This is a genomic window from Fulvivirga sp. (genome assembly GCF_040218215.1).
Taxonomy (GTDB): domain Bacteria; phylum Bacteroidota; class Bacteroidia; order Cytophagales; family Cyclobacteriaceae; genus Fulvivirga.
Window position 1 is genome coordinate 1 of record NZ_JAVJQL010000007.1, and the last position, 107339, is coordinate 107339.

Below are 107339 nucleotides of genomic sequence, written 5' to 3' on the forward strand. Positions count from 1 at the left end.
GGGCCATTGAAAGCGATAGATCCACCGATGATGAATTCAGGTTTGCAAGGATCAACAGCTACTTCCACAATGTTTGTTTCTCCCCAATATTTATCACAACCTTGAATTCTTGCACATCTGATGTAATACATGGTTTGGGTCAGTCCTGAAACAGGAAGTTCTATGAGATTTTGAGAACCAGTAACCATAGACCAGTCGGTGTTACCTTCAAAATTAGGAGTGTTAACTTAGCTTTGCAGCCAAACATATTCTAAATCAGTACCGCCAAATGAACTTGTTGGTAATGCAGTTGACACTACGGTATTTGTATTGTTTGGATCATACGGGCCATTGAAAGCAATAGATCCACCGATGATGAATTCAGGTTTGCAAGGATCAACAGCTACTTCCACAATGTTTGTTTCTCCCCAGTATTTATCACATCCCTGAATACGGGCACAACGAATGTAATACATGGTTTGTGTTAGTCCTGAAACAGGAAGTTCTACGAGATTTTGAGAACCAGTAACCAAAGACCAGTCGGTGTTACCTTCAACATTAGGCGTGTTAACTTCGCTTTGCAGCCAAACATATTCGAAATCAGTACCACCAAATGAACTGGTAGGCAAATTAGTAGAAGTAATAATATTTTGAGCAGAGGGGTTATAGGGTCCAGAAAATGAGATGCTTCCTCCAGTTATGGCCTCCGGCTGACAGATATCAACAATAACTTCAACAATGTTAGAATTGTCCCAATACTCATTAAAACAACCTTCTATTCTTGCAGACCTGACGAAATAGGTTGTTTGAGTTAGTCCTGCAAAAATAAGCTCTTCCAGATTCTCAGACCCTTCAACCACTTGCCAGTTAGGGTTATTTGCGATATCAGGTTCATTGATTGTGTTTTGCTTCCAAATATACTCAATGAGTGCGCTTGGAAATTCAGTTGAGGCAGGTTCATTGGAATATATGGCATTATCATCATTTATATTATATGGACCATAATAAGCTATTTCACCCCCATTGACCGCACCAGGGCCACACGGTTCAAGTGCGGTTTCGCATACACCTGCCCAATTTAAATTTTCAACGTATTCACCATAACCTGGGCCATCACCACTGCTATTACAACCAGATTTAATCCATATTCCAATAATGCATTTATCCTTGTTTCCACCAGTCCCTTGAAATGTTCGACTTAGTCCGTTAAGGTTGTCAAATTTTTGTGTGGTATTATCATTAAACTTTAAAACAACATTGGATAAGTCTTTAGTTGAGCTGGCTGTAACACTCTTTAATGTTTCAGAATAGATGGCTGAGACATCGGGCATACAATCAATGAGCTCACTGCTTTTGCTATTTGTTCTATTTAAACCCGAGTTAATTAATGATGCCCCCTTCTCATTAGCAGTACTATGATCAGATTTTACATTGACATTGTTGCCAACAAGAACATTACCCAATGAAATGGTACTAATTAAGATGAGCACACAAATCATTCTATATTTTAAGCCAACCCAATTCATAACATTCAAGCCTTTAGTTATTTTGAAAATATTACTTCTCAAATTGAGAGTAAAAGTACAAAAATTCTTAGATATTTTAATCTATTAGTATTTACACGAGTAAATTGAATACAATTTAGTGTTGTTTGGTAACCAAAACTTACATGAATAATTTTTACTTCATTTAAATGACACAATAGGATAATCTGTTATTAAAAAAGTCAGATTAAACTATCTTTGCGGCTCTAAGAAAAATATAGATACATGCAATTGAGTGAACAGGAATTAGTTAGAAGAGATGCCAAAATGAAACTGGAAGAGTTAGGTATCAATCCATATCCATCAGAACCATTTGACGTTAATGTTTCCACAAAGGAAATCTTGGAAAACTATGAGCGAAGGAAGATTGATTACAAAAACATTTCAATTGCAGGACGAATAATGAGTCGTAGAATTATGGGTTCGGCTTCCTTTGCTGAGCTTCAGGACTCAACTGGCAGGATTCAAATATATATACGCAGAGATGATATTTGTCCCAATGAAGATAAAACACTCTACAATACTGTGTTTAAGAAATTATTGGACATAGGCGATATCATTGGCATTAAGGGTTATGTATTTACTACTCAAACTGGAGAAACTTCAATTCATGTAACTAGCCTTAAGGTTTTGTCAAAATCGCTAAAGCCACTGCCTGTTGTTAAAGAGACTGAAGATGAATCTGGTAATGTTGTGAAACACCATGCCTTTTCTGACCCTGAAATGAGATATAGGCAGCGTTATGTTGATCTTATTGTGAATGAAGAGATTAAGGAAACATTCATAAAAAGGACAAAGTTAGTTAACTCAATGAGGGATTACCTCAATGAAAAGGGGTACCTGGAAGTAGAAACACCAATCCTTCAACCTTTATATGGTGGGGCAGCTGCCAAACCTTTTAAGACCCATCACAACACATTGGATATGACCCTTTATTTAAGGATTGCCAATGAGCTTTATTTAAAAAGACTTATTGTTGGTGGGTTTGATGGGGTATATGAATTTTCCAAAGATTTTAGAAATGAAGGGATGTCACGGTTCCATAATCCGGAATTTACGCAGGTGGAGCTTTATGTGGCTTACAAGGATTACAATTGGATGATGGACTTGGTTGAAGAGATGATCGAAAAAGTAGCGCTTGATCTTCATGGAACTACTGAGGTTCAGGTGGGTAATAATATTCTTGATTTTAAGAGACCTTGGAAAAGATATACCATGTTTGAAGCTATTGAGCATTTTACAGGTATAGATATTTCTGCAATGGATGAAAGCGATTTGCGAAAAACAGCCAAAGAGTTAAATGTGCCAGTGGATAATACTATGGGTAAAGGCAAACTTATTGATGAAATATTTGGTGAGAAATGTGAAGGCCAATTGATCCAACCGACATTCATCACAGATTACCCTATAGAAATGTCTCCTCTGGCTAAAAAACATAGAGATAAAGATGGTTTGGTTGAAAGGTTTGAGGCCATTGCAAATGGTAAGGAAATTTGTAATTCATTCTCTGAGTTAAATGATCCCATAGACCAAAGACAGAGATTTCAGGAGCAGCTTGAGCTTGGTAAACGTGGAGATGAGGAAGCCATGACCTTAGATGAAGACTTCTTAAGGGCGTTAGAATATGGAATGCCACCAACGGCCGGCCTTGGAATTGGTATTGACAGGTTAAGTATGATAATGACCAATTCCAACTCTATCCAAGATGTTCTTTTCTTCCCACAAATGAAGCCTGAGAATAAACCTAAGGTAGCCTCCGCTGCTGATTTTATTAAAATAGGTATTAGGGAGGAGTTGATTCCAATCATTCAAAAGCTTGGTTTTACAACTATCAATCAACTAAAGGAAGCAAATGTCAATAAACTTTTTAATGATGTTTGTGGAATGCGTAAGAAGATGAAGCTTGATATTAAAAACCCAGATTTAGAAGAAGTTAAAAAATGGATTGAGGGTTAATTATCAAAGAAACTTCTGTTTCTATCGATTTTTAAATCTTGTAACATACTTGACTTTACGTGAATTGAAAAACTGTAGCTTTGTTGAACACCAAAAGGAGTCCAATTGAAATCCAATTGCCAGCAATGCAGATCTCTGGAAACTCCAAACTGTGTTCTCGTTAATTCTTTGTTTTCAAAGTCATACCCTGAGTTATAAGTAATCTTCCATTTCTCTGTTAAGGAAAGATCTCCAGAAAACCGCAAGGTCTGGGTAGTGTTTGAGTCTTGAAAACCTTGTTTAGTATAGTTTAAGCTATAACTAACCCTCAAACTCCAAGGGATGTTGAAGTCAACATAAGCGTCAGGGTTGTTTATCAAAAATGCTTTATCTGCTTCGTTTAGGTTGGAGTCTTCAATTTTCTTGTTGGTGGTATTTTCTTTATTTCGAGCTTTGGGATTGAAGTTTGTACTGAGTGCAATATTGGCTTGCTGCAATTGGCCCAGCCCATCACCATTATTCCATGCATACCTGTCTATGCGCCTATCGAAAACGGTTCTAACACCTGCATCATTAGTGACAATACTGTCCAATATGTAAACATAAGGGCTAATAGTACTGGTAAAGTTAATGGATAGTTTATCGTTGAAAACTGAAGTGTTCGCCCTAAGACTAATGTTGGATAATTTAAATTCTTCAGCAATCAAATTGTAGCTACTACCTATAGAGAAGTTCTTTAGTATAGACACCTTTTCAGCCTTATTTGTTGTGTCTTTTTTGGTTTTGACTTTCATTTCAAGAGTATTACTAAGGGAGAACCCTATCGATGCGCTTTCTCCCTGGCTGGCGCCTCCATATATAAAACCCTGATGCCTCGACTGAAGTAATTCTTCACCTTCTTCGGTTTCTAGTCTTTGGAAGTAGTCAAACTTCTCATCACTAAAATCAGGGGTGTAGCCTAATGAAATGTTGGGGTTCATTACATGGCGAATAGCTTGGATTTTACTGCCTTTTTTGAAGAAGTAGGTTCCGTAGAGCCTTGTGTTTATACTTGTCCCTACATTGTAGGTGGAAATTCTATTGAAACCATCTAAAGTATCTACAACTATAGCCCTTGTAGGGTTCTCAGGATCCAGGTTCCAGATAAGTTTTTCGAAGTACCACTTCTCCTCATAACTTACAGATGGACTTGCTGTAAAGTGCTTTAATAATTTAAAAGAAGTGCTTAATGGAATAGAATGCCTGATTCCTTTTCTTGAATCCTTCAGGAATGTTCCAAAGTTGTCAAAATCAAACGGAGCTATACTATCCACAGCAGGGTCTTCCTTTCCAATCCTTCCCAAATTATTAGTGATTTGATTGGTTCCGGCCATTGTATATTTCAAATTCAGCTTGTCCATCCATCCAATACCGGTGCCTGTCTTGCTTTTTAGTGGATAAATATTTCCCATGTTTAAGGTTACTGATGGCAGCAGTAAATCAACATCCCTTGTTCTGACATCCTGATTGTGCCTGGCGCTAACACCAAGGGTGAATGGGCTATTCCCAAAAGTTTTTGAATAGGAAATATTAGAGCTAAGTTGTCTGGTAATATTATCAAACCTAGCATTAGTAGGGTCACCGTTAACTCCAAGGAAATTGTTTTGATTATAAGTGGCAGTGGCTGCATTAACATTTGCACTAAACCTACTATTGCCTCTTGATTCCGGATTATGACTCCAGGTTAACCTAAAATCATTTTGCTTTGACAGGTCTTCAATTTGATCACTTAATCTAATCTGGGTATAACTGAAATTGATATTTCCATTGTAAGAATATCTTTTTTTGTAGGCTGACATATAATTAATTCCATGGCCGCCTTTGGAATACAAATCACCTGTTACTGTTGCTTTAAAGTAGTCGCTCACATCAAAGAAGTAACCACCACCTCTAAGGAAAAAGCCACGTCTGCTTTCCTCTCCGTAAGAAGGAACGAGTATTCCCGATGCAGATTCCTGTTTAGATGGAAACATACCAAAAGGAAGCCAGAGAGGTGTAGGCACATCATTAATCTCCAGATTTGCGGGCCCAGCCACAACTTTATCACCTGGAATTGCCTTAGTTTTTTTGGCTCTAATTCTGTAGTGTGGGTGTTCCAGATTGCAGGTGGTGTAGGAGTTGTCAATACTAAACAATTCGTTCTTCTTGTTTTTATATACAACGTCACTGTGTAAATAGCCTTCTCCTTGCTGAGTAACTACCTCAGATATTCTGGCTTTACCTGTTTTGAAATTATAAGTAATGTCTTTTGTTTCATAAACTTCACTTCCATTTTTAAAAATGGGAAAACCAATTTTTCTGCCCAGACTATCCTTTCGCCCATTTGCAGAAAGTGTGTTTTTAGTATAGTCAATTTCTACATAATCTGCTTCAAGTTCTATCGGCCCATATTTGATTCTGGCATCTCCATAAAGCCTAACTATTTTGGTGGTTACTGAGAAGTTGATTGAATCTCTGGCAGAGTAATTGATTGTTGTCTCAATATCACCCTTTGGTATTTCTCTGGTTTTGGTAGAATCTTGCAAGGTACTATCACCAGCAATGCTCAAAGAGTCGATAGGTAATTTGGTAGAATCATTTGATATTCTATTGATAGAAGAGGAGTCATTATCAGCAATTATTCCATCTTTGACAGAAATATTGTTTTCCGGATTTTGAGCGTGAAGCTGATTTATGAAAAATGTACCTAAAACAAGTAAAAAACCGTACTTGACGTGGAGAATGGACTTCAATTTGTATGGCCTATTTTTCGGTTTTAGAGAAAAATTTACAATTTTGTGTAAAGTTATTGTAATAACTTTGAAGAAGCGAAAGAATGTGAAGAATATTGCCATCATTGCCGTTCTCTTAGCAATTACCTTGCTAAACTCATCTAACACAATTAGGAAATCTGATTTTAAGGTGAAAACTGTTGTTATTGATGCCGGTCATGGTGGCCATGACCCTGGTACACATGGCGATATTAGTAAAGAAAAGGATATTGCTTTAGATGTGGCAAAAAAAGTGGGCTCGTACATAACTGAGTACTTGCCTGATGTTAAAGTAATCTATACTCGAGATAAAGATACCTTCATTGAATTGGAGCAACGGGCTGTTATTGCCAATAAGAATAATGCCGATGTTTTTATATCAATTCATGCCAATGCAGTATCAAAAAACACTATATATGGAACTGAGACCTATGTGATGGGAGCACATAAAACGGAGGGCAATTTTGAAGTAGCCAAAAGGGAGAATAGTGTGATCTTATATGAAGATGGTTACGAGGAGAAGTACGAAGGGTTTGATCCTAATTCTCCAGAATCTCAAATTTTATTTTCGTTAAGTCAAAGCGCTTACATTGAAAATAGCTTATACTTGGCAAGTCAAATTGAAGATCAATTTGGGAAAAGGGCGGGTAGAAGGAGTCGTGGAGTAAAACAAGCAGGGTTTTGGGTGCTGTGGAGAACTTCAATGCCAAGTGTTTTGGTAGAAATAGGTTATCTTACTAACCCTAAAGAAGAGAAAGAACTAAATAGCGAATCCGTACAAGGAAACATCGCATCAGGAATTTTCAGAGCATTCAGAGATTATAAAAACGAAATTGAATCCTTAAATTAACTCATGTGAAAATATCAAAGGAACTGAAGGTTGGCTTATTTATGGTTTCAGGTATCGCCATCCTTTACTTAGGGTTCAATTATCTTAAAGGAGAAGATTTTTTCTCATCTAACGATAAGTATTACGCCATTTATCAAAATGTTGACGGGCTTAACGTCTCGAATCCTATAATGATTAATGGTTTTAGCGTAGGCAGGGTAAGCAAAATCAGTTTGTTGCAGAATGATGCCAATAAAGTACTTGTAGAGCTGGACATTAGTGGTGATATAGTGCTTGGAGATTCTGCGAAAGCTACTTTAAATAGTGACTTCTTAGGTAATAAATCTATTTCTATTTTTACAGGTGATATTTCCAAACCGCTTAAAGGTGGTGATACTTTGATAGCGGTCCTGGATAGAGGAATTGCAGACATTTTAGCGGAAAGCGCCCAGCCTGTGGCCAATAACCTTGAAGCTACAATCAAGAAAATTAATCAGGTGCTGGATCAGCTTGGAGGAACGGGAGGAAGAATAGATAGCATATTGATTGATTTTAAATCAGCATCGGCAGAGTTGAAGCCTACAATAGTAGGTACTAGAAGAAACTTAGACTCAGTTATGAGTAGTTATAACTCCCTGGCTATTGAGTTAAAAGGAACATTGCGAAAGGTCAACCCAATTTTAAGTAATTTTCAGTCACTTACTGATTCGTTAAAGGCTGTTGAACTTAACAAAACAGTAAAAAGTGCTAACAAAGCACTGGAGCAATTGACAGTGGCCATTGAACATTTCTCAACAAGCGAAGGTACTTTGGGTAAGTTGATCAATGAAGATTCGCTTTATGTTAATTTAAATAAGGCTGTTGAGAATTTGGATAAACTTCTGATCCATTTTAATAATAATCCAAAACACTTTTTATCCCCACTTGGTAAGAGCAAAAAGAAGATTGAGCGGGACAGAAGAAAAGCAGCAAAAAAGGGCAACTAGTTGCTAGCTGCTTCATCATTCTTTTGAAGGGTTTCTAGTTCTTCCATTGTAAATAATCTCGATCTTATTAAAAACCTAACGCCCATTGGAATTTCTAATGAAAAACTCGAGCCCCGCCCGGGAGTAACGTCAAGCGTTAGCTGGGTATGTTTCCAATATTCATATTGATCTCGTGACATATAAAATAGGCACCCGTAAATCGTTCCCAACAAAACATCACTATCCCCTATTTTGAAATCTCCATCTTCAAAACACATAGGAGAAGAACCATCACAACAACCACCGCTTTGATGAAACATTAATGGCCCAAACTTGTCCTTTAGCTCTTCAATAACATCAATAGCTGCGTTGGTTATAAGTATTTTTTTAACATCCATTTATTTATCATTTAATAAAAAAGTCAACTCGATATTCTAATAATATCGAGTTGACTAAAAAAACTAACATCACCTGTTAAAAGAACCCTAATTTATTTTTGTCATAAGAGATAAGCATATTTTTAGTTTGACGATAATGATTAAGCATCATTTTATGAGTTTCTCTGCCAAAACCTGATTTTTTATAACCGCCAAAAGGGGCATGTGCTGGGTATTGATGGTAACAATTCACCCAAACACGACCAGCCTTTATGGCTCTTGGAATTTGATACAATTCATGAGAGTCACGTGACCATAATCCTGCACCAAGACCGTAAAGCGTATCATTAGCAATTTCAATGGCCTCCTCAGTGGTTTTGAAAGTAGTAACCGCAACGACTGGCCCAAAAATCTCTTCCTGAAATATTCTCATTTTATTATGCCCTTTGAAAATAGTAGGTTGTACGTAGTACCCATTTTCCAGGCCTGAATTCAATTTGGCAGCATCTCCTCCACATAATACTTCAGCACCCTCTTGCTTGCCAATGTCTAAATAGGATAGGATTTTTTCGAATTGGTCATTAGAAGCCTGAGCGCCCATCATGGTGTCTTCTGCTAATGGGTGACCCATTTTAATTGCTTTTGTTCTTTCTATAACTCTTGCCAGAAACTTGTCTGCTATATCTTCATGAACCAAAATTCTACTAGGACAGGTGCACACCTCTCCTTGATTTAGGGCAAACATTACCGCACCTTCAACACATTTGTCAAAGAACTCATCATCAGCATCGGCAATACTCTTCATGAATATATTTGGTGATTTTCCTCCCAGCTCCATAGTAACCGGAATAAGGTTTTCACTTGCATATTGCATAATCAATCTGCCTGTGGTGGTTTCACCTGTAAATGCAATTTTAGCCACGCGTGGAGAGGTAGCCAAAGGCTTGCCTGCTTCTGTTCCATAACCTGTTACAATATTCAAAACACCTGCAGGAACTATGTCTTTGATCAGCTCCATAAGTACCATTATACTGGTTGGTGTTTGTTCTGCTGGTTTTACAACTGTGCAGCAGCCAGCGGCAAGGGCAGGGGCGATTTTCCAGGTTGCCATTAACAAAGGGAAGTTCCATGGAATGATTTGTCCTACAACTCCAAGTGGTTCTTGAAGGTTGATGCTTATGGTATTGGCATCATGCTCAGACATGGTGCTCTCATCTGCTCTTATAGCCCCGGCAAAATACCTGAAATGATCTATACATAAAGGAAGGTCAGCTGCACGTGTTTCTCTCAAGGCTTTACCGTTGTCAATGGTTTCTACTCTGGCCAACATTTCCAAGTTCTCTTCAATAACATCTGCAATATCCAGCAGAACTTTGGCCCTGGCTGCAGCTGGTGTGGTTGACCATGAAGGAAATGCCTGATGAGCGGCATCAAGAGCAAGATCAATATCTGCTTTGTTGCCTCTTGCAGCTTTAGTAAATGCCTGTCCATCAACAGGGCTAATGTTGTCAAAATATTCTCCACTGTTTGGAGCTACCCACTTACCGCCAATAAAATGGTCGTAATGTGGTTTGAACGAAGGCCGATCAACGGCTTTTGATATTTTTTCTAATGTTTCCATAATAATTTTAATTTTCAATCAATTCTCAAATAGTCTATTATATTATCAGAAAACTTTGCTCAGCGTCTACAAACGTTTGCTGAGCATCCAAACATCTTTTTTGTCTCCATTATTGTGTATATTTAAATACTATATCGGATCGATTTATGGGATATCTAATTGATACTGTACAGTTAACAAATGAGCATTCACTCTCTACTCTTGTGGAGAACAGGACGGCATTTTCGTTTGATTCATGCGAAATGAATGTCTTTGAAACTCATCAAAAGGCACTCAATGTTAATCTGGTATTTAATGACTTTGTACTCACCAGTATGCTTCAAGGCAAAAAGGTGATGAAGTTGGATAGTAAACCCCGATTCGACTACCTGCCTGGAGAGTCGGTTATTGTTGCTCCCGGTGAAAATATGGAGATCGACTTTCCTGAAGCCGCCTCTGGCAATCCAACACAATGTATTGCTTTAGAGATTTCCCGTGACCTTATTAAGTCTACTATGGATCTTTTGAATGAGTATCATCCTAAGGTAATGCAAAGTGAAAGCTGGATGATAGACTCAAAGACTTTTCACCTCATTAATAATATGCAATTGGCGGATACGATAAATCGTATGTTGAAAATTTCGAGATATGAAGAGGGTAAGTCTAAAGACATTATAATAGATCTCACACTCAAGGAGATGTTGGTTCGATTGATGCAGACGCAGGCGCGCATAATTTTTGAGAAGGATTACAAGGCTTTGAGTGCCAAGAATCCTTTAGCTAACGCCATTTATTACATAAAATCTAATTTGGACAAGAAGCTTGAAATGGAGCAGATAGCTGGCAAGGCCTGTATGAGCAGGGCTGGATTTTTTAAAAAGTTTAAGGAAGAATTAGGGATCACCCCGTCACAATATATACTTCAGGAGAGGCTGAAGAGAGCAAAGCACTTGCTTGAACATACCGATTATTCCATTAGCCAAATATGCTACTATTCTGGTTTTGAAAACCTTTCACATTTCATAACTGTTTTCAAAAAGCAATTTGAGAATTCTCCAGGTCAGTATAGATCGAATATTGCCTAAGAAAGCCTGACATTTATTAATTCACATCTTTAGGTAATATCTTTACTAATACTTACATATTCATTTGAATATCTTTAAAATTGCACAACCTTATTTCAATCGTTTGAAATAGCATTAATCAAGTTTTATACCTAAAAGGAACATCCATTTCTAAGATGAACATAGAATTCAACAAAAACGAGGATAGCCTAAAGCAGTTAATCTATAAACTCAAGGTTAAGTCAGAAAAGACCATGCTGGGAGGAGGTGAAAAAAAGATAGCTTCTCAACATGAAAAAGGGAAGTTAACAGCAAGGGAGAGGGTTGATTATCTAACTGATGATAACAGCGAGTTCTTAGAAATAGGGCTTTTCGCTGGTGATGGTATGTATCAAGATGTGGGTGGTTGTCCATCTGGAGGTGTGGTTACCGGTATTGGTTATGTGCAGGGCAGACAGTGTGTTATTGTGGCCAATGATGCTACCGTAAAGGCTGGAGCATGGTTTCCTATAACTGCCAAGAAAAATTTGAGGGCTCAGGAAGTAGCCATGGAAAACAGATTGCCTATCATTTATTTGGTGGACAGTGCTGGTGTGTTTTTACCAATGCAGAATGAGATTTTTCCTGACAAAGAGCACTTTGGCAGGCAGTTTAGGAATAATGCAAAAATGTCTTCAATGGGCATCGTGCAGGTTGCAGCCATCATGGGCAGTTGTGTGGCCGGTGGGGCGTATCTGCCTATCATGTCGGACGAAGCGATGATTGTAGACAAAACGGGTTCAATATTTTTGGCTGGATCCTATTTGGTGAAAGCTGCCATAGGAGAAACTATTGATAATGAAACGCTGGGAGGAGCCACTACGCATTGTGAAATATCAGGTGTTACTGATAATAAATTTGATAATGATCAGGAATGTCTTGATTACATAAAGTCAATATTTAATAAGATCGGTGATTTTGATAAGGCTGGTTTTGATAGAATTAAGCCTGCAATGCCAAAGGAAAAGCCGGAAGAATTATATGGAATCATACCTGAAGATAGGGTTAAGCCATATGATACGCTAGATGTTATCAAGCGCCTCGTTGATAATTCAGATTTTGAAGAATATAAAAAGGCTTACGGGCAAACAATAGTTTGTGGCTATGGCCGCATAGATGGATGGGCTGTGGGCATTGTGGCTAACCAAAGAAAAGTGGTGAAAAGTAAAAAAGGTGAGATGCAAATGGGTGGAGTGATTTATTCAGACTCTGCCGACAAGGCTGCCCGCTTCATTATGAATTGTAATCAAAGAAAAGTGCCTTTGGTTTTTCTACAAGACGTCAGTGGATTTATGGTAGGAAGCAAGGCTGAGCATGGTGGCATTATTAAAGATGGCGCTAAGATGGTAAATGCCATGGCCAACTCGACCGTGCCCAAATTCACTATCATGATGGGCAATTCTTATGGAGCGGGAAACTATGCTATGTGTGGTAAGGCTTATGACCCAAGACTTATTTATGCCTGGCCAACAGCACAAATAGCGGTAATGAGTGGAGCTTCTGCGGCTAAAACGTTACTGCAGATAAAGGTAGCCACCCTTAAGGCTAAGGGTGAAGAGATTACTCCTGAAGCCGAGGAAAAGCTTTTGAAAGAGATTACTGATAAGTACAATGAGGAACTAAGCCCTTATTATGCCGCATCAAGGCTTTGGGTGGATGGGATAATTGATCCTCTTGAGACACGTAAAGTCATCTCTATGGGTATTGAAGCTGCTAATCATGCACCCGTAGAAAAATTCAATGTAGGAGTAATCCAGACCTGATTTTAATTGGAAATTACAGCACAGTAATTTAAATTCAAGCATTATAGGCATTAACTATTAGCATTTGAAAGACAGTGAATTAAAGGCATTGGTATCTTTATTAGATGATGAAGATGGAGGTATCATTTCACATGTAGAAGATAAGATAAAGTCACTGGGACAGGAAATAATTCCATTTCTTGAAACGGAGTGGGAAAGCAATTTAAACCCTTTAGTACAAAGCAGGATTGAGGATTTAATTCATGTTTTGCAGTTCGAGCTGCTTCAGGATAGACTTGTTGAGTGGATAGATAACGAGCAGGACGATTTGTTAAAAGGTCTTTGGCTTGTGGCCACCTATCAATACCCTGATTTAGAATATATAAAACTAAAGCAGGATCTTGAACAGATTTATTATGAGGCGTGGCTGGAGATTAAGCCGGATGCTCACCCATTTGATCAGGTTAAAATTCTTAATAGTGTTTTATTCAGCAAACTGAAATTTGGAGCGAATACCAAAAACTTTCATTCGCCTAGCAACTCCATGATTAATCAGGTGCTTGAGTCGAAAAAAGGAAACCCGATATCACTTTGTGCAGTCTATATGCTGGTGGCTCAGAAGTTGAAGATGCCCATATATGGTGTTAACCTGCCAAATCTTTTCATTCTTACCTATATAGATAATACACATCAGCAGTTTTATATTAATGCATTTAACAGAGGGTTAATTTTCTCGAGAGACGATATAGATAACTATGTTGCTGAGCTAAGGATTAATCCTCAGGAGAGTTTTTTTCAACCCTGTGACAATGCTGAGATTATCAGGAGGACATTAAGAAATTTGATGAATTCTTTTGAAAAAATTGGTGATCACAGTAAATGCGAAGAAGTGAAGACGCTACTTCACAGTATCTCCAATGGAGACATAAGCGGTTTAGACTAGACTTACTTTATCATACAGCCAATCGGTCGCGTATTAGGATTTGTAGCACTGCGCCCTGCCAGCAAATTTTCGATATTAGATTTCAGATAAGCTTCTTTTACATCAGATGCCACTTGCGGATTATTATCTATAGCACCTTTGTAAAAAACACTAAAGCCACCTCCAGCAGGTTTTAATAAAAATACTTCAGGGCTCTTCTTTGCACCAAATGCTTTCATCACAGTTCCACTTTTATCAGATAGATAAGGGATGTTAATACCCCAGGCAGAAATCTTGTTTTTCATTTCGGTTTCAGATTCCTTTTCATCATTATGACTGTTGATCAAAATAAATTGAATATCGCTGGAATAATCAGAAACCAGCTGAGTAATCCGGCCTTCATAGTAAACAGAAAAAGGGCATACATTACTTGTAAAAATTACAACTATCCCTTTTTTACCCTTGAAATCATGTAGCGTAGTCTTCGAGCCTGACCTAACATCAGTTAAAGAAAAATCAGCTACAGTTTGCCCAAAGGAATATCCTGCAGCTAGAATTGATATCAATATAATCACAAGTTTTTTCATGATTCAGTAGTTTAAGAGACATTGTAAGTGAGCACATAATCCTCGGTCACTTTGTATTCTAATTTATACTTTTTTGCTCTACCATTAACTATTATGTTACCAGTAATTATGCCAGAGTTAGTATGGTCATAGGGTTCCAGTAGAAGATTCTCAGAGAAAACCAGCCCTCGCAGGCCATATATCTTGTATAAAGTTTCTTTAGCACACCACGCTTTGCAAAGCATTAGAGTATCATCTTTAATGAAGTCAAGTTCTGGTATAGAAAGAAACCTATGAGCTACTTTTTGTAACTTTTCTTTAGGCTGTTCAATGTCTATACCCACATCTTTGGTTTTATCAATAATAGCAGCCACATAAGGATAGGAATGGCTTAAGGAAATTTCACAATTGCTCTTTTTAAGGCAGGGCTTGCCGTGCTCATTCTTTTCTATTCCTTCAAAATTGATGTCAAATTGAGCTGCCATTAACTTGATGAGGATTCTGGCACTAAGCCATTCAAGCTTTTTGTTATCAACCTTGTACAGGTTCATTTCCTCACGTTGCCTTTCGGTAAGCGTAATGAGTTGCAGCAACTGATCCAGGTTTTCCGTGATATGCCAGATACCTACTAATCTGGACGGGTTTATTTGCTCTATTTTATCAAGCGGCATTTGATTACTTAATGATAACTTGCTTCTTTGTCCTAAATTAACCAATAATTGTTAGCAACCTCTTTATGAACAAGGTAACCGTAAGTAAGCTTGAGACTTACACAGGACATAAGGATAGCATCTACACATTAGAGAGGTCTCAATTTGATCATATATTTTTTTCAGGGGCTGGTGATGGCATGGTAGTAAGCTGGGATTTAAAAAATCCGGACAACGGTCAGTTAATTGCCAAATTACCCAATTCTATTTACGGACTGCACTTGATAGAAGGGTCAAATATTTTAGCTGTTGGTCATAATTATGACGGCTTACATTTTATTGATTGGGTCAATAAAAAGGAAGTTGGCTCGTTGAAGTTTACAGAAGCAGCCATTTTTGATGTCACCTCTTATAAAAATCATCTATATGTAGGAGATGCAGATGGCTACTTGAATATTATAGAATTAAATCCGCTTAAAGTCTTACAGAAAATCAAGGTTTCCGAAAAGAGTGTTAGAACTATAGCTGTCAATTTGAAGAAATTGGAACTTGCAGTTGGCACCAGCGATCATAGCATTGTAATCTATAACCTTCAAGATTATTCGGTAAAATATAAACTTGATGACCATGATAACTCTGTGTTCTCTGTTTGTTATTCTCCTGACAATGAGTTGCTTTTAAGTGCAGGTAGGGATGCGCATCTCAAAATTTGGGATGTTAATGCCGGATATCTGTTGTTAGAAGATATTGTTGCTCATATGTATGCCATTAACAACATCACATTTAGTCCGGATGGCAAACATTTTGTAACTTGTAGCATGGATAAATCGATTAAAGTATGGGACGCAAGTGCGTTCAAACTTCTGAAAGTAATCGATAAAGCCAGGCATGCTGGGCATGGCACCTCCGTAAATAAATTGTTATGGACGGGTCATGATGATTTGCTCATAAGTGCCAGTGATGACAGGTCTATATCCATTTGGGATATTGCATTTAATAGTTGATAAAGTTGGTTTAGCATAAACATAGATATGAAAATTACACCATTAGAAATTAGACAAAAGTCATTTGAAAAGGCTTTTAGAGGGTTGGATAAAGATGAAGTGGAGGCATTTTTGACCATCTTGGCTACGGAGTGGGAAAAACTGATGGATGAAAACAAGGAGTTGAAAATTAAACTCGAATCGTCAGAGAAAGAGGTAGAAAAACTGCGTGAAGTTGAAAATTCGCTATTCAAAACCCTAAAAACTGCTGAGGATACTGGTGCAAATATGATAGACCAGGCCACCAAAACGGCTCAGCTGCACATGCGCGAGACTGAAATGAAGGCCGAAGCGCTGATGAATGAGGCAAAGACGAAAGCCAAAGACATGATAGAGGAGGCAGAGATGAAATCTCGCAATGCCATTGACGATATGGAGGATAGGGTTAAGTCACTGGCCAACCTATATAGACAATTGGAGAATGTCAAAGAAGACCTTTTATCTGACATAAAGTCATTTGCCAATGAGGCTATTGATAAGGCCAATAGGGTTAAGAGTCAAGTGAAAAAGGTGAATATCGATGAGGAACTGATGAAGGTTAAACGCGATATTGCTCCTGCCAAGGCTAGTAAGAAAGTGGAGATTGAGCTTGAACTGGACACCCCTGCAGAGCCTGAGCCAAAAAAAGAGGAACCTAAGAATGATGTTGAAGTAGAGAAAGTTTCTGATTCAGGAAAAAGCACTTCATTTTTTGATGATATAGATTGATGGGTAAAATTAGTCTTGAGGGACTCACGTTCTATGCCTATCATGGGTTTTATGAGCGTGAGCGGGAGTTAGGTAATACTTTCGAAGTAAACATCACCGTTGAAGCAGACTTTGAAAAGGCAGCCATTGATGATGAGCTTGCAGAGACAGTAGATTATGAAAAGCTTTATGCCATAGCCTCAGAGGTTATGGAAGTTCCCTCTAAGCTATTGGAGCAGGTGGTTCACAAAATGGCATCAAGAATTCTTAAAGAATTACCAGTAATAAGTGTAGAGGTAAGTTTGTCCAAATTTAATCCACCAATTTCTGGAGAATGTAAGAAGGCTACTGTGTCACTCTGCCTGCGCAGGTGAGGTATTCTTTACAAATGTAAACCCTCTGGCATCCCCGCCTTCATAGAAGTCAACCTCAAGGTCCAGTAAATACATAGTGTGTTTCTTTTCTACCAATACTGGAATGCCATCAATATCGTACTCAAGGTCACTATCTTTCTTTTTGTCAAAGCCCAGCATAAAAGTAAATCCAGCGCACCCACCGCTCCCTTTTATCCCTATTCTTAAACTGTAACCTTCGGGAATATTCTTATTGCTCATTATATTTCTAACCTCTTCAATGGCTTTCGGAGTAAGTGTAACGGGAGTTAATAGTTGCATTTCTTCGTTCTGTTGATGATAATTAGTGCGACTTTGTTAATTTAACTACTTAAATGTTATGTCTATTCTTAAACACCTCTTATTAGGCTTTTGGTAGAATAATCCAGAAATATTTTTCGTTGCATTGTAGAATAAAATCAAAATTAAAAAATTCATACTGATAACACATGGAGGCACTAATTGAGTTCGGAAAAATAATTATACCTGCGGGTCTTGTACTTTATGCAATGTATCTGATTGTCAAGTCATTTATAAATAGCGAGCTGGACAAGAAAAGAATAGAAGTGCGTGGTAAGAGTATAGAAACTGTTTTGCCAAACAGGCTTCACGCCTTTGAGCGTGTGATCTTGTTTTTAGAGCGTATTAGCCCTAATAATCTTATTGTCAGGTTAAACAATGGTAGCTATACGGCTAGGGAGTTTCAGCAAATACTCTTAAATGAGATTAGAGAGGAGTATAACCACAATGTGTCTCAGCAGTTATATATGAGTGAGGAGGTATGGGATCTTGTGAAATCGGCAAAGGAAGATTTGATAGTAACCATTAATGATGCTGTTAGCAATATGCCGGCAGAGGCGACCGGTGTAGATTTATCAAAAATGATATTTGAGAGAACTATACAGAAGGAGCCAGACCCGATTCAACATGCCTTACTAAGTGTAAAAAGAGAAATTTGGGAGACATTTTAACAGTTGGCCAATGAAAGATGTAGAGAAAAATAAATTTTTTGAGAAAGCGAGAGAAAAGGCATCGTCCGTTCTTAATAATAATGACCGGTTAAAGCAACTGTTTGCCAACTCTACGGAAAAGCTGAGTGCTGTAAACCTGGAAAATTTTAAAGGCAGCAAATTCGTAGATCGAATAAGAGTGCTAATAAGAATGGTGAAAGCCTATAAGCGTGGAGAATATAGAAATATTAAACTTCAGAATATCCTGTTGATAGTAGCTGCCCTTGTTTACTTTGTCACTCCTCTGGACTTAATTCCTGATTTTATTCCAATTACAGGTCTGGTGGATGATTTTACTGTCATTGTTTGGGTGTATAACAAAGTCCAGCAGGAGATCGATAAGTTTATGGAGTGGGAGAATGGATTAGAGATTGAATGATTACAGTAATTCAACGTGTTTCTGAGGCTTCTGTAACTATTGATAATATCATAAAAGGTAAAATTGACCAAGGATTAATGATCCTTCTGGGAATTGAAGAAGCTGATGGAAAGGAGGATATAGATTGGTTGGTTAGAAAGGTACTTAACCTCAGAATCTTTGATGATGAAGAAGGAGTAATGAACAAAAGCCTTATTGATGTTGAGGGTGAAGTGTTGCTTATTAGTCAATTCACTTTACACGCCAGTACTAAAAAAGGTAACAGGCCATCCTATATTAAGGCTGCTAAGCCAGATATAGCCATTCCATTATACGAGCAGTTCATTAAAGCCCTTGAAACAGAGTTAGGCAGGGGAATTCAAACCGGAGAGTTTGGCGCAGATATGAAAGTAGGGCTGGTTAATGACGGGCCGGTGACTATTATAATTGACAGTAAAGACAAGAAGTAGATAATTGTCGTCATTTCGAGGGAGGTACGACAGAGAAATCTCCAGTTTAAGGAGACCTCTCACCCTTAGGGGATCGAGGTGACGTCTTATAAATAAATTTCATCATGACCATAGAACAAGCACAGCAAAAAGTAGATGAATGGATAAAGACTATAGGTGTTCGTTATTTCAATGAACTTACTAACATGACTATTCTTACTGAAGAGGTAGGTGAGTTGGCCAGAATAATGGCCAGACGCTATGGAGAGCAGTCAGAAAAGGAGTCAGATAAGAATAAAGATCTGGGTGATGAAATGGCAGATGTGCTGTGGGTACTTATATGTTTAGCTAATCAAACGGGAGTGGACTTGACTAAGGCACTGGAAAAAAACTTCGAAAAAAAGACGGCCCGGGATTCGGACCGTCATAAGAATAATGAGAAGTTGAAATAGCTTATTCGTAACGTAAAGTATCTGCTGGATTAGATTGAGCTGCTTTCCACGTTTGCGATGCAATTGTTGCAAAAGAAATGGCTATCAAAATGACAACACTTAGCACTACAGCTATTACGCTTACACCTTTATTATAGTGTTGAATATAGGGCAGCAATGTACTTAGCAACAGAGATGTGATGGGTACAGTTATCATAATAGCGATAACTATAATTTTGATATACCCTTTAGAGAGCAGAAAAACGATTTTTGAAGCGGAAGCGCCATGCACTTTTCTTATACCCACTTCTTTGGTTCGGTTCTCCACATTAAATACTACCATTCCTAATAACCCTAAACAAGAAATGGTTATGGCTAACATTCCTAAAAAGCCGATCATTTTAACGAAAGCATAGTACCACTGGTACGCCTCATCAATTTCTTCATTAAGAAATTTTGCTTCAAATTGTTGCTGAGAATATTTTTTCCAACTTTTTTCAATGTTACTAACAGATGCAAATATGTCGTTGGATGCTATTTTCATATTGGCATAGGTGAACTGCGAGGGATCATATCTCAATATGAATGGTTTGATTTTTTCTCTAATGGCAGAGAAGTGAAAATCTTTCAACACCCCAACAATCTGCACCATAGTATTATTTTGTAATTCTACTGTTTTACCTATTGCTTCATTATTACTTTTATAGCCTAGTTTGTTTACAAATTGCTCATTTACAATTATATACATTTCATTTTTTGGCATTTCATTGGGGAAATTTTCACCAGCCAGTAGTTGCAAATCATGTATGTCAATAAATTGCTGATCCACAAATGTTTGAAAAACCAATATAGAATCAGCATTGATATCATCCATAACCCATGTGTGGTTATACATTGAAACTCCTATTAAATTAGATGAAAATGATAGGTTGCTCACTTCTGACAAAGAGGTTGCTTCAGTTTTCCAGATATCTCCTTCAACATTTTTTAAGGGCATATTCAGAATATTTTCATTATTGAAGCCCATGTTATAGTTAATCGAGTATCTATATTGATCAACTATAATAACTACGAACATGATAAACCCTAGTGATATTACAAATTGAATCGTGAGGAGGATTTTTTTAAAATTGATTTTACCGGTTGCCCGTGTAGGTAGCCTGCTGCTGAGTGCCGAAAGTGGTTTGATTTTGGCAAAATGTAATGCTGGTATAATCCCAATCAGAAATCCTGTTAACAGAACAAATGCCAAAAAAATCATAAGCATTGACGGGGTAACTTCTAGCAGAATGCCACTGGCCGAAGCCGGAGCCAATATGCCGATAAACTCATTCCTGAGATAAAGAAACATTATGTAAGCTACGCCAAAAGATAAAAGGCAAATCAAAATGGTTTCTACAATGAATTGCATAAAAATCTGGTTCTTGTTGCCTCCAACAACCTTTCTTACACCAATTTCCCTTGCTCTCTTCAATGCTCTTGCTATTGAAATATTAGCATAATTGAGGCAGGCTGGCACCAGAATGAGTAAGGATATTACAACAATCATAATCATTGAAATAATGTCCCATTGAGGACCAATGCTGTATCTTAATTCCTTGCTTAAATTAACATCATTCATCGACTGAAGACTTAAAGTGAGTTCATAGCCCTTGGTCAGCTCCTGATTGTCAGCAGCTATTTTATTTAATGTTGACTGTATTGTTGCAACATCCGTGTCTTCTCTCATTAAAAAGTAAGTGTAGTTGTCTTCCAAATTGTCCCAAGAATTAATGGGCCTTTGAAGTTTATTTTCTGATTCGAGAAGAGCCAGTTTTTTATAGGAACCGATGATATCAAACTGAATATGAGATTTTTTTGGGGGATCACTTAAAATACCTGTTACAATGAAGTCACCATAAGGTGAGATAGTTACTGTTTTACCAATTGGATCAGTTTCAGAAAATAGTTTGTAAGCTTCTGATTTTGTAATGAAGATGTTGTTCGGGTTATTGAGGTCTTCAGGATTGCCTGATTCCAAATTAAATGAGAATACACTAAAGAAATTTGGGTCCACAAAAAAACCATTCATATCTATTCCCTTATTCTCAAACATAACCTCCCCAATCAATAACCTATTGATTCTTACAACTTCTTCCACTTCGGGCATGGCATATAAGAAATCAGCAGCTGTGGTGGGCGAAGTGGCATAATTTATAACCCGATTCTGGTCGTAGGTTCGTGATATAAAGCGATAGATATTGTCTCTTTTAGAGTGAAATTTATCATAGTCCAAAATATCGGAAAATATACCCATTGTAATTAGGCTTATTGACATTCCGATCGACAGACCAATGATATTTACAGCAGTGAAAAACCGCTGTTTCACTAAATTTCTGTAAGCAACAAGAAAATAATTTTTGAGCATAGCAATGTTGTTTTGAGTTGTTGAATATGGGTGGATAGAATGATCTTTTTTACGCTTGACCAGTGCATAAGAAAGTATTAGGCTAAAGACCTCTTTGTAATAGAGCCAGGCAGCTTTTGATCGGTTTTTTGACTTGAGATTTTGAGCATACTCCTCATCAAGATCACCAATGAGGTCTTCAATATAATCTGCTCTACAGAAAATATTAAGTAGCCATTGGGCAAATTTTGGAGGGCGATTCTGACTAGTCATTTGAGAAGCCTAGTTTTACTTGTGACTCACTCCAAAGATCGTCCCTAAGACTTTTCATGGCTCCAAGCGCCAGCTTAGCATCTTCTGTAAGTTCAAAAAAGCGCTTTTTACGACCGCCACGTTCAGCAGTTGCTCCACCTAAATGGGAAGTGAGGAAGCCTTTGTCTTCGAGCCGAGAGATGGTAGAATGCAGGGCGCCAATGCTGATAGATCGGTTGGCCCTTTTTTGAATTTGATCTTTTATAGCCACACCGTAGGCGTCTTTTCCTAAAGTGGCAATTGTTAGTAAAACGAGTTCTTCAAACTCACCTAAAAATCCTTTCATAATCTCCATTACGGAGACCGATATAATTAGTTTCTATTTTTGAGAACTAATTACATATGGTTGTGAAATTTTGATTAGCTAATGACTAATTCACCATTAACGAGTCTGGGTACAATATCAAATTCATCTTCTGTGAGGCAGTATTCAATGTCCTTGGTGACATTCAGTTTGTTAAGCCTTTTGGCGTGTGATGAATTCTGAACCCTGCTGAGCATATCATCTTTCATATGTAAATACGTGGAATGTGCCAGAAGCGGGGCATCACATTCAAACTCAAACTTGTCAATAATTTTGTCAACTAACGCACCTGCAAACAGGGAGTCTTCCAGGTTAACTTTACCCTTCCAGCCGGCACATAGTATCAGCACGTTCTGTTGTTGTTTTTTAACATGGGCCGCAACTGCCGAAATATTTAGAAATGAGCCAATAATAACTTCAATGGCCCTTCTTGATTTTTCTATGGCCACAGTGCCATTCGTGGTAGTTACAGCCACTTTTTTGCCTTTTACTTTTTCATCCATGTAGTCGAACGGAGAGTTGCCAAGGTCAAAGCCCTCAACTTTCTGACCGTTGCGCTCTCCCGCAATCAGGTAGCCATTCCCCTTCATTTTCTGACATTGTTCTAAGTTCTCAAATGGGGTAATGCTTTTCACTCCATAAGCCAGACCTGCAGTCATACAAGAGGTAGCCCTTAATATATCAACCACCACGACCACTTTATCAGAAACATCATACAGGTGGATAAGGTCGGGGCTAAGGCAAACGTCAACAGTCTTCATATCATGATATCTAAATGATGCTGCAATATTAGTAAAAGTAAGCCTTAGAAGTGCATTTAACTTCTTTTAACATGCTTAAGCTAATCTTTTGAAGGCAGGTTCTAGGTGATTAGTATTTGAAAGTGGCAAGAGCAAATCCTGTGCAAAGATTAAGGGCAGCGTGAGAAGTTTATATGATTGCGGGTCAAGCCAGCAATGACAAAAGGAAAAACAATAAGGTGTCATTCGGCTCTGAGCCGGAATCTACAGCAATAATAAATTTTTCACACTATCATTTTCTATGAAGAAGTATCTTTCAGAATTATTCCAGTCACTATCAACATAAATTTGTTCGTGATCTATAATAAGATCAGTTTCACTTCGTCTTAGATGGAAAGGTTCACTAATAAATAGTCCAATTGCAAGAGGCTTAATGTTAGCAATACGTCTCTCGTCATCAATCTTGATAGTTGGTAAAGAGTTTACCGTATCGATGAATGCAATTTTCAAGAACTCTTTAGTTTTAGATTCTAATAAGAGTGCAATTTCAATTGAACTGTCTTTGTCAAAATTGCCTTTTCGATAAAAAGGAGCTTCCCCATTTTTAAAATTCCAACAAATGTAACCTGAATCATAATCTGAAGTATCCGGAAGGGAATAGCCGGTTTTATAGAAGTTTAATAAGGAATCAATTTTTTGGTAGTATACGTAATTTCCTTTAACGCATGGAGTACTGGTCTTTGTTTCTATCTGAGTAGCTTCAGTTATAATTTCTAATTCCTCTTCCGTATTTATTTTGCCATTACGGGAGCACGAACAATAAATTAAACCAAAGAAAAATAAGTAAACCAGCAGGTTTCTCATATCAAAGGCAACTTGCTCACCTCAGCCTTTAGAGCTTTGTTTCTAACAGCAATAAAAATTTCGGTTCCCGGAGAGGCAAACTCTGTGTTTACGTAGCCCATGCCTATACCATGTGAAAGTACAGGTGACTGGGTGCCTGAAGTTACCCGGCCTATGTTGTTGCCATTAGCATCATGGATTTCATAATCATGACGGGGAATACCTCTGTCAATCATTTTAAAGCCAACTAGTTTTTTGGTTACCCCTGCTTCTTTTTGTTTTTGTAACGCAGTAGAATTAGTAAACTCTTTAGTGAACTTGGTGATCCAGCCCAATCCTGCTTCTAGGGGAGAAGTGGTATCATCAATATCATTGCCATACAGGCAATAACCCATTTCCATTCTTAGCGTATCTCTTGCTCCAAGGCCAATAGGTTTAATATCAAATTCAGCACCAGCTTCCATAATCTTATTCCAGATCATCTCTGCATCCTTATTATGCATGTATATTTCAAAACCACCTGCGCCAGTATAGCCTGTGGCTGAAATAATAACGTGCTCTGCACCTACAAAATCACCCACTTCAAAATTGTAGAATTTGATTTCTGACAGGTTTACACTTGTCAATTTCTGTAGCGTTTCGGTAGCCTTTGGACCTTGAATGGCGAAAAGGGAAAAGTCATCTGAAATGTTTTTCATCTCAGCGCCAACATCATTTTTGGAGCTTATCCAGTTCCAATCTTTTTCAATATTAGAAGCATTGACTACCAACAGGTACTGCTCTTCTTTCATTTGATAAACTAGTAAGTCATCAACAATACCACCATCATCATTTGGTAGGCAAGAATACTGCGCCTTACCTATGGCTAATTTAGAAGCATCATTACTGGTTACTTTTTGGATCAAAGCCAAGGCATTTGGACCGGAAACTAAAAACTCACCCATGTGCGATACATCAAACATGCCTACACCATTTCTTACGGTCATGTGCTCTTCAATATCAGAGCTGTATCTTACAGGCATATTATAACCGGCAAACGGCACCATTTTAGCACCAAGCTTTTCGTGAAGATCGTTAAGGGCAATTTTCTTTAGTTCCATGGGTTTACAGTCTTTTTTTAAGAAGTGCCAAAGTTAATAATTAATTTATTCGGTCAGTTTCAATCGATTGATATTTTGAGCTACCAGACGGATTTTCTCTTTTCTACTAATTCAAAGTATCGATTCTCTATTTCCTTGAATTCTTTTTGAGTCACTAAAGTCTGCAATGTTTCAAGGGCTATTTCACCAGATACATTTTGCTGAACTTCAGCACACTGAAGAATATAGGCTTTCAATAATTTGATTGACCTCGGGTTAACTTCCAGGGCATTTAACAAAATGTGATACGCCTTAAAGGCATCTTTTTTATTAAAATATCTGGCTGAGCCTATCACTGCCTCTTCAAAAAATGGGTTTCTAAGAGCTACATATTCATAGCTTTTGGCAGTATTTAATGAATCTCCACTTGCCTCGCTGATTAAGCCCTTGTAATATTCACGTTCAGTGAGTTCTTCAGAAGAAAAGGTAATGCCCTGATTTACTTTTTGTGCTAAGCCTCTGATATTTCCTTGCTCGGCAAGCATCTTTAATTCGAAGTGCTGGATTTTGTTGTAAAGTGTCTGATCGCTTAGCTCCAAGTCTGCCAACTGACTGTAGACCGATACCGCAGCGTCAGTCCAGTCTCGCTTCCAAAGTTTGTTGGCCATGTCCAGAATAGCTTGTGCCTTGTACTCCGGACTGCTAATTTTATCTACAATTGATTTAAAAACAGCTGTGTCCTGAGCTGACAATACATACCTTGTGTAGAGATAAAGTTCATTTTCTTTACCATCAAAAGAGGCCGGACTAGAAGTCAGTATTGAGATCATTTGATTGGCTATTGGTTTTAAACTTTCGTCTTTGCCGTCACTCAGTGCCTGCCACTGTTCTATGGCCTGGGGTATATTTTGATTTTCAGAAAAGGCAATAGCCAAATGAAACTTTGCATCTTCATAGTCCCTTTGAAGTGACCAGTTAAAATACTCAATAGCTACGCCATAGGCTTGTTGGTCTAATGCCCATAAGCCAATATCATCAAAGTATTTACCTGCAATTTTCTCACTGGAGTTGGCTAGCCAATTCAGTTTTCTAAAGGCTGTGTTTACATCTCCATTTTTGTACAGTCCAAGGCAAGCGACATATTCAAGACCTTCTTTGAAGGTAGCATTAGCAGCTACATCGCTATATTCTATTAGATATTTAGTGGCTACTGAATCTTCACTGAAAAGATTATTTATTGACTGATTGTTGAGCAGTGTAGCATCAATTGCACTTAGTGTCGAGTCTGCAGGTTGATGTTTAAAACCTTTATATTGATTTGACTTGTTATTGACGACTAGCAAATTATTCCTGCTAATAGGATCATCGTGTATCTGATAATCCGATAGTGCTGAATCGAGTGCGTTTTGCAAATCATTTTTCGCCAATAGGCCAAAGATATTGCTTAACGCAGCACCTTGTTCGGGTGATATTTTTGCTGCTTTATCAAGGTAAAAAATGGCAGAGTCAATAATGTTGGTTTTCCCATAAAGCAAGCCTAAAGTATTTAGTACTTCTGGGTTGTTTGGAAATTTTTCAGCGGCCTCTTTAGCATTGAATAAGGCATCGAAAAACCGATCTTCACTTAGATATAGATTGGTTAGATTGACATAAGCATAAGGACTTGGGTTTTTAGCAATTGCAGCCTTGTATTTAACTTTAGCCCTAACAGTCTCATTATTCTTTTCAGAAATCTTGCCTAGCGCATAGTTTGCTTTATGGCCGTTAAGTGCATGGTTAGCGGCTTCTAAATAATAACGCTCGGCTAAAAGAGGATCGCCAGCAGCATAGTGAACATCAGCCACTCCATTAAAATAGGCTGCCCTTGATTGGAAGACGGGAACTTGCCAGTTGGCTCTCAGCACTAAAGCGATAACAATGATCAATCCACCAAAACGGTAGGTGAAAAAAGGCATGTTAGTAGGCTTGTAGAGGATTTTATAGATAGCCAATTTGGATTTTAATAAAGCAGCAAAGTTGGCTATGATATAAAATATGAAAATCAGCCCAAATCCAACATGACTGTAAAGAATGAAGTCTCTAAAAACCTCAATGCCAGGGTCATTACCCGTTGTTTGAAAATGCGCGATGGTAACAAAACACCCAATGCCCATTATTAAATATAAGATGGCGCCCTGAGGACTAAATTTCATCATGAACTCATACTGATTCTCCTGTTGTCTGAAGCCCCAAATACCGAGAATAGCTGATATAACTAGTAAAAGGAATACGTTGATATAAAGGAAGTCCCAATCAATGAGCCTGATTTCATAGAGCAGCGCTAGTGCTACATTAACTAAATAGATAACACTAATCACCATTAGGTGCCCGAAGCCATTATTTACTGATTTTAAGCCCTGACCGTAGAGTATGTAGACAAACAGCGCAATAATTTCATGAGCTATGATGAAAATAAATATGATGGACAAAACCAGCGCTGAACTTGTAAATGATGTTGATAGATAAAGAAATGGTGATGACAAGTCAGAAGCAAATTGGACTAAGCCGGCAAAAAGTATAGCCGCAAATGCAAAAGCTCCAAATCTCTTAAGTATTGAAATGTCAGGCCTGACAGAATGAAAGAAATAGGATAGTGGCAAGAACAGAACCAGTGCTATGATTAATCCTACTTTATTTCCTTCTCCAAACAGTAGCAATAACTCAAATTTCAGGCTACTTAAGAAAAATGCGAAAATACTTACCCCTACATAATACCAGAAGCCAGAAAATGAGCTGATAATGGCAATTGTGAGTATAGCTACTACAGAAAGTGCTGCTAAAAAGGCATAGTAAGAGAATGTGTTGATTGCAGGTGCTGTGCCAGCATACTTCTGAAAGTAAATAGTGTTTTCTGTAGTCTGTGTTAGGTTAAAAGGGCCAACTTTAAATTGATCTACAACTACTGATGCTTTATCACCCTGAGCCAGAATGTTCCAATCGAGGGTGTTTTCATGGCCTTTGAAATAGCTGAAAGCCATCCAAATAATAGATAATGCAAATGCTACTAAAAGTACAAGGTAGGTAAGCTTTTGTGGCTTCGGCCAGGCTTCCCAAAAAAGATTTTGTTTCATATTACTCCAATACTTTAGGGACTCTGAAATAGTCAGAATCCTTTTTAGGAGCATTTCTCAATGCTCGCTCATGACTTAAATGTGGTTTAACTTCATCATTTCTTAACACATTTACTTCGTGAGACATTGTAGTAAGCGGAGCGACATTGTCGGTGTTGACTTCATTCAATTTTTCAACCCATGTGATGATTTTCGTCATATCTGCCATCATTTCTTCAGCAGTATTTTCGTCAAACTCAAGTCTTGCCAAATGAGCTGTTTTGTTCAATAGTTCTCTATCAATTTTCATCGAGCTGTAGCTTCAATTCCTGATCTATGATCTCGTAAGTCTTTTGCCTTAAAGTAGCTACATCTTCCAAAGTCAAACCTTTTGTTTCCAAAGGCTCGTGATATATTACTTTAAGTAAACGCCTTTTTGGCGTCCAACTTCCGTCCGGCAAAATTATCCAATTAAAAGGAATAGTTACAGGCACAATAGGAATTTGTTTCTCTATGGCCACCCTAAAGGCCCCGTCTTTGAACCTTACCATTTTTGGAGGCTCGGTGGTCAGCATGCCTCCTTCGGGGAATATCATCAGGTTTTTTCCTTCATCAACTGCTTTTAGAGAATTAATGATAGTGGAGTATTTACTTTTCAAGCTGTTCCTGTCTACAGTGATGTGTAGCTTCCTGTACATCCACCCAAACAGCGGCACTTTTTCCATATCATTTTTACCAACAAATATTGAGTTGATGGGATTCAGCCCCATTGTTGGGATATCTAAATAAGAGAAATGGTTAGGACAGAAGATATATTGCCCCTTTGATGACGGTGTAAATCTTAACTCAACTTTGTGTTTGAAGAACAGTAATCCAAAAAATATTTTGGCCCAAATCCTGTTGAGAACGCCTGTCCACTGATACCTCGATTTGAATATGATAGGAACGCAGAAAAAGGGAAGTAAAATCAGGAACAGGATTATGAATAGAAATGCCGCATAAAAACTATATCCCCACCTTACGAATTGCACTGATATTATTTGATTTGATTGTGAACCTGCAAAATGGATAATTTAATTTATTAAGGTAAGATTTATGTAAGAAATTACTTAAAAATTAGTATTTTCATTGGTATTATTCCAAAGATCAATGCCATGGGTAAATTAATACTAAGCTCGTTATTTTTAATCGCAATGTTGCAATTTGTTGCCTGCGACAAAGGAGATGATCCGCCTGCTCAAACAGAAGCTCAAAAAGTTACGGCACTGCTGATAGGTTCGGGTGCGTCTGGTTCTCAATGGTCCCTTAGTTCTGTGTTTGTAGATGAGGTGGATTATACAGAAGTATTTCAAGGATTTACCATGACGTTTTCAGAAACGGGTGTCACCACCACCAATGGTACTGTTGTTTTTGAATCAACGGACGGCTGGAATTTTAAAGATGAGGCTACAGCTACCCAGATTGTTACAGATTCCGGATTAGAACTAACAATAGATGAGCTTACAGAGAATCAATTGATTTTCTCTTTTGAATTTGATGAAACTATTTATGGACGAACTTCAGCAGTTGGAGGAATAAACGTATTTACACTTAACCGACCATAATGACCCCTCCACCTCCTTTTAGTTACACATACTCACCCAATATTCCTGAGCTTTTACTTGGACTTAAATGTTCATTAGCGATATCCACTTACCAGACGGGTAAAGTCGTTATCTTTTCCCCAAAGGATCAGAATCAACTTATTCAGCTACCAAGAAATTTTGATAAACCCATGGGTATGGCACTGCATAATGGTCAATGGGCTGTGGCTACAAGAGATGAATTGATTATAACTGCCAATTCTGCAGGTATGGCTTCCAACTATCCTGCAAACCCAAATACTTATGATAGCTTGTTTATTCCTAGAGTGACCTATCACACCGGAGTACTCGACTTGCATGATATAAGCTTTACTAATGATGGGCTTGTAGGCGTAAATACCCTTTTTAGCTGTTTGTCAAAGTTCAATGCCGACTTCAGCTTTACTGATATCTGGAAGCCACACTTCGTTACCGAATTAAAACCAGAAGACAGGTGTCACCTGAATGGGTTGGCCGTTGATGAGAGTGGGAAACCTAAATATGTAACAGCATTGGGCACGGGTGATAGTGCCAGGGAGTGGAAAGAAAAGATGCTTACTGGTGGTATTTTAATGGATGTTGATTCCAACGAAATTATAGGTGACGCCTTGCCGGTGCCCCATTCCCCAAGGATTTATAAGGATGGGTTATGGATGCTTCTTTCTGCTACAGGTGAAGTAGTTAAGGTAAATCTGGCGGATGGTAAGTATGATGTGGTTACAAAACTTAATGGTTTTGTTCGTGGCATGGACAGAATAGGGGATTATCTTTTTGTTGCAACTTCCAAATTAAGGCCAAACAGTTCGCTTTTTAATGAAGCACCTGTAGCTAAAAGTTCCGTAGTGTGTGGCATAAGTGTGATATACATTCCTACAGGTCAGCCATGTGGGCATATATTATACAATACTTCTGTAGAAGAACTCTTTGATTTGAAAGTTTTGCCCGGATTAATGAGGCCTAATATTTTGAATCACAGTAAGCAGATGCACAAGACATCGGTGATTACCGAGAAGGAAGTATTTTGGGCCAAACCCGAAAGGGACGAAAAGGAAGTTGTTGCAAATTAAATTATACCCGAACGTGGGTATTGAATCAACGAATAAAATTGAACTAATTGTAATGAGCAATTAAGAGGAAGTTACGCTTTGCAAAAATGATATGAACAGCTTAAATCAGTTTTTACTCAGACGGCTTAAAGCCAAGCATCAGAAGCTTTCAACCCGATTTTTAAAGGGTGTTGAAGAAGGCAATTTCCAACAACTTACGAAAAGAAAGCGATATACTGCTGTAGAACGCCTGAAGAAGCTCGAACGTCAGCTAGCGGAAATTGGGAGAAGAACTGATTTTAATATCAAATTAAGCTTTAAGCATTGGGCTGTGGCTCTTGCACTTGGCGTGGTTGTAAGTACTTCAGCTCAGGCCCAGGAACAAAAACGACCTCCGAAGAAATTTATTGAAAAGATAAAGGCTGGTTCCCTAAATAAGGGCAAGCGGAAATTGGCACAACGAACGGAGGCGCAAACCATATTTTTTAACGAAGTCCAGCAACTTGGCCTTCCTTATTCACAAAATGTACACTTCGGTTTAGTAGATGGGGATGCAGACATAGACATTGTATATGTTACTTACCTGGGTAACCCAATATTGTTTTCCAACAATGGTGACAGAACTTTCACCCAATCGGAATTAGTAATAGGGGATTTTGGTTTTATTGGGGCTAGTTTTTTGGCAGATTTTGATAGCGATGGCGACAATGACTTGTTGTTGGAATATGGTCAATATGGATATACACCAACTTTGAGCATTTGGCTGAATGATGGGTCTGGCAATTTCTCTGAGCAGACGGCTACAATCCCAGTTGAGATTGATGAAGATGACTTCTTGGTTGCAGATCTTGATGGGGATGGGGATGCTGATTTGGTCATGCAAGACGAGTATGGAACAGGCATACATGTATTTATTAATAATGCTTTCTCATTTGAAGCAGCCCCAGGTGCTCCATTTTCAGGGCCATATAGTGGCACGGATGCTCCTTTGGCTTTAGCAGATGTAGATGGGGATACAGACATAGATATTGTTTATCAAGGCGCTGATGTCAGTTATAACAATGGCATAAGAATATTGGAGAATGATGGTTTTGGAAATTTTGCCGATGCAGGTACTCATTCACTTATTTCAAGTTATTTGGAAAGTGCAGCTATCGGAGACTTTGATAATGATGGTGATGCCGATGTTGTGGTTACTTATTCTTTATATCCTGATAGTCAAATTGTCCCATTTTTGAATGACGGTTTAGGAAACTTTGTTGTACAATCAGCATTAACGCCCCCTAATGCTAGCTATCCAGATGATATATTTAGTGTTGATTTAAATGCAGATGGCTTTGATGACCTTATTTATAATGATGAGTCAGATTCCGCATTTTTTTACTTAGGAGATGGTGTTGGAGGGTTTAGCAACGTTGGTGAATATGTTGGGGCCTTACTGCCGGGCGATTTTGATACAGATGGTGATCCTGACTTCCTCATTGTAACCAATAATGTGGCAGTATTGGAAAACCAGGGTTCATTGACTTTTGTGCAAGACCCAACCGATGTTCTTAATATCTCTTATTCTTATGATATAGACCTGTCCGATGTAGACGGGGATGGGGATTTGGACATTGTTCAGGGTGGAAGTTCAAGAATATGGTTAAATCCTGGCAATGGAATGGATTTTACTATTGGCCAGGATTTCGAAGACCAGACAGAGCAACAGTTATTGGGAGATTTGGATGGTGACGGAGATAGTGACATGATCAGGATTTTTGATGAAGATTATGGGGTTTTAAGAGGACTCGAAATTTGGACGAATACAGGCGGTATTTTTAGTTATCATTCAGCCATAGGTTCAGGAATATTTGAGCCTTACGGTATTGAGCTTGGAGACTTGGATAATGATGGAGATTTGGATATAGTGACTGTGGTAAGGGAAAGCAGCATATATTATGTTAAGTCTTTTATTAATGACGGTGCCTTGGGATTTTCCCAAAGGGCTAATGTTAACTTATCTTCTGCCAGTTCTGAAAGACTTGCTCTAGGTGATTTGGATGGGGATACTTTTATTGATGTGGCTTTGGCAAATGAGAGCTATGGGGTACAAATTTTAGATAATGATGGTATAGGCAATCTTTCATTAGGGCAGGTGATATCATTGTCTGGGCCTTATGTAGATATCGAAGATATTCATATGGCAGATTTGGATGGAGATGGTGATATAGACGTTTTAGCAGTAAGTAGTTATGAAGGGTATCAAGGGGAAAGTTATGTTTTGCTTAACAACGGTTCGGGCTATTTGACTGATGCTTTACAAAATGTTCCAACCGGTGGTAGTTATTTGGTTACCTTAGCTGATATGGATATAGACGGAGATGTTGATTTGATTGCATCTTCATACTTTAGTAACAATCAACTTTTTATCAACGATGGAGCCGCTAATTTCACTCTTGACAGTGATAATGCTTTAGGTGTTGGGGATGGTTATTCTGCCCCCCAAGTAGGGGATTTGGACGGTGATGGCGATAAAGATGTCGTTATTGGCGGTGCTTATGCAGCAACAAGGGTTTTCCTTAGTAGACTAAATAATGCTTCAGGACTGGAAGCCGACTCATTGGCACTGGTTGCTTTTTACGATGCTACCAATGGCGATGGTTGGACGGATAAAACTAATTGGAAGACAGGTGATTTAGACACATGGTTTGGTGTCACAGCCACAGCTGAAAATGTTACTAACCTGGCATTGCCTGGAAATAACTTAGATGGAGCCATTCCGGCTCAATTTGGCAACCTGAGTGCTCTTGTTACTGCTGATTTAAGTGGCAACCAAATAGATGATATTCAAGGTGATTTTTCAACTATCAGCACGCTGACATCAGTTGATTTATCAAACAATAAGCTTGATTTTGGTGATTTTGAACAGTTGAGTGATCTTTCCAAAGTAACAATAGGAAATCAAAGCACGGACGATGCCCCTTTGGATCAAAAACTACCAGCCGGTACAGCTGTGTCATTCTCTTTTGCGCTTGACGGGGCCAACAATGTATATAAGTGGGTTAAAGATGGTTTTTTATTCGCAATTGGAACCATCAACACCATTAATATCGCTTCACTAAATCGTACAAATATGGGAGTTTATTACTGTGAGGCTACTTCAACAACACCTGGATTGGAAGGTTTAACACTAACCTCAGCTACAAAAACAACGCTGGCTACAGCATCAATAACAGGTACGCTAAAAATAAATGAAACTGATCCAGCCACAGTGGGTGAGGTTCAGTTGTTAGAAATTCAGAATTCGGGGGGATATGATACGCTAGATATAGCAGCAATATCAGGAGCTGGAGCATATGCTTTTAATGATGTTGTGTTATCAGACTATGTACTTGTTGGTATTGTCGATACACTTACACATCCGGGTGCTATCCCAACTTACTTTACTCAAACTGTATTTTGGGCTGATGCCGATACACTGAAATTAGAAGGCAATGAGACAATTGATATGGTTTCAGTATTCTACACTAATCCTTCAGATCCAGTTACCTTTAATGGAACATTCTCTGGTTACTTAGAGGAGGAAATACCTGATGGAGGAAGAACCGAGGCGCGAGGCAGAGTTAACGGAGCAGGTGTTTCATTGAGAAGAGGACGCAGGACAGGAAGAACTGAAGGGACAGGAGATTTAGCGTATTACATTTATACCAATAGCAATGGAGAATTTAGCTTAGCAGGGGTTGAGCCAGGTGAATATAATGTTGACATTCAATACCCAGGCTACCCAATGGATGAAGCTTCCTTTCTGGACATTACGATAGGGCAAGAACAAAAAGATAAGGATATTAACATTGAGGCTTTGGTAGATCAAGGCATAATCACTGTTAAACAGCTTATTATACTTGGAACTGATGAGCCAACCAATGGATTGGTGTTATTTCCAAACCCAACAAGTGATTTCTTAAATGTTCTTGATAGTGAGAATAGAAAAAATATTAAGGTAGAAATATTCAATATGTCGGGTCAGAAAATGAGCCACATTTTTATCAATGAAGATGGAGCCGTGAATGTTTCTAAGTTGCCAATGGGGCAATATCTGGTGAAAGTGAAGAATCAAAAAGGAATAGAGTTATTGAATCAGAGAATTTTGATAGAATAGATAACTTTGGAAGATTTGAAGGCCAGTTATGATTGTCATAACTGGCCTTTTTTTGTCAGTCAGTATTTATTTTAGATACTCTTGGAATAAGAAGTATTTCTGTTTGTCGTCCATCAATATAGCGAACACCATCCTTATCAAAATAGGCATCTTCTTCAAGCATTATCCTGATTTCCTTATCCCATTCCTTAATAAATGTTGAAGCGTTTAATTCGATACTATAGGCCGTGTTCAAGTGTAGAGGATAGTCACCATCTCCTGGCACGCCACCCTGTGAATCCCACATGCCTAAAGTAGTCCCGGCTGCATGGCCATGATAACCGATAGGGTGTGTATAAATGGATGGCTTTATTCCTTCAGCAATGGCAGCTTCCCTGGATTCTTTCAAAACCTGATTTCCGGTCTTTCCTTCTTTGAAATTATTGGTAAAAATGTCCTGGAGTCTGTTTCCATTTTTAAATGCAACTTTTAGATATTCTGGTGCTTCAGTTTCTCCGGGTCTTAAAATATAGGCGTGTTGCTGGGTATCTGTATTAAGTCTTAGGTATGTGATACCAAAGTCGCAGTGCAGCAAATCCCCGGGCATAATCACATTTTTCTCCGGTCTTTTAGAAAATGACCTTAAATGATCGAAGGACTCACTATCACCTCTCTGCACCGATACACTTGGATGAAACCACGTAGTCAATTTCAATTCCCTGATCTTCTCGCGCATCCACCAAACCACATCATCTGTTGTGGTAATGCCCGGATGGATGACACTACCTGAAAAGGCTTCATCAATTATTTCATGTGCTATTCTTACTATCTGTGGGTAAATGGCCATTTCTCTGGCTGAACGGGTTTCTAACCAACCAACGGCCACTTTTTCAGCACTTACCAGCTTAGTACTATTCTTTTTACCTAAAGCGGCTTTAAGTTCTTCATAATCTGTAACTACCAAACCATCGGCATGAGCCCAGTCAGTTGACATGTTAATACCTATTTTCTTAGGGTTACGTTCGTTGATAATTTCAACAAGCCTTTGCCATTGGTTGGGCTGCTTTTCTTTATCCCACGCACTTTTAAACCCTGTTCCAACATCATATCTGGCAACGGCCAAAGTTTCTAACGGCTTGCCTTCACCTTGATCGTACATAACAAGGATGGTTCTTCTTCGTGCAGCTAACCAAGTAGCAGGTAGCATCGTCTTAATTACTGGGTCTTCATTATATTCCCTTGAAATGACCAGCCACATATCAATACCTTCCTTCCTCATTATCGGAGGTAAAATGGTCTGCAGCCGTTCTTCGAGAATTTCATCAATCACTCTTGCTCTTTCTTGCATTGACAGAATGGTCGGATAATTATGTTGAGCCTGGGCTGTTGAAAAAAACAGGATCAATAATAGAAGTGTTAAAAGTTTAGTGTTCATAAATGGTTTATTGATTTTAATCTAGTCTGATGATACAACGTTGGGCTTGTAAAGTCTGGACAGCTTTTTCTAAATCCAGTTGAGATTTGGTTTCGTCCATTTTTTCATTAAATGATTTATTGAGCTCTTTTCTTCTCATTGCCTCAAAAAATCTTCTTACCTCTACAGGCTTGTCAAGAATAAGTGGTGGTACCTTTGTAGGTTTATTGTCGTCACCTTTTGACACCATTGTGACGTAGGAGGTATTGGTATGTTTTACGCTACCTTCCTTAACATTTTCGGCAATTACCTTAATGCCCACAACCAGCGAGGTATTGCCCACATAGTTTACTGAAGCATGGAGTGAAACGAGATCGCCCACTTCTACAGGCTGTAGAAATTCAACTCCATCTACAGAAACTGTGACACAATAATTGCCAGCGTGCTTGCTGGCACAGGCATACGCTACTTTATCTATAAGTGATAATAGTATACCGCCATGAATCTTCCCGCCAAAATTAGCATAGGAAGGTATCATTAATTCTGTAATAGTTGTTTTAGAATATTCTACTGTCCTGCCGGCAAGGTTTTTCATTCTTCAAGATAGTAATTATTCTTTAATATAAGACTTTACATCAACCTACCATCTGTCTTCCGTTTTGAGGGTAATATAGTGTGAGTAGCGACTCCATTTCCATTTTACCGGCAGAGATGTGATGAATCATATCCCATTTTTCACGCGATATTAATGTTCTTAATGGTTGATCAACTTTTGGAATTCTTTTAAAAGGTCCCAGCAGTTTCTTATCCCAAACTTTACCATAACGCACTAAATCATCAGGATAAACTACTTTCCTTTTAGTACCTTCTGGCGCTGCCCTAAATGGCTCAGAGATATTTAAATAACCATAGTCATCCGTCAGCTGCTCACCTGGATAAATATCTCGCAAAGCGATTTCAAAATCATAGGCAGTAGTGAAGCAATTGGAATTGAAGCTATGGTTAACAAAGCGGCCATTATCCCAGCAAAGGATATAATTACCTGCCCTGTTTCTGTAAGAATATACCTCCATAATGTCTTTGTAAAGTTGATCCATACCGTCAACTTCTAAAGGAGTAAATTCTCTGTCTAATTTGTCTAAAACCCAGGTAATGGTGCCTGCGGGGATGAAATCTGTGGCTACTACCCCGTAGCCTATTTCATCATTGATGAAGCGGAGCTCTGTCTTTGGATGTATCATCGTTGCTCATGCAATTTGATGGGGTGAATGTATGAAAAAGTTTGAATTGTTAGTATACCTTAACACTGCATTAATAAAAATAAATTGAGCACTGTTTGATTATAACTTCAACGGGCAACAAAGCAGTAAATAATTTGTAATTTAAAAGCTACATGTCAAACGCTAATGAGTCCAAAAGAAGCATATTAACACTAATAGCACTGATTTTTGCTGGTGAGGTAATCTTCTTTTTACCCTTTGTAATCCCTAGGATTTTCAGACCTACTTTGCTTGAAGTCTTTCAAATTTCAAATCTGGAATTGGGCACTTGCTTTTCAGTATATGGCATAGTAGCCATGGCATCCTATTTTTTTGGAGGGCCGTTGGCAGATAAATATTCGCCCCGCAATTTAATAGCATTTGCACTATGGCTAACCGGACTTGGTGGAATTGTCATAACCATTTACCCTACTGTTGCACTGCTGTATATTTTGTATGGATTTTGGGGCTTTACTACCATTTTTTTGTTGTGGGCAGCATTGATAAGAGCTACAAGGGAATGGGGTGGTGATAGTCAGGGAAAAGCATTTGGGTTTCTCGAAGGAGGGAGGGGGTTGACAGCTGCGGCTATTGGTACATTTGCTGTTTTACTGTTTGACTCAGCCATCTCCTCTCAGGTTGCAGAAAATTATGATCAGCATAGAGTAGAATCTTATCAGATGGTATTGATTGCTACTTCATTAATTACTTTTATAACAGGAGCATTTGTTTGGTTTACTGTGCCAAGGCAAATTGTAAAATCCACTGAGCAATTCAAGCCGACTCTGGATGGGGTGTTTAATCTCATGAAAATGCCGACCATCTGGATGCAGGCTGTTATTATAGTTTGTGCTTATGTGGGTTATAAAATCACGGATGACTATTCTTTGTACGCGCATGAAGTGCTGGGCTTTGATGAAGTGTCAGCAGCAGGGGTAGGAACCTTTGCATTATGGATGCGACCTGTATTTGCCATTCTAGCTGGGTTAGCAGCAGATAAATTTGATCCTGTGAAAGTAATCGCATGGTGTTTTGCCATAATGATTTTTGGTGGACTTCTTGTTTATCAAGGAGCCATTAGCCATCCTGTATGGTTGGCCATTTCAGTATTGACCACAACCCTTATTGGCGTTTATGGTATAAGAGGAATTTACTTTGCCGTAGTGCAACGCATAAAAGTGCCATTGGCAGCTACAGGTACAGCGGTCGGTATTATATCTTTTATTGGCTTTACACCAGATGTATTTATGAGCCCTTTAATGGGCTATGTTCTTGATAAAGACCCAGGAGTTATAGGCCATCAGAATGTGTTTCTAATTTTGTCAATTTTTGCCTTAGTAGGTCTATTGACAAGCATGGCCTTGTGCAAGAATATAAAATCCGAGTCAGATAGTTCTAGTTTAGCTCAATCCTGAGAGTAACAAGGTAAACTCTGATTGCAAAGTTTTGCCCTTATCCTTAGCGTACCAGGTATGCAGATTAACAGAGAATTCATCGTAGTTAACAGATTCATTCTTTTTGTAATCCTTGAGTATTTGTTGGGCAGGAGCTGGCCTTGGCCCCCAATTGGCTAATTCATTAAATTCAACATCAAGAATAATGAGCTTAGGGATTGATCTTCCACCATTTGTTAGGTAGGCGTCCATAACATCCAGATTCTCATCTCTCAACAGATACCTTACTTCTATTTTATCATTTAAATCAGCAATCTTCTGAATGGCTGGCAAGTTCTGGGCTGCATCACCACACCATGCTTCAGTTAGTATTAACCACTTCTGAGAACTATCAATTTTTTCTGCAGCCTCTATCAGATCAGCACTTAGCTTGGTGATTTTATCCCATTTGTTCATTCTTTGCACATTAAGCCGGGTGTAGGCGAGTTGTTTTTCAGAATGATTATTACCAGTAGTTTGATTTATTTTCAGCAGGCTATCAATTAACTGTTGGTACTCATCATAAGTAAGACCATTTTCCCAATGAACTTCATTAATTACAGATGGTTTCGAAGAGGTTTTTAAATTCATATCAACCAAACTAAAAAGCCCCGCATTTAGTTGCGAGGCTTTTAATAAATATATGGTTTAGTCGGTTATAAGACTTTTCTAGGCAGCTTTTTGAACTGTTTCAAGCTGCACTTCTTTTTGTTTTACCAGTTTGATGATGCCCACTTTGTTTAATACTTTAATCACCTGATAAGTAGGGTCAATTTCATGCCATCTAAATCCACCAAAGTTAGCACGACTGCCATGTTTGTGGTGGTTGTTATGATAGCTTTCTCCCATCATTAAAAAGTCCACAGGTAGGAAATTTCTTGAAGTATCTCCTACTTCAAAGTTTCTATAGCCGTATTTATGTGCGAACCAGTTGATGATAGCTCCATGGATAGGCGATAATAAAAACTGCATGGGTAACAATAGCCATAACCACCAAACGGTAGCAAACTGCCAGTAAATAGCAACATAAACAGCACCCCAGAGTACTCTTGATACCCAAGAACGGGCAAATGTGTCAAATGCTGTCCATTCAGGAACACCTTCTGTAAAACGCTCATCAACTTTCATTTTTTTGCTGGTGATGGCAGAATAAATGGTCTTGGTCTTCCACATCATTTTAAACAGACTTTCGTCATATTTTGGTGAATGCGGGTCGTTTGGGGTATCTGCATAGGCATGGTGCATGCGGTGCATAATTCCATATCCATAGGCGCTCAGGTAGTTAGATCCTTGAAATAGCCAAGTCAGCACAAAGAATATTTTTTCCCATGTTTTGTTCATTGTAAATGCCTTGTGCGATGCATAACGATGCAAAAAGAAGGTCTGAAAGAACAACGATAAATACCAATGGGCTATGAAAAATGTTAGTATAACAGCCATAATTTTTAAGTTCAGTTATTTTGATAAAATGATAAAGCTTGCACTCTCTCATTTATGAGGACAAACAATATAAGCATTTGTGACAAAAAAAGTTTATTTTTTTTCTGGTTTGGTCTGGAGCTCTTCCATAAAGTGCTGTATTAGCTCTGAAGGATTGTCCAAATGACAGGCGTTTTTGAAGGATTCAAAAAAGGAAGTGTTTGATATTTCGTCCTTGATTTTTGAAGTTTCTTGATTCAACTTATCTTTTGCTCTGCTGAATAACTTACGACAATTATCCTTTTTCTTGTTAAATAAAACCTGTAACTCATCATATTCAACACCAAAAAACTCACGAAGGACGTAGACACTTTTTTCTAATGGCTCTAGCTTTTTATGAATTACATTCAAAGCACTAGATAGCTCATTTTCAAAATCAAAATGGAACAATTCCTTTTCTCTGTACCAATCAATAAGTTCTTTAGGGTTTATTGACTCAATACATTCATCTTTTTTACGTTTAATGGCATTCAGATGATTGATGCAATTGTTAGTAACCGATTTGATCAAGTAAGCCTTTGTATTGCTGATCTTCTCCTTGTCAATAGTAAGCCATTTCAGTAAAGTGTCCTGCACGATATCTTCGGCATCAGCAATAGAGCCCAGCATACGCTGTGCAATACTCTGGAGCATTGGCTGATAGATTGTTATGGCCTGACTTTGATTCATCGATGCAAAGATAGGTTATTAATTTATTACTGACACTTGTTAGGCTGATAACATCCTTTTGGTCAGAAGGTTAAATCTCCAGAGCATAAAAATGGCCACAATGGTTAATCCTATCAGCAAACCGTACCAAACCCCTTGTGCACCCATATCATATACAAACCCCAGGGTATAGCCTATTGGGAGTGCTAATACCCAATAGGCAATAAATGTCATTAAAGTAGGTATTTTGACATCTTCCAAGCCTCTGAGCGCTCCCAAACTTAGTACCTGAACCCCATCTGATAGCTGAAAAAATCCTGCAATAATCAGCAGTGTTGAAGCAATTTCTATAACATTATCATTTTCGATATAGAGCGAAGGCAAATAGTAGCGTCCTACAATAAATAAAGTAGCACAAACGCCCATAAAAATGATTACCATGCCATATAATGTAAAAGCAGCGGCCCGCAGTGTGGGTATGTCTTTTAGCCCTAATTGATTGCCAACCCTAACAGTGGCGGCAGATGAAAGGCCTGTGGCCATCATATAGCTTATGGCTGCCAGATTAATAGCAATTTGATGTGCCGCCAATGCCTCTGCGCCTAACCAGCCGATCATTATCACAGCACAACCAAAAGCACTAACTTCAAAAATCATTTGAAAGCCAGCTGGCAAACCTATACCGAGCATTTTCTTAAATATTGCCTTGCTGTAGTTAGTTATTGCAAAACCCAAACGATAAGGAGAAAACCGCTTACCATAATAAATATATAAAGCCATCCATGCGGCCAGTATTATCCGGGAAATAAATGATGCATATCCGGCACCTAAAAGGCCATAGGCATCAAACCCCATCTTTCCATAAATGAGCACATAATTAAGGGCCACGTTGACCAGATTGGAAGCAATAACAATTATCATGGCCTGTTTTGTATTGGAAAGCCCTTCAGCAAACTGTCTGAAGGTTTGGAATATCAGCAGCGGAACAAGCGAGAAGGTGATTATATTAAGATATGGAATGGCCAAAACCACCACATCTTCCGGTTGGTCCATGTGGGCAAGTGCCGGATTTGCAATTTTTACAATTGCAAATAGCAGAAACCCAGTAATCACATTGATGACTATGGCATGTCTCAGAAAGTCGGCTGACTTGTTGACATTGCCCTCACCGTCAGCGGCAGCTACTAAAGGTGTTATGGCATAGGAGACTCCAATGCCAAACATTAGCGTAATATGAAAAATCACATTGGCTAGAGAAGAACCTGCCAACGGCACAGCGCCTAACCTACCTACCATCACACTGTCAGCCACGCCCACCATCATGTGACCAAGCTGACTGAGCATTACAGGGTATGCCAGAAAGAAATTCTTCTTTAAATGTTCGGTATAATTTTGTTTCGACATTTGGATATTGCAGCTACAAAGGGCAGTATTTTTTTTGAACTATTTTATATTCAGATCATTTGATTTAGTTATGCTCTACTTCAGTTAATTCATACAGGTTTTAGCCCTTTCATTTATTCCTTTAAAGTTCGTGCGCAAAGATCATGGGCGCTGTTGAGTAAAAATGTCGTCCGGTTTGCGTTTAATATAATTCTGTAAATGATTTTATCTAAACCAAAAAGTTGGAACAAGAAATCATTATTTGATTTTCATAATTATTGAAGCTTTTAAAAAACCTGCTACGGTCATACTATCTGTGATTTCCCCTTTCATTACCATGTCCAATGCTTCTGAAAAGGGCAGTTTTTTTATTACCATATCCGATTCTGACTCTTCAAGCTCGGCTTCACCTTGGGTCAATCCAGTTGCCAAAAAAATATGGGCAATTTCATCAGTTACAGAATTTGAATTATGCATAGTAAGTATTGGCTCAAATGAGGTGGCAGTGAGCCCGGTTTCCTCTTTCAATTCCCTCTTGGCAGTTTCCAGCGCATCTTCACCATAAGGGGCACCACCTTCAGGCATCTCCCATGAAAATTGATCGAGCGTATATCTATACTGGCCTACCAGCCAGGTGTTGCCTTCATCATCAATAGGAATAACACCTATAGCCTGATTTTTAAAATGAACCTTACCATAAATGCCTTTACCGCCACCGGGATTGATCACATCGTGTTCTACCACCTCAATCCATGGGTTGTCGTATTTCAATGTCGATTTTAAAGTTGTCCAGGGGTTGTTCTTAGAATTCATGGGCGCAAAACTACTATAACTTTTATGTATGTGTTTAAAGTTTCGACATGTACTAACTTATTTTCGATTTGTGCTGTACAATTTTAGATTTGCTAAATGTTATTATCATCTTTTTCTGAGAACCTGATTGAGGCTGGCTGCGATGAAGCCGGACGTGGCTGTCTTGCAGGCCCTGTTGTGGCTGCTGCAGTTATTTTGCCACCAGATTATAGCCACCAACTTTTAAATGACTCTAAAAAGTTATCAGAAAAGCAACGCCTCCTGCTGAAGGAGGACATTATTGCGGATGCAGTGGCCTGGGCTGTTACGTTTGTAGATAATCATGAAATAGATGAAGTGAATATTCTTAACGCTTCATTTTTAGCTATGAATAGGTCCGTTGAGAAACTAAAGGCTCAGCCTGAATTATTGCTGATCGATGGTAATAGATACAAACCTCATAATGAGATACCTTTTGAGTGTATTATTAAAGGTGATGGCAAATACCTTTCAATAGCTGCTGCTTCCATTTTGGCAAAAACATTTAGGGATGAGTATATGGAAAAATTGTCAATTGAATTTCCACATTATCAATGGCAGAAAAATAAGGGCTACCCTACAAAAACTCACCGTTTGGCTATAGCAGAAATTGGGTTGACAGATTATCATAGAAAATCATTTCGTCAGTTGCCTGATCAACTTACTTTGTTTGATTTGGATCAAAATCAATAAGAGTCATAAATTTGTCGGACCTAATTAACTTATATGTGTCTGATTCTTTTTGCTCGTAATGCACATCCAAAATATAAACTCATTGTGGCCGCTAATAGGGATGAGTTTTATGAGAGACCAACCAAACCCGCTGATTACTGGGAGGAGCATCCTGATATTCTGGCGGGACGAGATTTAGAGGCTGGAGGAACCTGGCTTGGAATCACAAAACAGGGAAGGCTAAGCCTTTTGACAAATTATAGAGATATTAAAAATATTAAGAGCGATGCTCCGAGTCGCGGTCATCTTGTCTCTGATTTCTTAAAAAACAGCAATATTGATGGTAAGGAATATTTAAAAGGCATATCAGCAAAAGGGGAGCTGTATAATGGGTTTAATATCATCTGCGGAGACTGGAATAATTTACACTACTATGGCAATTATCAAAAAGGTGTTCACAAAATAGAATCAGGCATACATGGTTTGAGTAATGCTTTACTTGATACTCAATGGCCAAAAGTTGCTAAAGGAACCGAAAACCTTAAAGCTGTTATGAATCAGGATGAAATAGACGTTGATCAGCTTTTTGAATTGTTATATGATGATCAAACAGCGGCCGATAATCAGTTGCCGGATACAGGTGTTGGTTACGAACGGGAAAAAATGCTATCACCTTTGTTTATTAAGAGTGATCGCTATGGATCAAGATGCTCTACGGTACTTCTGGTGGATAAAAATGATAAAGTAACCTTTGTGGAAAGAACCTATAACACCTCTGACTTCACCTTTGAAACAGTATCTTATCAATTGTAGTGTTTTGGATTTTCAACATTTATCTTTACATTTGAGACCAACCGGTCGGTTTATGGCTAAAATTAGTACACGAGATAGAATTATACAGCAATCAGCAGCATTGTTCAATACCTACGGGTATCATGCGTGTTCATTAAGTCATATTATGGAGGCTACTCAACTGAAAAAGGGCGGTATTTATAACCACTTCAAAAACAAGGACGAGATAGCCATCGAGGCTTTCAATTATAACTATCAGAGGGTTTTGGACAGATTTCAGCAAGTACTGAGCACTGCAAATTCGCCTACTGAGAAGCTTTTTAGCCTGATAGATGTTTTTGTTTCATTTATTGATGACCCGATAGTGCAGGGTGGAGGTTGCCCAATATTTAATACGGCCATGGATGCCACTAACACACATCCTGAACTAAAGGAAAAGGCCAAGAAGGGAATCAAAGGGCTGAAGAGATACGTTGAAATTAAACTTAATGAAGGCATTGCAGCCGGAGAGTTTAAAAGTGACATTAATGTTGAACAAACGGCAGCAATGATGATTTCCACCTTGGAAGGTGCCATCATCATGTCGCGGGTAGAGGATGATAATAATTGCCTTGATTTTGCCGTATCGTATATAAAGAATCATTTCAACCAAAATATTTTGAAGGTGCCAGTGGCAGATTTATCAATATTTAAAACCACCTGACCTTTTTATTTGCTTAAAAACAGACCGATTGGTCTTTAAATAGTAATCCTATGAAACAGAGAAAAATTAAAACCCCACTCCCGTTAAGAATCATTGCTTCAACATACCCAATTGTGGAGGCAGTAGCACCTTGGCTGGCAAAGAGATGGTTTGTTAAAATCTTCTTTTCTACCGCTAAGTATAAATTTCCTCATGGTGAAATTGAAGCTGCGGAAATGGCTACAACTTATAATATCAGCTATGAAAGTAAGAAAGTGCTGGTTTATGAATGGGGCGATGGTAAACCAGTTTTAATGGTTCATGGATGGATGGGTCGTGGCACACAGTTTAGAAAATTCATCCAGACCTTTAATGAAGCCGGATATAAGGTAGTGGCGTTTGATGCGCCTGGGCATGGCAAGTCGGATGGTGGCAGCTCCCACATTCTCAAATTTGCTGATGTTATTGCCCAATTGAGTGAGAGATACAATGGATTTGAAATGATTATTGGACATTCATTGGGTGGAGTGGCCAGTATGCATGCCATTATTAAAGGTGTGGTTACGAATAAACTGGTTATGATCAGCAGCCCAGCTATAGCAGATGAAATAATGTCTGAGTTCAGAAAGAAAATAGGGGCTACGGAATTGGCAATGCCTTATTTCAATAATCACATTGAGCAAATGTTTGGGTGTTCATTTGAAGAATTTTCTGCCAAGCAGAACATCCATCTAATAAAGCATATTGACTTGTTGCTCATCCACGATCAGGATGATCGGGAAGTGTCACTTGATAGTCCTAAAGTGCTAATGGCAAAGCATGATAATGCTAAACTAATACGGACATCAGGTCTTGGGCATACAAGAATTCTTAAGGACGATTTTGTTGTGGAAAGTACGCTTAAGCATTTGCAATCAGAGAAAGAAATCAGTTCGAAAGACCCTGTTTTAATCCGAAATTGAATAATAAAAAATTCTATTGCTTAGCTGACGAAAAAATCCTTTAAAAAGGATTTTATGTCAGGATTTAACCCTGACAAAGCTTTGCTTTCGTCAGCCTAAAGGCAAATTGCGTCTATTGCGCAATTTGGGTTAATTTAAAATTGAACTTTTGACACTTGGCTTTAATAATCACCGTTTAAGTAAATAGCTTATTATCAAAGCACTTTCTTTCCGTTCTTTGATTAGAAGCATTACTTTTGATTATTAAACATTCACATTCATGGGTAGAATTATTGAAACTTCAGAAATAGCCAAGATTTACAAAATGGGTAACCAGACGGTGGAGGCGCTTAAATCAGTTTCAATCAATATAGATAAAGGCGAGTATGTTGCTTTTATGGGGCCATCGGGTTCTGGAAAATCCACACTCATGAACATCATCGGTTGCTTAGATACGCCTACAAACGGAACTTATGTTTTGAATAATAATAATGTAAGTGAGCTATCTGAGAATGAACTAGCGGTCATTAGAAATAAGGAAATCGGATTTGTATTTCAGACTTTTAACTTACTACCTCGTGCTTCAGCATTGGAAAATGTGGCACTGCCTCTAATTTATGCGGGTTATGGCAAGTCAGAGCGTGATGAAATTGCTTTACAAGCTTTAGAAAATGTTGGCCTTGGTGATCGTTCAGATCACAAGCCTAATGAGCTTTCAGGGGGGCAGAGACAGAGGGTGGCCATAGCAAGGGCTTTGGTGAATAACCCAAGTATTATCCTTGCGGATGAGCCGACTGGTAACCTTGACTCTAAGACTTCTTATGATATCATGGATCTGTTCCAACAACTGCATGATGCAGGCAATACTATAATTATGGTAACACACGAAGATGACATAGCTCATTACGCACACCGAATTATAAGGCTGCGTGACGGACTTGTTGAAACGGATGAGATCAACAAGAATGTGACCCGTGCTGCTGAACAAAAAGCTGCCGTTTCTGATTCTTAAAGAATGAAAGTTTACACTAAGACAGGAGATAAAGGCACAACGGCCTTATTTGGGGGAACCCGCGTGTCAAAATCCCATGATCGTATCAATGCTTATGGAACTGTTGATGAATTAAACAGTTATATCGGTTTGTTGAGGGATCAACCATGCAACGAACATCGTCACGATGTGTTGGTCGAGGTACAGGACAGGTTATTTACACTGGGATCTATATTGGCCACAGAACCGGGCAATACCAAAGTGAAGCTTCCGAAGCTACAAGAAGGGGATATTTCATTTCTTGAAGAGCAGATAGATGACATGGAACTGTCACTGGAACCTATGAAAAACTTCATTTTACCTGGTGGACATCAATCAGTTTCTTTTTGTCATATTGCCAGGTGTGTGTGCAGAAGGGCAGAAAGATTAGTAATTTTATTATCTGAGCAAGCGGAGGTTGACGAATTGATTATTAAGTATTTAAATCGACTTTCAGATTATTTATTTGTTTTAAGTAGAAAAATGACTGCGGAACTTAAGGCGCCCGAAACACCTTGGATTTCTAGAAAATAACCAAACGTTTTTCTACTGTCAATATTTTAGTAATTTTGCAATCCTAACGCTCGTTAGTTACTTTAAAAACACCAAGTATGACAGAGACATTAAACATTTCGGTAAAGAAAATAGCCCAATCTAAGATCAGCCAGGTTGATTTTAAGAATATACAATTTGGTAAGACATATTCTGATCATATGTTCACGGCCGACTATATTGATGGTGAGTGGAAAAATGCAAGAATTGAGCCTTATGAAATGATGCAAATTAGCCCTGCGAGTCCGGCATTGCATTATGGAATATCTGTATTTGAGGGTCTAAAGGCTTTTAAAACTGAAGATGGCATTGTTAATATATTCAGGGCCGATAAGAATTTCGAGCGTTTAAATATTTCTGCTGGGCGTATGTGTATGCCTCAGCTTCCGGCAGATATATATTACGAAGGACTGAAAGCACTTTTAGAAATTGATAGCGAATGGGTGCCAGATGTTGAAGGCACTTCTTTATACATCAGGCCATTTATTTTCTCAAATGATGATTATATCGGTATCAGACCTTCTTTGAACTTTAAGTTTATGATTATCACTTGCCCTGTAGGCGCATATTATGCCAAGCCGGTGAAAGTTAAAATTGAAGATCATTATGTAAGGGCAGTAGAAGGTGGCAGCGGATATTGCAAAACAGGCTGTAACTATGGCCCGGCAATTTACCCTGCAAAATTGGCTCAGGACAAAGGTTATGACCAATTGGTTTGGACTGACGGAAAAGAGCATAAATACATTGAGGAGTCAGGTACCATGAACATCATGTTTGTAATTGATGGCAAACTGATAACCCCTGCTTTGGGAGATACTATCCTTAATGGAATAACCAGAAACAGTGTATTGGCTATAGCCAGAGACTGGGGTATGGAAGTAGAAGAACGAAAAGTGGAAGTGGCTGAGGTTGTGGCTGCCGCAAGAGCCGGTAAATTACAGGAAGCTTTTGGTGCAGGTACTGCAGCTACCATTGCGCATATTCAGCAGATAGGTTATAAAGATGAAGATTTTGAATTGCCTCCTGTAGAGACCAGGGAATTCTCTAACAAAGTATTGGCAGAGCTTGACAATATGAAATTAGGAAAAATAGAAGATCGATTTAATTGGATCACTAAGCTATAAATTGTTTTCACAGGCAATTGTTTTTAAAAGAGCTGCCCATTTGGACAGCTCTTTTTGTTTAAAAAGAATTAACCACTGAGTCCACAGAGCCACACAGAGTGCAAATAAAATTATAGGCTTTATTCATTGTAAAGTCTACTCTGCGATCCTCCGCGTTCCCTGCGGTTAATAAAATGAACCATTTATGTTTCTGTTGTAGGGTTATGGTAATTATTATGGATATTCTTCGTTGAATTATTTGCATGCTTAAACAACACTTTTCTATAACTTAAAGGAGACAATGCGCTCAGTCATATTAGCCATATTGATTCTTCTTTGTGCGGTTCAGCTGGGTCGTGCTCAGTCACGATTGGTGATTAAGAAAAGAGGCAAGATTATCGCCACCTATCAACAAGGAGACCATCTGAAATTTAAACTTAAAGGGGAAGATTTTTACTACAATCAGCTTGTTCTGGGGTTTGAAGGTGAACTTATTAAGTTTAGATTCTACGATATACATGTTTCAGAGATAGAGACAATAAAAGCTTTTAACAGAAAGAAAAATGCCGCTGCTGTTGTATCTGCCGCAACTTCAAGGGCTGCTATCTTTTTCTTTTCCATAGACCTTTTTAATCAAGGGATAGTTAATGGAGATGGCTTTGAGCCAAGTGAACAAACGCTGATGATAACGGGAGGCCTTATAGCAACCAGTTTAATTACCAAGTTGCTGGCGGGCAACAAGGTAAAAATAGATGGAAGAAAATTTACTTTGGAAATGCTGTAGTTGAGCTAATAGTTACTCACGATCACTGCCTTTGTAACAGTTAATGTATCTCCTTCATAACTAATACCAACCAACATCACATTGTAGCTGCCATTAGAAGGAAATCTCACTTTTGGTGCCCCGGTGTAGGATTTTACAGGCTCTCCATTTTCTTGAAAACCAAAATTCCATTCATAATCAATGATGCCTTCTGATAAATCCATGAACCTTATCCAACCTGATTTGGTAATGCTATTGGAGTAATCAAAATCTAAACTAATTGGGCCAGATTCAATATCAGGTATTGGCCGTGTCACAGTCTCAGGAAAAAGGTGACATGAAAACATGGCAGTTCCAATAATAGCAAGAATAATAATATGGCGAAGTGTGCTCTTCAAGATCTGGATATTGATTGAAAGATAAGTTAGCGAAATTTGAATTAAGAAAATGTCAGGGACCGACATTTACTCTATTCTATGCATACTCATGGTAAGTAGTAAAGCTTTCAAATCCTAATTTTTTATAAATACCAATACCAGCCTCTGATGCTTGAAGCACAACATTTTTATAGCCTAAGGTTTTTGATATATTTAAGCACTTTGTCATTAGGGCCGATCCAATTCCTTTTCCTCTTGCGTCTTCAAGTGTTGCTAACCCATATATTCCAATGGTTGAATCATCAGATGGAAACAGCTCCACGGTGGCTAATGGTTGTTGACCATCATAATACACGAACAACATCACACCTTTGGAATTTTCTAAATAGCTATTGGTGGTTTTTTCGTAATAGGAGTTTACATTTCTATCAGGTGGGCTCCAATTGGCTGCTATTACATTCGCATAGTCATTTAGTGTTTTTACATCCTGAACTAAAACTATATCGTTATGACGGTCAGAATGAATTGCTTCGTATTGACTTAAATCCAACACCATCCCAACTTCTTCATTTTGGTGGGAGACATTCACAGATTTAAAGATTTCTTTCAGGTTATCAGTTAGGTTATCAGCATTGACCCAAATACAAAAGTCAAAGTCCTTATTTCTGTAATGCTTGATAGTATCATCCAATTCAGCTTGGGTTATTGCTAAACCATTTTTGATAAATATTATATTGAATGTATCACAAGACAGGCCACTATCCACTGCAACTACATTTTCTGAATTCATGATTGTCATACTGGGAGTTGCTCCGGGTATTTGAGTGGCATGTAATTCAAAATTCTGGTCTATCAGCTCAATCATTTGGTGTAGTAATTAAGTCTCGCTAAACTAAAAGAATATTTTAACTGACTTAACTTTAAAGAGAATATAAAAACATTCTTATGCAGGTAGAGCAAATTACGTTTACACTAAAACCATATCCCAGAGGGTTTCATCTCATTGAACGGGACGTTGAAGTGAATACACCACAGCTGCGGAATTTTAAAGCAGGCATAGCCCATATTTTTATTCATCACACCTCGGCAGGACTGACTGTTAACGAAAATGCAGACCCCACCGTAAGGGTAGATTTTGAAAGTCACTTTAACAAGATGGTGCCTGAGAATGCTCCATATTACAAACATACCTTAGAAGGACCTGATGACATGCCAGCACATATTAAAGCTTCACTATTAGGGAGCTCGGTGAGTCTTCCAATCCAGAATGGACGATTGCTGACAGGCACCTGGCAAGGCGTATATTTATGCGAGCATCGAAACTATGCCAGTGGCAGAACTATTACAGTAACATTGATGGGAGCTTGAAAGCAAACCTCCTAGGTTTATTTTCTAATTGCAGATAAACCTAGGAGGTTTTACCTCGGAAGTCATTAAACTTTGAAGGTTTTATTCTGTTGAAGTTGTCTCTAACAAAACTTGATCAAAACTAACTGTTGGTTACAATATCAACTCTGCTTTTATATCTGAAGAGTAATTTTATTTTAGGATAAAAGGAATTAGACTTATCAAATATTCAGGAATAGGCGCCTCTATTTCCACGGTTTGGTCAATTATAGAAATTATGTGCTGTGGCTCAGATTTATAGGCACTCGTTTCGAAAAGGAATGTTTCATCAAAATACCTCCAATGCAGGTTAAGATTGTGGTAACCCTCATAATACCTTTTCACTACTTCATTGTCTGGTACATAATGCCCTCCGTTTTCGACTCTGATTTGGACGCGTCTTTTAGCTTCTTCTGTGGAATTTAGACAGAAGTAAAAGAGCCTTAATCCAAATTCCGCCTTTCTAAACTTTTCAGGCCAATATAAAGGAGTTGAATTGAAGTTGGTTTCATAGGTAAAGCTTGTTTGGTTTGCAATTGATTTTTCCACCAAATTCTTTAGTACCGCCTTCGCTTTATTATGACAAATTCTCTCCTTTAATTCAGAATCTGGCTCCTTTCTATAAAAATTTAGAAACTCTTTGTCATAGTCAAATGGAGGGATTTCAGGCGGAGACAATGCGCTTGAGAAGGATGATTTACCTGATCCATTGCAGCCGGCAATTATCGTTAGGACAGGTTTATCCATTAAATTGAGGTGACACTTGAGGATTTTTATTAACCTGCCCCTTTTTTACCTTGTTTTCATAAACACGTATTTCCTTAATTATCCGAGGCATTTCTTTTGAAATTCTTCGTTTTATCTCAAGAATGTAGCTGTATTTATTTTCCTTGGTCACAGTGCAAATATAGGAAATTTAAGAATTGTGTATACCCCTGTGCACCGTAACTATGCATAGTGTAGAACAGTTAATCAGACTTTGATAGGGAGTTAATCCAGTATTCCGGTATTGCTCGTTCCTCATAAACCGGAATGACGTACTTTTTTCCTTATTGGTGTATCTCAACACTAAACCTTCAAGGTCTACTTGCTACTTGTAGATAGACCTTGAAGGTTTAATAGTATTACGGCCACTTAATAGTATCATCATCCAGAAACTGTGGCGACCACTGAATTTCATCCAACACTCCACCATTAAACCAAAAATTAATAGATAACGAATCAACTTCTATCAGCTTGTGGTCAGGGGAGTCAATAGAAGAACAATCTTCTAACTCATACTCTGCCTTTTGCTTATCGAGATAGGCAGATATCTGTTCTACAGTTTGCCCGATGAGAGATGCTCCATCTAAAGTATAGAAATCAGAATTTGCTGAGATCATCACCAATTTCCAGTGATCGTCTTCATCAAAATTTAATGAAATATCAAAATCATAATAGTCCCATGACTCGGTCATGTTTAGGCCATCACCTGTATAGGAGAAAGTTTCATTTTCATCGGGCGCGCCCAATAACATGCGCACCTGATCTTTTGTCATTCCAAATTTGATATTACCTAATCCAAAACCTGGCTTTATTTCTTTTATCTGTTCTTTCATTTTGTCAACTTTATACTAAGTTGATCATTAATAATGGAAACGGAGAGTGTTGATCCGTCAATTATATTATCAGAAGCAACTTCATATTCTATTTGCCCTGAAAAGGAGAGGTTATATTCATTTTTTAGCTTCTCAACTTTAACATGTTCGATTACGGAATTTCTATTTGGTCCGGAAACAGGTACATAACCCAAAAAGTCAATCTTGCCATTTGTTAGTCTGTAGATGTCAATGCCTGACATGAATTCATAACCTTCTTCAATTATTATTAATTTCTCGCCATCTAAGAACTCAAAAAAATAAGGATTGTAGACATAGGCTTCACCTTTAGGCTTAGAAATATATATTTTTGAACGATTTTCTAAAGAGGAATCAATTCTAATATACATCATTCTAAATCCTTCATTCTCAATATTTTGAGGTCTATTTTTTCCAATTAAAATATATTCAAATTTATTCAACTTAAATGATTTGGATATCTCATAGGATTTTAATTCTATGTTTTCCTTAAAGCGAATTGGATCAATGCGTCTGGCTTGATTCCAGTCTGATTGAAATAAAAGGGAAATGGTCAGAAGTATAAATTGCATTAAATTGTTTTAAGTTACAGAACATCTTAAATATAGTTAATTGCCATATCCACATCTAATATCTGATTCCAATTTATTCTAAACCAATCCCAAGTATCATAGCTGTGCTTTCGTTAGTTTTGCCCAAATTTTAAAAAACTACACATGACTACAGACGAGTTGAAAGACTTGAAAGCCCGAGTAGAGGCTTTGAGGAGGTACCTTTGACTACGACAGGAAGCTTGCAGAGGTACAAGAAGAGGAGCTTGTAACTGCGCAACCGGAATTTTGGAATGATCCAAAAGAAGCAGAAAAAATCTTAAAAAATTTACGGCTTAAAAAAGTATGGACCGACAGCTTTACGGAAGTTCAAGGCCTGTATGCTGATCTTGAAACGCTCAACGAATTCTATGAAATGGATGAAGTGAGTGAAGAGGAGATTAATAAGGAATACGCCAAAACAGAGAAGGCCATTGAAGATCTTGAGTTCAAAAAGATGCTCAGCGGTGAAGAAGACCAGTTTGGTGCATTGATGGAGATCAACCCCGGTGCTGGTGGCACTGAAAGCCAGGACTGGTGCGATATACTCAACCGCATGTATATTATGTGGGGTGAGCGCGAAGGTTATAAGGTAAAGCAGGTCAACTACCAGCAAGGTGATGTGGCGGGCATTAAATCGGCCACTTTGGAATTTGAAGGCCCATTTGCTTACGGAAAGTTAAAGTCCGAGATAGGGGTGCATCGTTTAGTGAGAATTTCCCCATTCGATTCAGGAGGTAGAAGGCATACTTCTTTTGGTTCTGTTTACGTATCTCCTGTCATTGATGATGAAATAGAAATCGACATCAACCCTGGAGATGTGGAGTTACATACTTCAAGATCTGGCGGTGCTGGTGGACAGAACGTAAACAAAGTAGAAACCAAAGTACAACTTACCCATAAACCAACAGGTATTGTGGTGGTTTGCCAGGTGGAGCGTTCTCAGCTGGCCAACAGGGAACTTGCCATGAAAATGTTGAAGTCCAGGCTTTACCAAATGGAACTGGAGAAGCGTAATGCTGAGCGTGACAAAGTGGAGGCTGGTAAGATGCGTATTGACTTTGGCTCTCAGATAAGAAATTATGTTTTACATCCTTATAAGCTGATTAAAGATGCCCGTACCGGTGTTGAGCGTACGGATGTTCAAAATGTGTTGGACGGTGATCTGGATGATTACATCAAGGCATTTTTGCTTGGCTATCAGGATACTAAAAAAGACTAATAAAAGAGGCTGTCTTGTAAAGACAGCCTTAATTTTTTCATAGGAACAGTGTTTTAGTAGTTTTATTTACACTAACAAACAATCAAGCCTTTGGCACAAAAAACCTACACATTACAATTCTGGCTTTTATGTATGAGCTCATTCTTGTTCTTTGCCAGCTTTAATATGATTATTCCTGAGCTGCCAGCTTACCTTACTAAGCTGGGTGGTGAGGATTATAAAGGGTTTATCATTTCGCTTTTTACACTCACCGCAGGCTTGTCACGGCCTTTCAGTGGTAAGCTGACCGATAAGATAGGGAGAATACCAGTGATGGTGTTTGGAGCCTCAGTATGCTTTGCCTTGGGTTTTATCTATCCATTTGTAACCACCATTTTTGGTTTCTTTGCTTTGAGGTTGGTGCATGGCTTCTCTACAGGTTTTAAACCAACAGGCACTGTGGCTTATGTGGCAGACATTGTGCCAGCTCACAGAAGGGGCGAAGCCATGGGATTATCCAGCTTCTTCGGCACCATTGGCATGGCTACAGGAGCAACCATAGGAAGTGCTATTGCCAAAAGCTATTCCACCGATGTTATGTTTGGCGTTTCGTCAGCCTTTGCTATTCTGTCTATTATCATTTTGGCTGGCATGAAGGAGACACTGGAAAATAAAGAGAGGTTTAGACTTTCTCATTTGTCTATCTCTAAAAATGAGATTTTTGAAAAGTCAGCTATCCCTCCTTCAATAGTGATGTTTCTTACTATCTTTTCTTTTGGCATAATACTAACAGTGATACCAGATTTTGGGGTGCATCTGGGGCTTGATAAATCTGAAAGTGCATGGTTGAACAAAGGCACTTTTATGACCGTATTTATTTTTGCTTCCCTTGTGGTTAGAATTTTTGCAGGGAAGATATCCGATAAATTTGGCAGGGAGCCTGTGCTAAAATTGGCAGCTGCATTGTATGCTATCGGAATGTTGACTGTAGGCTTTGCAGATAACATTACCATGTTTTTTACAGGAGCTGTTATTTACGGACTGGCAGTAGGCATGAATTCACCAACTTTATTTGCCTGGACAGCAGACCTTAGTGATGAGAAAAATCGTGGTAAAGCCATGGCTACCACATTTATCGCTCTGGAGGCGGGTATTATGCTAGGTGCCATTTTATCTGGATGGACATTCTCAAACAATTCGGAGAATTTTCCTATCACTTTTGGTATGGGAGCAGGACTGGCAGTTTTTGCTCTTATCTATTTAATTTCGAGAAGAAAGAAAATTTCCACATCATTGGGCCATGAATAAAATAAAACTGTCGCTCTCATTTTTATGGACAATAGTTATTGTTCATTTAGCAGGTCATTTGTTCAACCTGGATGTGATTTCTTTCACTAAACCGCTAATAGTAATTTCTCTAATTGGGTACTTGTATGCTTCAGCATTAATACGAAACAGCTTATTTTATATCACTTTAGCGGCATTATTTCTTTCGTGGTTAGGAGATGTGTTTTTAATGTTTGAAAGTGAGAATCCTATATTTTTCATTTTAGGACTGGCCTCATTTCTGTTGGCTCATGTTACCTATGTTTTTAGCTACAGAAAGGCAAGGAATGAAACTGCTGTCAATCCGTTATTATCCTCGCAGAAGCTGAGGCATGGGTCTACACTGATACTCGCTGGGCTTGCTCTTGTTTATATTTTGGAGCCTGGATTGGGTGAGCTGAAGATTCCAGTCATGGTTTATGCAACCGTAATTGTAGTGATGACCATTTCTGCCTTGCTGCGCTATGGTTATACTTCCATCCAGAGTTTCTCTTATGTTTTTGGTGGGGCCATTATGTTTATGGTATCAGACTCATTGCTGGCAGTCAATAAGTTTTTGGAGCCTTTTTCCTACGCAGGCTTCTGGATTATGATCACCTATTGCCTTGCGCAATTTTTGATAGTTAAGGGAATTATCAACCATATAAACGCAAAAAAGGGAGCATAAGCCCCCTTTTTCGTTTTGAGTTTTTTAACCCAAATTACATATAATGTAATTAGCCATTAGGCAGACGATCCGCTAATTGGCGGATGTCTGGGTTAAACTTTGTTTAACCTAAACTTATCTAAGACATCTTCTTCACTCTGCCTGACCCTGACGTGTTGCTATTGACCTTATCGGGATCCCCTTTATAATAAACGCTGCCACTGCCACTAATGCGGGCATCGATTGATTTTGAAACATTAACCTCGCATCTGCCAGAGCCTGAAATTCTAGCTTCTACATTTTCTACTTGTAGATACTCTGCATTTACAGAACCTGAACCACTGATGTGGATTTCAAAGTCCTGGCCTTTACCATCTATTGCAATTCTCCCTGACCCTGAGATGCTTGCTTCGATCATAGGTGCATCTATTTCAATTTCCATTCTTCCAGAACCACTTACTCCAAGGTCTAAATGATTAGCTCTTATTATACTCTTTCCATAGATTCTTCCTGAACCTGATACATCTAATGCTTCAATTGATGGTACAGTTACATAAACATCAAAATCTTCACTGTTTGACCAATTAAACCACCCATCGGAGTTTCGCTGCTTGATAATTAAAGTGTGACCACGAACCTCAGTAATGATGTCTTCTATCACGCTTGATTTTCCTTTTAATTCAACTTTTTGCTCGCTACCTATAGTTAAAAATAATGTTCCTGAAGAACCTAAAGATATGCCATCAAAGGAGCTAACATCCCTGATTTCTGATTCCTGGGCAAAGGCAACTAAAGTACTGAAGATAAAAGTTGAGAGTAATAATATTTTTTTCATGTTGTTTATAGTTTTTGAAAAAAGAGCTACATTTTGTTTGTTGTTAGAAAGACTCTTTTGCTCTTCAGTTGGTTGCATGTATATGACCTTTTTTTTCAAAGAAGGTTACAGGTCTTTCCAAGTTATTTAGATTTGCCACCTGAATGATCGCACTTCTACTTTGTATTTTAAGCAACACTGGTATCTTTATTTGCTTCAGGCTTTTTAAAGTATTTAACCTCAATACCTTGCAGGCCATTGTCTTTAATTATGTTACCTGTGTGGCTACAGGCATTATTTTTCTTAAGGATAAATTGGCTCTTAATGCGGTTAGCTGGTCAACTGATTGGGTGATCATTGGTGCGATATTGGGGGCAGTTTTCATAGGCACTTTCTACCTCATGGCCAGAACTACACAAATATTTAGCATGACGGTGTCTTCTATTGCTTCTAAGATGTCTTTGATGATTCCCGTACTTATGAGCCTTTTTGTTTTAGGTATTCAGTCCAAACATTATTCATCTTTAAACTATGTAGGAATAGCACTGGCTATCTTGGCCATTTTACTGAGCTCGCTTAAAGGAAAGAAAATAGAAACAGTACACCTGCCAGGCCTGGCCATCTTTCTACCAATAGCTGTTTTTCTGTTAAGCGGCCTTATAGATTCAGTCATTAACTTCACCAATTTCAAATACCTAAGCCCTGAAACCGAACCTGTTTTTCCTATCATAATATTTTCTTCAGCCTCAATAATTGGATTAGCTTCAATTATGGTAGGTAAGAATAGAATAGCATTTAAGAATGTGATTTGGGGTGTAGTACTTGGTGTTGTTAATTATTTCTCCATCTTTTTTCTTTTGAGAAGTTTGTCATACTTTAAAAATGACGGAGCAATATTTTATCCATTATTGAATGTTGGCATAATACTTTTTGCATCATTGGTTTCAGTCATCTTTTTCAAAGAGAAGTTATCCCGTATTAACCTTTTAGGTTTAATTCTGGCTATTTCATCTATTGTTCTTATATCATATCAAGAGCTAAAACTGATTTTTGAATGATTACTGAGTTTAAAACATTGGCTAAAGCAGGAGAGGGGCTATTTAAAGATAGAGGCAGCAAATTTCTTGGTTTTGCGACCCATGTAACAAGCGAAGAGGAGGTCAAAGAATATCTGGCTGAACTGCGTAAGCAATATTACGATGCTCGCCACCATTGTTATGCATATGTGCTCGGTGCAGACAGAAAGGTGTTTCGGGCTAATGATGATGGGGAGCCCAACCACTCAGCAGGGGATCCAATTCTTGGCCAGATCAATTCAAAAGGTCTTACCGATACTCTGGTTGTGGTAATCCGATATTTTGGAGGAACAAAACTTGGTGTTAGCGGTCTTATCAATGCCTATAAACTAGCTGCAGAGGAGGCTTTGGATAATGCTTCTATTATGACTGTTGAGGTACAAAACGGGATAGTGCTTCAGTATGGCTATGATGATACCAATGAAGTGATGAGGCTGGTGAATGAGTTGAATATTAATATTGTCGATCAGAAATTTGAAGTGGCATGTGAGCTCAAAGGCACAATAAAAATTAATTTAACTGATCAACTCGAATCAAAAGTGCAGCTCCTCAATGACCTGGGGCATAAGATTGCCCTTAAGGTTGAGGACTAGAAGTATCCCTGATTGGTCAACTTATTGTGCATCGAAATGCATACCCAGGCATCTGTAGCGGCATAGTTGATTTGCTTTTCAGTAAGTGTTTCATTTTCCCAGTTAGATACCTGGGCATTTTTAGAAATTCTGAAACCCAATATAATGGCGGTCAGTTTTCGTAACCCATTGGCTTCAATGCCTAAATCTTTCACCAAATGGTTAAGCTCTTCAAAACCTTCAGGAGTAAATGGCCTTAATTTGTTCAAATCACGAAGATCATCCCTAAGAGCAACACCTACCTTAATTATATTCTTGTTTTCCAGAAAGCTATGAAGCTCATTGGTAATGCCGGTTTTGTTTACCCTTATCAGGTAGGCATCAGTTTCTGTGGCAATCTGGATCAATGAAATGTTGTTGAACTCTCCCTTTTTAAAGGCAGGCTTGCTTTCAGTATCGAAACCAACTACGCTCTCTTTAGACAATACCTTTAGTGCTGATTTTAGCTCCTTTTCTTCAGTGATTAAATGTATTTCACCCTCAAAGCGATCAAGCTCAAGCTCATTGATTTCTATATTGGAAATTGTAGTGGCAAACATATTAATCGTCTTTCTCTATCTTCTTGATTTTAATGTTAGCATACCCAAATAAGATGGTCATAAATGGGCTGATAATGTTAAAGAAACAATATGGTAGATAGGTTAAGGTGGCCACCCCTAAAACTGTGGATTGATAGGCACCACAGGTGTTCCATGGAATAAGCACAGAGGTAACGGTACCTGAATCTTCCAATGTTCTGCTCAAATTTTCTGGTGCCAGTCCACGATCCTCAAATTCTTTAGAATACATCCTTCCGGGTACCACAATGGCAATATACTGGTCAGATGCCGTTAAGTTAAAAGTAATACAAGTTCCGGCAGTAGCAGCAATTAGAGAGCCTGTAGAGTGTGCAAATCCGATAATAGTACCCGCTATTTTCTTTAACATGCCATTGCCTTCAACCACGCCTCCAAAAATCATGGCACACACAATTAGCCATACTGTTGAAAGCATTCCTTCCATTCCAGAAGCTGTAAGCAGTTCGTCTACCATTGCATTGCCGGTAGCAACATTGGTTTCGGTAAACATGGCTTTCATGACTGCAGTGTATCCGGTTTTGATACTAAACACATCACTTTCAGCAACAGCCATTACAATCTGAGGCTGAAAAATTATTGCAATAACACCCGCCAGTAATGTTCCTATTAAAAGTGCAGGTAAAGCCGGCATCTTTTTAATTATCAGGACGATAACTGCAGCGGGAACTACAAATAAGAAAAGGTTGATTTCAAATTTTGATGTTATCGCTTGCTGTACTTCCGTTACTGTGCCCAAAGCTGCATTTCCATCAATACTAAATCCCCAGATAAGGAAAATAATCAGAGTAATAATAATGGATGGTCCGGTGGTTAGTGCCATGTACCTGATATGCGTAAACAAGTCAGTGCCCGCCATAGCAGGTGCCAGATTTGTAGTATCTGATAGGGGAGACATTTTATCGCCAAAGTAAGCTCCGGAAATAATAGCACCTGCTATTACGCCTTCATTAATTCCAAGTGCTTGCCCAATACCCATAAGCGCAATACCTATTGTTGCGGCTGTTGACCATGAGGAGCCTGTTGCCAAGGATACCACTGCACTGACTATAACTGCAGCAAAAAGAAATATGGTAGGGTTTAATATTTCAAGGCCATAATAGATCATGGCAGGTACTACACCGCTTATAAGCCATGTACCAGCTAATGACCCGATCATTAATAATATAAGAATGGCCGACATGGCAGAACTGATGCTTTTTACAATGGCATCCAGTATCTCCTCCCAGCGGTATTTAAGTTTTAAAGAAAGCACTGCTGCAAATGCAGCGGAAAGAATGAGTGCAATTTGATTGGGGCCGTAGGATGCGTCATCACTAAAGATGTAAACATTGGAAGCCAATAAAGTTATCAGAAAGAAAATTGGTAATAATGACAGAATAAGAGAAGGTTCCTTATGTCTACTTTCCATGCGCACGTATTCAGTTTAAATGCCGAAGATATAAAATTGCGGCTACTTAGAGCATTTTTTCAGATAGTTTTTCTCCCATACGACTACCTATGGCTACCCCCATTCCTCCAAGTCTTACGCCAAGATGAACATTTGCCGAATGCTTTTTATAGATGGGCTGTTTATTGGCTCCAAAGGCCATTATTCCTGCCCAAGTGTGATCAACTTCAAATGGAGTGCTTGGTAAAATAACGTCCTTCAATTGCTTTTTGAGTTCTGCGATAATTCTTTCATTGATTTCAAATTTCGTGGTAGTTTCTCCCTCAAAATCAATGTTTCTGCCGCCACCGAAAATTACTCGGCTACCTTCATTTCTGAAATAATAGTAGCCTTTGTCAATATGAAAAACTCCGTGAAAAGGAAGCTTAGATAATGGTTTTGTCACCAAAACAATCCCACGACCAGGATTTATATCAATATCAGGGACAAGTTTGTTAGTAAAGGCATTAGTACAGACCGCAACTTTATTTGCCTTGAATGTTATATCTGAATTAGTCACTATGTTTTTGGCAATTACCGAGACTTCCGTTCCATCATCTTCGAACGACAACACTTCGGTTCCGGTAAGTACTTTAATATTAAGCTTGTAAGCCAAAGCCAATAATGACTTCATCATTTTACCTGTATGGATTTGCCCTTCAAATGGATTTACTACAACTGATTTGATTTCGTCTGAATTAAAGCCAAAGCTTTTTATTTTCTTATCATCAATAGAAAACACTGGTTGCTTAAAGAGCGGTAAAAGCATTTCATTTACCTGGTCTATGGCTTTGAGGTAGGGAAGCTCTGCATCCCGCATTAACTCATAACCTCCATATGAGAGGTAATCCATATTCTCATCACCTACTCGCCCTCTTAGCTTTTTTAAACCTTCCCATCGTTCATTAACTAAAGCCAGAGTGTCAGTTTCGCCCAATACTTTAATATCTTCCAGAAGTTCAGTCAAACTTCCAAAGCAGGCAAAACCTGCATTTTTTGTGCTGGCGCCTGTTGGCAATATGCCTCTTTCGAGCACTAGTATCTCGGCATCAGGCTTTTTTTCTTTTATCGAAATGGCTGTTGATAAGCCTACAATTCCACTACCTATGATGATATGATCATAGTTTACAAACGATTCTTTTTCCCAGTAACTTAACATAGCTGGGCTGAAATAACGATTTTTATAGATGTTTCACCAGTATTGAGTATCTTTTCAATCATTTTTTAATTTATGGATACAACTAAAATTGTTCAGAAAGCCAAGACATCTTCTTTTTATCTATGGCTACTCAATGCGGGTTTGAATCGCATGATACCTTTTAATAAACCTCATGGGTTTAAGGTGGTGGAGATCACGGATACAACTATTAAAACAAAGCTTCCTTATAAACGAGGAAATTTCAATCATATTAAAGGTTTGCACGCTTGTGCACTTGCCACATTATCAGAATTTTCCACAGGATTTTTAATGATCTCCCGGCTTGATCCTAAAAAGTATCGCATCATTTTAAAAACATTGGAAATGGAATATCATTACCAGGGCAAGATGGATGGCTTTGGGAATTTTGAAATCAATGACCAATGGTTGGAAGAAAAGATTTACAATCCTTTGAAGGAAAATGAATCTACTGTAGTGATCTGTGAAATTAAGATCCATGATACTGAAGGTAATCATCTGACTACTGGCAAGGTGCATTGGCAGGTGAAGTCATGGGATAAAGTAAAAACAAAGTTGAATTAGCCGCCTTCAATTTGTAAATTGTAATACTATGAGAAAAATTGATGAATTACTTTCTGAATATGGTGAAAGTCACCAAAACAGCACGAATAAGGCTATACACTGGATTTGTGTGCCTGCAATCTTCTTCAGTATTGTTGGTTTAATCTGGTCAATTCCTAGTGGTTTTTTACACAGCAATCTATCTGTCAGTCCATATGCTAATTGGGCAACTATAATCTTGGTTCTTGTTCTTGCCTACTATATTGCACTCTCGTGGTCTTTGGCTTTAGGCATGGCCGCGTTCTCAGTATTATGTCTTTTTCTGGCTAATCAACTAGCAGCAATAGGCATAGCCCCATTATGGCAGTTGTCACTTGGCATATTCGTTATAGCCTGGATAGGACAGTTCTATGGCCATAAAGTTGAAGGGAAGAAACCTTCATTTTTGAAGGATATCCAGTTCCTAATGATCGGCCCCGCATGGCTAATGCACTTTATTTATAAAAAAATTGGCATTCCTTATTGAGGCAAAGTAGATGCTGAGTTTTGAAGTTCCTGAAGGGTATAGGTTTGATTTTGAAGAATATCTATTTAATACAGAGCGCCACAGGCTGACTCAGGCTAAGGATGGGTGGAAAAGCTTTTATTGGCTTGATAAAAAGAGGAAACTTGTAAAAGCTTCTTTTCATGTTCATGTTGATGGAAATGTTGCCAGAAGTCCTTATAGAGCTACTTTTGGAGGTGTTGATTTCTCATCCAACATGTCACAAAAGCACTTGACTGTATTTATTCAGAGCGTTGAGAAGTTTCTGATGGATATTAACATTCAGACTTTTCAGATTATTATGTCTCCTCAACATCATAATAACTCAAGTTTCTCCAAACACTTTCAGGCCTTAGTTGATAACGGATTTGGAAATTTAAAATCAGACCTAACTGCCGTTATTAAAATAAATAGTAACTCTTTTGAATCCAGAATTAGCAATTCTGCCAGACTTAATTTAAAGAAGTCTAAGAACCTCATATTTTCAAGACATGATAAAGAACAGTATACAGAAATCTATGATGTGATTAAAGAAAGTAGAAAGGAAAGAGGTTACGAGATATCAATGACTAAATCACAGTTAATTAAGCTGGCAGAGCAAATAGCTAGCAAAACTCATTTCTTTGGTGTTTATAAGAATGATGTGTTGGTTGGTGGGGCTGTGTGTTTTGAAGTTTCCAATAGAGTTTTGTATGCCTTTTATGTAGGGCACCTTAAGTCATTCGAAACTTTAAATCCAACGGGATATTTGTATAGTCAGGTATACAAATTCTGTCAGGAAAATAATTTCGAGCTACTAGATTTGGGTACATCCGCTGAAAATGGAAAGACGAAATTCAGCCTATTGGAATTCAAACAATCTATTGGTGCAGAACCTTCACTGAAACTGACTTTTTCTAAAAAAAAATTAGATGACTGATTCTCAACCATTAGTTTCTGTTATCGCACTCTGCTATAACCATGAAAGGTTTGTCAGAGAAGCCATTGAGTCTGTTTTGAATCAGACTTATCCGAATATTGAATTAATAGTTGTAGATGATGCCAGTACCGACAGTAGTCATAATGTAATTGAGCAGCTGACTAAAGAGTATCCCCAAATAAAATACATCCCATTGGAAAAGAATATTGGCAGTTGTGCAGCTTTTAATACTGGTTATAAAGCCTCAAAAGGTGATTTTATCATTGACTTTGCAACTGATGATATTTTGCTGCCGACACGAATTGAAAGGGGGGTTTCATCACTTCAAAGTGGCGGGGATGACGTTGGGGTTAATTTTAGCAATGCTCATATTGTTAATGAAGGCAATGTTGTTTTAAACAAATTTTACGAAACCAATAGCGAAGGAAAAGCACTTCAACCTCCGCCAGAAGGTGATATATATTCCATGCTGGTTAAAAGGTACTTTATTTGCCCACCTACTTTGTTTTCAAAAAGAGAGGTCTTTGATCATTTGGGTGGCTATGATGAAAATCTCACTTATGAAGATTTTGACTTTCTCGTACGCTCTTCGAGAAAATACAAATATTGCTATACCGATGAGGTTCTGGTACATAGAAGGATTTTACCTAACTCTATGTCTACTAAACAGTATGTTTATAAGAGTGATCAGATGTACAGCACGTTGGACATTTGCAAGAAGATTAAAAAAATGAATGCCACCTCAGATGAGCACAAAGCATTAAGGAGTAGAATTTACTATGAAATGCGCCAGAGCATTAGAACTGGAAATTTAAAGCTGTTTTTTAAATATTTGAAGTTGCTATTCAAATAAATATCAACGCCTGTTATCGTCATTTTCCAGCATGCTCAAGTAGCTTTTGTATCTGCTTCCTGCAATTTGACCTTCTTCAATGGCAATTTTGATAGCACAACCAGGTTCATGGGTATGTTTACAGTTATGGAATTTGCACTCTCCAATAAGCTCCCTCATTTCTGGAAAGTAATCTGAAATTTCATCCTGTTCCATATCAATGAGGCCAAGCTCTTTAATTCCCGGAGTGTCGATAATAAATGTATTTTCCCCCAAATCAAACATTTCTGCAAATGTGGTAGTATGAACCCCCTTATCAGAAAATGAAGAAACATCCGATGTTTTTAGATCGAGGTTAGGGGCAATACAGTTGATGAGGGTAGACTTACCAACCCCGGAGTGACCTGAGAAAAGGCTTTTTTTGCCACTTAGCTTTTCTTTTATTTCTTCAATACCTGTTTTTTTGGTTGCTGATGCCACTAAACAATCAACCCCTATTTTTTGGTATAGCTCAATATACTCATCTTGCTTCCTCAGCTCTTGTGGGCTTAACAGGTCACTTTTGTTAAAGATTATAATTTGGGGAATCCTAAACGCTTCTGCAGAAACCAGAAACCTGTCAATAAAACCCAGAGATGTTCTCGGAAGCGTTAAAGTGGCTACCAGGATAGTCTGATCAATATTGGCTGCAATTATATGGCCCTGGTTTTTATTCTTTATTGATTTTCTAATGATATAGTTATCCCGATTTTGAATGGCATAAATCAGGCCTTCAGTTTCATTGGCTTCTAAGTCGAACTCCACATTGTCGCCAACCGCTATGGGATTGGTAGTTTTAAAACCAGAAAGTCTCAGCTTTCCTCGCGTTCTGCAGGCATATGTTTTACTATCTTCTGCAAGTACATCATACCAGGAGCCTGTAGAGCGAATAACTAACCCTTTCATGGTTGAATTAACTTCTTGCAATATTCAAAAATCTTATCTGTCGCTCCGGTATTGTCTTTTACGTAATCCATATTCACCTGACCCGCTATTTGTATTGCTGTATCTTCCATAAATATGGCGAATTGATCTTGCAATTCAGTATAGCTGCCAACCGCAACTGCCCCGCCAAGGTTGATGAGTTCGACTGCCTCATTAAATTTCTTGTAATTTTTGTTGCCAAAGAAAATGGGCACTCCGTAAGTAGCAGCCTCTAAAATGTTATGTAACCCCGCACCAAAAGCCCCTCCTACAAAGGCGTATTCTCCATAAGCATACAAGCTTGACAATAAACCAATATTATCAACAAGAAGCACATCTTCGTCTCCTATGGACTCTTCCAATTTGGAGTATCTAATGGTTTTTCGCATACATTCCTTTTCCAATTTACTAATGGTTCCGCCCTCAATTTCATGTGGTGCGATGATAAACTTCATGTCCGAAGCGTTGATAAAAGGCAGTAGCACTTCAATGTCTTCTGACCAGCAGCTGCCAACGACCATTATTTTTTTGTTCGCCTTAAACTTTTTAACCTGAGGCAGTTCTTTTTTGTTTTTTGCAATAGCGGCCACCCTATCAAATCTGGTATCACCTGAAATGCTCACCTGATTTACACCATGTTTTTCTAATAGTAATTTCGTTGCTCTATTCTGAGCAAAAAAATAGGTGACATTTTTTAGAATGTTGAGATAGAACCAGCCATAGGGCTTAAAATAGATCTGGTCAGGCCTGAAAATAGAAGAGGTTGATATGATAGGGATATTCCTGTCTTTCAGGGTTTTAATAAAGAAATGCCAGTATTCATATTTTACAAAAAGAGCAATATCTGGTTTTACAATGTCAATAAATTTTCTTGCATTACTTTTTGAATCCCAGGGGAGATAAAAAATATAGTCAGCATGTTCATAATCTTTTCTCACTTCATAGCCCGAAGGTGAGAAAAAGGTCAATAGAATCTTATGATTGGTAAATTGACTTTTAAACTTTTCTATTATCGGTCTGCCCTGCTCAAACTCACCAAGGGAGGCGCAGTGAAACCATACTATAGGAGCATTATTATTTGATAGCTTTTTTTTGATTTTATCAGTAAGTCTACGCCTGCCTTTTACAAACAGTCGGGCTTTTGGGCTGAAGAGCGCTAAAACAGTAGCACCGAAGCGATAGATGAGGAGACTAAACCGATAAAAAATAAGCGCCATGAGCGCAAAAATAAAAACCCTGACGGTACCGTCAGGGTTTTGATTGAAATTAATTATTTCTTAGTGTGAAGCAAGGTATGAAGCTACACCATCACGAGTGGCTTGCATAGCGTCTTTTCCTTCTTCCCAGTTAGCAGGGCAAACTTCACCATGCTTCTGAACATACTGCCAAGCGTCAACAACCCTGATCATTTCCTGGATATTTCTACCTAGTGGCAGGTCATTGATTGTTTCATGTCTTACTATACCTTCTTTGTCAATAAAGAAAGTTCCTCTAAAGGCTACAGGGGCACCTTCAAAAGTAAGCTCGCCTTCTTCAGTATATCCCCAGTCACCTGCAAGTACACCAAAATTAGAAGCAACAGTCTTGGTAGAATCTGCAACTAATGGATAAGTAACGCCTTCAATACCACCATTGGCTTTAGGAGTCATTAACCATGCAAGGTGTGTTTCTTCAGTATCGCAAGAGCAACCAACAACAGCTACATCTCTTTTTTCAAATTCAGCTAGTTGTTCTTGGAAGGCAAGAATTTCAGTTGGGCATACAAAAGTGAAATCCTTTGGGTAAAAGAAGAACATTACTTCTTTTTTGCCAATATAATCAGTTAACGAAAATGATTCTACAATTTCTTCACCGTTGATCACGGCTGGAGCATTAAATACAGGAGCCTTTTTTCCTACTAATGACATAAAAAACTAATTTTTAATTTTATAAAACATATTCAACTCTATGAATAGCAGCCTTTGCTATTGCGGCTGCAAACTTAGGAATTGGAGTTGCTCCAGCCTAACCCATGGTTACTATAGTGGCATAAAAAATATCTATCGAACAATAATATTTACCTATATACTGATTTTAAGTAACTTAGCGTCATTTATAAATTTTAAATCAATATGAAGATAAGAGTTGGTCTTTCGTTTTTAGTTTTTTGTTTAATCTCTAATGTGTCAAAGGCACAGGATGATTTAGATGTTTTTTTAGAATCCGGCATTGAAGATGCAAATAAACTTGCTCAAGGATATTTAGAGCCTTTCTTAGGAAGCTTCAGTAGTGGTTTGACTGGAGGCTGGTATAATACAGCTAAAGCACATAAATCTGCTGGATTTGATTTGACAGTTACAGCCAATGCTGTTTACATTCCAAGTGACCAGTATTTTTATAGGGCGGAATTCAACAATTTGACCTATGACCCTGCTGGCCCACAAGTTTCTCCAACTATTTTTGGACCCGAGGGTGGAAATGCTCAACCCACTTATAATTATTCTTTTACAGAAGAAGGACAGACTTTTGAAGGTTCATTTCAGGGGCCAGAAGGAATAGGCCTGAAAGAAAATTTCCCTATTCAGGCGATGCCAGTTCCAATGGCTCAGTTAGGTATTGGTATTGTTAAAAATACAGATATTAAGATACGTTGGACACCTAAGATTGACTTAGATGATAATAGTGATTTCAAATTAATAGGGTTTGCTGTAATGCACGATGTGAAACAGCACATACCAGGTATAAAAGACTTGCCGTTTGATCTTTCAGCATTAATTGGATTTACAGACATATCAATAAACTATGACCTTGCTGCTGAGAGCGAGTCTCCTGGACCAGGTGCTGCTAATGAGGTTATTACTGAAAATGGTAAAGGGGTTGTAGATATGAATGCGTGGACTGTACAAGGTATCATCTCTAAAAAATTCTCTGTACTTACACTGTATGGCTCATTGGGTTATAATATCGTAAAGTCTGAAATGGGACTTAAAGGAGACTACCAAATAATGGACGATACAGGCTTAACAGCTGAAAGGGAATATACGAACCCTATACTTGTAACTTACAAACAGAGTGGGCCTAGAATGACTGCTGGTTTCCGTTTGAAATTAGCAATAGTTACTTTGCATGCAGATTACACTTTACAAAAGTATAATACTCTTTCAGTAGGTTTTGGTTTTGCTGTTAGATAAGCTTACCAATCTTTAATAAAACATTTAACCTTACTAAGCTTTAAAAGCTTAGTAAGGTTTTTCATTTATTTCCCTTTATAATCGGGTTTCCTTTTTTCTATAAAAGCCTGCATCCCTTCTTTCTGATCTTCAGTGGCAAAAGCCAAGTAGAAATTCTTTCTTTCAAAAGTTAAGCCTTCATCCAAGTGGGTTTCAAAAGACCTGTTAACTGCTTCCTTGGCTAATTGCGAGGCGATAGGAGACATTTGTGCAATCTCCTTAGCTAGTTGAGTAGCTTCATACATGTACATTTCTACCGGCACAACTTTGTTTACTAGTCCATATTGCTGGGCTTCTTCACCTGAAATGAACCTTCCTGAAAGTACGAGTTCCATTGCCTTGGCTTTGCCAATGGCTTTTGTTAGTCTCTGTGTGCCTCCGGCACCGGGCATTACGCCAATTTTTATTTCAGGCTGTCCAAATTTGGCTGTTTCAGAGGCAATGATCATGTCGCAAGTCATGGCCAACTCACAACCACCTCCCAAGGCAAAACCACTAACGGCAGCTATCAATGGCTTTTTGGTTTTTCTAATTTGATCCCATGTGCTAAACTGATCTATTTTAAGCATATCTATGGCTGTTTTATCGGCCATTTGCTTGATGTCAGCCCCTGCCGCAAAGGCCCTTTCATTTCCTGTGATAATTATTGACCTAACATTATCATCACTATCTAGTTCTTTAAGAGCATCTCTAAGTTCGCCCATAAGTTGAAGATTAAGGGCATTGAGCTCATTTGGTCTGTTAAGTTCAATCAGGGCGATATATTTTTCGTATTGGGGGTTTACTTTTATAAATTCCATTGTTCGTAGGTTTTAACACAAAGTAAAAAGAAAAGCCGCCTTTTTTGCAAAGGCGGCTCAAAACTAACCTATTTGACAGGTATAAAAAGTGCTATGACCTTTTTATACTTTTGATTTAAGAATTGTAACCTTGGATATTCTAATTATGATATTATGAAAAAAGTTCTTTTTGTCTGTTTAGGAAATATATGCCGGTCTCCATTGGCCGAAGGTTTGGCAAAGCATTTAGCTAATGAAAAAGGTGTTTCGGATCAGTTTTATTTTGATTCCTGTGGCACCAGCCGATATCACATTGGTGAACAGCCAGATGACAGAACCTTAAAAAATGCCGCCAATAATGGAATTAAACTGGATCATCAGGCCCGACAGTTTGAAAAGAAGGATTTTCGTGATTTTGAATATATATTGGCCATGGATGCGGCCAACTTATCAAATATAAAAATTTTGGATCAGGCTAAGCAATTTGGAGATAAACTGTATCTAATGCGGGATTTCGATCCTAATAATCCTGGTGCGGATGTTCCAGATCCATACTTTGGAGGTGAACAAGGGTTTCAAAATGTATATGATATTCTGGAAAGATCAGTCAATAATTTTATTGAAACCGAACTTATTTAGTTTCCAATAAGCGCTCTGTAATTGTTTCTGGAAATCTGCTCGAGCAGAATTTTCTTACCTTTTCTATATTCATCAATCTGATTTTGTTGATAGTTTTTAATGGTTACTAATACCAATCCTGTGTTATACCTGATTTCAAAATGATCTTTCATGTGCTCTAATAGGGCCTCTACCTTGTCTGGCCGGTAGTCAATAACAATTGAAAATGAAATCGCAGAGTTTTGCATGATATTGATTTTAATATCCAGTTTAGCCAGTTCACCAAATATCAGGCTGAGGTTTTCTTCATTGATAAAAGTAAAGTCTATTACTCTAAAGGATACCAAACACTGATCCGTTTTAATAATAGTTGTAGGAAGTACTGCCTCCAGTTCACACTGATGAATTATTGTTCCGGGTTCATCAGGATGATCAAAGCTTCTTACATAAAGTGGAATATTTTTATTGGCTAGCGGTTTAATGGTTTTAGGGTGAATAACCGAAGCACCGTAATAGGTCATTTCTGCTGCCTCTTTGTAAGGCAATTGATTAAAGAGCTGCGCACCTGCCACCAATTTAGGGTCGGCATTTAATATTCCAGATACATCTTTCCATACCGTAACAGAATCTGCATTGAGGCATGTAGCAAATACTGCTGCCGAAAAATCGGAACCTTCTCTACCCAAAGTTGTGGTTTTTCCATTTTCAGCATTACCAATAAACCCCTGGGTTAGGACAATACCTTGATCAAGTACACTATTTAACTTGTTGATTTCTGCTTGTGAGTCGGCCCAATTAACATAAGCAGCCCTAAAATTGTCATCGGTACGTATATGATTACGACTATCCACCCATTTTGTGTTTATGCCAGTTGAATTCAAATACCTGGCAACTATGGTTGACGACAAAAGCTCACCCTTAGAAACCACCTGATCATAATGCTCGTCATAAGAGGCCTCTGAAACCAGGGCTTTATCCAGATCGCTAAAAATGCTGCTTAATTGTTCAATTAGGGTGGCCTCCGATTCAAACAACTCGGCAACAATGTTGAGGTGGTACTCTTTAAGTAGCCTTATTTCATCCGCTATCGACTCGTCCTTCCTAGATTTAGATAAAATGTTTTCAAGGGCATTGGTCGTTTTGCCCATGGCAGAAACTACAACAAGGAGGCGTTCGTTACTGTATTTCTTAATTATTGAAGCCATATTTTTTATGGCTTCAGCATTTTTTATTGACGCACCCCCGAATTTAAATACTAACATCTTCCGCAACCGATTGAAACATTAATTTAATCTTATAAATTTGCAGCAAAATAGCAGTTTAATATCTAGATTTTAAAGACTCCCAACCTTTTATGGAAGATTCGCGGATTGCCTTGCCCATAGGTACTACCCTTGACAGGTTTATTAAGAAAAAGCAGGATGAATTTCAGTACGCATCTGGTGAGCTTTCGCAGCTCCTTAGGGATATAGCCCTTGCCGGAAAGGTTGTGAACAGAGAAATTAATAAGGCAGGTCTTATTAATATCGTTGGGGCTATTGGAACACAGAATGTGCAAGGTGAGGATCAGCAAAAGCTGGATGTTCTTGCTAATATTCGTTTTACAAGGGCATTATCTAAAGGGGGAGAGGCTTGTGCTGTAATTTCTGAAGAAGATGATGAGATTGTAGATTTAAATAATCATGGCAGATATGTCATCGCCATTGATCCTTTGGATGGCTCCTCTAATATTGATGTCAATGTTTCAATTGGAACTATCTTTTCTATTTTCAGAAGGGTGACACCAGTCGGCTCTCCTATTCAGGAAATTGATGTTTTACAGAAAGGTTCTGAACAAGTAGCAGCAGGGTATCTACTCTATGGGTCTTCTACTATGTTGGTTTATACAACAGGTCATGGAGTGAATGGGTTTACCTATGAGCCTTCGTTGGGCGAATATTTTCTTTCACATCCAGATATGTCAATCCCAGAAAATGGCTCTATTTATTCTATCAATGAAGGATCTTTCAACAGCTTCGCTGATCCTGTTAAGGATTATGTAAAATATTGTAAGGATCAGAAATATTCTGGACGTTACATCGGTTCATTAGTGGCTGATTTTCACAGGAACCTATTGAAAGGAGGGATTTACATTTACCCAGCCACTGAAAAGGACAAAAACGGAAAGTTAAGGCTCATGTATGAATGCAATGCACTTGCTTACATTATTGAACAAGCTGGTGGTGTTGCTTCTACAGGAACAGAAAGGATTCTGGAAATCACACCAAATGAATTGCACCAGAGGGTTCCGTTCTTTGTTGGATCAAAGAATATGGTTGAAGAAGCTATTTCCCGTTTTAAGAAATAGCCTTACTGATTTCTGTATTTTAGGCGTGTCTCTACCTTTTGCAATTCTCGCTCGATAATAAGATCAGTAATAGAATCTGCAATTTTGCCTGGTTCAGCCTCGGCCAGCACTTTTTTTACCTTTTGCTCACTTACATCAATACGATACAGTGCGAGCAATAAACGGGACATATCTCTATCCAGCAGATAAGATACTATCTTTTTTAAGGCAATCTTGAGCTCATCAATTTTTGAAATGCCCTCGGGCAAGTCATTATTCTCAAGAGAAAAGTCTTTAATTATAAGTTGGGTAGTTAAGGCCAGTTTATTTTCTGACATTATTTGCCCTCAGATTTTTTAGCGGCCTTGGCCTTAGATGCAGTCTTTTTCTTTTCTTCTTTTTTCTCTTCCTTGATCAATTCAGGAGCATTAATCAAAACACTTTGGTACCAGTTGATCACTTTTTTAATGTCTGAAACATAAACCCTTGTTTCATCATATTCTGGTATAATATGCTTAATAAATGCCTTTAGCTCATCAGAATCAGATGTTGGTGTTACCCCCAGGTCATCATTGAATTCAGCATACATCTTTTTAAAAACATCCGCCAAGGGAACTGAACCCTCCTGAGTGGTCGTGTATATTGAAATATCACTTAATACGGAAATTCTTTGGGTAGCTCCAGCGATAAGTTTTTGCTTACTCTCATCCAAAGACTCTAAAATAACACCCGTTCTGGTGGGCTTAACAACTTTGAATAATCCACCTTTTCCTGCAACTGAAGCAATTTCACTAAAATCCATAGTTTTCAATTTGTATTAAGAGGGCAAATCTAAAAATTATTTTAAGAATTACTAGTGCTGATAATCTCATCAATATAATTCAAAACTTCTTCACGGCCTTCTTGTGTGGTTGATGAGGTTATAAATGACATAGGCAGCTCAGACCAATATTTTTTTAGCACCCGCTTGTAATGAGCTATAGAAGACTGTGTTTTGTTTTTTGATTGCTTATCAGCTTTGGTAAATATCAGTGAAAACGGTATCCCTTTTTCACCTAACCAATTAATAAATGCCACATCAATTGGCTGAGGCTCCAGTCTGGAGTCTACCAAAACGAAAATATTAAACAGGTTTTCTCTGTCCATAATATAATCATGGATCATTTCGCCCCATTTTTCCTTTTCGGTTTTTGCCACTTTTGCCCATCCATACCCTGGTAAATCTACCAAAAACCACGATTCATCAATTAAAAAATGATTTATCAATTGTGTTTTTCCTGGCTTCCCAGATACTTTGGCTAGCTTTTTATTATTGGTTAGCATATTGACCAAAGAGGACTTTCCAACATTTGAGCGACCTATAAAGGCTACTTCCGGATAGTCTGGCGGAGGACACTGCGTGTGATGGCTACTGCTGGTTACAAATGTTGCTTGTTTTACGGGCATAATGAAAAGGCATTCAAATTGTTAAAATTAAAACATTTAAGTATATTTAGTAGCTAAATAGCAAGGATGTAATTTTTTAGACTTAAAGTAATACTTCAATTCAAATATTAATTTTATAATTGCTTAAATATATAGATATTGACAACCTTGAACTTATTAAGGTATTTTTTAAACTAAGTCACTGACTTGAAATATCATTGTAAAATGTACTCTATCATAAAGTTATTCTTTCTAACAAGCCTATTGCTGATTATTGGCACGAATGTATTTGCACAAGATGAAGATGGCAAGGCAACTGCAAAAACATATATTGAATTGGCAGAAACCATGATGGCAGCTGCGCAACCTATGGTTGATGTAAGGGACATTTATGTTCAAGCTGCTGAGGCTGATCCTACTAATATTGTTGCAAACTGGAGGGCTGGAGATTTTTACATTAAAACTGTAGGGAAGAAAAATGCAGTAAAGTACTTTTTAAGAGTTTTGGAGTTAGATGCAGAGTACAGGTTTGATATTGAATACTGGATAGGGCAGAGCTACCATTTCGGGATGGAGTTTGAAAAGGCGCTGGCTTTTTATAACAGATATAGACAAAAACTCATTGATAGAGATGGATATCGTGGAAGAGATCGAATTGAATTGCCCGAAGTGGATAGAAAAATATTTGAATGTCAGAATGCTATTGAATTTGTAGCTAACCCGGCTCATTATACGATTGTAAATATCGGGAGTGCCATCAATACTGAATATGAAGAATATGGCCCCGTTCTTAACGAGGATGAGACTATCCTTATTTTCACCACAAGGAGAAGGGACGGCAACTTAAATGAGAATGTGTTTTCAGATAACAAACCTTATGAAGATATTTTTATAAGCACTAAAGAAAACGGACAGTGGTCAAGGGCAGAGAATATTGGTAATGTTGTTAATACTCCTTTCCACGATTCGAACCTTGCTTTGTCAGCTGATGGTAGTCAACTTTTTCTTTACAAAGATGAAAACAATGGAGATATCTATCAGTCTGAAAGAAAAGAGGATGGTACCTGGACATTCCCTGAACCTTTGAGCGAGAGTATTAACTCTCAAGGTTTTAAAGAGGCTTCTATTTCACTTTCTCCCGATGGAGACATTCTGTTTTTTGCTTCAGATAGACCTGGAGGACAAGGTGGGATTGATATTTATTATAGCATAAAGGACAGAAATGGAGAATGGGCCAAGTCTAAAAACTTAGGGTCTAAAATCAATACGGAGTATGATGATGACGCACCATTTATAGATTATGATGGAAAAACACTTTACTTCAGTTCTTTAGGACGTAAGGGCATGGGTGGATATGATATTTTTAAATCCACTTATGACAGTGCAGCTGGGGAATGGGGCGAGCCAACAAATCTAGGGTACCCAATTAACACCCCTGATGATGATATATTCTTCGTAAGTACTAAGGACGGTAAAAGAGGTTATTACGCCTCAGTTAGAGAAGATGGACTTGGATTTACAGATATTTATATGGTTACTGTGAAACAAGAAGATGAGGTGGGTGAAACACTTGCCGGTAAGAATGAAACTGAAGTTGAAGAGACTGATAAAGAGCCACAAGACAAAACGAATATTCAGAGCGTAAATAATACTGAGCCAGTAACATTAGTTGTTAAAGTTGTAGATAGTGACAATTCACCACTTGATGCTAAAGTCAGCTTAATTAGCTCTGATAATATGGTGGTAGGAAAGGTGTCAAAAGGAGCCGGGGTTTTTGAGTTTACCACAAGTGCTACGGCATCTAAAAATTATAAGCTATCTGTAGAAAATTCAGGGTACGTGTTTGAAAACATAGATTTATCACTGCCTGCTGCAAGCACAACCGCTCAGACCATCAACCGTACCGTAAGGATGCGCAAGTTACAGATAGGAACAAGGTCAGTCTTGAGAAACATTTACTTTAACTTCGACAAAGCCACCTTCCAAGATAACTCTTATAATGAGTTGAATAAGCTTGAGGGCATGATGGTTGAGAACACAGGCATGCAAATAGAGATATCAGGACATACTGATAATATTGGTACCAAGGATTATAACAAGCAACTCTCACAAAGAAGAGCTAATGCTGTCAAGGACTATCTGGTTAAGAAGGGTATAGATGCCCGAAGAATCACGGCAGTTGGTTATGGAGAAGAGCGACCACTTGCAAGTAACGATGATGAGAAAGAAGGCCGTGAGCTCAATAGAAGGGTAGAGTTTAAAGTTACTGGCGGTAAATAGTATTTCTAGCAACTAAATCATTTCTAGATTGTTGTTCATTAGGATTATCCTTTGCTAAGGAGGATATTTGCATCCTATTTTGAAAATGAATTCCTACACATGACGGTAGTACCTTATAAAGAGAAAGAATCGGGTAAGAAGCAGCAGGTTGCTGAAATGTTCAATAATATCAGTAAGAATTATGATTTCCTCAATCATTTCTTGTCTTTGGGTATTGATATTTTGTGGAGAAAAAAGGCAATTAGATTGCTTAAAAAGGATCAGCCAAAGCACATTCTTGATATAGCAACAGGTACTGGCGATTTTGCCATAGAAGCGTTGGCTTTGAAGCCTGAAAAAATTGTTGGCGTAGATATTTCTGAAGGGATGCTTTCAGTTGGTCGAAAAAAAATGAAGAAAAAGGGGTATGATAGTGTAATTGAAATGCAGCTTGGTGACTCTGAAAAACTTCTGTTTGACGACAATACCTTTGATGCTGTTATCGTTGCATTTGGAGTAAGGAACTTCGAAAATCTTGAAAAAGGTTTGGCAGACATGAATCGGGTAATAAAGGAAGGTGGTAAAGCTGTAATATTGGAATTTTCAAAGCCTACAAAGTTTCCATTTAAGCAGTTATACAATTTTTACTTTAAAGCAATTTTGCCTAAAATTGGTAAAGTAATATCAAAGGATAATGCTGCTTATACTTATTTGCCTGAATCGGTTGAGGCTTTTCCAGATGGAAAGAAGTTCCTCGAAGTTTTAGAAAAAACAGGTTTTAAAAACACTCAATGCAAATCACTAACCTTCGGAGTAAGTTCAATATATATTGGCGAAAAGTAGCATTTATTTGCATTGTACTATTCACTTTAGCTAATCAGGCCTATGCCCAGCGCAATGTGGCTATGAACAATCCAAATTATGATGATAGGTTTTTGAGCTATGGTTTCCTCATCGGGATACACACCACCACTTATCAGCTAAAATATTCTGACCGATTTGTATCTAAGGAACTGGATTCTTTGTATGCCATTTCTCCTTCATGGTCACCTGGTTTTTCCTTGGGTTTTATTGTAAACATGCACTTGTCCGAATTTTTGGACTTACGGCTATTGCCTAAGGTTTCATTTTATGAACATCGTATAGAGTACCTGCGCTTAGATGAGCCTAAAATTGATGAATTAGTGGAGACGACAGTTGTTGAATTTCCATTGCTGCTAAAATATAAGAGTGAAAGGAGAGGCAATTTTAGAATGTATATGGTGGGCGGAGTAAAGCCCGGAATTGAGGCATCTGGCAAAAATGATGTTGATGAAATAAGTAAAGAGAATCTTAATATAAAGTCGTTTAACATGTCATTAGATGTAGGATTTGGCATTGACATGTACTATCCGTTATTTAAATTTTCTCCAGAGATAAGGTTCTCTAAGGGAATGACAAATATGCTTGGGAACAGTGGAAATGAACTCAGCGCAGGCATTGACAGACTAAATACTAATACAATAACCCTATATCTTTTATTTCAATAGATGTCTGAAAAAAGAATTGCATTCATATCTGGAGCTACTTCTGGTATTGGCAAAGCAACTGCTGAACTGCTAGCTCAAAATAACTTTAAGCTTATCATTACTGGCAGAAGAAAAGACAGACTGGAGGAATTGTCTAATACATTAAGTAATCAAACGGAAGTATATACAACCTCTTTTGACATTAGGGATAAAGAAGCTGTTTTTAAAGCAATACAAGAACTGCCAGAGGAGTGGAAACAAGTTGACGTATTGATTAACAATGCTGGTAATGCTCATGGTTTGGGACCCATTCATGAAGGGAATGTAGAGGATTGGGATGCAATGATTGATATCAATGTGAAAGGCCTGCTTTATCTAACCAAGGCCATTACACCCTCTATGATTGAGAGAAAATCAGGGCATGTGGTGAATATTGGATCTATTGCAGGAAAGGAAGTTTATCCTAATGGCAATGTCTATTGCGCTTCTAAGCATGCGGTTGACGCCATTAACAATGGAATGCGAATGGATTTTAACCCTTTTGGAATAAAGGTAACAGCTATCAATCCGGGTCTTGTTGAGACCGAGTTTTCTTTAGTAAGGTTTAAGGGAGATGAAAAACGAGCTGATAATGTTTATAAAGGGTTTGATGCGCTACAAGCAGCTGATATAGCTGATACTATATTATATGTTTTAACAAGACCTGCTCATGTCAATATAAGCGATATGGTGGTGTTCCCAACAGCTCAGGCAGCCTCTACAATGGTTCATAAAAACAACTGATTAAGCGTTTTTTCGTCAATATCATGAACGCCATCAAACCTCATGATCTCGGGTTTCAATTTTAATTTGGCTGATAAACCTTTCATCTCTTCAATTCTTTCTTCCGTAATAAATGGATCAGAATTACCATAAATGTACTTCACAGGCTTGTCCTGAAGAATAGCAGATGCCTTATCAAAATCCATATCTGGAGGAAAAATACCTGCCCATAATATAAGCTGATCAAAATGGATGTAATTATCAGCAACCCAGCGGGAGGCCGTTGCTGAGCCTTGCGAGAAGCCTATTACAGTAACTTTTGTATTTAAGCCTAAAGTATCCTTAAACTCACCATAAATGGCGTTGAGATAGTTGATATAGTTATTAATGTCAGTTAACCTGTCCTCTTTGGTCATCCATGTGGCACCTACACGACCGGTAAAACCTTCTAAGTAATATTTAGATAGTCCTTCTGGAGCAATGATGCAGTTTTTGCCATTAGCTAGAGACTTAAACTTATTAACAAAGTATTTGGCCAACTGCCCATGACCGTGAAGAACAAATATTAGATTGTCAGTAGACTCGTTCAGTTCACCTAGTTGATAATAGCGTGCTTCAAATTGTATATTAATTCCTTTTTCCTGCATAAAAAAATAAGCAGGCTCCTTTCGAAACCTGCTTTTATATTTTAGTTTTAAAGAACCCTACCTTTTAAACCCAAGGGCACTACCTCCGCAGAACTCTGTCGAGTTATCAAATGTATATTGTATATAATAGATGCCCGTTGTGTTACAAGGGTATGCAATTGCTGAAATAAACTGGTTGTTTATTTTGCTACTAGCTACCTGATTTCTATTGCTATCAAATAAACTAACTATAATGCCATCTGTTGACTCACCTGTAGCACATACGTTAATCATGTACTGAGTTCCTTTAGTAAATACATAAGAGTATTCTACTTTTGTTTTAGAACCTCCCTGACCGTCTATTTTATAACTTTTCAAGAAGTTGAAACCAGTAGCCAATTTAGGGATACAAGTGTTTGTGTATTGTTCTGAGTTGCATTGGGCATTTACATTACCCGCAATAAAAAATAAACTCGCTATAAAAATTGAATAAAGTGCCTTTTTCATATTTCGCATGTTTTCCACTTAACTAATAACTTTTTGTCTAATTGAACTAATCAAAGCAGAAATACTTGATACGTTCTCATTAGTGATTTTAATTTCACTTGAACTATTGTCCTTAATAACCATCACTCCATCCACTATCTCAAAAGTTGACTCTTTATATGTGGTTACAATTTCAACATTTTCATATTCTGCTTGTAATTTTTGCATATCTACCAAAAGTGATGCCATATTTTGATCTACCTCCTGATAGAAGCTCAAAAGCAGTACAATGTTTTCTAAAATTATTTTTTGCTCACCTATTGTTTCTCTTAGCTCCTTGTTATCTGGATTCTTAGATGCTACCTGACATGTGATATGCATAGCTTCTAACCAACCACCAGTTAAAAGAAGAACACTTAGATTAGCTCTATTTTGCTCTTGTAAATAATGGTTGATGTTATTGAAGTTTTGAGTGGTAATTAATAATAAAGAATCTAAGTTCTTACTATTAGTTGCCAATCTACCGATAGTCTCAATATCAAAAAACTGCCCAATGCTCAACCCGTCAGCCAATTCCTTGATAGCTGCCATGTAGTCCAATCCATCCTGGTTTTGTTCGTAGATGTTAGTATAACCTAAATCAGTACCATAAATACCCAGGTTGAGAGACTTACGATAGTTACTATTATACTTTGAAAGGTTATCAGCAGAGTTCAAAAAATTCTTGTCGTACTTGGTACCAGATTCTTTGAGAAGTACTGAAATTTCCAATGGAGAAGGAATCTGCTGTATTATACTGCTGATTACTTCTTCTGATATGGCTGGCCCTTCGACTGCAGTCGAGTCCAAACTTTCTAAAAAGGCTTGTTCATCTGGTTTTTTACTTGAATTACAAGCAAAAATAAAAACAGCCATGACCAATGCTAAAATCCTCATATGCACAACTTTTATGATGTAAACAAAATTATGAATTCATTTATCTATAACAAACAATATTATTTGTAATTGCAATATTACTAAAGTACAATTATTTTGACTTTTTACTGCCAATTTTAATTTTACCGAAAGCATTAATTCCTTTTCTCAATGCCTCAAAGTATAAGAAAATATACAGTATCAATGTCATGACCCAAACTACTATAAGATTAAAGGCATACGTACTGAAGTAGGTTCCCAAAAAATATTTTTGCGGAGCAAAAAAGTGAGTACGGTAGTCTAAAAAATTAGAGGGGTTTTTCGGATCGTTATAAATAGGGTTGATCTGTTGAATCAACTCACCATTGTACTCTATTATTCTGTCTTTTTCTGATACATTCATTACCAAGTCGGCTAAACTTTCATTGTAATACTCATTTTTAGCCTGATTAAGGTTGTATTCATATTCTGGGTTGTTCTCAAAGAAATAAACCATTTTTTCCTTTGTAGCAACACTCTTATTGTACACGTCTTGATAATGCTTTTTATAAGCTGCAAAATAATTGGTCAATTGTTGACTAATTACTTTGTTAAAATTTTCCAGCGTCAGCTTGTCAATATCTAGGTCTTCAATGCCTTCTCTGAAAGGTTCTGTCTCAAGATTGTTTCGAATGATCCTTAAGTCTTTTTGTAGAATGTTATTCAATGAATCACTAGCGCCTTCAAGATGCTCTCCAATGAATTGATTTTTTCTTTTTAACTCTTCTACCAGATAGGCCGCTTTAAAATCTGCTTTTGCCTCGGTTTTTTCTATGTCGAAATATGGAGCAGCAAAAGTGTTGTTTTTGAACTGGTAAACCGCCATTGCCTCATAAGTCCATCTGGATGCCATCATATCAGCAACAATAGGCACCTTACCTTTAGTGCTTAGAATATCATTTAGCTTATCGAAGCTAAACAGGAGCCCACTTAAAATCATCTGGGGAATAAGGAGCAAAGGAATCATTACATATACTGTCACTGCCGAGTTAAATGCACTAGATATATTGAGTCCCAGAACATTGGCAAAGCAAGAACAGGTGAACAGGGCAAACCAGAAAGGAAAGGTCATGCCATGGATTTCCAAAATTAAATGTCCGACAACTACAAACATCATAGTTTGAATTGCAGAAAGCAGGAACAGTATAAACAGTTTAGACATCAAATAGCTGTTCCAGCTTAGATTTAGGAATGATTCGCGTTTCAGAATCTTTCTGTCCCTAATTATTTCTTCAGCACTAACTGTCAGTCCCATAAATAAGGCAACAATAATACTCATCAGCATGAATGCCGGAATATTATCGTTGAATCTGAATATATAGCTATCACCAAAAGGGCTGCTCTTATATTTGATAATAAAGGCAAGAATAATCGCCAGTAGGGGAGCCTCCAGCAGATTAATAAGTAAATATTGTTTATTGCTAATTTTGCTCAGTAAATCCCTTGTCGTGAAGATTATGCTTTGTTTGACCTTGTTTGGGATAAACAAAGAGTGAGCAGGCTCCTCATTTAAATCTTCAACTTTTTCAATGGTAAAATGCTCGATAAAGCTGTCATTCCACTGTTGAGGGTTAACTTTTCTTTTATTCGTAAGCTGCCCATATTCATCAACAACTTTTGCTTCAATAATATTGAAAATTTGCTCAGGGTTAACATTGCCACAGGTCTCGCACTGGCCTCGCTGACTATCAACCTGGTTTGTTGCTTTTTTAAAGTATGTGACAGCTTCAACGGGATTGCCATAGAACACAGGGTACCCACCGGTATCCATGATATACATCTTGCTAAACATCTTATAGATATCAGAAGATGGCTGGTGAATTACCACAAATATAAGCTTGCCCTTAAGGGAAAGTTCTTTCAATAAATCTATTACATTTTCAGAATCACGAGAGGATAAACCTGATGTGGGTTCATCAACAAACATAACTGCAGGCTCTCTTATAAGCTCAAGAGCGATATTAAGCCTTTTCCTTTGACCACCACTAATTGTTTTGTCCAAAACACTTCCAACCTTAAGATCTTTTCTTTGATCAAGGCCCAGACTTTCAAGTACACTAAGTACTCTGGCACTAAGATCTTCCTCAGAAAGGTTAGCAAAGCATAGTTTAGCGTTGTAATAAAGGTTTTCATAGACAGTTAATTCTTCAATAAGAAGATCATCCTGAGAGACGTACCCTATTACACCATGAATCTTTTCTTTCTCAGTATTGATATCAAAGCCGTTGATTTTTACACTGCCCACAGTAGGCTGCTCAATACCAGCCAAAACATTCATCAATGTAGTTTTACCAGCACCACTGGCACCCATAATTCCAATAAGTTGTCCGGGACCTTCAGAAATTTGAACGTCACGTAAGCCTAAAGCTCCATTAGGGAACCTGAATTCTGTAATGTTGGCGTTGAATGATAATTTTGCGGTCTGAAGCTCTTCATTAAACAGCGATATTAAGTCACTATAATAAAGTGCAGCACCTAGTGGGGTTTTAACAGTACTACCATGAGAGAATAGGTAAACCCTATTTCTCTGCATAATAAAACCATTCAGTACAATCTGGTCTTTACCAACGTATTTGGTAAAGTACATGTCCACGCTATTAACTTTTAGGAATATAATATTCCCATCAATATCCGTATTAAAATGTTTTGAATGAGTGTCTGAATTTTCGGCTTCCGCTTTTATGGCTTCAACATCATGGGAGTGCTCTCCCTCATTATTAACGATCAGGATATCGTTAAAATTGAGCTCTTTATGATCAACTTTGATAACAAAGCTCTCAATTAGCTTATACTCGTCTTTTACAATGTTGAAAACTGTACTAATGGTATCGATAATTTCCATCCGTTGTGGAGTGAAATTCTTATCAGAGCCTACAAGCTCTAATATCTTTATTAGTACAACTACTTTTTGCTTTTGAGTTAAGGTCTTATTGATCTTTTTACAAAGACCCAAGGTTTTTACAGAGTCTCTAACGGAAGTTAGCTTTCGCTTTTTTTCTCCGTCATCTTCCTCCTTCTTTTCTTCACTTCCTTCCTGGTTGTAACCTACAAACTTGTCATAGAGCTCCAGGTATTCTTTGACAGAATCCTGATCCAGCTCTTGTTGAAAAAAACTTATTACAAACTGCCTCTCTTTCTCAGTAACACCCCCATCTTGTTTGGTGATAATGGCAAAAAGTTGGGTAAGTGCTTTAAGTATTTCCTCACTCATAGGCTAGTTTCTGCTAAAGGCAGATTGTTAACTGCAAAAAATCAGATAAACGAAAAAATTAGTATGTTTTGAACTCAAACGGTATTTCTACAAGCTCAGAAAACTCCTCGCCTGCTTCTTCCATATCTTCATCATCTTCATGGAAGTACCACATGATAGCCATTCCGTCAATATCTTCCAACGCTGAAAGTACGTCAAGAATTAACTTGCTGGAAGCTGTATTAAAATACTCCAGTTTGAACATGAACTCTGTACTTGGATTTGGATCTTGAGAATACTCTTCTATCCAATCAAGAACAGGTTGGTAAAACTCAGCAGAGTCTTCAGGAAGACTTCTTCCGGAAATTTCAAAGATGCCATTACCCTTGTCCAACATGATCTTTGGGGTATCTTCAGTGCCTTCTAAATTTAGTATGTCCATTATATGTTCTATTTTAAATCTTTTGAATCAAATTAATTAAAGTCTTTCGACAGATGCCTTAAGACAGAAGAATGAGCTTGTGGCGTCCAAAGCTACGAAGTCATAGCCTAATTTATTGCCAGACTTACGGGCCATATCAACGAAACCTAGTCCAGCACCACCTTTGTCTGAAATCTCTGTGTTTTTGATGATATTTTTGTAAAGCTCTTTAAGACCGTCCTTATCCAATTCATTGATCTGATCAATTTTTGCTTTAAGGCCATCTATGTTTTCATTCATAATTGGGTTTCCAGAAATAATGATGTACTCATTATCTTGCTTGCCAATCATAAATACTGCCGAGTGATCATTGGCCACAGCATCAGCATGTTTTACGATATTTTGAAGGCATTCAACCATTACATTGAACACTTTTCTTTTTACCGCAGACTCTTCTCCGGAAGAATCCATATTTCTTTCAGCCATGGCTAGAACCGATTTGGTAATTTCTTGAGTGAATTCTCCCTCATAAACCAAAATCAGGTTATTATCCAGCATGGTTTTGTGTAAATCAAAAATATACTTCATAAGTCTTAAAGCGTTTTATCCTAAGTTCTTAAATCAGAATCAATTTTATAAATTAAATAAATCTACTTCAATATCTGTCAAAATACGACATTTAATTAAAGTTCTAAAATTTTATACCTATTAACAGTACATCATCTGTCTGTTTTTCTTCACCTTTCCAGTCTTCCCATCCTTTGTCAAACACGTCATGTGCTTCAAACATTGATTTTTTATGAATATCAACAATAGTTTCACGAAGGCGTTTAGGGCCATATTTTCTATTATCAGGGCCACCAAACTGGTCTGGGAAACCATCTGAACAGAAGTAGAATGAGTCTCCTTCTTTTAATTCAACAATGTGATTGGTAAAGTTGGTCTGGTTTTTATAAATACCACCACCAATAGCAAATTTATTACCCTTGATTTCTTCCATCTCACCATTTTTCATGACATATAATGGACGGTGAGCACCCGCATATTCGACTCTATGCTTTTTGGTATTTATTTTACAAAGTGCGATGTCCATACCATCTTTGGTTTTAGAATCGTCCTGATCTTGTCTAAGCGTTGTGGTTACACCTTCATCAAGCTGATCTAGAATCAATCCTGGATCAGATATTTTTCTACTTCTTACAATATCATTTAGTAAGAAATAACCTATCAACGAAAGCAATGCACCTGGTACGCCATGACCAGTACAATCTACAGCTGCCAGGTAAATTTCATCACCAATTTTAACATACCATGGGAAGTCACCACTAACCACATCTTTTGGTTTGTAAAGTATAAAAGAGTCTGGAAGTACTTTGGTGATAACCGTATTGTTAGGAAGTATAGCATTCTGGATACGCTTAGCGTAATTAATACTATCAGCAATTTTCTTATTCTTATTTTGGATTTCCAGCTCAATGATCTTACGCTCGGTAATGTCATGCGAAACGAGAAGTACAGATTCTAACTTTTCGTTATCATCAAATTCTGGAATGGCATTTATCTGCATGACACGATCACCCATTTCTGATGGGAAATCCATTTCAGTAGCTACCTTTTCATTCGTGTTATTAACCTGTTCAACAATTTCTAACCACCGATCGAGAATATTTTTATCTAAGTCTGCCTCTACAATTTTCTGGTTTAAGAATTTACCAGGGTTCTTACCTGTATATTCTTCAATTACCGGGTTGATGTAAGAGATTGACTCATCTTCTAGTCTTGTAATAAGGTCAAGGGAATTTTCTGATAAGGCCTGCATTTTACTACGCATTCTCTGCTCAACCTCAGCTCTTCTTCTTTCAGTAATGTCACGGGAATTCACAATCAGACCATGGATTGCAGGGTTTGACATGAAGTTAGTTCCAGTAGACTCAATCCATATGTAGTTGCCTTCCCTGGTAAGGTACTCATATTGAATTGTAACCTGCTCATCAGGGTTTTCGAGCAATCTTTTAAACATGCCTTTAAATTCAGCAACATGCTCTGCGTTCACTTTGTCAGAATCTTTTTGGCCAATCATCTCTTTTTGAGTGTAACCTAAAATTGGCTCCACAGATGGGCTGATGTATCTCACTGTCTCATCTTCTTCATAAATAGTGATTACCTCTGAAGCATTTTCAAGTAGCAACTGCATTCTGTTTTGAGTACGGTTTACTTCCTCAATTTGCTCTTCCAGCTTGCTGTTAGATTTTTGAAGTTCTTCCTGAGTGGCTTGCATCTCTTCAGCATTCTGACGAAGAATCTCCTGCTTCTCTTGCAGCTCACTACTCATGGCCTGAGATTCTTCAAGAAGCCTTCTGGTACGCTCGTTGACCTTTATGTTAAATACTGTTCTGGCCAATATTAAACTCAATTCTTCAACAAACTTTACTTTACTGCTATCAAACTTTTCAAAGCCTGCAAATTCAACTGCTCCATACACCTTCTCGTCTGTGATTAGTGGCACAATAAGTATGGATGTAGGCCTTTGGTCTCCAAGTATACCCGAAGTAATAGTCACATAATCATGAGGTATTTCAGTCCTTAATACGGTATCTCTTTCAGCCGCAGACTGTCCTACTAGTCCTTCTGCAAATTTAAATGAAGCTTTTAAGTGCTTCTTTCTATTATAAGCAAAGCTGGCCTTCATTTCGAGGTAGGAGTCCTCATCTTCGTCATTCACAACATAGAAGGCGCCTTGAACAGCATTGATTTTTCCAATGATGTATTTTACAACTGCATCACCCAGAGGTTCTAGTTCGTCATGAGCTCTAAGAATTTCACCAATCTCAGCCACCCCGGTTACAATCCAGTTTCTTTCCTTATCTCTTTTTTCACCTTCAATCAAGTTGTTTCTCATGTTGATGAGTGCCATGCCTAGTGCATCATCATCATTAATAGACTTGAAATCTGCGGAGAAATTTCCTTCTCCAATTTGCTGGGCAAACTGCGCTGTATTTTTTAACGTATCCACCAGGTGATTAACACTGCCTGTCATTTCACCAATTTCATCTGAAGTCTTAGTCTCAACTTTTTCTGGTAAAATACCATTACCCACTAACTCTAATGTTTTCTTTAATGATAATAGTGGGCTGGTTAGATATTTAGAGAAGATCAATGATACTATAGTAGCTAAAGCCAATATTATAAGGCCTGCTACCAGAAACTTCCATGATTGGTTTTCTGCATTGGCAAAAATCTCTTCTGTATCTATTTTAGAAACAAAACCCCACTGTACATTTGGAATATACGTCCAGTAAGCCAGGTTTTCTTTTCCTCTATAGTCTGTATTTGCGCCAAGCCCTGTAAAACCGGTTACAGCTTTTTGGACAGCTTTGGATTTTGTATCACCAAGATTTACAATCTTAAAAGCGCCTTCAGGATCGTTTCTCGGTTTATTGATATAGTTGATTCGTCCATTTGAAGAATCTAGTTTCGCCAAAATTACTTCGCCATTTTTGCCCAAGCCTGTTGTGTCTGCAATTATATCATAAACTTCGGCCATTGGAAGTTCAATCAAAATGATTGAAGATTCTCCATTATCGTGCGAAATAGGGGCACCTGCATAAAAAGAGAATGTACCGTCTACTTCAATGATGTTACTGAAATAAACGCCTTGAACACTTTTAGAAAGTGTACTTCCATCCGGGTCAATAAAATTACTTCCAGCTGACAGCGCACTGTTGGTAGAGTATTTTATTTTGCCCCCAGGCCCTGTAATCAGGATGTTTTTATAGTTGTATGAAGTTTTTATATCATTTAGAAACGCTTGAACATCATAAGTTGGAGTGGCTGGGGCAGGCGTGCTTGCACCAAAATCTTCAAAACCCCCACCAAAGGGATCGTCTTCTGCTGGCTCATCAAAAGAAGCAAAAGGATCGGTTTCCTCCTCTTCAGCAGCAAAAGGGTCATCTTCGTCACCACCTCCAAAATCGAAATCCATTCCGCTTCCTCCTGAATTACTCGTGCTGGAAGATGCAGTAATACCTTCTTTCAGATCTTTGGCCTGCTGCATGAACTTTAAACTGGCAATTACATGGTCAAAAGAGGTTTTGAGTTTACTGGCTTTACTTTCGCTCACCACCCGAAGGCTTTCACTGTACCTTTGCTGCACAGCTTCCTTGCTCTGACGATAGGAAATGTAACTAATGGCCAGAAGTGTTACCAAGACAATGCTGATAACTAGACCTGTGATTTTCGTACTTATGGATATCTGTTTAAACATATATTTGATATGTTTTAATCTTTTTTAGTTCCTTTACTTTTCGCGGTTTTTTTCACCGGTTCCTTTTCTTCTTTCACTTCTTCAGCTTTTGGAGCTTCCTTTTTATCTGCAGGTTTTCCATACAAGTTACCTGTTATTAATTTGAATGCTTCTTCTACTGCTTCTATGTGCTGCTTGTTAAATTTGGTGAAGGATGCTATCTCAACTACTCCGCATAGTTCGCCATTATATTGCACAGGGGATAATAAAACGTGAGTTGGTGATGCACTTCCTAAGCCTGAAATGATTTTAATATAGCCTTCAGGTATATCATCAAGATTTATAGGCTTTTGCTCAGCAGCCACCTGACCTACAAGTCCTTCACCAAATTCGAAGGTTGGCCTTTGGCTCTCCCCCAAACTCAGGGCATAAGTTGCGTTCATTTGAAGCACCTTCTTTTCACCATCTTTACGAACAGTGTAATACGCTCCAGCTCCAGCTTCCAAATTTTTGCAAATCTCTGTTAGTCCATGCGTCAGTATTTTTTCTTCTGATTTAGCCTTAGTAGTTGAAATGTCTTTAATTGACGAAAAATCTAACTTTTTATCTTCGTTCTTCTTGTCCTCGTCTTCATCAGTTTTTTTCGTTTTGTCCTCTTTCTTTTCCACATAGATTATTTCCATGCTCTTATTGTTAAAGAAGAAATAAACCAGGCCAAGACCTATCAGGATGGAAATACCAGACGCCACATAAAGCTTGATAAGCACCGGCTGAGCACTTGAGATTTGTGAGACATCCAGTGCCTGGCTATCATAAACAAGATCATTTTGGAGGGTGATGAGCGTATAAGCAACAATAAGAACACTTATTACATAAATAAGGGATATAACGATACTTAACTTGCGTTGATCTAATTTCATTTACTTATACTGTTTATGTAATTGTTTGAAAAACTCTACAATTTCATCAATCTTTAGGACATGGTCAATTGTTGTGACACTCATTGCTGCTCTGGGCATGGTTTCGATCATGCATTCTGCAGGATCCTGAACAATTGTTAAACCTCCTCTATCCTTAATATATTTCATGCCTAAACCACCATCACGGTTAGCTCCGGACAACAAAATGCCGATAAGCTTGTCTCTAAAAACATAGGCCGTTGTGCCTAAAGTTAAATCAATGGCCGGGCGCGAGTTATTGATCATTTCTTCGGTAGATAAACTGAAATAATGACCTAACTCTGTTGACATATGGTAATTAGACGGTGCCAAATATACTTTACCTTTTTTTATTGGTTGCTTATCATAAGGTTCTACAATTTCAGCAGTGCTTTTTATAGATAGCGCTTCTACGAATCCGTTTCTAACATGCTTCAATCTATGTAGGCACATAATAATTGGCAATGGGAAATTGTCAGGCAGATTAGAAAGTATTTTCACAATACCTTGAAAACTACCTGCAGACCCTCCAATTACGATGGCCTTATACCGATTATCTAAATTAAAGTTCGTCACCGATTTTAAGAGTCTCTCAATCTTTTATTTTCTTATAAATCTTCTCTTCGTTATTAACAATTATAAATTTGCTAGCAATGTCACACCAAATGAGAGATTCCTTGGAACCGATGGCCAAGTAACCATATTTAAATAAACTTTCATGAAATTTCTTTAGCACCTCATTTTGAAGTGTTTGATTAAAATAAATCATCACATTTCTACAAAGTACAAGGTCGAATTTGTTAAACACCTCCCCGTTGACCAAGTCATGCTTACGGAAAGAAACATTTTCAACCAATGTTTTATCTAAAACGGCTTTGCCATTTACTTCTTTATAATAATCCTTTAAGGATTTGGTGCCCTGATACCGAATATAGTTCTTCTCATTGAGCTCCATATTCTTAAGGTTGTACTCACCACTTTTAGCCTTTTCAAGAATATTGGTATCTAAATCGGTGGCTATAATGCTCGCATTGTCAAGCAAGTTCATTTCTCTCAATAAAATGGCCATGGAAAAGACTTCTTCACCTGAAGAGCATCCAGCATGCCATATCCTGATCTTTTGATGATTGAGTAGTATACCCGGTATAATATCATCTCTCAGAACTCGCCAAAAGGAGGGGTCACGGAACATCTCAGTCACATTGACTGTAATTTCATTCAGAAAATCATCTAGGAACCCCGGATCGTATAGCCGTTTCATCAACGTATCCATGGTCATACTCTTAATCTCAAGTATGCGAGAGATCCTTCTTTTAAAGGAAGACATGGCATAATTAGTAAAATCGTAATTATACTTTGTCTTTACCACCTCCGTGATCTTCTTTAAGTCTGCAATATCAATTTCCTTCATGAATCGATGGGCTTAGAGGTATTTATTGTATCTCGTAAATTAATAAAAATTCATTTATTAATTTTTTAATTTTTCTATTATTCCACTTTAAATGCTAAGTCCAAATGATAAGGAGCTTTTTACTCGCATCATCAGCAGAGATATCTCTGACTGAAACAGTTATGGTTCCTGCATTTAATATTTTTAATTCTTTTTGATCCCCAACAGTTAAAGCAATATTAGCAGGTGTTTCAAAAATAGTAGATATATTTTGATGATCACCGCCTATTTGTTTTTGAGCATTGTTGTTCACTTCAAATATATTGCCTTCACTGTCAACAATCAGATAGTTTCCAATGCTCTTAAAAGCCGATAAAATCTCTTCAGAAATCTTTAATTTATTGTCAAGCTGTGTTTGAGTTATTTCAAGTGCTTCCATGTTTTGCCTCAATTCCTCTTCTACATCCTTAAGCTCTTTCCATTCGTCCACTGCACCGGTTTCTGATTCTTTTTCGAACTGGACTATCAGCTCTACAATTTTCACCACCTCACCCTCTTCATCCATAATAGGGTTGAAAGATGACTTGTATATAACCTCACCAGCAGTTCTATGGTTTTTTGAAACCCATCCGCTGTATGAATTGCCATTTCTAACATTGTAGAATATATCTGCATCGGTATGCAACAAAAAGAAGTTAGCACTTACAATGCTGCTATGATCGTACCCAAGTGATTGGTAGTATTTTTCGTTGGTTGTAATAATATCACCATCTACGCTAAATTCTGCAGTACCAAGAGAGTTGTTAATAGCGTCTAGTTGAGCCATAACGGCTTGCTCCTTTCGGGCCATTTCTTCCTGAGTGGCAGATAACTCTTCCATATTTTGGCGCATTTCTTCTTCCTGGGCCTGCATTTGTTCTGTCAGTTGCTGAGACTCTTCAAGAAGGTGCTTAGTTTTCTCATTGGCTTTTACTCCAGCTATGGTAGAGGCAATGCTCTCACCCAGTTTTTCTACAAATTGGATTTGATATTCTTCAAACTCATGGAAAGAGGCCAGTTCGATAACGCCATAGATATCATTTTCAATTTTTAAAGGAACAAGCAGAATTGTTGTCGGGTTTGCATCTCCCAAACCTGAAGTAATTTCAATATAGTCTTCTGGTATTTCGAATAAGTAGATGGTCTTACGCTCCAGGTAGGTTTGTCCAACAAGCCCTTCACCTAAGCGATAGCTTTTTTGATTGTATTTTTTGTCATTAAAGGCATATAATGAGATTAATTCCAGGTACTTGCTTTGAGGATCTTCCTCATTAATAATATATATGCCACCTTGATTTGATTTTGTGTAATCAACAAGATTGGAAATAATAGCATCGCTTAGTTCCTGAACATTGTCATTAGCCCTTAAAATATCAACGAATTTGGCTAGTCCTCCTGTAGACCATTTACGCTCAGCCTCTTCAAGTTCCATGCGTTTCATTTGATCTCGCATATTGAGCAATGCCCATTCCAGGCTTTTCTCACTTACTTTAGATTCATCAATGCCTTCTAATTTTTCATCAAGCTTACCTTCTCCAATTTTAGCAACAAAGGAAGTAGACCTTTGAAAGGCGGTAGCAATGTTATTAAAACCTTTGGCTATAGTGCCAATCTCATTAGTCCTTTCATAATCAGCTTTTTTACTGAAGTCATTAGCACTAAATAGTACACCTAAATTCTGCAGAGGAACAAAGACATAATTTCTTATCGCTAAAAGAACGAGCACAATGGCGATGGCATTAAACAGCAAAAATGACATTAATATAATGCTCAATGTATCATCGGCTTCTTGCTGATCGAGCCTTACAATGTTTTCCATCTCAGTTATAAGGGCAGGCAATTTTTTTTGATCCATCCTTATGGCATTTGCCGCCTTTCTCACAACATGATTGTCAACTGTTATTTGTTTGTCCTGAATTTCAGTTGTTGTAGTTGAATCATTAATGGCAACCATCACCGCTTGTTGAATGGTGGTGTCTTTCTGGTGTTCCTCGTTAATGATAATTGCAATATTATCTTTTAGCTGTTGCCATGCCGGATGTGCGTTGTTGATTAGTCTGTTAAGTCTGTCAGAGCCTTCACCTATCTCAACTTTTGAGGTTGTTAGTACTCCACCATTTTTAAATTTATCCAGCTCATTTTCAAAAAATACTAGTTGGCTGCTGAGGTTATCTTTCGCCACGGCATTATCGTTAATGGCCAAATCAATATTTTCTTGTATGCTGGCTATTTGGCCTTCAAGGTATTCCAACTCCATCAACTGCGGGCTAAAGCTGGAAAGTTTATCCTTATAATGACTAATAACAAAATAGTTGACGGTGGCCAAAATAAGAAAACCACCGAAGAGGAGGTAAGTCTGTTGGAGTATGGAAAGATTTTTAAGGTTTATCCTCATGAAAGGAAAAATAAATTAAAGCCAGTTATCTAATTTACAATATACTTATAAAATAAAAAGTTTATCGGCATAGAACATCAAAGATTACGCTTTCCAAATGAAAAAGGAAGTAAAATTTGCGCTGATTTTGTCTTTATCCATTTGCCATCTTCAATTCTGAAAATAACTTCATAAGGAAGGTTGAATTTTTGTTCAAATTCCAGCATTACCTGCCTGCACATTCCGCATGGGCCACCAGCTCTCAGATCTTCTTCATTTGCTCGTTTGGCTACAATAGCCAACCTGATAACCGCTGCATGAGGAAATCTGGCACCTGCCTGAAATAGCGCTACTCTTTCAGCACAAAGTCCGGCAGGGTAAGATGCATTTTCTTGATTAGACCCCAGAATTACTTCACTGTTGTTGAGCAGAGCCGCAGCCCCTACTGTAAATTTTGAATAAGGGGAATAACTTGTCTTAAGGGCTTCATTAGCTTTGTTCACTAACCATTGAGACGCTTCATCTAACTCTTCTAAACGGTTATAAATTATATAATCTTCATTTTCACTCATTCCCACAATCCCATTTTTTAAGGCCATGCAATATAATATTACTACGGCTGCATAAAAATTTTTATCGGTAAGAATTACGCTTTGAGGGCAGTAATTCTTTTATTTGAGGCCACTTAAAAAAAGCACTTTTGCGATGAAGATGATATTGGTTTTAGGGGCTGGAAGGTCTGCAAGTTCGTTGATTGATTATTTGATAAATGAATGTAATTCAAATGGTTGGAAACTTAGGGTAGGGGATTATTCATTGTCTTTGGCCCAGGAAAAGTGCAACGGATCTGCTGTGGCACAGGCTTTTCAATTTGACATACTCAATGAGCAGCAAAGGGCTGAAGAAATAAAAAAAGCCGATGTTGTGATTTCAATGCTGCCAGCCAATTTCCATCCAATAGTAGCGGAGCTGTGTGTTGAATATGGTGTAAATATGCTTACGGCCTCTTACGTGTCCAAAGAAATGAAGGCACTGGATGAAAAGGCAAAGCAAAAGGGAGTCTTTTTATTAAATGAGTGTGGTCTTGATCCGGGGATTGATCATATGTCTGCCATGCAGGTGATAGATAAAATCAGGGATGCAGGTCATGAGTTAACTGCTTTTGAATCTTTTACAGGTGGGTTGCTCGCTCCAGATACAGATGACGACAATCCGTGGGAATATAAATTTACATGGAACCCTAGAAATGTAGTTTTGGCAGGGCAAGGCGTGGTTAAGTTTATTCAGGAAGGTAAGTACAAATACATTCCCTATCAGAAACTATTTAGACGTACAGAGCAGGTGCATATTCCCGGTTATGGCTATTTCGAAGGTTATGCCAATCGAGATTCTTTAAAGTATCTGGATGTCTATAATTTGAGAGGGATTTCAACAATCTACCGAGGTACGTTCAGGAGACCGGGCTTCTGCAGAACGTGGGATATTTTTGTTCAGCTTGGGGCTACGGATGATACTTACGAACTGGAAGGAGTAGATAAAATGACGCACAGGGAATTTATTAATTCTTTCCTGTCCTACAATCCGCACGATTCGATAGAGCTGAAATTGGCACATTATCTTGGGCTTGACCTTGACGGGCCTGAAATGCACCGAATGAGATGGGTAGGTATGTTTGATGATGAGTTGGTAGGACTAGATAAAGGAACGCCTGCCCAGATTTTAGAGCATATCTTGAAGAAAAAGTGGACGCTTGACCCTGAAGACAAGGATATGATTGTAATGTGGCACAAGTTTGAATACCTTGAAAATGGTCAGAAAAGGGAGATTCATAGCACTTTGGTAGCAACAGGCGATGATTCAGTTAATACTGCTATGTCAAAAACCGTTGGTCTACCTATAGGTATAGCAGCTAAGCTTTTGCTAAAAGGAGAGATCAACGAAACAGGTGTTCATATACCTATTAAAAAGGAAATTTATACACCGATTCTTAATGAGTTAGATGCCCTGGGTTTTGAAATGAGCGAAAAGCAGGTGTTATAGCTTTTTAAGAATTTTATTGGCTCGACTTTTAAAACCTGCAGAACCATAGGGTAGTTGATCTTCAATCAAAATTTTCAACTCATTCTTTAATTCGGGCACCTTTTTGCAGATGTTGGCAAGAAGTGTCATGGCAAAAACTTTAACTGCTATCGGTTCTTTCGCTGACTCCAGAATTTTAAAGCAGATGTCTGCTGCATCACCGATTATTGTGTTGGGCATTTCTTTTTCCTGCAAAACCCTCAATGTATTTCTCTGTACTGCCACAGTGATATCTTTTTTCAAGTTGAGAATCATTGGCTCTATGTAAGGCTCTATTAACTCAGGGTATTTATCAGCACAATGACTGACCACCCAGGCTGCTCTTTGAGTCACCCTATACTCTGTGTCAAAAAAAAGTATCATAAGCTCATCAAACCTGTTTTGGTCGTTGCCAATGTAGTTTGAGATTTTAAGAGCCTGAGATTTTGAGTGCTCAAATAACAGTTCCTTTTTTATATCCATAGATAAATTTCTGCAGCAGCCCGCAAGTTTTATTTAACTGACGACATCTAATATGCAAGGTTATTTATAAACACTCAAAATTTTATAATTATGAAAAAGTCAATTTTTAGAACGGTATTGTTGGTCATTATGATTGCAGGAACCAGTGTAGTTGTAAATGGTCAGCATCATAAAGGGGCTCATGATAGAGATGATTCATCAAGAAAAGAATTTAGGAAGATGGATAAGGACGGGCATAGAGGTTTACCTGATATGACGGATGAACAAAAGGAGAAGGTTAAAGACTTAAGAACATCTTTACTGAAAGATATTACTCCTGTTGAAAATGAGTTGAATGAGAAAGAAGCAAAGCTTAACACATTGAGTGCTGCTGAAAAGGTGGACAAAAAGGCCATCGAGAAAACGGTTAAGGAGATTGGAGAGCTAAAAACCAAATTGATGTTGGCAAGAGAGTTTCATAAGCAAGATGTAAGAGCTATATTGACAGAGGAACAACGTGTCGTTTTTGATAGAATGGGTGGCCATAAAAGAGGAATGAGACACGGCAGATAAAACAATTTTGTCAGAAAATACGAGCTTTTTTGATACTCAAGAGGCTATAAACCAGCTAAAAGCTGGAGATGAAGCCACATTTAAAGACCTTGTTTTGAAATTTCAAAACAAGGTCTTTAATGTTTGTGTGGGTATGCTTAAAAATTCGGAAGAAGCTGAGGATCTGGCGCAGGAAGTATTTGTTGAAGTTTTCAGAAATATTGACCAGTTCAATGCAGATGCTAAGCTCAGCACCTGGATCTACAGAATTGCGGTAAACAAATCTTTAGAACATATTAGGTATAATAGACGTCAAAAAAGGTTTGCCTGGTTGACATCCTTGTTTGGCGCAGATGAAGATTTAGCCCGCAATTATTCAGATTTTTATCACCCCGGGGTGGCTTTGGAAAATAAGGAGACGGCCAAAATATTGCATAATGCTATTGATAAGTTGGCCGAGAATCAGAGAGCTGCTTTTGTAATGCACAAAATGGAAGGTCTTAGTTATCAGGAGGTAGCTGATATTATGCAGTTAAGTCTCTCTTCAGTGGAGTCTTTGATGCATAGAGCCAAGAAAAGATTACGCGAATTGCTCAATGATTTTTATAAAAATGATAACTGAGCACAAGTTTTTTAAAATATTGACATCAAATGTTTAAGCAATGAAAAATGAGATAAACGATAAGGTAGAAAAAACACTGGCAGCTTTCGACAATATGGAGCGCGCTGAAGTTGAACCATTCTTCTATACCCGTCTGCAAGGAAGGTTGGAGTCTGATAGCAAATCAATAGCCATTCAAAGGAAATTTGCGTGGGCTACGGTGGTGGCTATTCTAATTTTGAATTCTTTATTTTATGCATTCTATGAGCCTGTAGAAGAGATAAATACAGATGAAGTTATTGTTCAGATGTATGATGAATACAATATAGAACAGATTGATTTACTAGAAGAAGTTGGGGACTAGAGATGAGAAATAATAAGGTACTTATAGGCGTAATCATTGTTCTGGTAATACTTAATGTAATCTCATTATCATTCATTTGGAGTGGCAATGATCATCACGATAGTCATCGACCACCAAAAGTTGAAAAATATCTTGGTAAGCGACTTCATTTGAATGAAGAGCAGATTGCCTTTTTCAAAAATTCAAGAAGAGAACACTTTGAAAGAAAGGGAGATTTAATGGCTGATATTGCTGGTTTACGAACACAATTGGCACAGCAAATAGAAAAGGAGGCCTCTGATTCACTTCTTAATTTAATTGCTTCAAATTATAAAGAGCTCGAAATGCTTAATCATGAACATTTCAGAAGGCTACGCTCCATTTGCGATGATGAGCAGAAGCTTACATTTGATAGCCTACTATTTGACCTCGCCAAAAAAGGAGAACTCAGAGGAAGAACTCATTAAACATTTTGGATATTGAAGAAATGATAAGCTACTTTATCGCTTATTATTTTAATCAATGGATATATTCTTAATCATTGTTGGAAGCCTGCTGATGATAGTAGGTTTTTTTGGGTGTTTTCTGCCTATACTTCCAGGCCCACCAATTAGCTATTTAGGGCTAATAGCACTTCACTACACTTCTGATGTCAGCTTTACAGACAATTTTCTTATTACCTGGGGTATCATCACGGCCGTTGTTTTTGGGTTAGATTATGTTATTCCATCTTATGGAACAAAGAAATATGGCGGAACGAGAGCTGGAGTAATTGGCTCCATGATAGGCGTTGTATTTGGTTTATTTCTTTTTCCACCTATCGGTATTATCATTGGGCCGATGATAGGAGCTTTTATTGGAGAACTGTTTACAGGAAGAAATTCTAAAGAAGCAATAAGAGCTGCGTGGGGATCATTTATTGGGTTTTTGCTGGGCACATTGCTGAAAATGGTCGCCAGCGTAATGATGATTTATTACTTCGTAGAAGCGCTGATTTAAAGTTTTAACTTTCATAACCTACATCAGCAGGTAAATTACCACCTTCTGCGGCTTCAACTGCCAACTGATCGCAGCGCTCGTTTTCTTTTAAGCCAGCATGCCCCTTTACCCAAACGAATTTCACTTTATGTTTTTTGTATAAAGGAATGAAGGCTTTCCAAAGATCGACATTAGCCTTGTCCTTAAAATTTTTCTTCTCCCAATTCCAAAGCCAACCTTTTTCTACAGCATCTACCACATATTTGCTATCAGAATAAATGGTAACTGGAGCACCAGCTTTCTTTATGGTTTCCAGACCTTTGATCACCGCTAACAATTCCATTCTATTGTTAGTAGTATTTCTAAAACCTTCTGAAAGCTCCTTGCGGTATGGTTTGTCATTGACCTTTGCCAACATTACCACTCCATATCCACCCGGTCCGGGATTGCCTTTTGCTGCTCCGTCTGTGTAGATTGTAATCATTAAATCAAGCCGATGTTATCTTTAAATATTTTTACTGCTATTGCTAAAAGAATAATCCCGAAAACACGTCTCAAGATACTGAATCCCGAATCCCCAAGCTTTCTTTCTAGCCAAGAGGTGGATTTTAGTACCAAATAGACAAAGGCCAGGTTTATTACAATGCCAACCAGAATGTTAGGCGTGGTATAAACAGCCCTGATTGATAATATTGTTGTCAAGGTTCCTGCGCCAGCAATTAAAGGAAATGCCAATGGAACGATTGACCCTGCTTTGCTTTCCCCATCAGACCTGAAAAGAGTAACGCCAAGGATCATTTCCATGGCAATGATAAACATAACGATAGCTCCGGCAACTGCAAATGAGCCTATATCCAAACCGAAGAGTTTTAAGATGCTTTGCCCAAGAAACAGGAACACCACCATTAAAATCCCAGAGATTATTGTTGCCCTGCCTGAATGTATTTTTCCTTGTTTTTTTCTAAGGTCAATTACAATAGGAATGGATCCTAAAATGTCAATTACAGAGAACAAGATCAATGTAACTGAAAAAATGTCTTTAAATATAAACATGGTGCAAAACTATAATAATTGGGGGTTTAAAAGTCTCAATATACAAAAACAAATCAGTTGGTTGATTTATCGATAAATTCAATCAATGAATTTATCTCCTTATTCCTGATAGCAGGAAAATTGGCAATTCGAAATGTTCCATTTTTATGCTCACCATAACCATTGCCCAACATGATGCCTTCTACCTTAGCCTCTTCTTTAATTTTCGATATTAGCTCAGGATTTCCTTGTAATACCAAAACTGTTTCAGACCTAACTTTTGAGTTAGTTATTAAAGGTTTCAACTCCACTTTAGTTTCAAAAAACTCAAGGTAAGCCTTCATTCTGTCTTGCAGGCCCTGAGATATTTTTGCTACATTTTTAGTGGTGGCTAATACCCGGTTTAAGAGATAGAGGTTGAGCACGTTTGGTGTATGTGTGGTCTGGGATTTGGCGGCATTGTCTACAATAGCATTTAGACTATTGTAGTATTTCCTACAGTCATTTCTGGCTTCCAGTGCATAGGGCGAGCATATCATGACAGACATACCAGCAGGCAGGCCTAAGCATTTCTGTACAGAGGCATACCAGATGTCAGCATTTTCAATATTTAGCTTTGAACCACCAAGTGACGATGTAGCATCTACTGCAATAATGTGATTGGGATACTCCTTTCTAATTTTTGCTATCCTTTTGTTTGAAATACAGGTTCCGTTAGAAGTTTCATTCTGAGTAAGGCAAATCAAACCATCTTCCCCTGAAAGGTCTAACTCCGAAAGGTTAAGTACTTTGTTCATTTCATAATGGTACCCAATGGTTAGTGGCTTGATTTTTTTAGTATTCTCAAACCATTTTTTGCCAAATGCGCCATTGTAAAAATGGTAGCTCAAACCATCAAATGACTGCGCTATGACTTGCCAGCATTCAGTGGCAGAGGACAAGTAAAATATTTGATAATCATCAGGCACATTGAGTTTTTTCTTGACCAATTGATTGGTATGCTCTAACAGAGACATAAACTCAGAGCTACGATGGTTAATGCTCAAAATGCCTTCATCATATGCCTGCCTGACATACTCTGGAACTTTATCATAAACTCGCGATGGACCGGGATAAAATGTTATCATTTAGGCTCCTTCCTATTAATCAAATAGGTGATAGCCAATAAATAGCCCTCAAGACCCAGCCCTGAAATCATGCCTATGCATTCTTTGCTTATGATGCTTTTGTGACGAAACTCTTCCCTTTTATAGATATTGGAAATATGCACCTCAATAACATCGGTTTTGATAGCCGCTATGGCATCTGAAATAGCCACTGAAGTGTGCGTATATCCACCGGCATTGAGGATTATACCATCATAGTTGAATCCCGCTTCATGCAGTTTGTTTATGATTTCACCTTCTACATTGCTTTGATAGTATTCAAGGTCAATCTCTTTGAAATTACTTTTTATAGTTTCAAAAAAAGATAGAAAGCTTTGATCACCATAAATATCAGGCTCGCGTGTGCCTAGCAGGTTCAAATTGGGGCCGTTTATTATTAGTATTTTCATATAAATGCTACTTGGGTAAATCTACGATTTTATATTATCAAGCGATGATTAATTATCAATTTTGATTACTCCAATGTTGGTAAAATCAACTAATTTCAAACTTTATGAGTTGGATCTTTCAAATTACGCAGTTCAAAAATTACCTGAAGCTTGAGCGCTCATTGTCTGACAATTCTGTTCAGGCATATATCAGAGATATAGAGAAGCTAAGTCAGTTTTTTGAGCTTAAAAACCTGGAGATTGATCCTGTTGATGTGACTAGTCATAACCTTCAGGACTTTATACAATACGTTAACGAATTAGGCTTGGCGCCACATTCTCAAGCCCGTATTTTAAGTGGGGTTAAAGCCTTTTATAAGTATCTGGCATTTGAGGATTTGATAGAAAATGACCCAACCCAACTTATTGAAGGGCCAAAACTTGGTAGAAAATTACCCGATACTTTAGATTTCAATGAGATTGTGAGCCTTTTAGAGGCTATAGACCATTCTACACCAGAAGGCCAAAGAAATAGGGCGATGCTGGAGGTGCTTTACAGCTCGGGACTAAGAGTCTCCGAACTCATAGATTTGAGATTAACCAATATCATGGAAGATATTGGTTTTTTAAGAGTAGTGGGGAAGGGGGATAAAGAGCGTTTAGTGCCCATAGGTAAAGATGCTTTAAAGTATTTCAATATCTATAAAAGTGAGGTGCGGGTGCACATTAATATTCAACGAGGATATGAGAATTATGCATTTTTAAACCGGAGAGGTAAGAAACTTACCAGGGTCATGGTTTTTACCATCATTAAAAATCTAGCTATTTCAATAGGCATGAAGAAAAATATAAGCCCCCATACTTTTAGACATTCTTTTGCTACTCATTTAATTGAAGGTGGCGCTGACCTGAGGGCTGTGCAGGAAATGCTGGGCCATGAGTCCATTACCACCACAGAAATATACACTCACCTTGATAGGGACTACCTTAGACAGGTCATCCAGGATTTTCATCCAAGAAGCTGACATTTCCGTTTTGCTTAATATTAATTCGGTTATCTTTGTGCGCTGAAAAAATAACAGACCTGCGCAGTGTATAAACTTCTTATCCGACCAATTTTCTTTCTTTTTGATCCTGAAAAAATTCATCATTTCACGTTCAATTTATTACGTTTCTTAGGCAAGGTGCCTGGTGTTAAGGCAATTTGGAAAGGACTTTATGCTACCAAAAGTGAATCATTAAAAAGGACTTTTTTTGGTATTGACTTCCCTAACCCAGTTGGGCTTGCCGCTGGTTTTGATAAGGATGCAAAACTGATTGATGAGCTTGGCTGCTTCGGTTTTGGCTTTGTAGAGATAGGTACTTTAACGCCAAAAGGCCAGCCGGGAAATGACAAACCCAGATTGTTCAGGCTTCCTGAAGACAAAGCCCTCATTAACAGAATGGGTTTCAATAATGGCGGTGTTGATGAAGCTGTGTTAAGATTGAAAAGCAGAAAGTCTAAAGTTATTGTTGGTGGCAACATAGGGAAGAATAAGGTAACACCAAATGAAGAGGCCTTTAAGGATTATGAAATTGCCTTTGAAGCATTATATGACCATGTTGACTATTTTGTGGTTAATGTAAGCTCACCAAATACGCCTAATTTAAGAGCGCTGCAAGACAAGAAACCTTTGGCTGAGATTATTCAAAAGCTTCAGGCGATTAATAAAACCAAGCCCACTCAAAAACCTATTTTACTTAAGATAGCTCCGGACTTAACAGATGGCCAATTGGATGACATTGTTGAATTGGTAAATGATGTTAAGCTCGATGGACTTATAGCTACAAACACAACCATTTCAAGAGAAAATCTTTCTACCAGCACTCAGAAGGTTGAAGCCATAGGAATGGGAGGGCTTAGCGGCAAACCAGTGAAAGACAGAAGTAATGAAGTGCTGTCATATTTAAGAAAAGCCTTAGGCAATGATTACCCAATTATTGGCGTTGGAGGTATAATGAGCCCTGAAGATGCCGCAGAGAAAATGAAAGCAGGTGCTTCCCTAATACAGATCTACACAGGTTTCATTTATGAAGGACCGGGGTTTGTAAAACGGATAAATAGCAAGATCGCTGCTACTATGGCTTAGGTCATTATTTCTCCATGACATTTCATTATATTCACTAGCTTTGTATTTTTGACAGAATGGCCAAAAACACCTATAAATCAAATACTTTTAAGGAATCGAGCAAAGAGAAGGGGAGTAAATTCAAAATGAATTTATCACTGGGGTTTTTGAAGGATAAAAGATTTCAGCTCACCATTGGCTTTTTTCTGATCATCAGCGCTCTTTACATTTTCGTAGCGCTTATTTCTTATCTATTTACCGGCAAGGCTGATCAGAGTGTGGTTGAGGCCATTAATGAAACGGGTGTTATCCAATCTGGCCGGGAAGCTGAAAACTGGCTGGGCTTATATGGAGCTTTTGTTTCTCACTATTTTATATTCAGATGGTTTGGCCTGGCTTCATTTTTCACACCGCCATTGTTATTTCTTTTAGGTTATAAAATAGTTTTCAAAAAAGAAATCATTTCTGTAAGTGCTACACTTACTTTTTGTTTGTTTTTCACGCTATGGCTTAGCATCCTGTTAGGCTATACAGTTTACAATTCAGAGGGTGTTTCTGAATGGGGCTTTTTAAGCGGAGGAGTTGGTTATCAACTTTCCATCATTCTGGAAGGACTCATTGGTTGGGGAACATTATTGCTGCTCATTTTCTCTTTTCTGGTTTTTGTCATCTATTTCTTCAACGTTACTACCATGATTGGCCTTCAGGGGAAGGTCAAAGAGGGTGTAGATGAAGTGGAAAAGGTAGTTACGGAAGTAAAGGCCGATTCATTTGAAGATGATGCTGATCTTTTGGAAGAAGATGAAGAAGATTTGGCAGATGACAGCGAATCTTGGGAGGTAAAGAATGTAGAGGAAAAGGTTGAAAAGAAACCAATTGAAGTTGAAATAGAAGAGCCTACGGTAAAGAAAGAACCAGTTAAAAGTGTAGAATTTGAAGTAACTGAAAACACTCCTAGACCTACACCTAAAGTAGAGGAGCCTGATTTTGTGGTTGAGGAGGAAGTGGTTGAAGAGACTGTTGCAGACACACAAGAAAATTACGACCCTACTTTAGATTTGGGATCTTATAAATATCCAACGCTCGATTTGCTAGATGCCCATGATACCAGCAAGGTTCAGGTAACTAAAGAAGAACTCGAGGTTAATAAAGACAAGATTCTTGAGACGCTGGTCAACTTCAAAATTGGTATTAACAGCATTAAGGCTACCATTGGGCCAACGGTTACGTTATATGAAATTGTACCAGAAGCAGGTGTTAAGATTTCCAAGATTAAAAACCTGGAAGATGATATCGCACTAAGTCTTGCCGCTTTAGGCATTAGAATTATTGCTCCAATACCAGGAAAGGGGACAATTGGTATCGAGGTGCCGAATAAGAATCCTGAGATGGTAGGCATTCGCTCAGTGCTTTCTACTGAGAAGTTCATGAAGAGCGATAAGGAATTGCCTGTTGCTCTTGGCAAGACAATTTCCAATGAAGTACATGTAATAGACCTGGCAAAAATGCCTCATTTGCTTATGGCAGGTGCAACAGGTCAGGGTAAGTCGGTAGGTTTAAATGTCCTTTTGACTTCATTACTTTATAAAAAACACCCATCCCAATTGAAATTTGTGCTGGTTGACCCGAAGAAGGTAGAGCTGACACTTTTCAATAAGATTGAAAGACATTTCTTAGCCAAATTGCCAGATGGTGAGGAGGCCATTATTACTGATACTAAAAAGGTAATCAATACATTAAATTCTTTGTGTATTGAGATGGATAACCGCTATGACTTGTTGAAAGAAGCGGGATCAAGAAACCTGAAAGAATATAACGCCAAGTTTGTCAAGCGCAGGTTAAACCCTGAGAAAGGACATAGGTTCTTACCATACATTGTTTTGGTCATTGATGAGCTGGCAGATTTGATGATGACGGCTGGTAAAGAGGTGGAAACACCTATTGCGCGTTTGGCACAATTGGCCAGGGCCATTGGTATTCACCTTGTGGTGGCAACGCAGCGTCCGTCTGTCAATGTTATTACAGGTATTATTAAAGCCAACTTCCCGGCAAGGTTATCTTTTAGGGTTACCTCTAAAATTGACTCACGAACCATCCTTGATACTGGTGGTGCAGATCAGCTGATAGGTATGGGAGATATGCTACTTTCACAGGGCTCTGATTTGATAAGGATACAGTGTGCTTTTGTAGATACCCCGGAAGTTGAGCGAATTTGTGATTATATTGGTGAACAAAGAGGGTATGAATCTGCTTATATGCTACCAGAATTTACCGGAGATGCCGATAGTTCTTCTGTAGGAGAAGTGGATTTGTCAGACAGGGATGCTTTATTTGATGATGCTGCCAGATTAATAGTCATGCACCAACAGGGAAGTACATCACTGATACAAAGGAAATTGAAGCTTGGATATAACAGAGCTGGCAGGCTTATTGATCAATTGGAAGCAGCCGGTATTGTTGGTCCGTTTGAGGGAAGCAAAGCCCGCGAGGTGCTTATTCCTGATGAATATAGTTTGGAACAATTATTGAATGAGCTGAATTCGTAAAAGAATTAAGAATAAATAAAGTTTACAATCAGAAAGAATTGCAATGAAAAAGATTTTAATGATGATGTTGATGAGTGCAGTGGGAATTTCGGCATATGCACAGTATGATCCTAATGCGCTTAAAGTGCTGGATGGCATGAGTGCCAAATACAAAAAGATTCCTGCCTATAGTGCAAACATTACATCAAGCCTGATCAATGAGACAGATGGCATCAATGAAAATTTCAGTGGTAAAATTGCTGTAAAAGGCGAAATGTATAAACTGGAAATGGAAGAGCAGGTGGTGATAAATAATGGTACTACCGTATGGACATACCTGCCTGATGTTAACGAAGTTAATATTGACACTTACAGCCCTGAAGAAGACGAGATATCACCTTCAAAAATTTACGATGCTTACAAAAATGGTTATAAGTACGTGTTGATAGGTGAAGAAAACAATGGCGGGGCGCTTTGTTCTGTGGTTGATCTTATCCCTAATGACAAAGACGCACAGTTCTTCAAGATCAAGCTGTTTATCGCCAAAAATGACAACAGCCTTAAAAGCTGGACCATGTTTGACAAGTCCGGGAATAAATACAACTATACTATAAAGAATTTTAAGGCCATTAACAATCCATCAGATGCTGATTTCACATTTGATGCGACTAAATATCCTGGGGTTGAAATTATTGACCTAAGATAGGATTGATAATAGAGCTATTAAGGAAGGCCGCTGAAAAGTGGCTTTTTTTGTTTTTGAGGGGGCTATGTTTTTCCCAGCCATGTTTCGTGTCTTCACGAAACAAGCGCTGATGGGACATAATGATAAGAATGAAAGTGAAGGTAAATGTAGATATAATGGACAAAAATGGTTGGTAAAATCCTTGTAACTCACAGATAATCAATAGGATATGTATGGTTCATTGAAAATCGTTTCAATGAGCTTTTTTTTGTATATGAAAAGTGCAAAAAAAGATGTTGGGCTTGTGGCCATTTAGATGCTATTAAATGGTCAAAACGAAATGGAAAACAGAGATACAAGTGCAAAAACTGCGG

General features: G+C 38.1%; 111 protein-coding genes. 53 read left to right on the forward strand and 58 right to left on the reverse strand.

The window, feature by feature from the left end; all coding sequences use genetic code 11:
- A partial coding sequence (locus tag RIB54_RS01625) for a hypothetical protein (RefSeq protein ID WP_350098986.1) occupies positions 1-188 on the reverse strand: 188 nt, incomplete at its 3' end.
- Between the two features lie 39 nt (positions 189-227).
- Entirely contained in the window at positions 228-1469 is a 1242-nt protein-coding gene (locus tag RIB54_RS01630; RefSeq protein WP_350098987.1) for a hypothetical protein, read from the reverse strand.
- A gap of 279 nt (positions 1470-1748) precedes the next feature.
- Here RIB54_RS01630 and lysS point away from each other — a divergent pair, with 279 nt between their 5' ends.
- A complete protein-coding gene (gene lysS, locus RIB54_RS01635; RefSeq protein WP_350065306.1) occupies positions 1749-3479 on the forward strand; it encodes a lysine--tRNA ligase in 1731 nt (576 codons plus the stop codon).
- Here lysS and RIB54_RS01640 read toward each other — a convergent pair.
- Positions 3476-6229, reverse strand: a complete 2754-nt coding sequence (locus RIB54_RS01640; RefSeq protein ID WP_350098988.1) for a putative LPS assembly protein LptD — start codon at positions 6227-6229, stop codon at positions 3476-3478. The genes lysS and RIB54_RS01640 overlap by 4 nt on opposite strands.
- Positions 6230-6296: 67 nt before the next feature.
- Here RIB54_RS01640 and RIB54_RS01645 point away from each other — a divergent pair, with 67 nt between their 5' ends.
- The gene (locus RIB54_RS01645) at positions 6297-7097 is read left to right on the forward strand and encodes an N-acetylmuramoyl-L-alanine amidase family protein (protein ID WP_350098989.1); all 801 of its coding nucleotides are present in this window, start codon (positions 6297-6299) and stop codon (positions 7095-7097) included.
- 5 nt (positions 7098-7102) lie between these two features.
- Positions 7103-8062, forward strand: a complete 960-nt coding sequence (locus tag RIB54_RS01650) for an MlaD family protein (protein WP_350098990.1) — start codon at positions 7103-7105, stop codon at positions 8060-8062.
- On the opposite strand, the gene RIB54_RS01655 is transcribed toward RIB54_RS01650, so the two are convergent.
- Positions 8059-8439: a DUF779 domain-containing protein gene (locus RIB54_RS01655; protein WP_350063571.1), complete on the reverse strand. Its 381-nt coding sequence runs from the start codon at positions 8437-8439 to the stop codon at positions 8059-8061. The genes RIB54_RS01650 and RIB54_RS01655 overlap by 4 nt on opposite strands.
- 76 nt (positions 8440-8515) lie before the next feature.
- Positions 8516-10039 (reverse strand): aldehyde dehydrogenase family protein, encoded by a 1524-nt coding sequence (locus RIB54_RS01660; RefSeq protein WP_350098991.1) that lies wholly within the window; start codon positions 10037-10039, stop codon positions 8516-8518.
- Between the two features lie 146 nt (positions 10040-10185).
- Between RIB54_RS01660 and RIB54_RS01665 the strand changes: the two genes are divergently transcribed.
- The 3 genes from RIB54_RS01665 to RIB54_RS01675 all read left to right on the forward strand — a co-directional run bounded on the left by RIB54_RS01665 (position 10186) and on the right by RIB54_RS01675 (position 13806).
- Positions 10186-11103 (forward strand): AraC family transcriptional regulator, encoded by a 918-nt coding sequence (locus tag RIB54_RS01665; protein WP_350063567.1) that lies wholly within the window; start codon positions 10186-10188, stop codon positions 11101-11103.
- A 155-nt stretch (positions 11104-11258) separates the two neighbouring features.
- A complete protein-coding gene (locus RIB54_RS01670) occupies positions 11259-12884 on the forward strand; it encodes an acyl-CoA carboxylase subunit beta (RefSeq protein ID WP_350098992.1) in 1626 nt (541 codons plus the stop codon).
- Between the two features lie 64 nt (positions 12885-12948).
- Positions 12949-13806, forward strand: a complete 858-nt coding sequence (locus RIB54_RS01675) for a transglutaminase-like domain-containing protein (protein ID WP_350098993.1) — start codon at positions 12949-12951, stop codon at positions 13804-13806.
- Between the two features lie 2 nt (positions 13807-13808).
- Here RIB54_RS01675 and RIB54_RS01680 read toward each other — a convergent pair whose 3' ends face one another.
- The gene (locus RIB54_RS01680) at positions 13809-14372 is read right to left on the reverse strand and encodes a redoxin family protein (protein WP_350098994.1); all 564 of its coding nucleotides are present in this window, start codon (positions 14370-14372) and stop codon (positions 13809-13811) included.
- Between the two features lie 11 nt (positions 14373-14383).
- Positions 14384-15022 (reverse strand): 4'-phosphopantetheinyl transferase family protein, encoded by a 639-nt coding sequence (locus RIB54_RS01685; protein ID WP_350098995.1) that lies wholly within the window; start codon positions 15020-15022, stop codon positions 14384-14386.
- A gap of 65 nt (positions 15023-15087) precedes the next feature.
- On the opposite strand from RIB54_RS01685, the gene RIB54_RS01690 reads away from it, so the two are divergent.
- The 3 genes from RIB54_RS01690 to folB are packed head-to-tail and all read left to right on the forward strand — an operon-like array spanning position 15088 to position 17105.
- Positions 15088-16005 (forward strand): WD40 repeat domain-containing protein, encoded by a 918-nt coding sequence (locus RIB54_RS01690; RefSeq protein ID WP_350098996.1) that lies wholly within the window; start codon positions 15088-15090, stop codon positions 16003-16005.
- 27 nt (positions 16006-16032) lie between these two features.
- Entirely contained in the window at positions 16033-16752 is a 720-nt protein-coding gene (locus RIB54_RS01695; protein WP_350098997.1) for a DivIVA domain-containing protein, read from the forward strand.
- Positions 16752-17105 carry a dihydroneopterin aldolase gene (gene folB, locus RIB54_RS01700; RefSeq protein WP_350098998.1) on the forward strand — a complete coding sequence of 118 codons (354 nt, stop codon included), beginning with the start codon at positions 16752-16754 and terminating at the stop codon, positions 17103-17105. Before RIB54_RS01695 ends, folB begins: the two co-directional genes overlap by 1 nt.
- Here the strand turns inward: folB and RIB54_RS01705 are convergent.
- A complete protein-coding gene (locus tag RIB54_RS01705; protein WP_350098999.1) occupies positions 17085-17405 on the reverse strand; it encodes a HesB/IscA family protein in 321 nt (106 codons plus the stop codon). The genes folB and RIB54_RS01705 overlap by 21 nt on opposite strands.
- 167 nt (positions 17406-17572) lie before the next feature.
- Here RIB54_RS01705 and RIB54_RS01710 point away from each other — a divergent pair, with 167 nt between their 5' ends.
- The 4 genes from RIB54_RS01710 to RIB54_RS01725 all read left to right on the forward strand — a co-directional run bounded on the left by RIB54_RS01710 (position 17573) and on the right by RIB54_RS01725 (position 19392).
- Positions 17573-18094, forward strand: a complete 522-nt coding sequence (locus RIB54_RS01710; protein WP_350099000.1) for a DUF7935 family protein — start codon at positions 17573-17575, stop codon at positions 18092-18094.
- 10 nt (positions 18095-18104) lie between these two features.
- Positions 18105-18512 carry a YkvA family protein gene (locus RIB54_RS01715; RefSeq protein WP_350099001.1) on the forward strand — a complete coding sequence of 136 codons (408 nt, stop codon included), beginning with the start codon at positions 18105-18107 and terminating at the stop codon, positions 18510-18512.
- Complete coding sequence (dtd, locus tag RIB54_RS01720; protein WP_350099002.1) at positions 18509-18961, forward strand: D-aminoacyl-tRNA deacylase; 453 nt, start codon at positions 18509-18511, stop codon at positions 18959-18961. The genes RIB54_RS01715 and dtd overlap by 4 nt, the downstream gene beginning before the upstream one ends.
- Positions 18962-19065: 104 nt before the next feature.
- Positions 19066-19392 carry a nucleotide pyrophosphohydrolase gene (locus RIB54_RS01725; RefSeq protein WP_350099003.1) on the forward strand — a complete coding sequence of 109 codons (327 nt, stop codon included), beginning with the start codon at positions 19066-19068 and terminating at the stop codon, positions 19390-19392.
- Position 19393: 1 nt separating this feature from the next.
- Here the strand turns inward: RIB54_RS01725 and RIB54_RS01730 are convergent, their stop codons facing one another.
- The 8 genes from RIB54_RS01730 to RIB54_RS01765 all read right to left on the reverse strand — a co-directional run bounded on the left by RIB54_RS01730 (position 19394) and on the right by RIB54_RS01765 (position 29155).
- Positions 19394-22030, reverse strand: a complete 2637-nt coding sequence (locus RIB54_RS01730; protein ID WP_350099004.1) for an ABC transporter permease — start codon at positions 22028-22030, stop codon at positions 19394-19396.
- On the reverse strand, positions 22023-22364 hold the full coding sequence (locus RIB54_RS01735; protein WP_350099005.1) for a PadR family transcriptional regulator: 342 nt from the start codon (positions 22362-22364) through the stop codon (positions 22023-22025). The genes RIB54_RS01730 and RIB54_RS01735 overlap by 8 nt, the downstream gene beginning before the upstream one ends.
- A 65-nt stretch (positions 22365-22429) precedes the next feature.
- Positions 22430-23134 carry a 2-phosphosulfolactate phosphatase gene (locus RIB54_RS01740; protein WP_350099006.1) on the reverse strand — a complete coding sequence of 235 codons (705 nt, stop codon included), beginning with the start codon at positions 23132-23134 and terminating at the stop codon, positions 22430-22432.
- 243 nt (positions 23135-23377) lie between these two features.
- Positions 23378-23977 carry a hypothetical protein gene (locus RIB54_RS01745; protein WP_350099007.1) on the reverse strand — a complete coding sequence of 200 codons (600 nt, stop codon included), beginning with the start codon at positions 23975-23977 and terminating at the stop codon, positions 23378-23380.
- Positions 23974-25056: a glycine cleavage system aminomethyltransferase GcvT gene (gene gcvT / locus RIB54_RS01750; protein WP_350099008.1), complete on the reverse strand. Its 1083-nt coding sequence runs from the start codon at positions 25054-25056 to the stop codon at positions 23974-23976. Before gcvT ends, RIB54_RS01745 begins: the two co-directional genes overlap by 4 nt.
- A gap of 80 nt (positions 25057-25136) precedes the next feature.
- Positions 25137-28145, reverse strand: coding sequence for a hypothetical protein (locus RIB54_RS01755; protein WP_350099009.1), 3009 nt, complete (start codon positions 28143-28145; stop codon positions 25137-25139).
- 1 nt (position 28146) lies between these two features.
- Positions 28147-28434 (reverse strand): Asp-tRNA(Asn)/Glu-tRNA(Gln) amidotransferase subunit GatC, encoded by a 288-nt coding sequence (gene gatC / locus RIB54_RS01760; RefSeq protein ID WP_155181542.1) that lies wholly within the window; start codon positions 28432-28434, stop codon positions 28147-28149.
- The gene (locus RIB54_RS01765) at positions 28424-29155 is read right to left on the reverse strand and encodes a lysophospholipid acyltransferase family protein (protein ID WP_350063391.1); all 732 of its coding nucleotides are present in this window, start codon (positions 29153-29155) and stop codon (positions 28424-28426) included. The genes gatC and RIB54_RS01765 overlap by 11 nt, the downstream gene beginning before the upstream one ends.
- A gap of 123 nt (positions 29156-29278) precedes the next feature.
- Here RIB54_RS01765 and RIB54_RS01770 point away from each other — a divergent pair, with 123 nt between their 5' ends.
- From RIB54_RS01770 to RIB54_RS01780, 3 genes are all read left to right on the forward strand, one after another.
- Entirely contained in the window at positions 29279-29728 is a 450-nt protein-coding gene (locus tag RIB54_RS01770) for a hypothetical protein (RefSeq protein WP_350099010.1), read from the forward strand.
- Positions 29728-30813 carry a TIGR03032 family protein gene (locus RIB54_RS01775; RefSeq protein WP_350063389.1) on the forward strand — a complete coding sequence of 362 codons (1086 nt, stop codon included), beginning with the start codon at positions 29728-29730 and terminating at the stop codon, positions 30811-30813. Before RIB54_RS01770 ends, RIB54_RS01775 begins: the two co-directional genes overlap by 1 nt.
- Before the next feature lie 91 nt (positions 30814-30904).
- A complete protein-coding gene (locus tag RIB54_RS01780; protein ID WP_350099011.1) occupies positions 30905-34933 on the forward strand; it encodes an FG-GAP-like repeat-containing protein in 4029 nt (1342 codons plus the stop codon).
- 55 nt (positions 34934-34988) lie between these two features.
- Here the strand turns inward: RIB54_RS01780 and RIB54_RS01785 are convergent, their stop codons facing one another.
- Genes RIB54_RS01785 through RIB54_RS01795 form a run of 3 tightly spaced genes read right to left on the reverse strand, consistent with a single transcriptional unit; the run spans position 34989 to position 37567 of the window.
- Entirely contained in the window at positions 34989-36347 is a 1359-nt protein-coding gene (locus RIB54_RS01785; protein ID WP_350099012.1) for a M24 family metallopeptidase, read from the reverse strand.
- 16 nt (positions 36348-36363) lie between these two features.
- On the reverse strand, positions 36364-36921 hold the full coding sequence (locus RIB54_RS01790; RefSeq protein WP_350063386.1) for an acyl-CoA thioesterase: 558 nt from the start codon (positions 36919-36921) through the stop codon (positions 36364-36366).
- Between the two features lie 40 nt (positions 36922-36961).
- Positions 36962-37567, reverse strand: coding sequence for an SET domain-containing protein (locus RIB54_RS01795; protein ID WP_350099013.1), 606 nt, complete (start codon positions 37565-37567; stop codon positions 36962-36964).
- 152 nt (positions 37568-37719) lie between these two features.
- On the opposite strand from RIB54_RS01795, the gene RIB54_RS01800 reads away from it, so the two are divergent.
- The gene (locus RIB54_RS01800) at positions 37720-39000 is read left to right on the forward strand and encodes an MFS transporter (RefSeq protein ID WP_350099014.1); all 1281 of its coding nucleotides are present in this window, start codon (positions 37720-37722) and stop codon (positions 38998-39000) included.
- Here the strand turns inward: RIB54_RS01800 and RIB54_RS01805 are convergent.
- The 5 genes from RIB54_RS01805 to RIB54_RS01825 all read right to left on the reverse strand — a co-directional run bounded on the left by RIB54_RS01805 (position 38986) and on the right by RIB54_RS01825 (position 43341).
- Entirely contained in the window at positions 38986-39609 is a 624-nt protein-coding gene (locus RIB54_RS01805) for a thioredoxin family protein (RefSeq protein ID WP_350099015.1), read from the reverse strand. The two genes, RIB54_RS01800 and RIB54_RS01805, sit on opposite strands and share 15 nt — an antisense overlap.
- 78 nt (positions 39610-39687) lie before the next feature.
- Positions 39688-40458, reverse strand: a complete 771-nt coding sequence (locus tag RIB54_RS01810) for an acyl-CoA desaturase (protein ID WP_350099016.1) — start codon at positions 40456-40458, stop codon at positions 39688-39690.
- 93 nt (positions 40459-40551) lie between these two features.
- Positions 40552-41166 carry a sigma-70 family RNA polymerase sigma factor gene (locus RIB54_RS01815; RefSeq protein WP_350099017.1) on the reverse strand — a complete coding sequence of 205 codons (615 nt, stop codon included), beginning with the start codon at positions 41164-41166 and terminating at the stop codon, positions 40552-40554.
- A 39-nt stretch (positions 41167-41205) separates the two neighbouring features.
- Positions 41206-42549, reverse strand: a complete 1344-nt coding sequence (locus tag RIB54_RS01820; protein ID WP_350099018.1) for an MATE family efflux transporter — start codon at positions 42547-42549, stop codon at positions 41206-41208.
- A 237-nt stretch (positions 42550-42786) separates the two neighbouring features.
- On the reverse strand, positions 42787-43341 hold the full coding sequence (locus RIB54_RS01825; protein WP_350063676.1) for an NUDIX domain-containing protein: 555 nt from the start codon (positions 43339-43341) through the stop codon (positions 42787-42789).
- A 96-nt stretch (positions 43342-43437) separates the two neighbouring features.
- On the opposite strand from RIB54_RS01825, the gene rnhB reads away from it, so the two are divergent.
- From rnhB to RIB54_RS01865, 8 genes are all read left to right on the forward strand, one after another.
- Entirely contained in the window at positions 43438-44052 is a 615-nt protein-coding gene (gene rnhB / locus RIB54_RS01830) for a ribonuclease HII (RefSeq protein WP_350099019.1), read from the forward strand.
- A gap of 33 nt (positions 44053-44085) precedes the next feature.
- Positions 44086-44844, forward strand: coding sequence for an NRDE family protein (locus RIB54_RS01835; protein ID WP_350099020.1), 759 nt, complete (start codon positions 44086-44088; stop codon positions 44842-44844).
- A 52-nt stretch (positions 44845-44896) separates the two neighbouring features.
- Complete coding sequence (locus tag RIB54_RS01840; RefSeq protein ID WP_350063670.1) at positions 44897-45526, forward strand: TetR/AcrR family transcriptional regulator; 630 nt, start codon at positions 44897-44899, stop codon at positions 45524-45526.
- Between the two features lie 50 nt (positions 45527-45576).
- Positions 45577-46467, forward strand: coding sequence for an alpha/beta fold hydrolase (locus RIB54_RS01845; protein WP_350099021.1), 891 nt, complete (start codon positions 45577-45579; stop codon positions 46465-46467).
- A 259-nt stretch (positions 46468-46726) separates the two neighbouring features.
- The gene (locus RIB54_RS01850; protein WP_350099022.1) at positions 46727-47458 is read left to right on the forward strand and encodes an ABC transporter ATP-binding protein; all 732 of its coding nucleotides are present in this window, start codon (positions 46727-46729) and stop codon (positions 47456-47458) included.
- Between the two features lie 3 nt (positions 47459-47461).
- The gene (locus tag RIB54_RS01855) at positions 47462-48010 is read left to right on the forward strand and encodes a cob(I)yrinic acid a,c-diamide adenosyltransferase (RefSeq protein ID WP_350099023.1); all 549 of its coding nucleotides are present in this window, start codon (positions 47462-47464) and stop codon (positions 48008-48010) included.
- A 77-nt stretch (positions 48011-48087) separates the two neighbouring features.
- Positions 48088-49152 (forward strand): branched-chain amino acid aminotransferase, encoded by a 1065-nt coding sequence (locus tag RIB54_RS01860; protein WP_350099024.1) that lies wholly within the window; start codon positions 48088-48090, stop codon positions 49150-49152.
- Positions 49153-49432: 280 nt separating this feature from the next.
- On the forward strand, positions 49433-49915 hold the full coding sequence (locus RIB54_RS01865) for a hypothetical protein (protein WP_350099025.1): 483 nt from the start codon (positions 49433-49435) through the stop codon (positions 49913-49915).
- 5 nt (positions 49916-49920) lie between these two features.
- Here RIB54_RS01865 and RIB54_RS01870 read toward each other — a convergent pair whose 3' ends face one another.
- Together RIB54_RS01870 and RIB54_RS01875 are read right to left on the reverse strand one after the other, a co-directional pair.
- Complete coding sequence (locus RIB54_RS01870) at positions 49921-50292, reverse strand: PKD domain-containing protein (protein WP_350099026.1); 372 nt, start codon at positions 50290-50292, stop codon at positions 49921-49923.
- A 76-nt stretch (positions 50293-50368) separates the two neighbouring features.
- Positions 50369-51136: a GNAT family N-acetyltransferase gene (locus RIB54_RS01875; RefSeq protein ID WP_350099027.1), complete on the reverse strand. Its 768-nt coding sequence runs from the start codon at positions 51134-51136 to the stop codon at positions 50369-50371.
- Between the two features lie 80 nt (positions 51137-51216).
- On the opposite strand from RIB54_RS01875, the gene RIB54_RS01880 reads away from it, so the two are divergent.
- Positions 51217-51639: a secondary thiamine-phosphate synthase enzyme YjbQ gene (locus tag RIB54_RS01880; RefSeq protein WP_350099028.1), complete on the forward strand. Its 423-nt coding sequence runs from the start codon at positions 51217-51219 to the stop codon at positions 51637-51639.
- A gap of 171 nt (positions 51640-51810) precedes the next feature.
- Here RIB54_RS01880 and RIB54_RS01885 read toward each other — a convergent pair whose 3' ends face one another.
- From RIB54_RS01885 to RIB54_RS01895, 3 genes are all read right to left on the reverse strand, one after another.
- On the reverse strand, positions 51811-52404 hold the full coding sequence (locus RIB54_RS01885) for an ATPase (protein WP_350099029.1): 594 nt from the start codon (positions 52402-52404) through the stop codon (positions 51811-51813).
- A gap of 377 nt (positions 52405-52781) precedes the next feature.
- The gene (locus RIB54_RS01890) at positions 52782-53255 is read right to left on the reverse strand and encodes a hypothetical protein (protein ID WP_350099030.1); all 474 of its coding nucleotides are present in this window, start codon (positions 53253-53255) and stop codon (positions 52782-52784) included.
- On the reverse strand, positions 53252-53845 hold the full coding sequence (locus RIB54_RS01895; protein WP_350099031.1) for a hypothetical protein: 594 nt from the start codon (positions 53843-53845) through the stop codon (positions 53252-53254). The genes RIB54_RS01890 and RIB54_RS01895 overlap by 4 nt, the downstream gene beginning before the upstream one ends.
- A gap of 144 nt (positions 53846-53989) precedes the next feature.
- On the opposite strand from RIB54_RS01895, the gene prfB reads away from it, so the two are divergent.
- The 3 genes from prfB (at position 53990) to RIB54_RS01910 (ending at position 57057) form a co-directional block, all read left to right on the forward strand.
- Positions 53990-55085 (forward strand): peptide chain release factor 2 gene (gene prfB / locus RIB54_RS01900; RefSeq protein WP_350099032.1). Its coding sequence is split into 2 segments (ribosomal slippage): positions 53990-54049 and positions 54051-55085, totalling 1095 coding nucleotides; the frame shifts between segments, so codons are not numbered across the junction.
- 132 nt (positions 55086-55217) lie between these two features.
- Positions 55218-56372, forward strand: a complete 1155-nt coding sequence (locus tag RIB54_RS01905) for an MFS transporter (protein ID WP_350099033.1) — start codon at positions 55218-55220, stop codon at positions 56370-56372.
- Positions 56365-57057: a lysoplasmalogenase gene (locus RIB54_RS01910; protein ID WP_350099034.1), complete on the forward strand. Its 693-nt coding sequence runs from the start codon at positions 56365-56367 to the stop codon at positions 57055-57057. Before RIB54_RS01905 ends, RIB54_RS01910 begins: the two co-directional genes overlap by 8 nt.
- A 118-nt stretch (positions 57058-57175) precedes the next feature.
- Here RIB54_RS01910 and RIB54_RS01915 read toward each other — a convergent pair whose 3' ends face one another.
- Complete coding sequence (locus RIB54_RS01915) at positions 57176-57871, reverse strand: head GIN domain-containing protein (protein ID WP_350064134.1); 696 nt, start codon at positions 57869-57871, stop codon at positions 57176-57178.
- A gap of 143 nt (positions 57872-58014) precedes the next feature.
- On the opposite strand from RIB54_RS01915, the gene RIB54_RS01920 reads away from it, so the two are divergent.
- Positions 58015-58908, forward strand: a complete 894-nt coding sequence (locus tag RIB54_RS01920) for a hypothetical protein (RefSeq protein ID WP_350064132.1) — start codon at positions 58015-58017, stop codon at positions 58906-58908.
- On the forward strand, positions 58905-59519 hold the full coding sequence (locus tag RIB54_RS01925) for an IMPACT family protein (RefSeq protein ID WP_350099035.1): 615 nt from the start codon (positions 58905-58907) through the stop codon (positions 59517-59519). Before RIB54_RS01920 ends, RIB54_RS01925 begins: the two co-directional genes overlap by 4 nt.
- On the opposite strand, the gene RIB54_RS01930 is transcribed toward RIB54_RS01925, so the two are convergent.
- From RIB54_RS01930 to RIB54_RS01940, 3 genes are read right to left on the reverse strand one after another with little or no spacing between them, the layout of a single operon-like run.
- Complete coding sequence (locus tag RIB54_RS01930) at positions 59516-60097, reverse strand: 3'-5' exonuclease (protein WP_350099036.1); 582 nt, start codon at positions 60095-60097, stop codon at positions 59516-59518. The genes RIB54_RS01925 and RIB54_RS01930 overlap by 4 nt on opposite strands.
- Position 60098: 1 nt before the next feature.
- Complete coding sequence (gene nhaC / locus RIB54_RS01935; RefSeq protein WP_350064126.1) at positions 60099-61544, reverse strand: Na+/H+ antiporter NhaC; 1446 nt, start codon at positions 61542-61544, stop codon at positions 60099-60101.
- 46 nt (positions 61545-61590) lie between these two features.
- Positions 61591-62721 carry an NAD(P)/FAD-dependent oxidoreductase gene (locus RIB54_RS01940; protein ID WP_350099037.1) on the reverse strand — a complete coding sequence of 377 codons (1131 nt, stop codon included), beginning with the start codon at positions 62719-62721 and terminating at the stop codon, positions 61591-61593.
- 72 nt (positions 62722-62793) lie between these two features.
- Between RIB54_RS01940 and RIB54_RS01945 the strand changes: the two genes are divergently transcribed.
- The 4 genes from RIB54_RS01945 to RIB54_RS01960 are packed head-to-tail and all read left to right on the forward strand — an operon-like array spanning position 62794 to position 65598.
- Positions 62794-63303, forward strand: coding sequence for a DUF4442 domain-containing protein (locus RIB54_RS01945; RefSeq protein ID WP_350064122.1), 510 nt, complete (start codon positions 62794-62796; stop codon positions 63301-63303).
- 28 nt (positions 63304-63331) lie between these two features.
- On the forward strand, positions 63332-63808 hold the full coding sequence (locus RIB54_RS01950) for an Mpo1 family 2-hydroxy fatty acid dioxygenase (RefSeq protein WP_350099038.1): 477 nt from the start codon (positions 63332-63334) through the stop codon (positions 63806-63808).
- 10 nt (positions 63809-63818) lie between these two features.
- Complete coding sequence (locus RIB54_RS01955; protein WP_350099039.1) at positions 63819-64745, forward strand: GNAT family N-acetyltransferase; 927 nt, start codon at positions 63819-63821, stop codon at positions 64743-64745.
- Positions 64738-65598: a glycosyltransferase family 2 protein gene (locus RIB54_RS01960; protein ID WP_350099040.1), complete on the forward strand. Its 861-nt coding sequence runs from the start codon at positions 64738-64740 to the stop codon at positions 65596-65598. The genes RIB54_RS01955 and RIB54_RS01960 overlap by 8 nt, the downstream gene beginning before the upstream one ends.
- A 3-nt stretch (positions 65599-65601) precedes the next feature.
- Here RIB54_RS01960 and rsgA read toward each other — a convergent pair whose 3' ends face one another.
- The 3 genes from rsgA to RIB54_RS01975 are packed head-to-tail and all read right to left on the reverse strand — an operon-like array spanning position 65602 to position 68447.
- Positions 65602-66522 carry a ribosome small subunit-dependent GTPase A gene (gene rsgA / locus RIB54_RS01965; RefSeq protein WP_350099041.1) on the reverse strand — a complete coding sequence of 307 codons (921 nt, stop codon included), beginning with the start codon at positions 66520-66522 and terminating at the stop codon, positions 65602-65604.
- Positions 66519-67757, reverse strand: a complete 1239-nt coding sequence (locus RIB54_RS01970) for a 3-deoxy-D-manno-octulosonic acid transferase (RefSeq protein ID WP_350099042.1) — start codon at positions 67755-67757, stop codon at positions 66519-66521. The genes rsgA and RIB54_RS01970 overlap by 4 nt, the downstream gene beginning before the upstream one ends.
- A gap of 60 nt (positions 67758-67817) precedes the next feature.
- Positions 67818-68447 (reverse strand): peroxiredoxin, encoded by a 630-nt coding sequence (locus RIB54_RS01975; protein WP_350099043.1) that lies wholly within the window; start codon positions 68445-68447, stop codon positions 67818-67820.
- A 204-nt stretch (positions 68448-68651) separates the two neighbouring features.
- On the opposite strand from RIB54_RS01975, the gene RIB54_RS01980 reads away from it, so the two are divergent.
- On the forward strand, positions 68652-69710 hold the full coding sequence (locus RIB54_RS01980; RefSeq protein ID WP_350099044.1) for a DUF6588 family protein: 1059 nt from the start codon (positions 68652-68654) through the stop codon (positions 69708-69710).
- 65 nt (positions 69711-69775) lie between these two features.
- Here the strand turns inward: RIB54_RS01980 and RIB54_RS01985 are convergent, their stop codons facing one another.
- The gene (locus RIB54_RS01985; protein WP_350099045.1) at positions 69776-70549 is read right to left on the reverse strand and encodes an enoyl-CoA hydratase-related protein; all 774 of its coding nucleotides are present in this window, start codon (positions 70547-70549) and stop codon (positions 69776-69778) included.
- Between the two features lie 153 nt (positions 70550-70702).
- On the opposite strand from RIB54_RS01985, the gene RIB54_RS01990 reads away from it, so the two are divergent.
- A complete protein-coding gene (locus RIB54_RS01990) occupies positions 70703-71167 on the forward strand; it encodes a low molecular weight protein-tyrosine-phosphatase (RefSeq protein ID WP_350099046.1) in 465 nt (154 codons plus the stop codon).
- On the opposite strand, the gene RIB54_RS01995 is transcribed toward RIB54_RS01990, so the two are convergent.
- The gene (locus RIB54_RS01995) at positions 71164-72408 is read right to left on the reverse strand and encodes an aspartate kinase (protein WP_350099047.1); all 1245 of its coding nucleotides are present in this window, start codon (positions 72406-72408) and stop codon (positions 71164-71166) included. The genes RIB54_RS01990 and RIB54_RS01995 overlap by 4 nt on opposite strands.
- 92 nt (positions 72409-72500) lie before the next feature.
- Here RIB54_RS01995 and fbp point away from each other — a divergent pair, with 92 nt between their 5' ends.
- The gene (gene fbp / locus RIB54_RS02000; RefSeq protein WP_350064780.1) at positions 72501-73493 is read left to right on the forward strand and encodes a class 1 fructose-bisphosphatase; all 993 of its coding nucleotides are present in this window, start codon (positions 72501-72503) and stop codon (positions 73491-73493) included.
- Positions 73494-73495: 2 nt separating this feature from the next.
- On the opposite strand, the gene RIB54_RS02005 is transcribed toward fbp, so the two are convergent.
- The 3 genes from RIB54_RS02005 to yihA are packed head-to-tail and all read right to left on the reverse strand — an operon-like array spanning position 73496 to position 74918.
- A complete protein-coding gene (locus RIB54_RS02005; protein WP_350064778.1) occupies positions 73496-73810 on the reverse strand; it encodes a hypothetical protein in 315 nt (104 codons plus the stop codon).
- Positions 73810-74274, reverse strand: a complete 465-nt coding sequence (locus RIB54_RS02010) for a DUF5606 family protein (protein ID WP_350064776.1) — start codon at positions 74272-74274, stop codon at positions 73810-73812. Before RIB54_RS02010 ends, RIB54_RS02005 begins: the two co-directional genes overlap by 1 nt.
- 41 nt (positions 74275-74315) lie before the next feature.
- Entirely contained in the window at positions 74316-74918 is a 603-nt protein-coding gene (gene yihA, locus RIB54_RS02015; protein WP_350099048.1) for a ribosome biogenesis GTP-binding protein YihA/YsxC, read from the reverse strand.
- Positions 74919-75122: 204 nt separating this feature from the next.
- Here yihA and RIB54_RS02020 point away from each other — a divergent pair, with 204 nt between their 5' ends.
- The 4 genes from RIB54_RS02020 (at position 75123) to RIB54_RS02035 (ending at position 79447) form a co-directional block, all read left to right on the forward strand.
- Entirely contained in the window at positions 75123-77177 is a 2055-nt protein-coding gene (locus RIB54_RS02020; RefSeq protein ID WP_350099049.1) for an OmpA family protein, read from the forward strand.
- A gap of 99 nt (positions 77178-77276) precedes the next feature.
- The gene (ubiE, locus tag RIB54_RS02025; protein WP_350064770.1) at positions 77277-77999 is read left to right on the forward strand and encodes a bifunctional demethylmenaquinone methyltransferase/2-methoxy-6-polyprenyl-1,4-benzoquinol methylase UbiE; all 723 of its coding nucleotides are present in this window, start codon (positions 77277-77279) and stop codon (positions 77997-77999) included.
- Positions 77948-78685: a type IX secretion/gliding motility protein PorT/SprT gene (gene porT, locus RIB54_RS02030; protein WP_350064768.1), complete on the forward strand. Its 738-nt coding sequence runs from the start codon at positions 77948-77950 to the stop codon at positions 78683-78685. Before ubiE ends, porT begins: the two co-directional genes overlap by 52 nt.
- A complete protein-coding gene (locus RIB54_RS02035; RefSeq protein ID WP_350099050.1) occupies positions 78686-79447 on the forward strand; it encodes an SDR family NAD(P)-dependent oxidoreductase in 762 nt (253 codons plus the stop codon).
- Here RIB54_RS02035 and RIB54_RS02040 read toward each other — a convergent pair.
- The 12 genes from RIB54_RS02040 to cdd form a co-directional block, all read right to left on the reverse strand.
- Positions 79432-80073, reverse strand: a complete 642-nt coding sequence (locus RIB54_RS02040) for an alpha/beta hydrolase (RefSeq protein WP_350064764.1) — start codon at positions 80071-80073, stop codon at positions 79432-79434. The two genes, RIB54_RS02035 and RIB54_RS02040, sit on opposite strands and share 16 nt — an antisense overlap.
- Positions 80074-80130: 57 nt before the next feature.
- Entirely contained in the window at positions 80131-80559 is a 429-nt protein-coding gene (locus tag RIB54_RS02045) for a hypothetical protein (RefSeq protein WP_155179450.1), read from the reverse strand.
- 18 nt (positions 80560-80577) lie between these two features.
- The gene (locus tag RIB54_RS02050; RefSeq protein ID WP_350064760.1) at positions 80578-81474 is read right to left on the reverse strand and encodes a hypothetical protein; all 897 of its coding nucleotides are present in this window, start codon (positions 81472-81474) and stop codon (positions 80578-80580) included.
- Between the two features lie 91 nt (positions 81475-81565).
- Positions 81566-84703 (reverse strand): ATP-binding cassette domain-containing protein, encoded by a 3138-nt coding sequence (locus tag RIB54_RS02055; protein ID WP_350099051.1) that lies wholly within the window; start codon positions 84701-84703, stop codon positions 81566-81568.
- 58 nt (positions 84704-84761) lie between these two features.
- Positions 84762-85124, reverse strand: coding sequence for a DUF1987 domain-containing protein (locus RIB54_RS02060; protein WP_350064756.1), 363 nt, complete (start codon positions 85122-85124; stop codon positions 84762-84764).
- 36 nt (positions 85125-85160) lie between these two features.
- Positions 85161-85691, reverse strand: coding sequence for a SiaB family protein kinase (locus RIB54_RS02065; protein WP_350064754.1), 531 nt, complete (start codon positions 85689-85691; stop codon positions 85161-85163).
- Between the two features lie 103 nt (positions 85692-85794).
- Positions 85795-89367, reverse strand: a complete 3573-nt coding sequence (locus tag RIB54_RS02070) for a PAS domain S-box protein (protein WP_350099052.1) — start codon at positions 89365-89367, stop codon at positions 85795-85797.
- A gap of 14 nt (positions 89368-89381) precedes the next feature.
- Positions 89382-90266, reverse strand: coding sequence for a GAF domain-containing protein (locus RIB54_RS02075; protein WP_350064750.1), 885 nt, complete (start codon positions 90264-90266; stop codon positions 89382-89384).
- Entirely contained in the window at positions 90267-90860 is a 594-nt protein-coding gene (locus RIB54_RS02080; protein ID WP_350064748.1) for a chemotaxis protein CheB, read from the reverse strand.
- A 16-nt stretch (positions 90861-90876) separates the two neighbouring features.
- Positions 90877-91695: a CheR family methyltransferase gene (locus RIB54_RS02085; protein ID WP_350064746.1), complete on the reverse strand. Its 819-nt coding sequence runs from the start codon at positions 91693-91695 to the stop codon at positions 90877-90879.
- 94 nt (positions 91696-91789) lie between these two features.
- Positions 91790-94108 carry a GAF domain-containing protein gene (locus tag RIB54_RS02090; protein WP_350099053.1) on the reverse strand — a complete coding sequence of 773 codons (2319 nt, stop codon included), beginning with the start codon at positions 94106-94108 and terminating at the stop codon, positions 91790-91792.
- Positions 94109-94185: 77 nt separating this feature from the next.
- Complete coding sequence (cdd, locus tag RIB54_RS02095; RefSeq protein ID WP_350099054.1) at positions 94186-94686, reverse strand: cytidine deaminase; 501 nt, start codon at positions 94684-94686, stop codon at positions 94186-94188.
- A gap of 106 nt (positions 94687-94792) precedes the next feature.
- Between cdd and RIB54_RS02100 the strand changes: the two genes are divergently transcribed.
- Positions 94793-96127 carry a saccharopine dehydrogenase family protein gene (locus tag RIB54_RS02100; RefSeq protein ID WP_350099055.1) on the forward strand — a complete coding sequence of 445 codons (1335 nt, stop codon included), beginning with the start codon at positions 94793-94795 and terminating at the stop codon, positions 96125-96127.
- Here RIB54_RS02100 and RIB54_RS02105 read toward each other — a convergent pair.
- Positions 96122-96628, reverse strand: coding sequence for a HEAT-like fold family protein (locus tag RIB54_RS02105; RefSeq protein ID WP_350068057.1), 507 nt, complete (start codon positions 96626-96628; stop codon positions 96122-96124). The two genes, RIB54_RS02100 and RIB54_RS02105, sit on opposite strands and share 6 nt — an antisense overlap.
- A gap of 90 nt (positions 96629-96718) precedes the next feature.
- Between RIB54_RS02105 and RIB54_RS02110 the strand changes: the two genes are divergently transcribed.
- The 5 genes from RIB54_RS02110 to RIB54_RS02130 are packed head-to-tail and all read left to right on the forward strand — an operon-like array spanning position 96719 to position 99102.
- On the forward strand, positions 96719-97180 hold the full coding sequence (locus tag RIB54_RS02110; protein ID WP_350099056.1) for a Spy/CpxP family protein refolding chaperone: 462 nt from the start codon (positions 96719-96721) through the stop codon (positions 97178-97180).
- A gap of 7 nt (positions 97181-97187) precedes the next feature.
- Positions 97188-97781 (forward strand): RNA polymerase sigma factor, encoded by a 594-nt coding sequence (locus RIB54_RS02115; RefSeq protein ID WP_350099057.1) that lies wholly within the window; start codon positions 97188-97190, stop codon positions 97779-97781.
- Positions 97782-97821: 40 nt separating this feature from the next.
- Positions 97822-98124 (forward strand): hypothetical protein, encoded by a 303-nt coding sequence (locus RIB54_RS02120; RefSeq protein ID WP_350099058.1) that lies wholly within the window; start codon positions 97822-97824, stop codon positions 98122-98124.
- 2 nt (positions 98125-98126) lie between these two features.
- Positions 98127-98570, forward strand: a complete 444-nt coding sequence (locus tag RIB54_RS02125; RefSeq protein ID WP_350099059.1) for a hypothetical protein — start codon at positions 98127-98129, stop codon at positions 98568-98570.
- Between the two features lie 55 nt (positions 98571-98625).
- A complete protein-coding gene (locus tag RIB54_RS02130; protein WP_350099060.1) occupies positions 98626-99102 on the forward strand; it encodes a DUF456 domain-containing protein in 477 nt (158 codons plus the stop codon).
- 4 nt (positions 99103-99106) lie between these two features.
- Here RIB54_RS02130 and rnhA read toward each other — a convergent pair whose 3' ends face one another.
- From rnhA to aroQ, 4 genes are read right to left on the reverse strand one after another with little or no spacing between them, the layout of a single operon-like run.
- Entirely contained in the window at positions 99107-99565 is a 459-nt protein-coding gene (gene rnhA, locus RIB54_RS02135; RefSeq protein WP_350099061.1) for a ribonuclease HI, read from the reverse strand.
- Positions 99565-100134: a MarC family protein gene (locus tag RIB54_RS02140; RefSeq protein WP_350068071.1), complete on the reverse strand. Its 570-nt coding sequence runs from the start codon at positions 100132-100134 to the stop codon at positions 99565-99567. Before RIB54_RS02140 ends, rnhA begins: the two co-directional genes overlap by 1 nt.
- A gap of 53 nt (positions 100135-100187) precedes the next feature.
- Positions 100188-101240: an aminotransferase class V-fold PLP-dependent enzyme gene (locus RIB54_RS02145; protein ID WP_350099062.1), complete on the reverse strand. Its 1053-nt coding sequence runs from the start codon at positions 101238-101240 to the stop codon at positions 100188-100190.
- Complete coding sequence (aroQ, locus tag RIB54_RS02150) at positions 101237-101668, reverse strand: type II 3-dehydroquinate dehydratase (RefSeq protein ID WP_350099063.1); 432 nt, start codon at positions 101666-101668, stop codon at positions 101237-101239. Before aroQ ends, RIB54_RS02145 begins: the two co-directional genes overlap by 4 nt.
- 104 nt (positions 101669-101772) lie before the next feature.
- Here aroQ and xerD point away from each other — a divergent pair, with 104 nt between their 5' ends.
- From xerD to RIB54_RS22395, 5 genes are all read left to right on the forward strand, one after another.
- Positions 101773-102672, forward strand: a complete 900-nt coding sequence (gene xerD / locus RIB54_RS02155; RefSeq protein ID WP_350099064.1) for a site-specific tyrosine recombinase XerD — start codon at positions 101773-101775, stop codon at positions 102670-102672.
- Positions 102673-102738: 66 nt separating this feature from the next.
- Positions 102739-103776, forward strand: a complete 1038-nt coding sequence (locus RIB54_RS02160) for a quinone-dependent dihydroorotate dehydrogenase (RefSeq protein WP_350099065.1) — start codon at positions 102739-102741, stop codon at positions 103774-103776.
- A gap of 56 nt (positions 103777-103832) precedes the next feature.
- Positions 103833-106301 carry an FtsK/SpoIIIE family DNA translocase gene (locus tag RIB54_RS02165; RefSeq protein WP_350099066.1) on the forward strand — a complete coding sequence of 823 codons (2469 nt, stop codon included), beginning with the start codon at positions 103833-103835 and terminating at the stop codon, positions 106299-106301.
- 43 nt (positions 106302-106344) lie between these two features.
- Positions 106345-106986 (forward strand): outer membrane lipoprotein periplasmic chaperone LolA1, encoded by a 642-nt coding sequence (gene lolA1, locus RIB54_RS02170; RefSeq protein ID WP_350068083.1) that lies wholly within the window; start codon positions 106345-106347, stop codon positions 106984-106986.
- Between the two features lie 300 nt (positions 106987-107286).
- On the forward strand, positions 107287-107339 hold a 53-nt coding region (locus tag RIB54_RS22395; protein WP_502879592.1), incomplete at its 3' end, for a transposase-like zinc-binding domain-containing protein.

What these genes read in the sequence shown, in the direction of transcription:
- lysS (WP_350065306.1), top strand. Translation starts at nt 1,749, where the DNA reads ATGCAATTGAGTGAACAGGAATTAGTTAGAAGAGATGCCAAAATGAAA.
- RIB54_RS01655 (WP_350063571.1), bottom strand. Translation starts at nt 8,439, where the DNA reads ATGGATGTTAAAAAAATACTTATAACCAACGCAGCTATTGATGTTATT.
- RIB54_RS01660 (WP_350098991.1), bottom strand. Translation starts at nt 10,039, where the DNA reads ATGGAAACATTAGAAAAAATATCAAAAGCCGTTGATCGGCCTTCGTTC.
- RIB54_RS01665 (WP_350063567.1), top strand. Translation starts at nt 10,186, where the DNA reads ATGGGATATCTAATTGATACTGTACAGTTAACAAATGAGCATTCACTC.
- RIB54_RS01670 (WP_350098992.1), top strand. Translation starts at nt 11,259, where the DNA reads ATGAACATAGAATTCAACAAAAACGAGGATAGCCTAAAGCAGTTAATC.
- RIB54_RS01680 (WP_350098994.1), bottom strand. Translation starts at nt 14,372, where the DNA reads ATGAAAAAACTTGTGATTATATTGATATCAATTCTAGCTGCAGGATAT.
- RIB54_RS01685 (WP_350098995.1), bottom strand. Translation starts at nt 15,022, where the DNA reads ATGCCGCTTGATAAAATAGAGCAAATAAACCCGTCCAGATTAGTAGGT.
- RIB54_RS01690 (WP_350098996.1), top strand. Translation starts at nt 15,088, where the DNA reads ATGAACAAGGTAACCGTAAGTAAGCTTGAGACTTACACAGGACATAAG.
- RIB54_RS01695 (WP_350098997.1), top strand. Translation starts at nt 16,033, where the DNA reads ATGAAAATTACACCATTAGAAATTAGACAAAAGTCATTTGAAAAGGCT.
- folB (WP_350098998.1), top strand. Translation starts at nt 16,752, where the DNA reads ATGGGTAAAATTAGTCTTGAGGGACTCACGTTCTATGCCTATCATGGG.
- RIB54_RS01705 (WP_350098999.1), bottom strand. Translation starts at nt 17,405, where the DNA reads ATGCAACTATTAACTCCCGTTACACTTACTCCGAAAGCCATTGAAGAG.
- RIB54_RS01710 (WP_350099000.1), top strand. Translation starts at nt 17,573, where the DNA reads ATGGAGGCACTAATTGAGTTCGGAAAAATAATTATACCTGCGGGTCTT.
- RIB54_RS01715 (WP_350099001.1), top strand. Translation starts at nt 18,105, where the DNA reads ATGAAAGATGTAGAGAAAAATAAATTTTTTGAGAAAGCGAGAGAAAAG.
- dtd (WP_350099002.1), top strand. Translation starts at nt 18,509, where the DNA reads ATGATTACAGTAATTCAACGTGTTTCTGAGGCTTCTGTAACTATTGAT.
- RIB54_RS01725 (WP_350099003.1), top strand. Translation starts at nt 19,066, where the DNA reads ATGACCATAGAACAAGCACAGCAAAAAGTAGATGAATGGATAAAGACT.
- RIB54_RS01730 (WP_350099004.1), bottom strand. Translation starts at nt 22,030, where the DNA reads ATGACTAGTCAGAATCGCCCTCCAAAATTTGCCCAATGGCTACTTAAT.
- RIB54_RS01735 (WP_350099005.1), bottom strand. Translation starts at nt 22,364, where the DNA reads ATGGAGATTATGAAAGGATTTTTAGGTGAGTTTGAAGAACTCGTTTTA.
- RIB54_RS01740 (WP_350099006.1), bottom strand. Translation starts at nt 23,134, where the DNA reads ATGAAGACTGTTGACGTTTGCCTTAGCCCCGACCTTATCCACCTGTAT.
- RIB54_RS01745 (WP_350099007.1), bottom strand. Translation starts at nt 23,977, where the DNA reads ATGAGAAACCTGCTGGTTTACTTATTTTTCTTTGGTTTAATTTATTGT.
- gcvT (WP_350099008.1), bottom strand. Translation starts at nt 25,056, where the DNA reads ATGGAACTAAAGAAAATTGCCCTTAACGATCTTCACGAAAAGCTTGGT.
- RIB54_RS01755 (WP_350099009.1), bottom strand. Translation starts at nt 28,145, where the DNA reads ATGAAACAAAATCTTTTTTGGGAAGCCTGGCCGAAGCCACAAAAGCTT.
- gatC (WP_155181542.1), bottom strand. Translation starts at nt 28,434, where the DNA reads ATGAAAATTGATAGAGAACTATTGAACAAAACAGCTCATTTGGCAAGA.
- RIB54_RS01770 (WP_350099010.1), top strand. Translation starts at nt 29,279, where the DNA reads ATGGGTAAATTAATACTAAGCTCGTTATTTTTAATCGCAATGTTGCAA.
- RIB54_RS01775 (WP_350063389.1), top strand. Translation starts at nt 29,728, where the DNA reads ATGACCCCTCCACCTCCTTTTAGTTACACATACTCACCCAATATTCCT.
- RIB54_RS01780 (WP_350099011.1), top strand. Translation starts at nt 30,905, where the DNA reads ATGAACAGCTTAAATCAGTTTTTACTCAGACGGCTTAAAGCCAAGCAT.
- RIB54_RS01785 (WP_350099012.1), bottom strand. Translation starts at nt 36,347, where the DNA reads ATGAACACTAAACTTTTAACACTTCTATTATTGATCCTGTTTTTTTCA.
- RIB54_RS01790 (WP_350063386.1), bottom strand. Translation starts at nt 36,921, where the DNA reads ATGAAAAACCTTGCCGGCAGGACAGTAGAATATTCTAAAACAACTATT.
- RIB54_RS01795 (WP_350099013.1), bottom strand. Translation starts at nt 37,567, where the DNA reads ATGATACATCCAAAGACAGAGCTCCGCTTCATCAATGATGAAATAGGC.
- RIB54_RS01800 (WP_350099014.1), top strand. Translation starts at nt 37,720, where the DNA reads ATGTCAAACGCTAATGAGTCCAAAAGAAGCATATTAACACTAATAGCA.
- RIB54_RS01805 (WP_350099015.1), bottom strand. Translation starts at nt 39,609, where the DNA reads ATGAATTTAAAAACCTCTTCGAAACCATCTGTAATTAATGAAGTTCAT.
- RIB54_RS01810 (WP_350099016.1), bottom strand. Translation starts at nt 40,458, where the DNA reads ATGGCTGTTATACTAACATTTTTCATAGCCCATTGGTATTTATCGTTG.
- RIB54_RS01815 (WP_350099017.1), bottom strand. Translation starts at nt 41,166, where the DNA reads ATGAATCAAAGTCAGGCCATAACAATCTATCAGCCAATGCTCCAGAGT.
- RIB54_RS01820 (WP_350099018.1), bottom strand. Translation starts at nt 42,549, where the DNA reads ATGTCGAAACAAAATTATACCGAACATTTAAAGAAGAATTTCTTTCTG.
- RIB54_RS01825 (WP_350063676.1), bottom strand. Translation starts at nt 43,341, where the DNA reads ATGAATTCTAAGAACAACCCCTGGACAACTTTAAAATCGACATTGAAA.
- rnhB (WP_350099019.1), top strand. Translation starts at nt 43,438, where the DNA reads ATGTTATTATCATCTTTTTCTGAGAACCTGATTGAGGCTGGCTGCGAT.
- RIB54_RS01835 (WP_350099020.1), top strand. Translation starts at nt 44,086, where the DNA reads ATGTGTCTGATTCTTTTTGCTCGTAATGCACATCCAAAATATAAACTC.
- RIB54_RS01840 (WP_350063670.1), top strand. Translation starts at nt 44,897, where the DNA reads ATGGCTAAAATTAGTACACGAGATAGAATTATACAGCAATCAGCAGCA.
- RIB54_RS01845 (WP_350099021.1), top strand. Translation starts at nt 45,577, where the DNA reads ATGAAACAGAGAAAAATTAAAACCCCACTCCCGTTAAGAATCATTGCT.
- RIB54_RS01850 (WP_350099022.1), top strand. Translation starts at nt 46,727, where the DNA reads ATGGGTAGAATTATTGAAACTTCAGAAATAGCCAAGATTTACAAAATG.
- RIB54_RS01855 (WP_350099023.1), top strand. Translation starts at nt 47,462, where the DNA reads ATGAAAGTTTACACTAAGACAGGAGATAAAGGCACAACGGCCTTATTT.
- RIB54_RS01860 (WP_350099024.1), top strand. Translation starts at nt 48,088, where the DNA reads ATGACAGAGACATTAAACATTTCGGTAAAGAAAATAGCCCAATCTAAG.
- RIB54_RS01865 (WP_350099025.1), top strand. Translation starts at nt 49,433, where the DNA reads ATGCGCTCAGTCATATTAGCCATATTGATTCTTCTTTGTGCGGTTCAG.
- RIB54_RS01875 (WP_350099027.1), bottom strand. Translation starts at nt 51,136, where the DNA reads ATGATTGAGCTGATAGACCAGAATTTTGAATTACATGCCACTCAAATA.
- RIB54_RS01880 (WP_350099028.1), top strand. Translation starts at nt 51,217, where the DNA reads ATGCAGGTAGAGCAAATTACGTTTACACTAAAACCATATCCCAGAGGG.
- RIB54_RS01885 (WP_350099029.1), bottom strand. Translation starts at nt 52,404, where the DNA reads ATGGATAAACCTGTCCTAACGATAATTGCCGGCTGCAATGGATCAGGT.
- RIB54_RS01890 (WP_350099030.1), bottom strand. Translation starts at nt 53,255, where the DNA reads ATGAAAGAACAGATAAAAGAAATAAAGCCAGGTTTTGGATTAGGTAAT.
- RIB54_RS01895 (WP_350099031.1), bottom strand. Translation starts at nt 53,845, where the DNA reads ATGCAATTTATACTTCTGACCATTTCCCTTTTATTTCAATCAGACTGG.
- RIB54_RS01905 (WP_350099033.1), top strand. Translation starts at nt 55,218, where the DNA reads ATGAGCTCATTCTTGTTCTTTGCCAGCTTTAATATGATTATTCCTGAG.
- RIB54_RS01910 (WP_350099034.1), top strand. Translation starts at nt 56,365, where the DNA reads ATGAATAAAATAAAACTGTCGCTCTCATTTTTATGGACAATAGTTATT.
- RIB54_RS01915 (WP_350064134.1), bottom strand. Translation starts at nt 57,871, where the DNA reads ATGAAAAAAATATTATTACTCTCAACTTTTATCTTCAGTACTTTAGTT.
- RIB54_RS01920 (WP_350064132.1), top strand. Translation starts at nt 58,015, where the DNA reads ATGATCGCACTTCTACTTTGTATTTTAAGCAACACTGGTATCTTTATT.
- RIB54_RS01925 (WP_350099035.1), top strand. Translation starts at nt 58,905, where the DNA reads ATGATTACTGAGTTTAAAACATTGGCTAAAGCAGGAGAGGGGCTATTT.
- RIB54_RS01930 (WP_350099036.1), bottom strand. Translation starts at nt 60,097, where the DNA reads ATGTTTGCCACTACAATTTCCAATATAGAAATCAATGAGCTTGAGCTT.
- nhaC (WP_350064126.1), bottom strand. Translation starts at nt 61,544, where the DNA reads ATGGAAAGTAGACATAAGGAACCTTCTCTTATTCTGTCATTATTACCA.
- RIB54_RS01940 (WP_350099037.1), bottom strand. Translation starts at nt 62,721, where the DNA reads ATGTTAAGTTACTGGGAAAAAGAATCGTTTGTAAACTATGATCATATC.
- RIB54_RS01945 (WP_350064122.1), top strand. Translation starts at nt 62,794, where the DNA reads ATGGATACAACTAAAATTGTTCAGAAAGCCAAGACATCTTCTTTTTAT.
- RIB54_RS01950 (WP_350099038.1), top strand. Translation starts at nt 63,332, where the DNA reads ATGAGAAAAATTGATGAATTACTTTCTGAATATGGTGAAAGTCACCAA.
- RIB54_RS01955 (WP_350099039.1), top strand. Translation starts at nt 63,819, where the DNA reads ATGCTGAGTTTTGAAGTTCCTGAAGGGTATAGGTTTGATTTTGAAGAA.
- RIB54_RS01960 (WP_350099040.1), top strand. Translation starts at nt 64,738, where the DNA reads ATGACTGATTCTCAACCATTAGTTTCTGTTATCGCACTCTGCTATAAC.
- rsgA (WP_350099041.1), bottom strand. Translation starts at nt 66,522, where the DNA reads ATGAAAGGGTTAGTTATTCGCTCTACAGGCTCCTGGTATGATGTACTT.
- RIB54_RS01970 (WP_350099042.1), bottom strand. Translation starts at nt 67,757, where the DNA reads ATGGCGCTTATTTTTTATCGGTTTAGTCTCCTCATCTATCGCTTCGGT.
- RIB54_RS01975 (WP_350099043.1), bottom strand. Translation starts at nt 68,447, where the DNA reads ATGTCATTAGTAGGAAAAAAGGCTCCTGTATTTAATGCTCCAGCCGTG.
- RIB54_RS01980 (WP_350099044.1), top strand. Translation starts at nt 68,652, where the DNA reads ATGAAGATAAGAGTTGGTCTTTCGTTTTTAGTTTTTTGTTTAATCTCT.
- RIB54_RS01985 (WP_350099045.1), bottom strand. Translation starts at nt 70,549, where the DNA reads ATGGAATTTATAAAAGTAAACCCCCAATACGAAAAATATATCGCCCTG.
- RIB54_RS01990 (WP_350099046.1), top strand. Translation starts at nt 70,703, where the DNA reads ATGAAAAAAGTTCTTTTTGTCTGTTTAGGAAATATATGCCGGTCTCCA.
- RIB54_RS01995 (WP_350099047.1), bottom strand. Translation starts at nt 72,408, where the DNA reads ATGTTAGTATTTAAATTCGGGGGTGCGTCAATAAAAAATGCTGAAGCC.
- fbp (WP_350064780.1), top strand. Translation starts at nt 72,501, where the DNA reads ATGGAAGATTCGCGGATTGCCTTGCCCATAGGTACTACCCTTGACAGG.
- RIB54_RS02005 (WP_350064778.1), bottom strand. Translation starts at nt 73,810, where the DNA reads ATGTCAGAAAATAAACTGGCCTTAACTACCCAACTTATAATTAAAGAC.
- RIB54_RS02010 (WP_350064776.1), bottom strand. Translation starts at nt 74,274, where the DNA reads ATGGATTTTAGTGAAATTGCTTCAGTTGCAGGAAAAGGTGGATTATTC.
- yihA (WP_350099048.1), bottom strand. Translation starts at nt 74,918, where the DNA reads ATGCCCGTAAAACAAGCAACATTTGTAACCAGCAGTAGCCATCACACG.
- RIB54_RS02020 (WP_350099049.1), top strand. Translation starts at nt 75,123, where the DNA reads ATGTACTCTATCATAAAGTTATTCTTTCTAACAAGCCTATTGCTGATT.
- ubiE (WP_350064770.1), top strand. Translation starts at nt 77,277, where the DNA reads ATGACGGTAGTACCTTATAAAGAGAAAGAATCGGGTAAGAAGCAGCAG.
- porT (WP_350064768.1), top strand. Translation starts at nt 77,948, where the DNA reads ATGCAAATCACTAACCTTCGGAGTAAGTTCAATATATATTGGCGAAAA.
- RIB54_RS02035 (WP_350099050.1), top strand. Translation starts at nt 78,686, where the DNA reads ATGTCTGAAAAAAGAATTGCATTCATATCTGGAGCTACTTCTGGTATT.
- RIB54_RS02040 (WP_350064764.1), bottom strand. Translation starts at nt 80,073, where the DNA reads ATGCAGGAAAAAGGAATTAATATACAATTTGAAGCACGCTATTATCAA.
- RIB54_RS02045 (WP_155179450.1), bottom strand. Translation starts at nt 80,559, where the DNA reads ATGAAAAAGGCACTTTATTCAATTTTTATAGCGAGTTTATTTTTTATT.
- RIB54_RS02050 (WP_350064760.1), bottom strand. Translation starts at nt 81,474, where the DNA reads ATGAGGATTTTAGCATTGGTCATGGCTGTTTTTATTTTTGCTTGTAAT.
- RIB54_RS02055 (WP_350099051.1), bottom strand. Translation starts at nt 84,703, where the DNA reads ATGAGTGAGGAAATACTTAAAGCACTTACCCAACTTTTTGCCATTATC.
- RIB54_RS02060 (WP_350064756.1), bottom strand. Translation starts at nt 85,124, where the DNA reads ATGGACATACTAAATTTAGAAGGCACTGAAGATACCCCAAAGATCATG.
- RIB54_RS02065 (WP_350064754.1), bottom strand. Translation starts at nt 85,691, where the DNA reads ATGAAGTATATTTTTGATTTACACAAAACCATGCTGGATAATAACCTG.
- RIB54_RS02070 (WP_350099052.1), bottom strand. Translation starts at nt 89,367, where the DNA reads ATGTTTAAACAGATATCCATAAGTACGAAAATCACAGGTCTAGTTATC.
- RIB54_RS02075 (WP_350064750.1), bottom strand. Translation starts at nt 90,266, where the DNA reads ATGAAATTAGATCAACGCAAGTTAAGTATCGTTATATCCCTTATTTAT.
- RIB54_RS02085 (WP_350064746.1), bottom strand. Translation starts at nt 91,695, where the DNA reads ATGAAGGAAATTGATATTGCAGACTTAAAGAAGATCACGGAGGTGGTA.
- RIB54_RS02090 (WP_350099053.1), bottom strand. Translation starts at nt 94,108, where the DNA reads ATGAGGATAAACCTTAAAAATCTTTCCATACTCCAACAGACTTACCTC.
- cdd (WP_350099054.1), bottom strand. Translation starts at nt 94,686, where the DNA reads ATGGCCTTAAAAAATGGGATTGTGGGAATGAGTGAAAATGAAGATTAT.
- RIB54_RS02100 (WP_350099055.1), top strand. Translation starts at nt 94,793, where the DNA reads ATGAAGATGATATTGGTTTTAGGGGCTGGAAGGTCTGCAAGTTCGTTG.
- RIB54_RS02105 (WP_350068057.1), bottom strand. Translation starts at nt 96,628, where the DNA reads ATGGATATAAAAAAGGAACTGTTATTTGAGCACTCAAAATCTCAGGCT.
- RIB54_RS02110 (WP_350099056.1), top strand. Translation starts at nt 96,719, where the DNA reads ATGAAAAAGTCAATTTTTAGAACGGTATTGTTGGTCATTATGATTGCA.
- RIB54_RS02120 (WP_350099058.1), top strand. Translation starts at nt 97,822, where the DNA reads ATGAAAAATGAGATAAACGATAAGGTAGAAAAAACACTGGCAGCTTTC.
- RIB54_RS02125 (WP_350099059.1), top strand. Translation starts at nt 98,127, where the DNA reads ATGAGAAATAATAAGGTACTTATAGGCGTAATCATTGTTCTGGTAATA.
- RIB54_RS02130 (WP_350099060.1), top strand. Translation starts at nt 98,626, where the DNA reads ATGGATATATTCTTAATCATTGTTGGAAGCCTGCTGATGATAGTAGGT.
- rnhA (WP_350099061.1), bottom strand. Translation starts at nt 99,565, where the DNA reads ATGATTACAATCTACACAGACGGAGCAGCAAAAGGCAATCCCGGACCG.
- RIB54_RS02140 (WP_350068071.1), bottom strand. Translation starts at nt 100,134, where the DNA reads ATGTTTATATTTAAAGACATTTTTTCAGTTACATTGATCTTGTTCTCT.
- RIB54_RS02145 (WP_350099062.1), bottom strand. Translation starts at nt 101,240, where the DNA reads ATGATAACATTTTATCCCGGTCCATCGCGAGTTTATGATAAAGTTCCA.
- aroQ (WP_350099063.1), bottom strand. Translation starts at nt 101,668, where the DNA reads ATGAAAATACTAATAATAAACGGCCCCAATTTGAACCTGCTAGGCACA.
- xerD (WP_350099064.1), top strand. Translation starts at nt 101,773, where the DNA reads ATGAGTTGGATCTTTCAAATTACGCAGTTCAAAAATTACCTGAAGCTT.
- RIB54_RS02165 (WP_350099066.1), top strand. Translation starts at nt 103,833, where the DNA reads ATGGCCAAAAACACCTATAAATCAAATACTTTTAAGGAATCGAGCAAA.
- lolA1 (WP_350068083.1), top strand. Translation starts at nt 106,345, where the DNA reads ATGAAAAAGATTTTAATGATGATGTTGATGAGTGCAGTGGGAATTTCG.